Below are 115,343 nucleotides of genomic sequence, written 5' to 3'. Positions count from 1 at the left end.
TTTGAAGAAATCCTTCGACAAGCCTGCACTCCCAATATCATCATACAAAAATCGAACATGAACATGCTCGCGTGCTTTCAGCGTTAGTGCGTCCAACAGTCGGCGCCCGAGATGATCGTCCCGAACGATATAATACATCACATGCACGTGATGCTCCGCCTGCAGAATCGATTCGATGAGCGCATCAAACTTCTCATGACCATCCGTATAAATCGTAATATCGTTATCTTGCGTAAGGATCGATTTGGCCGCTGACAAATTCATGTAGATCATATCCTGGTAATCCGTGATGGATGTATCGTGGAACTTAATCTGACCCTCTCTGAAAAGCTGTTGCTGTGCTCGAACCATATGATTCATATTTTCATGCTGTTCTTTGGGAATCTTATAGATTTTACGTTTGCTAATGTTCTGACCGAACATAAGATAAAGTATAAATCCAATCCCTGGGAGAAATAACAGGACCATTAGCCAAGCCCATGTATTTCCGACATTACGTCTCTCAATGAAGATGACCGCGATCGCCAGGACCATGTTCAATATTGAGAGCATTGAAAAACCAGAGCTCCATATATTCAAATTGTCTGGCCCGCCCTTCTAATCCATTTGATTTTAATGCTACAAGTTCTATTCTTTGTCCTGATTCGTGAACTTCGAGGTGATCTTCTCAAATGTCTCGACGAGCGTGACCAATTCAGCTTTCGTAAGGTCTTGCACTAAAGGTTCAAGCGCTTGATCACGTAGCTTCCCTGTTGATTTCAAAATTTCATGTCCTTTGTCCGTGAGCTGTACGAGTACAATACGACGGTCATTCGGATCGGATTGACGTGCGACATAACCGCTCTTCTCCAGTCGATCGATCATGACTGTAATCGAGCTTGGCTTCACTTCCAGACATTCAGCGAGCTGTGATAGTTTGCACAATCCTAATTTGTACAAACGAAACAGCATCATGATCTGAGGCGGCGTAATCCCAGCGGGAAGCTTCTCCATCACTTCACTATTCAATTTCTTGTGTACGAGATCCATTGCTTTCTGAAATCTTTCTAGATATGACTCCATAGTTCCTCCCCAAAAACCCTTATCAAAATTATTTTTGATCATCAACAATTAGATAATCTAAAATTATCATGTTCACGTTGAAGTGTCAATGAAGATGAGCACCATCGCAAATTATCTGATATATCACTTAGAGTCAGTGTCGTCTTTTTCGATACACGGTATACTCAGGAGTGGTGGGTTGAATCCCCCGGTATACTACAAATTACGGGAGACATGGCAAAAAAGAGCTGTCCGCCGCATACTCACCGCGAATCAACTCTTCTACTTAGAAATATTCACTATTCACGATACCATTAGTCCTTGGTCAGCTCTGTATAAGCATCTGCCGTTAACAAATGTTGAACTGCATCTTCCGCCGTTCCGTCAACCTCCACCTCAACAAGCCATCCACCTGCATAAGGCTCATTGTTCACGAGTTCTGGCTCTGTCTCCAATTGCGAGTTGACGCGAATCACATTTCCCGTAATAGGGCTGTACAATTCCGAGACCGTCTTTACCGATTCGATCGATCCCATGCTGTCTCCTGCTGTCACTTCATAGCCAACTTCAGGAAATTCAATGAATACAATATCCCCAAGCTGATGCTGCGCATGATCGGAAATGCCAATTCGGATCGTATTCTCCGAGATCACTTCAGCCCATTCATGCTCTTCACTGTACCGCAAGTTTGGTTTTACTTCACTCATCTGAACGCCTCTTTTCTCGAAATGTCACTGTATCGGATTGCATATCGTTTGCTTGTCTTAGCTCCGGAGGTCTAATTCCCTATTAGCGTAGAACAACGAGAACAAGACTGTCAATATCCGGTATTAAATTATTTTCATTACCAAAAAAATTGATTGACAATGTGGTGAACGGTCGAGTATTAATGGAGTAATGGAAAAATAATAGTGCGTGTTCAAAAAGTCGGCATTTCAGCACCGAGAAGGTTGCGAGAACCCGAAAGGCGTATGCTTCCGTAGCGAGTTTTTCTTCGAAAAACTTTCAGAGGCACGGAGTTTAGGAGATACCTAAATGAGTACCTGAAATGTTTCCAAAGGAAACATACTTCGTAAGCATTAGCTCTTCAAGGGTGATTGCAAGATTCGATGTCGAATATGCATCCTGATCTACTTCGTGATCAAATGATGACTTTTTGAACAACCTCTAATAGCGGATGATGGTAACGGGAGAGATTACCGAACATAGGTAACGCCGAAGGAGTAAGCCTGCATAGGTGAATCTCTCAGGCAAAAGGACCTTTACCGGACGCACCTCTGGAGAGTATTCGAGGCTTCTAGCCGATCGAGTCACCCAAGGGGAAACTTATGGGAGAACCGCCCATAAGGTAACTCTCAGGTACAAAGGACAGAGCGAAGGAAATGGGATGCGTAGCGGCATCTATCGTTTCTTTTGCCTGTCCTTTTTTGTTGTTATCGCGTGCGCTCTACACAATCCAATCAGATGAGGTGAATGCATGACTCAGCTTCGCAGAACGACACTCTACCCGCTCTACGCTAACCATTCCGGTGTAAGATGTATTGACTTTGGCGGATGGGAATTGCCTGTTCAATTTCTTGGCATCCAGAAAGAACACGAAGCCGTACGACAACAAGCCGGGTTGTTCGATGTCTCCCACATGGGCGAATTTATCGTCACTGGTGAAGGTGCCGAAGCTTTTCTCCAGCATATGACGACGAACGATGTCACCAAGCTACAGGATGGTCAAGCACAGTATACTTGCATGTGTTACCCAACGGGTGGTGTCGTTGATGATCTATTGGTGTATCGCCTATCGATGTCGAATTATATGCTTGTCGTCAACGCCTCCAATATCGATAAAGACTGGGATTGGCTCAAAATACATCAACCGAGCAACGTGCAGATAGAGAATGTATCCGATCAGACCGCGCTCCTCGCCATCCAAGGCCCTCTGGCGGAAGCGATCTTACAGCAAGCAACGGAGGCACCTCTCGCGGGGCTCGCTGGTTTTGAGTTCATGAAAGAATCGTTTGTCTGCGGGGTAAAAACACTCATCTCGCGTACAGGATATACCGGGGAAGACGGATTCGAATTGTATGTTCGTGATTCAGACGCCCCTACTGTGTGGAATGGACTGTTAGAGCAAGGTGAAGGGATGGGACTCGTGCCAGCTGGACTAGGCGCTCGCGATACGTTGCGCTTCGAAGCCAAGCTGCCGCTCTACGGTCAAGAATTATCGGCCCAAATCACACCACTCGAAGCTGGTCTAGGGATGTTCGTTAAGCTTGATAAAGGGGATTTTATTGGACAGGAAGCACTCGCTTACCAGAAGCAATCAGGATTGTCTCGTAAATTAGTGGGGCTTGAACTGGTCGATCGCGGCATCCCAAGATCCCACTATCCCGTCTTTGCGAACGGAAACCGGATTGGCGAAGTGACAACGGGGACACAATCTCCTACACTCAAACGAAATCTGGGTCTTGCATTGATCGATACGAAATATACGGCCATAGATACCGAAGTCGAAGTAGAAATTCGCGGCAAACTGTACCGCGCCAAAATTGTACCCGCTCCATTCTATCGAAACAAGACACGTTCGACAGGAGGCACGAAAACAATATGAAACATCGCTATCTGCCTATGACACCACAAGACCAAGCCGACATGTTACAAGTCATCGGAATAGATTCCATGGAACAATTATTCCAAGACATCCCGACAGAAATACGCTATCAAGGCACGCTTCCCATCTCTGAAGCACTGGATGAAATATCTTTACTGCGCCATATGAAGCAATTGTCCGATCAGAATGCTGATTTTGACCGGTATACAAGCTTCCTCGGGGCAGGTATCTATGATCATCATGTCCCAGTCGTCATCAACCATGTCATTTCCCGCTCTGAATTCTATACCGCCTACACACCCTATCAGCCCGAGATCAGTCAGGGCGAACTGCAAGCGATTTTCGAATTTCAATCTTATATTTGTGAGTTAACAGGCATGGCCGTCGCGAATGCAAGTATGTATGACGGAGCAACGGCCCTCGCAGAAGCTGGCTCTCTCGCAGCTAGCGCGACGAGAAGAAAACAGCTCATCGTATCCCGGGCCGTTCATCCCGAAGCACGTCAAATTCTGCAGACTTCCGCTCGCGGGTTGAATCTGGACATCATAGAAATCGATATTCAGAACGGCGTAACAGATCTTGTGCACCTGGAATCGATGATCTCAACTGACACTGCGGCAGTTCTAATCCAGTCTCCTAACTTCTTCGGTTGTATTGAAGATATTCGCAAGATTGGCGACATGATTCATGCACACAAAGGACTACTCGTCGTTAGTAGCAACCCGCTATCGCTTGGGGTGCTTGAAAGTCCTGGCAAGTTGGGTGCTGACGTCGTCATCGGGGATGCGCAGCCATTCGGAATTGCAGCATCGCTTGGCGGTCCTACTTGCGGGTATTTCGCAGTAACGGAAGCCTTGATGCGTAAAATGCCGGGACGTATCGTTGGACAGACCCTTGACCGCGATGGGAAGCGTGGCTTTGTCTTGACCTTACAAGCCAGAGAACAACATATCCGCAGGGAAAAAGCGACCTCCAATATTTGCTCGAACCAAGCTCTATTAGCATTATGCGCATCCGTCTATCTGTCCACGATGGGCAAGCAAGGAATTCAAGATGTAGCGCGATTGAATATCCAGAAAGCGCACTATGCGGCAAATGCAATCCGCCATTCAGACCGGCTTGCTATCGCCAACACATCGCCGTTCTTCAATGAATTCGTCATCAAGCTGCCAGAAGAAGCGAACGTCACTCAAATCAATGAACAATTACTTGCTGCTGGTTACCTCGGCGGGTATGATCTTGGTCTTGCCTATCCAGAATTGCAAGGACATCTGTTAGTTGCTGTAACCGAACGGAGAACCAAAGATGAGATCGATCAATTCGTAACGCGTTTGGAGGCATGTCTATGAGCCAGAACCAAGCTTTAATCTTCGAGTTAAGTCAACCAGGACGCGTTGCTTACGCACTGCCTGAATGCGATGTCCCTGAAGTTAACCTATCAGAAATGATTCCGTCATCCTTCCTACGCACAGAACCTGCGGCGCTGCCAGAGGTCTATGAAGTCGATGTCATCCGGCATTATACCGCCCTTTCGCGTCGGAACTTCGGGATCGATAATGGCTTCTATCCATTAGGATCCTGTACGATGAAATATAATCCGAAGATCAATGAAGATGTGGCAAGGTTTGCAGGCTTCGCTAAGATCCATCCTTACCAGCCGGAAGCGAGCATCCAAGGCGCACTAGGCCTCATGTACACCCTTCAGCAAGATATCGCGGCGTTAACGGGGATGGATCAAGTCACGCTTCAGCCTGCTGCAGGAGCGCATGGGGAATGGACAGGACTCATGATGATTCGAGCCTACCATGAGAGCCGAGGCGAAGTACGTACCAAGGTGATTGTGCCGGACACGTCTCATGGTACGAATCCAGCTAGCGCAACCGTTGCCGGCTTCGAGACCATCACGATTCCTTCGAATGCTCGCGGACATGTTGACCTTGAAGCCCTCCGTTCTGTTGTAGGTCAAGATACGGCAGCCTTAATGCTTACCAATCCCAACACACTTGGGCTCTTCGAGGAGCAGATCGTAGAGATTGCTCGTATCGTGCATGAAGCAGGCGGTCTTCTCTATTATGACGGTGCCAACTCGAATGCGATCATGGGCATAACTCGACCTGGAGATATGGGCTTCGACGTCGTCCATTTGAATCTCCACAAGACAATGAGTACGCCGCATGGCGGCGGCGGACCGGGTGCGGGACCTGTTGGGGTTAAAGCAATCCTTACCCCTTTCCTCCCCAAACCGATCGTCGCAAAACGAGAGGATGGCAGCTATTACTTGGATGACAACATCCCGCAGTCTATCGGTCGAGTCAAAGCTTACTATGGCAACTTCGGCATCCTTGTTCGCGCCTACACGTATATCCGTACCTATGGCCCAGAAGGATTACGCCAAGTCTCGGAATATGCCGTATTGAATGCGAACTATATGATGCACCGGCTAGCTCCTTACTACGAGATTTCATATCCAGGGGTGTGCAAACATGAATTTGTCATGTCCGGCAAGAGCTTCAAACAATATGGCATCCGAACACTAGATATTGCCAAGCGACTACTCGATTTCGGCTATCATCCGCCTACGATTTATTTCCCATTGAATGTTGAGGAATGCATCATGATTGAGCCTACAGAGACGGAGAGCAAAGAGACACTGGATGCCTTCATTGATACGATGATTCTAATTGCGGAAGAGGCAGCCACTAATCCAGAATTGCTGCTGAATGCACCATACGATACTGTCGTTCGGCGTCTTGATGAGACACAGGCCGCTCGGAAACCTGTACTCAATTGCAGCTGCGGCTAATCCTGGCAAAACAATAAAAAACGAGGCAAAATTCGTCTGATGTCCGACGGATCGCGCCTCGTTTTATCATTTATGCGGTACCCTACCTATTCCTGAATCCGACCATATGCGCGTAGAATCCGTAAATGATTCAACGTAATGATCCCCTTCCATTCTTCTCGAGCAGCAGGCCATTCGTCTTCAAAGCGCCCCCACGCCCAGTTCGGTCCCCAGGATCCATCGGATAATTGCGATTCAATGAGTCGATCAAGCTCCCCGGGAATGACTTCAGCATAACGATCAAAGTATCTCGTATCAGGTGACTCAGCGACTTGCAAAGGATAAGCGCCATACCCTTGCCCTTCCTCTGGTTGATGGATCACACAGTTCTCGATGAATTGGTCGATTCGGTGAGTCATTCGCTGAACCTGATCTTCCGGCAGCTGCTCCGCTAGGCGAAGATAGCAGAACATTTCATGCATCTCATTACATGCGGAATGATGCAATATGTAGTCCATTGCTTCATCCACCACTTCCTGAACGAAGTCGCTAGGCACTAGATGTCGGTACTTGTACAGATAACCGGCTAACTCCGCATTTGGGTTCCCCCATGTTTCATCAAAGGCGCCGTAGTTCCACCATATCGCACGAGGAGATTCATCCGCTTCTCGTGGGGTAATATCCCATCCCTTCCGATCTTGCCGATAGGTATGGATTAAATATTGTATTGCATTTCGAGCGATTTCTTCATATTCCCCTTCTCCGTTCAGCTTGTCCAAGATTTGAAAAGCAATCGATGTACTGATCGCCGATGACACAGGGGTACGAATATCCGGTTCAAGACCATGGAATCCACCGTCCTGATTCTGATAACGGGATAATTGTTCCAAGACAGAAGCGGCGCTTCCACCTTCAAACTCATATTCGAACAGCGCTTTCTCCAGTGCGCGTGCCCCTTTTTTCATGTATGATTGTGCATGAGCAAAGCGAGATTGTGTTAACATTTCCATCCTAGCCCCTCCTCTGAACGAGAACTATTGTTCTCATGAAGACTATACCATATTTTGTATCTACATTTCATGCTATTTAAGTCATTTTAATGATGATATTCATTAAAATAGCTGCGCTGAATGTTCTAGAATGACATCCAGCACAGCTATCGAGTTTATCTTTTACTTCATTTTGTTCACGAGTTGATCATACTTGAACCGTAATAACTCAATCGCGTCCACGATATCCTCTTCCGATTGGATGTACACGGATATCCAACTGGATTCCGGATAGATATGATGAGGCTTTGCGCGCCCTTCTGCAATGAACTGATCTCGCGATGGTCTGGACATCAGGATATCCACTAGGAAATCACCTTGCAAATGTTCAAATTTCCTTCCCTTGATACAGAAATTCGATTCCACCGAAACGGTGGGGCTGCTGCGTCACGTCTGACCATGTCAGTAATTGTTCGCTAATGATTTGTTTCACGGATAAAGTCATATCTCATCTCTCCCCTGAACATCGAATTAGGATTGTTTGACGGTACGCTCCAGAGCGGTCCTTGGTTGCTTCACCCGGAATCGGATCCGGAAGAACAATAAGATTCCTACGTGAAGTGCAGCAAGAACAAGATACACATTACTATACAAATGACTATGCAGATCTAGATGAAGCGGATTCCAATTCAACTTATAACCCGTTGCCAACACCATACTGTAGAGACTGGCCGCGACGCCTTGGGCAATGAAACCGATCATCGAGAATAAGCCCATCCCTACGCCAACTTGGTCTTTGGGCAAGGTCGTAGAAATGAAATTAGACATAGCCACCTGCATGAAGGATTGACCAACATTGCCGAAAATGAGGAACAGTGATATCCATAACGGCGAAATGCCTACGAAGATGGACATGAAGATGAAGCACAAGATTAAACTGCTGGAAGCAATCGTGAACAGATGCGTATTTCCCTTCTTATCCGCAAGCTTGCCCCCCTGTCTTCCAAGAATGGAGGAGGCGATCGCAGCAGGAACCATTGCGAACCCGATCCAAGCGGAATCCAAGTGGTAGACGTCCGCGAACAAAATCGGAGTTAAGAAATATAACGATATCCCGATACAATGGATAAGAAATACTAACACAAGAGCGGTCGTATATTTCGTGTTGCGGAACAATTGGGGTTGAATGAACGCTTCATGAGCCGTACGGATGCGTAAGACGAAGAGGATCAATGCCACTGCACCTATCATCAACAACCAGAACGTCTTGTTCGTGATGCCGAGCAGCAGGGTTGAGACGGATACCGCGAGCAGCACGCCGCCAGGCCAATCAAATGTAGTCGATTTACTTTTCGGCTCGAATTCCAAATGTTTGCGATAGATCGGAAGCAATACCAAGATGAGCAGTGAGGGAAGGAACAACCATCTCCAGTTCGCAACACTGACGAGGACTGCTGCAATCACAGGGGCGAGAGCACCACCCAGCGCGATTCCAACGGCTGTCATAGCTATGGCAGAACCCCGCTTCTCCGGCGCAAAATATCGAATAGGTATCATCAAAGCCATCGCAGGAATAGCCGCAGCGCCTGCAGATTGCAAACAACGCCCTAGAAGTGCGACCCAGAAGACTTGAGAGACAAGACCAATCAGCGACCCAATTGCAAATAAAGTTAATCCAAACGTCATGAGCGTCTTCAGTTGAAACCGATCAGACAGTTTCCCATACGTTACAGTGCCAAAAGCATAAATGAGCGTATAGGCGGTTGTGAGCCAGCTTACTTCTGCGATTGATAATTGGAACTCCTGACTGATCTGCGGAAGTACGACATTGAACATGATGGCACTCATGGAGGAAATCATAACGGTGAACATTAACAAACGCATTAAAATGGAACCTTTCTCTTGACGCGAATCGAATTTCACAGGAATCACTCCTTGGATAATATAGAATGCATGCAAGTACACACTTGCATAATACTCGGAAAAAAACTAGGGCGTTAAAGCCCTAGCGAATAACCGCGTACTCTCCTCGATAAACTCTTCCAGCACGTGAGAACTAAGCCAGCTGTTAAATGCACCATAATGCATCCACATGAATGATAATGCCTGTAATTCCGGATTCGTGATCATTACCTTCCCTTCATTAGACATCTCCATCAGATAGTCCGTCAGAAGTTTCTTGAGCTGCTGCGGATGTCGGTCCGCCTCTTCACTAACCCCCTCTGGAAGGCTGCTGCCGCCCTTCTGTGCAATTAAGATGAGTTTACGATTCTGGTTCATGATCTGATGATATGTTCTACCAATCAAGAGAAGATCTGCATGCAAATCACCGACCAGACGATCGTGGAACAGCTTCGTCATTTCCTCTGCGTAATGATTGCGCTTCAGCGCAGCTTCCAGCAACTTCCCTTTCGTCCCGAAGTGGCGAAATACGGTCACTTCATTCACCCCTGCAACCTGGGCTATTTCCTTAGTTGATGTCCCGTCATACCCTTTCTCAGCCATTAGATCAATCGCTGCCTGGAGTATTTTATCACTTGTGCTACGATTATTAGTCATTTAATTTGCCCACCTTGAATGCAAGTACTTACTTACATTTCTATCTTATGCCATTCTTTCGTGATTGTCAATAACAGGAAGAGCCCCTCTTATCATCCAAGAAGTTTTTATCGAAACGTTTGCTTTTTACCATTCCTTATGATATATTACTTACTCCTTTCATACGGAACCAATAAATCTTAGGAGGTAACTGAAAATGGAAGACACTTTTCAAAGTGCCTATCAAGACGAACTCCGTCAGCTCGAAATTGCCCAAGCGCAAATCGATCAACAGCTGGCCAGACTACGTAATACACCGGTCTATACCGGAAGTGATTTTACGGAACAAGTGTTAGAGGACACGAGAGAGCAAAGACGTCAGCGGCTAAGTCGCGCAGAGAACGAACCGTATTTCGGACGTCTGGATTTCCAGACAGGAAATTCATCAGCCCCCTCTCCTCTCTACATTGGCAAAGTCGGTGTCAATCACGGCGAAGATCAGGAGATCGAACAGGAGAATCCGCTCGTAGTCGATTGGCGCGCGCCGATCGCCAGCCTCTTCTACTCCTTCACGGGCGGTCTTGGACCCGCATCGTATGAAGCACCCGACGGAACCATCGAAGGCCTTGTCTATCTCAAACGAAATCTTGTCATTCGCAAAAGAATACTTCAGCGCGTTGTTGATACCTACGTCCGCGATAGCGATAATGATCAACCTGCTGTATCCGATGAATTCCTGCTCTATCGGCTCGGTGAGAACAAAGATAACCGCTTGCGTGATATCGTCTCCACCATTCAGGCCGAACAGGATCAGATCATCCGGGCAGCGAAAAATACCGCATTAATGATCCAAGGGGTAGCAGGTAGTGGTAAAACAACCGTCGCCCTGCACCGTCTTGCCTTCCTACTCTATCAATACCAAGAACAAATACGAGCAGAACGTATGATTATATTCGCACCGAACCAAATGTTCTTGAATTATATCTCAGATGTATTACCAGAACTAGGTGTCGGGAACATCCAGCAGAACACATACGCGGATTGGGCGATGAACTTGCTTGATTTAGATGCAAAGCTGCTCCCGCCATCCGATATGTGGTCGATCTGGTTCGAGTCGCTTGATAACCGGCCAGTGCTCAATGATGATGTATCTGGTCGTTACAAAGGATCGATCCGATTCCGAGATTGGATCGATCAATCCCTTGAACAACTTGGGACAATTAGCGTACCTGAGACCGATTTTGAAGCCTGGGACGGCAAAGTCCTCCCGCTTCAGACCATTCATCAATGGTTCTTTGAAGAATATAAGCATTATGCATTAGCCAAACGTAAAGAACGCGTGCTCGCGAGAATCAATCGCTGGATTGAGATGGAGCTCAAGCCGATTACGAATAAGGTGAGGCTGAAGGATTTCAAGCAAAAGTCCAGCCAACGCCTCAAGGCGTATACGAAAAAATGGCCGGAATTTAACGCCTTTGCGATTTACAAAAGCTTGTTCCAGCAGGGTAAACGAGGCGACATCTTTCCTTCTGACCGGTTCGAATCCATCCCAGCGGGTGTCGTGAAGCAGACAAATGCTACGCTCAAAAACGGCGAAATTCGCCATGAGGATCTTGCAGGATTACTCTATATCCATGTGAAATTGCACGATATTGAGAGCAGCTCGCGATTTGACCATATCGTCATTGATGAAGCGCAGGATTTCTCACCGTTCCAAGTGGCTGTACTCGATCTATTCGTGCGGAATCATTCGTTTACCATCCTTGGAGATCTATCACAGGGCATTCACGGCTACCAAGGCATTCATGAATGGCACGAGATGCAATCCTTATTCGATGCTCCTGATACGGCGTATTTCGCGTTAACGCGAAGCTACCGATCGACGATGGAGATTATTGATTTTGCGAATGGCGTATTGAAGCATGGTGTGCAGACCGACCTGCTCGCGGAACCTGTCTTCCGCAGCGGTCATCAAGTACAATTAAAATCCGTCGCACCTGAATTGGAAGTCTCCTTCATTCAGAAAGCTATCGAACAATTCCATCAATCGGAATATAATACGACCGCACTGCTCACACGCACATTGGATGAGGCCAGAAACCTACACGCTAAGCTCGAAGCAAGCGGTGTGAACGTAAACCTGATCGATGGCAGTAAGAGTGAGTACCTGGGGGGTATTTCCGTCCTTCCCGTCTATCTATCCAAAGGGTTAGAATTCGACGCTGTACTACTCATGGATGTCGATTCGCATCACTACCGGGAAGGCGCCATGGATGCGAAGCTTCTCTACGTCGGTTGTACCCGTGCATTGCATGAGTTATGGGTTCTCTACCATGGTGAATTGACACCGTTTATTACGAAATAACATCCTTCATCAAAGGAAAGGCTGCACTATTGTCATAATCGACAATGGTGCAGCCTTTTTTTGCCGTATAGTCAATGTGTCTATTACTTAATAATCTGAGACGCAACTGCCGAAAGATCAGAGATGTCAATTTTGCCGTCATGGTTCAGGTCATATTGCTTCACTTGCTGCCAGTCTAGGCTTGCTGTTGTCTTGCCATAATGTGCTGCGATTATCGCAAGGTCACCGATACTAACTTTTCCATCATGGTTCACGTCCGGTGAACTTGGTCCTGAAATTGGTGTGACTTGCACATTAATAGTCGAAAGACTTGCTTCAAGCTCTTGACCATTTTCATCCGCTAACACGGTTTTGTTGACGGCTACTTTTGCCGATGCAGCTTGATCAACGGGTTTGGCCTTAAATGTCATCTCGAGCACGTCGGTATCTCCCGAGATTCCTTTGTCAGCTCCCATACTTACAAGAATGAACCTTAGTGTTCCTGGGGTTTTGGATGCATTTGGTATGAGATGAAGGTTAGACTGCAAAGACTTTGCATCCACGTATTCAAGCAAACTCGCATCATACTGAATCGTCACATCTTCAGCATAGACGCTCTTGGTAACACGATTAATGGCTAGCTTCACCGTGAACGGTTGCCCTTCCTCTACAGCATTCTTGCTTGCTGCTAGAGCTGTTATGTGATTCGCTTCAGGTACATTTTTCGATTTGTCGAGCTCGGTTTTGGCTTCTTTCAACTGTTGAATTGCAACTTGAACCTGTTCCTGCGTAACGGTTCTTGTCTTAAGTACTAGCTCGGCTGCGTTTATTTTCGCTGTGTACATATTCATCGCGCTAGCAGGATACTGTCCCGGATTCGTCCCGACGACAGACGTATCACTTGCCAATTGTCTGGCAGACTGAATGTCGTTATACAACCTATTCATTTCTTCGATAGACATTCGCTGCGCCAGTTCATTATAGAGCATTTGTGCTTGCTCCGGATAAATCGCATAGCTGTATAATCTCGCGACGCTCACATCGCCATCTAATACATAGTTCCCGCGATTATTCGCTTCAGGATCAGCACCAATCGCAAATTGGATATCTGATTGAGCAATCGTGCCCGTCGCTGCCATCGAACCAACTTGAGCACCATTTAAGAAGAGGAGAATTTGAGCACCGTCATAGGTCGCGACAAGATGATGTATTTTGTTCGGCTCCAATTGAACGCCTAGACGCTTGTAACTACCGCCGATGTGTGCCCATAGCTCCATTTTCCCAGTCGTTGTTGATTCGAAAATCATACCGGAGCTTTGCGTATTCCCAAACACATCTTGGTTGCGCGTGGAGTTCAGCTTGAATAAGGATTCTAGCGTAAATTGATTCTTCACATTCTTGATCGAGCTGCTAACCGGAATACTGAAATATTCGTCAGTGGTCCCATTCATCCGGGCAACATATTTTTTAAACTCAGAGCTATAGACGATCTTGGCACTGCTGCCAGTTGACGTCGCGTGGTTCTGTGCTGGTGAACGATCCTTTCCTGTGCCGTCGATAAAGTCAATATCGATGACATCCGCAACCGGCTTCTCAAGTACAGGTTTGTTCCCTGTTGTCGCCTCCACTTGAAGTGGTGCGTCGCTACGGTTGTTGAAGGAATCAACCGCTGTGACCTCAATCCGATATTTGGTCTCCGGCTGAAGTCCGCTAATATCGAACGATAGCTGCGTCGGCGCCGGATCATCATATTGCTGGGCGAACACGAGGAACGATTGCACCGTCCCTCCGGATGCGATGTTAATTGCTTTCACCTCATATGACCGCACGAATAGATTATCCGTAGCTTGATCGAAAGTCACGCGCATTTGCTTTGGACCGATGCTGGCTGGTTCGATGGTCGCTTTGGCCGAGGTAGGGAATGAAGGCTTCACCTTGTCACGATCATCGGTATACGTAAATTGATTTTTCACGGCAGGATACTTGACGACCCAATCGTCCCCTGTCCAAGCATTGGTATGGAAATCTCTACGTTTGATGTGTACTTCGTTATCAAGCACTTCAACGACAAGCCCTTGTGTGATCTCATCACTCGGATGAATACCCTGAATTTTCCCTGGCTCTAATTCTGGATAACGTACTGCAGCCGTACCGACTGCTGTGAAATCGCGTTGGTTGATGGAACCTGGATCATCTAGAACGTAATGGGAATGTCCTGAGAATGTGATGACTTGCGGATATTTCGCAATCGTATTGTACAGCTTCGTTGCATTCTGTTTATGTCCCCATAAATCACTGCCGTAGACCGTATTCGTAATCGGTTGATGCAAGAACACGAAGATGGGTTTGTTAGGATCTGCCTCCTCTGCGAGTTTCGTATCAAGCCAATTTAGCTGAGCATCAGAGAGCGTACCATCCCGCGTACCGTCCTCGCTCCCCAGAATAATAAAATGATAACCGTTGATCCATTGGTCATAGTAGATGCCGCTCATACCCGTCTTGTCTTTAAAGCGTTGCTGCATCGCACCTGCTGATCCATTGATATAATCATGATTCCCAATGGTGAAGAGTGACACTGCATTCGAGACTTTCAAGTTGTTGTAATTGCTCATTAACGTGTCATATTGAGCAACCGTCCCACTGTCCGTAATATCGCCAACTGCTGCTAGCGCGTCATAGTTCGGCGCAATAGTCTTCAGCTGGTTCAATACCATCTGCCACTTCGGAACATCCTTCGGTGTATGACCGATATGAATGTCACTAAGCACCGGAAAAACAAGATTCTTACCGTCTGCGCGTTTCGTAGTGGTGTGGGACGCTGCTTCCGCAGCATCCCCTTGACCCACACCCACCCAAGTGGTAAATAATTGAAGAACCATCGCAGCTATTAGTAACTTCGACATCACTAGTGAAATCCCGAAGCGACTCGGTTTGATGTCCATTGCCTAACTTCCTCCCCAATTCAAAATTTGGCTTACTTCAGAATCAGACTCGCTACTTCTGCCAGATCAAGAATATCGATGACACCGTCTTTCTTTAGATCCATATGTTTAATCTTCTCCCAATCTGGGCTTGCAGTCGTCTTACCGTAGTTCAGCGCCATCAATGCAAGGTCACCGATCGACACTTTACCATCATGGTTCAAGTCGCCTGGGATACCTTGCGGTACCGTTACAATTTGAACTCGGAAAGATGATGGTGTCGCACTAACCTCTGCTCCTGTTGCATCACCCAGCACGGCATTAACCAAGCTGATGTTCGCCGTTCGATCTTGCTCCGTACTCTTTGATCGGAACGTTATCTCCAAGACTTGTGCATCGCCTTTAATCGCTTTGCCTGGGCCTTCGCTTGCAATAATGTAATGCAATTTACCATTAATATCTGATTTTTGTAGAAGATTCAAACCATCTTTCACAGGATTTACGGCTACCACTTCAAGTGCACTTGTATCGTAAGTCAATGCAAGCTCTTGTGCATAGACGTCGGTTGTTACACCGCTTAAGCCAACGCGAACTTTAAAGTCCTTACCAGCTTGAACTGTGCTATCCCCTGTAAGGGATGTCGCAGGGCTTGTCGGAGCCGCCGGATTCACATGTACATCTGCTATTGCTGTTTTGCCGCCAAAGCTTGCTGTGATGGATGTATCGCCTACGGCAATCCCTGTCAGACTACCGCTTGTCAGCGAAGCAATGGATGGCTGAGCAACTGTCCATTGGACTTGCGCGGTAACCTCTTTGCTCGATCCATCTGCATATTTCGCCGTCACTTGAACGGAAGTCGACTCATTAACTCTAACCGTATAACTCGATGCGTTCAATGCAATCGATTGAAGCTCCGCTTGTGAATCGGATGTACGATAGACAATGAGCTCTGCTACGGAAGCGAAGTCACCGACGCCTTCCGTAGCTTCGAGCTTCACAAACTTGGCTTTGACCGGGGTGAAGTTGATCTCTTTTAACAGATTGTTCCTCAGCCATTTGCCGCTTCCAACCTTCGTATAGTTCGTGCCGTCTTCACTGACATATAAGTTGTAGCCTAGAATTGTGCCATTGCTCGCCTCTGGTCGTGGTAAGTAGTCGACTTTACTGATCGTATACGTACCCCCAAGCTCAATCATCAAAGATTGCGGCAGTGGATCGACGTTATACCATTTCGTGTGCCAATGCGTCTCAGCATCACCGTCGATCGCATACTTCGGATCATTCACGCCTGCTTCGAAGCTTGTTGCCGTTGCTGTCATTTGAGACTGTGGTATTTTCACCAAATTCTCTTGTCCTTTCACGGTCACTTCGCTCGTTGCTTTGAAATTACCGTCCGTCGTTGTTACTGTAATAGTCGCCGTACCTTGACCTTTCGCTGACACGACGCCTTGTGCATCGACCATGGCAATGGAGGGATCACTGCTGCTCCATGTTACTGTCTTAATCGATGCATCTACTGGGGCAACCGTCGCTGTGAGTGTTGCTGAAGCTCCTAGCACATCCATGCTAAGCGTCGGTTTATCCAATGTAACGCCAGTTACCTTGGTAATGCCGCCAAGCGAATAGCCGAATAGCTTAAATTCCGAAATACTCGCTTTCGCTGCCGCATCTGGCAAGCCAGTAATCGTAATACGCGCGTACCTTCCGCGACTGGCGAAGTTGTCTTTTAACACCGCACCCGCTTCCGTATTCGCTGTACGATTCGCAACTTGAATCCAATTCGATGTATTGTCTTCACGAACTTCAATTTTGTATTGATAAGCCTTCGTGCTGGATTCGAACGAGGTCTCAGAGCCTTGGATCGAATACATTTTACCGAAATCCACTGTTAACGTATGACCTGTCAGATTATCTGCAGCAGACCATCTCGTCTCCGGCTTGCCATCATTCGCGTGGCTCGCAGGAAAAACAGGATCACTGCTATCTGCCGAGATCGCTTTGCCTTCGGAAATGTTCGAGATGACAATTTCCGCCTTCGGTGCGTCGTAGACATCGATTTCTGAAGCGGATGCGAAGCCTCCTACCGCTTGAACTGCCTCTAGCTTCACGTACCGAGCGAGCGTTGGAGCGAACTTGATATATTTCTTCGCGCTATTCCTTACCCAATCCCCGCTGCTCACATTGGTGTAATTCGTTCCGTCCGTACTGAGGTACAAGTTGTACTTGGTGAATGTCCCGTTACCTGCATCCGTTCGTGGTGCGTATCGTACCTGGCTGATTTCATGGATCGATCCTAGGTCAATGACAATGGACTGAGGGAGTTTATCCGAACCATCCCATTTCGTATGCCAGACGGTACTTGATTTGCCGTCAATCGCTTTGGAAGCCTCACTGCCCGATTGGAAGCTTGCCGCTGTTGCTTTCATCTCCGATTTCTTAATTGGCGTTGGCGCCGGCTTGGTCGGATCGCGATAGACATTCGCTTCGGCGATGGATGCGAATCCATTCACACCTTTGACGGCTTCAAGCTTCACGTATTGTGCTTCGACGGTATCAAAAGCAATTGTCTTCTCTTCCTTGTCGGCGTTCCATTGCCCGCTTGTCACAAGCGCATAATTCGTCCCATCCAAGCTGCTGTATAGCTTATATTCCGTAATGATGCCGTCTGTACCCCCATATTGTCGAGGAAGAACTTTGACCCGGTTAATAAAATGATTGGTCCCCAGGTTCAACGTAATGGATTGTGGCAATACAGCTGATCCCGTGAGATTTGTGCTCCAGATGGATTCACGGCTTGCATCCAGCACATTGGACGCAGGTGTCGAGCTGTCCGCATTCGAAGCCGTTGCTATGATATCTTCTTGCGGAATCCGGCTCGGATCTGTATCTTCCTGCGGGATCTCAATGACAACCGCGTCTTTCAGCGGCGTTGTATCCGCGACGAAACCTGTCGTACGCAGTTCGAATCCTTGATTTGTCGGCAATTCTTCCGTCTTGACATACAGGATGCCGCCTTTGTCTGCTGCATCGAAGAACCAGCCGCTAGCAGCTGTATCCCATGCGGATTTACTCGCTAATTCATTTAATGCATTACCGCTTAACGATACGTTGCCCGGCTTGTTATGCATATGAATGGAAAATTGATTTTTACGAGCTTCCAGCTTGCCTTTGTAATCACCAACTGTCGCGCCGACTTGAATGACAAGTTCACCTGTTCCTATCTCTGGCGCTATCGATTTGATAAGAGTCTCCGCATATTTGCCTTGACGATGCTCTCTCGTTACGCCATCATCTTCATACATCTTAAAGCTGGATGTTTTGTACGGATAGATGTCATATGTGATCGGATTTGGCGGCACTTGACCGTCATAGAGCGATTCTGGATACATCGGAATAATCGCGCCCGCTTTGACTAACAACGGCAATTTGCTCAGTGGCGCTGCGTATTCATCGAGCATTTTAGAACCGTAATGTTCTACCCCGCTCCAATAGTCAATCCATTTTCCTTTCGGCAAATAAATGCCATTACGCAACGTTGTATCGGTATATACTGGCGCAACCAAGAAGTTCTCACCCGACATGAATTGATACTGGGTTAATGTATTCTTCGTATTCGGATCATTCGGGAACTCGTATACCATACCACGCATCAACGGAGCACCCGATACGTACGATTCGTGTAAATACGTATAGAAGTACGGCGTGAGACGTTGACGTAATTTCAAGTATTCTCGGTTATAACTCGTGTAGGGTTCGCCCCATACCCAAGGCTGTTTGTCCTTCGCAGCCCAGCCTGACATATTCATCAGGATCGGCGTGAATACTTTCCATTGCAAATCGCGCACCTGTGTCTTCGCACTGCCGCCGAAGATGCCATCAATATCCCCTGTCGAGTAAGCCATACCGGATAAGCCCGCACCAATCATCGAAGGGATGTGGAATCGGATGAACTCCCAATCGCCAGCCTGGTCGCCTGACCAGACGGTGGAATACCGCTGTGTACCAGCCCAACCGGCAACGGACCATACATAACCGCGATCATTTGAATTGTTCTCGGTGCCTTGGTAAGCCTGCTTCGAGCCATTTAACGCAAAATCATGGCCTGAACCTACCCATGCGACGTCCAATTTGTTCAGACGCGTGCCATGGACACCAACTTCGGTAGCAATCTGATCGACACCCTGTTGTGTCCAGAGCCCAGTATAGAAGCCTAGCTCATGCAGCTTCTGTACTGTCTCCGTCAAATTGACGTAACCGCAGCCATAACCATCATTCGGGAGAATCCACGCACCTGGCATGTCGTTATCGCGATAAGCTTTAGCGACTTTGAGCACATCAAGCGTCGTATCCGGTGCCTTGTTATAACAATCGGCATCGCCGAGTCCCATCCCCCATCTCGGGATCAGCGCCGGCTTCCCGGTTAGATCCGTATAACCATTCAGAATATCCCGCATGGTCTCCCCATAGAAGTAATACGCATCGAACCGATTCTCATTATGTGTCAAACTTAGCGGACTTCCAAAATCATAAGAGCCTTCACGGAACGTATTCCGCAGCATGCCGTATCCATTGGTGCTTAAGTAGAATGGAGATGGATTGGATACCGTCCCATCGCCCCAACCGCCAAAGTTGTTGCCAATCTTGATCGTCTTGTCACGGTGCGAGAAGTAGCCATTCTGCATCCCGCCACCATAGAAATATTCATCTGCTCCTCTAGAAAGCTTCTGCGTGGTGGAAGTTCCTGTATAGTTCAGGCTTGCTTGCTCTTCCCATACCAAGGTTGCATTGTCTGACTTATACATCGCGAATTTCAGCGGACTCTTGTATGCGCGCAGGACAAACTTACCACTATTCATCTTGTAGTAAGCGCCTTCATCGGACCATGTCACATTCATCGGACCAAAGTCATTCTTAATTACAATCGGTTCCAGCGGCGTACCGCCATTCTTGCCTGGCGCATCGGTAAAGCTTCCATTCACGCCTAGCCAAATCCGAACCATATCATCGCGATAGAAGATCGCTCTTACTTTGTCATTCCCGCTCGTAATCGTAAAGGTCATGTCATCGGTTTTCTCGAACTTCGTTATGTCGCCGATAGCGGCTGCATGCGACGTCTCTTGGCTCATCAGGAACATGGTAAAGGCGATCAACACCGTAAACGTGGTTAATAGTAGAAATTTAAGATTTCTCAAGATACATTTTGCCTCCTTTAGCAGATCAATCAGGTTCCATGCCAGAATCTTCTTCGATATGCGATGAGATCATTGGGTGCAATCCATAACTATAGGCTGAATGAAGGGAAATGCTCGAGAGTATGCGTACATCAATCAAAAATGTGAGTGTGAGCGGTTGCGGGGATCATTAGAAGGAATAGACATCGATTTAAAGTTTCACTGTTATCGTCATTTGGCTGTTGTGTAAATCAGGCTGGGCAACAACACAGGCGCACCTTGTGTAACTTTATTCCCTCCTTTCGGTAGCTCTGGCATCTGTCTCAATACGAAGATACAATTTGTATCTCTTATCACTATGATAGTGGACGAAACCGTTTTTTCCTAGACAAAATTTTGACTTTTTAAATTGTTTTTTTGATTTATTCTTGCAGAATAGATATACCCTGTATCAAAAAGTTAGAAATGCTTGTTCATAAGGATTGGCAACCATTGCATCTGCATATAGTGGAAAGGAGTCTTTGTGTAAAAAGTGGAACAATCTTTGATGGAGGAAGATACATATGGTTATTACGCCCCAAGTGCCGAATCTACCCTTCGAGATTCGGGATGGCGTCAAGCATTTCGAATTGATTGCAGAACCTGTAGAGCTTGAGATATTGCCTGGAATTCGTCTGCGTGGACTTGGCTATAATGGGTCGATTCCTGGACCTACGATCCTTGTCTACCCGGGAGATGAAGTACAAATTCGTGTCTCTAATCTGTTAAGTGAGGGTACGAGCGTCCATTGGCATGGTCTGGATATCCCGAATATGATGGATGGCGTGCCTTGCATTGAACCTTCTCCGCTAATACCGCCGTATTACTCTTTCACCTATAAATTCACCGTCCAGAATCCGCCCGGTACCCATATGTATCACTCCCATTACAATGCGATTTCTCAAGAAATGGGTGGAATGGGTGGTGCTTTTATTATTCAGGACCCACCAGGTCATGGTCTCACTGTAGACCGAGATTATTTCATCATGCTGCATGAGTTTCACTTGAGCGGGATGCCGAAATTCGAACTAAACCCTGGGGTGTACGATATCAATCCATACACGGACTCGTTCAACTTCTTCACGATGAACGGACGCAGCTTCCCGCATACCGAACCACTCCCAGTGAAACTCGGGGATCGCGTTCGCATTCGCCTTGGCAATCTCGGTATGAATGCGCACCCCATCCATTTGCACGGGCATCAATTCGATGTTGTCGCATCGGATGGCAATCCCATCGGCTGGGAGCACCAACGGATTAAAAATACGATTAAAGTAGCATCAGGCGAGACCTACGACATTATGTTTCAAGCGAATAATCCGGGGATATGGCCCTTTCATTGCCACATCCCGCATCATATGGCGAATAACTTCACGAAGCCTGCTGGGGGAATGTTTACGACGATTGTGTATGGTGGGTAATAGGATCTAATTCTGCGCTTCCAACCATGCACGATAGAATGCATGAACACTGCTATAACGTTCGGACCGCTCTGGTGATGCTGCCTTGCGAGCTACGTGGTATAGAGCCTCGGATGCTCTCCAATCGCGAAGCTCGCGCCCACCTTCATCCGCTAGGAACACAAACGCCGCAGCTCCCATGGTGTACACATTCGTTAGGTGGTCAATCTGGCTCCCTCGTACAAATTCCTCTGGCGCCATGAAACGACTTGAGCCAAACAACCTGTCCATCTCGAGTATGAAAGGCCCCTTTGTGTAACAATCAAAATCGCAGAGGTGTAGTTCATCCCGATCAAAATCATAAATCATGCCTCCATCATAAAAATCAACGGCTACATACCCTTTTCGCTCCAAATAAGCATGCACATCATAGACTGTATTCAGTGCTGCGATCACTTTCGACAGCGGCAGCTGTCTGAACCGAAAATGTGGGGATTCCGGCTGATTCCGTCCTTCTTTCCCTGGAAATGCAGGTGTACCGAGCACTTCACCGTCGACCCATTCATAGACAAGCGCAAATCCCAGGTCAGTCGTGAACGAATTCAACAACTTCGGCATCTGGGGATGGGCCACTTCCTGGTGAATGGCTTCCGCATTTTTCATGTATCCAATAGCTTCTCGACTTTCCGAATATTTGACGAACCAATTCTGCTCAGCAGCCTGAACGCCATAGGAAATACAACCAGAATCTTGCTGGTTAAATACGGTGAAAATGTTCCCGATACTTGATAAATAAGTGACAAGATCCTTCTCGATTTTCTCTACCGTCAATAATGGACAATCCTTTACGTTCATTGCTTTCCCTCCCATTCGATTTTCGCCTCCAGCTCCATAAATTTATCCTGGGCAAAAAATAGCAGCCATGAACATATCACATGTCCATAGCTGCTAAGACTTTCAACCATTTTTCGCCTACTGTGTTACTAAGCAATGACCTTCTCCAAATTCGTAATCGGCAGACCCGGAACAGGCTCGAAGCCTCCAACTTCAACAAAGCCTTCCGAAAGATAAAGCTGAATCGCTGGAACATTCTTGGAACCTGTTGCAACGATGAACTTCTTGAATTGCGCATGTTCTTGTAGAACATATTGCAATAATCTTCTTCCGATCCCTTTACGGAAATGATTCGGATGTACGATTAACCGATGGATGTCGAGCGCGCCATCCTCTATTTTATATGCAATCGCACCTGCCAATTCCCCGTCTTCACGCCATCCATAGAAGGTCTCCCCGCACGACATGATGGATTCAACCGTATCCCGCAGTGCCGGTATCGCATCCGATCCGATGATTTCCGCTTCCACGCGGTATGCTGGCAATTGAAGCGCTAATATTTCCTCAGCCACGGCTTGGTTGCTAAGTTGTAATTCTTGCATCATAAATAACGTCCTCCAGTTCTCTTCTTACCCCATTTGGTAACTTCTATTCGCTTGGAAAATGTGAACGCAGCTTGTCCGGCACGGATGTGCTCTGCCGAGTCGCCAGATCCATGATGACACAAGTGACGCGTGCGTCTGCACAGACCAATTGATCACTATTGATGATCGTCTGATCAAAGACATAGCTGGATCTTCCTACCTTGACGGGCTTCGTCACGACCTGTAATGCATCGTGCTCGTGACATTCACGCCGGAAGTTCATATTGATGTTCACGATTGAGGTCATGATTCCATGGGAATGAAACGATTCCAGTGGAAAGTGAATCAACTCGTACCAAGCTTTTCGTCCCCGTTCCATGAATTCAACATATCTCACATGATTAAGATGACCATTCAGATCAATATCAGATGAACGAACGGTAATATCCAGCAGTGATTCCATAAGTTCCCTCCATAGCGAATCGGTCTAACGTATCATACCCGATGGAAATGAAACATTCAATAGACCCTGAGAGAAAAAAATAAAGCGTTCCTTAATCCTCAAAAAGAGACAATTGGTAAGGTGGCGGACCAGGCATTTCCGGCAAATCCATCCCCAAGGCCTCCATCAGCTGCAGAGCGTTATCGGCCGCATCCCCGCCAGAATTGTTGTTAAAGATAATCCAACAGGTTTTCGTCGATTCGAGTAATTTGATGATGTTCCTTTTCCATTCCGACAGCTCCTGAGCGTTATAGCGGTACAAATATCTGACCTCGCGCCAATTGGGCTGACCACTGGATTGCCAGCCAGAAGCGTTCCGTCCATGGAAACGAACAATCGTACAGTCCTCACTCGTTGGCTCTAATACCATCGGAACCGACCCTTCACCGACCTGAGGTTCATCGCATATGGAATGAATCCATCCTTCATCACGCATAAATTGAAGGGTCTTGTCCCGCGTCTCTCCTTGGAACCAGCTCTGATGCCGAAATTCCAGCGCGATCGGCAGCCCGTCCATCCATTCACGGGTTCTGCGCAGAATGTCCACATGCTTCCACTCGCAGCCGAACCAAGGTGGATACTGAAATAGTACCGCCCTCAGCTTTCCCGCTCGCAGGAGCTCCTCCGCTGATTCCCGGAATACTTGGAACATTGTTTTTGGATCTGAGAAAGGAATATTGCCGCGCGTATGTCCCGTCATACCTTGATAGGCTTTCACGATGAATCCAAAAGTCTCGGGTGACTGTTCGATCCATTTCACCATCCTGTCCGGAGAAGGAATAGCATAAAATGAGCTATCCAGCTCCACGATGGGAAATCGGCTGCTGTAAATCTTCAGCTTGTCTCCCGATTTGGTGCCTCTTGGATAGATATCGTCATGGTCTCCCCAGCCTGCAAGTCCGATTTGTATTCGTTGTTCGATCTCTTCACGTCGCATGATCCACCGTCTCCATTATGTCTATTGCATCCAATGTATCATTGGGCAGGTAAGCTCTTCAACCCTGCACCTCACAGTAGTTAATCTGTACAAAAAAAGCCCGCTGTGATAACAGCAGACTCTCTTCCTAGAGCATCTAACAACAGCGTCATTAATAGATACGCGGCACATGCTTAATCCGAATATCCGCTTCACACGTTATATCCATTTGGGAATAGGCTTTGCGCCAATCTAACGCCTTCCATGCCGTATAACTCATTTGATTCCGAACATACTGGCCTATGCCGATCGGATCAAGCTCCAATTGCTGCAATAACTTCAACATCGCTTGGACTTCGGTCTCGAATTGTTTCTTCAGCCTTTTCTCCAGTTTGATCTGCTCGGACCCGATGTTCAGATCCACATTCGGCACATAATCATTGATTTCTCCATAAATCTGAAGCTTGATCGTTGCTCGCATATGCCGGGGATCTTGCGTCTGCGTCTGAACTCTAATTTTACGGAGATTCCTGATATGCTCGAGCACTACGTTCATTTTCGAGTTTCCTTGCTTCTGATTTCCACTCGGATTTTCCAGATTTAGTTGTAGCGATGCGCCCGAGAACCCACCGCTCAGTATAAATAGATACTGGGATAACACCGGCTCTAAATGATACTTCATTTGACCGTACCGAAAAATCGCAAGCCCATCCTGTACAATTTCATCCTTCTCGATCTTAATCATCGGCACAAATGGATCCACGCCATCATCATAGAAATCTCGCATGAAGGTGTGTATATTGACCTCCTGCACGCCATAATTCTGAATAAGCCGTTCCATCGCTCTGGAGATATATTCTTTGGCGATCGGATTCTTCGTGACACGATTGGTAAAGATATCTTCTGCTCGCCCTTTCACGATGAGCAATTTAACTCTTGCACCGATCGATGCATTATTAAAAAAGCTTTTTACGACTAATTCTATATTTTTCTTTGCTAATTTCTCGCCGAACAGAATACTTCTTATTTGCCCGCTCCCCACAAAAAAATCAGTCTGACGCGTCAAATTAATCATCGCTTCCTGGAAATTGTGAGCCGTTGCAGACAATGTTTTATTGCGATCAGTCTCCGATAATCGCGGAATAGACACGCTCACACGGAACATATCCCCTCCTTCGGCCGCCTGATCAATCGCAACCGAATTCACGAATCCTACTTGACCTATAATATGTTGATCTTTTTTGCACCCTGCACAGAACGATAGTACCAAGACGACAAGCACCCAACGAACCCGCTTCATGGTTGCTCTACCCTCGATTTTCTCAGACGAAGCAACAGCACTAACAGGATCGGAATGCCAAAACTCAAACAGATTTCAATGATAAGCAAGATATCCATCCACCGTATCAATGTCCTTCCCAAAATTGGAACCAGCGAGATCACAAAAGAGAAGATGACAATCCATGTCGCTAGAAGCTTCGAATTACGCTTCGAATAGATTCGTTCCAAGCATTGAAGCGCCCCCCATAAATACATCACGACAGTAAGAATAAGCTTCGGCAAATAGAGACTGAATAAGAGAAGATCAATCCGTTCAACGAATGGCAATTGAAAATAAGAGAATAGATAAATCGTCGGCGTAGTGATATTAGCTAGTTCTTGTGCATTGTAGAACCCGAACGAAACAATGGTAAGCGTTAAATAGATCGCAGTCGTATAGAGATTTCCTAAATACATCGCTTTGAACAATTTCGTTTTAGGCTGGGTTTCCAGGTTCTCAGCGCTCTGCTGTGATGCGGATGATACAAAAGGAAACAGCAGCATGCATAGCTCAAATCCAATAAAGGCGCTATAGATTTGAAAACTGTATTTCAGCGTAGAGCTCCCGCCCTGAAATATAAATGGCGTGTACCGAACGAGATCGATTTCTTGAATACTGAATAACAAAAAAACAATGACCCATACAGTAAGACCAAAAAAGATTGTCGAGGCTTTAACGATGTTATAAATTCCTTTGGTCACCAATTGCAAAGCCAGAAGAAGCATGATCCCTACCAGGATATAATTGGGTGTCATGTGCAGTAAATTATCTTGAATCAACAACACGAACTCCTTCAATACGATCGCTGCGATTGCGCACCAGAGCACAACGACAATCATGTAGAACGGGATGGCAAATCCACGAGAAACGCGTGATTCAACGATATCGAACACGGATGCGCCATGGCCTGCCCGGTACAGCCAAGAGATCACAAAGATATTCAGCATCACGATCGCGGACATGAATAGGATACTGATCCACCCATTCGTTCCATATCCGGCGGCTGCGTAATTGGGGAGGTAGAACACAACGATTCCCGATTGGATGTTATAGACCAAGATCGAGATATGTATGGGATGGACCTTTTCTTGCGTTCGACGTTTATTCACGCGAGAATCGACCTCATTTTTTATTTTTTTGATAAAGGGAGCGCATGAAAGTGTATTTCCAAGTCTTCGGATAGGCAGGAGCTAGCGGATAGAGATAGGGCGTATTTAGACTCGTTAAGCCAGCAAGATGATTGACCAGGAATATGACGCTGACGAATATCCCGAAATTACCGAACAATGCGGCAAGCATGATAAAGAGAAATCGGAAGGAACGGAATGCAATCGACATCGTGTAATTCGGCAGCACCAGGGAAGCGAGTGTGGATCCTGCTATGATGATAACCAAAATATTGCTCGTGAATCCTGCCGCGACTGATGCCTCTCCGAGGACGATACCGCCTACGATGCCAAGTGTCTGACCTATGCGGATTGGCAGCCTAATGCCAGCTTCACGTAGAAATTCGATCGTCAATTCCAGGATCAACGCTTCAATCACTGGGGGAAACGGCACTTTACTCCTGGATTCCGATAAGCTAACGAGTAGTTCCTGCGGAACCATCTCATAGTGGTATGTCGTAATCGCGACATATAACGCCGTTCCTAAGAGCGTGACGATCACCGCCAAATAGCGGAAAAACCGGATAATTATCGCGTAGATCCACCTCTGGCCGTAATCATCCGGCGACTCCAGGAAATCAAAGAACTGGCTTGGCGCGCTGAACGCATTCGGACTACCTTCGAGCAAACCAACGATTTTGCCTTCCAGTAGCTTCGAGATCACGACATCTGGGCGTTGGGTTATATGGTATTGCGGGAACATCGATATTTGATCGTCTTCGATGTATTGCACGAGAATGTGCGTATCCTGAATGCTGTCGGTCTGAATCTCTTCAATGCGTTGATCCAGCTCCGAGAGCCAATCCTGGTTCACATGATCTTCCAAATAAGCAATAACCATCTTGGATTTCGCCTGTGAACCGATCAAATAAGACTTGAACTTCAAGGTCGGATTCTTCAACCTTCTTCGAATTAAAGATATGTTCGTATTTAGCGACTCCACGAAAGCATCGTTCGGCCCGGCAACCACCATTTCGGACGGAGATACACTGATGCTTCGGTATTCCGGCCCATATTCGCTGATAACATACGCTAGCTGCTGATAGAAGATCGCGACATGTCCATCGAGAATCTTCGCCACGATATCTTCGCCCGATTCCAATGGGACAAATTGTTCGCGCTTCATGAGGTCATTGACTTCACTCTCTTTAATGTTGCTGAGCGGCACAATAACCTCACGATACATCGCGCTATTATCGATGAGTACACTGGAATAAATGATCTCCAAGCTAAGCTCAGGAAAGGTACGATGAACAATGTCTTCGCTGTCTTCAAACATCCGTTTCGTATAGTCAAGCAGAGGCATTACCGACGGATTCTGCCCCGAAAGATCGTTCATGCCACCCCCTCCCTTTCGCTTCCTATTCCTTCACCCAAGCCATCTTCATATCCATCTGCTGAATACATTCCATCGTATCGAACGCATCATTCGCCAGCAGTGGAGATACAGGATACATATCCATACGTGCATCCTCATGCGGTCTAAGATAGGATCTAAGATTATTGACACCGCGCAAGTTAGGATCCAGCCAAGCTTCCATTCCCTCTTCATCCAGAATTGCTGGCATGCGGGAATCGAATTCACGTACCGTCGTATTTGCATTTGTCATCAACAATGTGCAGGTTCTGACCTCTACACCTCGTGTATCCCGCCAGTTCTCATACAGCCCAGCAACGCCGAAAATTCCACGATTCTTCATGACAACTCGTATCGGGTAGCTTCTTTTACCAACTGTTCTCCAATAGTAAAATCCGTTGCACGGGATGATGCATCTTCGACGATCGATCATTTTCGGATAAGCGGGGTTCCTATGAACGGCGTCGATATCTGCATTGATCGCGTCCTTTCCCCAGAAAGGAAATAGACCCCAACGACTTTGATCTAATCTGCGTTCGTTCCCATCCTGCATTATGATGGCCATATCCTGTGTAGGCGCAATATTGTACCGTTTACGGTAGTAGGTTAATACGGTATCGATCTTAAAATATTCCTGTACTTCATTCAAATCGGCGCTTAACGAAAATCTTCTGCACATGGGCCACACCATCCTTTTGAAGCATATTTTTACCAATAACCCCTAAATTATTCCACAAAAAAAAGACCGCTTATGCGCTGGGAAATCCCTTGACGCACAAGCGGTAAATGGAGTTTGGATGATGTTAAAATCAATTGCAGTTCAATCGCTAGCGATTAAATACTTAGAACTTGCTTCAATTGCGTGGTGTTAAAGCCGAGGATTTTCTCCTCACCAACAACCGTTACCGGCACGGCACGCATACCAAGGTTGAACAGTTCTTCCATGTATGCTTCGTTCGTGTCAACGTTGCGTTCTTCGAAAGCAACATTGTTCTCCTCCAGGTATTTCTTCACCTGTACACAGTGTGGACAATAGTTACGCGAGTAGACAATGACGTTGTTATCTGCCATATTCAAATACACTCCTTTTTGATTATAATAGGTATTCAAAAATCGACTAAAGGTGATTTTTGAACTTCATTAAGCTTCGTGTGCTTCTAAGAAACGTTCGCATTCTAGGGCAGCCATACATCCGCTACCTGCAGCTGTGATCGCTTGACGATACTTCGTATCTTGGACATCGCCACAAGCAAAGATCCCTGGGATATTCGTCTCGGTTGTTCCCGGCTTCACGACAATATAGCCATGGTCATCCGTAGTAACTTGCCCACCTAGAAATTTCGTATTCGGCGTATGACCGATCGTCACGAATAGACCTTCCGTTTCGATAATCTCGTCTAGACCTGTCTCATTGTTACGAACTTTCAGTCCTGTAACACCTTGATCCCCAGCAACCACTTCAAGCGGTGTACGGTTCAGCGACCAACGGATTTTCGGGTTCTGACGCGCACGATCCTGCATAATCTTCGAGGCACGAAGCTCATCACGACGATTCACAACCTCAACTTCCGAGGCAAAACGTGTCAAGAAGTTCGCTTCTTCCATGGCAGAGTCCCCGCCACCCACGACGATAATCTTCTTATTGCGGAAGAAGAATCCGTCGCAAGTCGCACAGGTGCTCACACCGCGGCCAACGTTTTCTTTTTCCCCAGGAATGCCAAGATATTTCGCTGAAGCCCCTGTTGAAATAATGAGTGTCTCTGCAGAAATATGTCCGATCCCTTCCACCGTTAACGTGAATGGACGTACGGATGTATCCACATTCGTCACCCAGCCTGTACGGAACTCCGCACCGAAGCGCTCCGCTTGCTTACGCATATTGTCCATTAATTCAGGGCCTTGGATACCCTCAGGAAAACCAGGGAAGTTCTCCACTTCCGTCGTGGTCGTCAATTGTCCCCCTGGTTCCGGTCCTTCGATCACGAGTGGATTCAAATTCGCACGAGCCAAATAGATAGCTGCTGTGAGTCCCGATGGACCCGTCCCGATTACAATAGATTTATACGTTGTCATGAATACATTCCCCCTGTTATCCTCGAATTTGGATTAGAATCTTGCCGCTAATTTCGCTGCTGCTTCTAGACCTTCTGCTACAATCGCTGCACTACGATCTGGGAATTGATTATGTCCTTCGATCACAAGTTTCTCAATATTCGTCACGCCGAACAAATTCATGTTATATTCCATGAACTTAAGCGCCATTTCTTCATGCATACGTGGTCCTTCCGAATATACGCCGCCGCTCGCATTTAGAAGCGCAACCTTCTTATCACCTACAAGTCCTACAGGACCTTGTGCTGTATAGCGGAATGTTTTGCCTGCTTGGTTCAAGTAGTCAATGTACGTGTGAAGTACGGCTGGAACGGACATATTCCATAGTGGGAATGCGAATACGACTTTATCCGCTGCTAGGAATTGATCTAAGTACTTGTTCACCGTAGCTGCGCCAATTTGCTCTTCAGGTGTTGTCTCGAAGCCTTTTGCTGTTTTGAACATCCCATTCATGATTGTTGCGTTGTAATATGGCAAATTCTCTGCGAATAGATCTAGTTCCATAATTTCATGCGATGGATTTGCTTCTTTATAGCTCGATAAGAATGCATTGTACATTTGCACACTCACCGCTTGTTCTGCTGCACGATCATTTGCTTTTACGAATAATACCTTACTCATCGATGTAACCTCCGGTATATGTTGTTGATGTCTTGTTAACTTATGTACTTATGATAACATCAGAATGACAATCTTCCCTCAGCACATCGGATGAACTTGGACTACAAAAAAAGCCCAACAAAATGTTGGGCAGTTCTACGACTTTGGTCGTAGATGGTCTTATGCTATTGGCCAGTCAAACCGTGCTTGATGGCGATAATCGCGGCCTGCGTACGTGCCGTCAATCCCAGCTTGCTCAAAATATTGCTCACGTGGGTCTTCACGGTTTTCTCGGTGATATGAAACGCGGCAGCGATCTCCTTGTTGCTCTTACCGAGCGCAATCCATTCTAATACTTCCTTCTCCCGCGGGGTAAGAACATCCAAGTTGCCATCCAATTCATCATCTTGGACCGGTGCGGCCGGTTTCTCCACAAGATGAGACATCAATTGTTCGGTTACGCGCGGATGCAGCTGCGCCTGTCCCTGATATACACCACGAATCGCTTGAGCCAGTTCATCCGGCTGGATGTCTTTCAGTAAATAACCGTTCGCTCCTGCTTGGATGGCAGGCAGCACATGGTCATGATCTGAGAAAGATGTCAGTACAATAACCTTAATATTCGGATGTTTGACCCGGATTTGCTGTGTCGCCTCAATTCCTGTCATTCCTGGCATGAGAAGATCCATAAGGACGACATCCGGCTGCAGCGTCTCGATCTGCTCAATCGCCGATTGTCCGCTCGTTGCTTCACCTACTACTTCTATATCTGGTTGGGTCATCAGATAATACTGAAGCCCGCGTATGACGATCGCATGATCATCTACAATAAGCACTTTGATGCTCATTCGGTCCGACTCCCCTCTCACTTATGATTCGGTATCAATACCCGAATCGTCGTTCCTTCGCCTTTGCGGCTATCTACTTCTAATGTACCTCCGAGCGATTCAGCACGTTCGCGCATCGTCCGCATCCCGAGCGTACTGGTTCCATCGATCTTCAGCGGCGAGAATCCATCCCCTTGATCCGAAATTTCCATACAGACGAGCTGCTGCTGTTGTTTCAAATTAATCTGAACCTGAGGGTGTCCAGCATACTTCCGGGTGTTATTGAGCGCTTCTTGCCCAATGCGGAACAGCGCTTCTTCAACGCGGCTCGAGAGATCGAGCATCCCTTCGACACAATTGATCACAACGAGGCCTTGTGCCTTGCCGTATCGGTATAATCCTGTTAAGAGTCCTTGTTCTAGGCCTACCGGACGTAATTGTAAGATTAATGAGCGCATTTCGGTCAGCGCACTCTGCGTTAGATCCTGCATATCTTTCACCGCACGTTTCACCATCTCTGGCGGATTCTCGAGCATGGCCTCCATCCCGCGGGCCGTAAATTGGAGCGAGAACAACATTTGTGATACCGAATCATGAAGATCGCGCGCAAGTCGGTTCCGCTCTTCCCACTTCAGCAGATCAAGCTGTTGTTGATGGAGTCTGGCATTCTCGTATGCTAATGTAATATGACCTGAGAGCGCTTCGAGCAGCTCCACATCGACTTCATCGAAGTTTCGGCATTGTGAGCCAGCGAAGATAACCCCTATCGGCTTATCTCGGAACTGCAGCGGTACGGCTATCGCCATACGAATGTCTTTTGATATCGCATGGACCTTATGTTGTTCCTTCGGTTTGCGTCTCCATTGCTGCGTCTCTCCTGAGAGGAAGGCAAGTCCTGCTTCGCCCGCTTGCTTGATCGTATAGAGCTTACGTCGATGTTGGACCTTTCCGTCCAGCCATGAGGTCCGTCTGGAGAGCCCTCCATTCTCCTCCATGAAGAAGGCCGCATAGTCACAGCCTAGCTGCTCGCCGATCCAACGCGTTACAAGATCCGGGATTTGCTCGGTAATGAGCAGCTTACCTAGGTCGCGGGCCAATTCCCCTAGCTTCGAATACAAGTCAGCTCTCTTCTGCTGCGATTGATATAATAACGTTCGCTCTACAGCGGTTCCTACCTGAAAAGCAATAGATTCCATTAACGTTAATTCTTCTTGGCTAAAATGCTCTTTACCTGCTGCCGCAACATTCAAGATCCCGAATCGCCGGTTCCCCGCCGTCAAAGGGATGGTTGCGTGATGCGTAATCCCTTCGGTATCTCCATATTTGTAAGCAACCGCCTGATCAAGACGTTGACAATAAATCGTATTTACGGCTGCTTTCAGCTTCCCATTCCAATACCCATCAAGACACCAGCAGGACCCCGTCGTTAATAGCTTACGATCATCGGCCTCAAGCGCTTCGGGCAGCTGATAGTCTGCCGGGCAAGAATAATAATCTGAGCAATCTTCAGCGAGAAAAATCCAACCCGCATGCATATCCGTTAATTCAACCAGTTTACGAAGGACCGAATTTAATAGAATTTCCAGATCATTGGTCTGATTAATCGTCTCTGCAATGGATTTAATGACGAGCAGCTCATGCACTTTGAATTCTTTGCTCATCTTAACCACCAAACCCGAACCCGAAGGAAAAGACGCTAAGCATCAAACCGATAACAAGTGTAATGACTAAGATGACAACAAATGCAATAACAAGTGCCAAGATTACATTCAGAAATGCCATCCAGCCCGAAAATTTCTGAACCTCACTGAGTGTTAGAATAAAGACAACAACAGCCCAGAACGACAAGATGATTTCAATAGAAGTAAAAACAATCAGCAGCAGCTTCAAATTTGGATTCGCATCCATCATTGGTGTCACTGTTGTGAACATCTCGTGCCCGAAGATCAGCAGTTCTGGAATCCAGAGCACACCCACCCAGATGAGGATAACGTTCGACCAAGCCGTTGCTGTGAGCACCTCATGAAAAGAAGCTTGCCCACCAATCCACTTGCCTGTGAATGACATAATCCAGCTAATGAGGTACAGACTAATTAATCCACCAATGAATCCAAAAATAAGACTGATGAGAATAATCGTCGTCGTTCCCATATGATCGCCCAAGCTTCGGGATGTCGCTTGATCTAAGGCGCGTAGAATGCCGCTAACGCCTGCGAGTATTAGGATATTTCTTCTGGAGTCCTTGCCGCTTAGAATGTCACGGATGACTTGTCTTGGCCGTGTCCATATATGAAGCCAAGGATTTAGCCTTTCATTCGTCACTTCATAATCCCCCTGTAGCTTATGTATTGATTCAGCTAGAATGATGATGAATCCTTATTAATTTACCATAATCATGCCCAGAATAACATGATAGACAACAACACTCCGAATCCAAATGGACTCGGAGTGTGTAAGTGACAATCACTGTATTAGAATTCAATACCTATTACAGCAGGGACGCCTTCTTCATAATAATGTTTGACCGGCTGCATTTCGCTGACCAAATCGGCAATCGTAATGATCTCTGGACGTGCAGAGCGACCGGTAATGACAACATGCATCCCAGCAGGACGGTTCTGGATCATGTCGAGCACTTCGTCAAGTGGCAATACATCATCAATTGGAAAACTGGTAATGGCAAGTGCATTGTTCAGTTCATCGAGAACCACAACATCATACAAACCAGATTGAATCGCTTCTTTCGCCGCAGCCAGAGCTGTCTTGAACGCTTCGCGGTGCTCTTCCGGCGTCTTCGTCCAAGTAAATCCAATACCCAACTGCCGTACTTCAACACCGAGTTTCTCGAGCGCGATTTGCTCCCCGTAGGAGCGCTGCGGGCTTTTAATAAATTGAAGAATTAGGGCTTTGTAGCCACGACCTACTGCACGAACACATAGTCCAACGGCTGCTGTCGTCTTTCCTTTTCCATCCCCAGTATAAACAAGCGTAAATCCCCGTTCTATTTTCCGAGGCATACGTATCTCCTCCTTAATCGTTCATTTAAGCCAGCTGCACCTTGAAGGCACAGCACCTTAATGCATCACGTATTCAATTCTCATTCATCGTACCATTTGGTTAGAAATATTGTCCATCTTATTGCTGACTGTCATTGACTCCGTTCGAATTATACCTCTACTCTCTGCTTCAACTTCGGGTTTCGTACCTGTATGCCAACAATCCATTTTCCATAAGGGATTCGACTTAGAATGACGGTTAATAACACGGAAGTCCCTGCTGCAATCCCCATCACAATCAACATTCGCGCCGTGACGGATAGTTCCAGCAATAGGTAGCGATCCACGATATAGCCTAGTCGAAGCGTGGCCGCATGTGCCAGATAAGCCCCATAGGAGTACATCCCGATCCAAGTCAATAGCCGATTGATGTGAGCAGTAGATTGACGTGTGCAAATGATGGCGAGATGATACACCGCAAGAATGGAACTCATTAGTAATACAGCCATAAGCGGCCTGAGCAAAAATACTTGATAGAAATTGAATTTGATCCCTTGCGATGTCTGAAAAGCCCCAACAGAGATATAGACATAATATCCGGACAATCCGATGAATACGGTCCAATAGATGAATTTATACCTCTCAATGATTCGTTTCCATTGTTCAAAATGCAGCCCAGCTGCTGCACCCATCACGAAATAAAAATAATAATAAAGTGCGTTCCGATCTGCATATTTGTTGAAAAGATCTGTAATTACGGGGATCGGATGCAGCTTCGTCCACTGCCCGATATCAGACACATGTCCCATAAGAACAATATATAACACACCTGCCAACATCAGAGCAGCGACTCCTCGCCAACCCGTCAGCTTCGCGTGAAGCCAGCGAATCGCGATTCGCCATAAGGGGAACAACAGATAGAACTGCATGACCATCACGACGTACCAGAGATGATAGCTAGCTTTACCCGTGAAGCCCATTTGCAGGAACCGCCACAGATCATTCCACCCATAGGTGGAAACATAATAGATCGCAGACCATATCAAATAGGGTAGAATAATATCGCTAAAGCGTTTCTTGATAAAATCACCATAGTTAAAATCGTCTTTATCATTGTAGAACAAGACAAGGCCCGTAATGAATACGAACACAGGCACTGCAAATTTAGCGAGCACGAGGAGAATAGCCATCATCACGCCATCCTCGAGCTGCATCTCAGGAACCGCTGCATAGTGGGCAACAGCATGCTGCATGACAACAGCAAGAAAGGCCAGCCCACGCAACGATTGAATCTCTATTATCTTCGGTTTTCGATTCATATGGACTCCTTACCAAATAACTGATAACGTATTACGGTTGAACCTTCGATGGACCAATATTGGCAACCCACTTCACGACCGCTTGCACCACCTGCGTACGTTGTTCTTCCGGTGTGATCGTAGCTAGTCCATCCCCTTTTTGAGGACCATAATCCCCGAATTGCGCATGATTTCCACCCTCGACCGTCAGGGTCTGAGTTGTCTTCGGGAGATTGGAACGATAACGATTATAAGTATCTTGATCTAATACTTGATCATGAGAAGCAAGGATCGAGAGTACAGGCAAGGTTTGTGGTTGATCCGAATAGGCCCCTAGGAAGAATAAGCCCTTCACGTTACTTGGTTTCGACGCGGTATACCGTGCTGCGTATGTACCTCCCATGGAATGACCGCCAATGACAAAGGGCTGATCAGGGAAACGATTCATTAGAAGATTCGCACGATCCCCCCCCAATTGAGCAAGATTTAGTGGCATTCTAACGATGATCGTCCGGTACCCGAGTGTTGCAAAATCTCTTGCCAGCGGCGCGTAGCTCTCGGGCTCTACCTTTGCACTAGGAAAGAAAACAATCCCGACTTGTTGGATGGGTTCGTAAGCAGGTTCAATGGTTATTCCATAAGAATCAGTTGTGACTTTAATGGTATTATTCCCTTGCATTGCTTGAACAGCCGATGGAGCAGGCTTATACGGCCAGAGATACCAAGCTGCTGTTCCAAGCAGAAATAAGAACACAACGGACAAGGCGAGTATGATCTTCTTCGTTCTTTTTTGCATTCCATCATCCTCCTCCTATAAAGCCCTTCCAATTATCATAACAAAAGAACGCTGCCTGTGCATCTTTCAGCGGCAGGACAGCGTTCTTCTTAATCAGTATACCGTTATGAAATGGCTTGTACCGCTTGCAGCCATGCTCTAGCAATCAATCCGTTACCCGCTACCGATGGATGAACTCCATCTTCAGCCCAATACGCTGGAGGCGTCTGCGTGGAATGTTGGGCGAATATGCCATCGAGTGGAATATAAATCGCTTCAAATTCTGCTGCTAGATCACGCACAGCTTGAATCTTCGGATCCAAATCTTCGCGCCATGTTCTGCGATCCTCAGGAACCGGTAGTACAAAAGGCTCACAGATGATTAACTTCGCACCGAGACGCTCTTTCGTTTGACGCAAAAGATCACGGTAGCCATCCTTGAATCGCTCAACTGATGTCGGATCATTAGAATCATATCGTCTCCATACATCATTGATCCCGATTAGGATCGATACCCAGTTCGGCTTGAGATCGATACAATCCTCCTGCCAACGGGATTGCAGGTCGACAACACGATTGCCGCTAATCCCACGATTATAGAACTGAACACGTTGATTCGGGTAAAGTGCGTTGAACATGCCAGCTACCATGTTCGCGTACCCATTTCCCAAATCTTTCGGGTTACGATAATTGCGCCCGCAATCAGTCACACTATCCCCTTGAAAAAGTACCACTTCTCCTGCTTGAATCAAAGTCATCGCTAGAATCTCCTCTCTAGGTTTAGACCAAGTCCGCATACCCCGGATCCTCTGCGAATGTCTCATGGCGATGACGGCGTGCTACGCCTGCCTCATAGGCAGCATGGCTTACCGCATCACGAACTTTCGCAGCAACCTCGGAATTGAATACGCTTGGAATGATATATTGTTCATTCAGTTCTTCATCCGTAACGACAGAAGCAATCGCATAGGCAGCAGCCAGCTTCATACTCTCCGTCACACGAGAAGCTCTACAATCGAGCACACCCCGGAACATGCCAGGGAAACAGAGCACGTTATTGATTTGGTTCGGATAATCAGATCTTCCCGTAGCCATGACGCGAACATAAGGCTCTGCAATTTCTGGAGATATCTCAGGCGTTGGATTCGCCATCGCGAACACGATTGGATCCGCTGCCATGTTCTTCACATCTTCAAGCTTCAGAACATTCGGTCCAGATACCCCGATAAAGACGTCTGCGCCTTGAATGACTTCACACAGCTGCCCTTGAACAAGATTCGGGTTCGTTATGGCCGCATATGCGCCAAACACACTATCTTCCTCATAATCCCCTCGTACAATTGCACCCGTCTTGTCAACACCAATTACGTTCACGGCACCCGCAGCGAGTAATATTTTCGTACAAGCAATACCGGCTGCACCAATGCCACAGACAACAATTTTACACTCTTCTAACCTCTTACCGGCAATTTTCAGCGCATTGATTAGACCTGCCAGGAGGACGACAGCCGTACCGTGCTGATCATCATGAAATACAGGGATGTCCAATTCCTCGATCAATCGTTGTTCAATTTCGAAGCAGCGCGGCGATGCGATATCCTCGAGATTGATTCCACCGAACGATGGCGCGATGGCCTTCACAATTTGAATAATCTCTTCTGTATCCTGTGTATTCAGACAAATCGGGAACGCATCCACATTCGCCATTTGCTTGAATAACATGGCTTTCCCTTCCATGACAGGCATGGCTGCTTCAGGCCCAATATTACCAAGTCCTAGAACCGCGGAACCGTCTGATACAACAGCAACCGTGTTGCGTTTGATCGTAAGCGAATGCGCTTTCAAAGGATCTTCATGAATCGCCATACAGACTCTTGCAACACCTGGTGTATATACGCGGGATAGATCCGCACGGTTCTTAATTGGCATTTTCGGAAGCGTCTCAATCTTACCTCCCAAATGCATCAGGAAGATTTGATCAGATATATTAATGATGCGTGTGCCTCGTAGTCTTTTCAACCCTTTTTCAATAGCATTTTGCTGAGCGTCATCCCCAATTTGAATGGTGATATCTCTTGTTGTTGTCTTCTTGGTTGATTTCACAACGTCAATCGCAACGATATCCCCTCCCGCTTCTGTGATCAGCGTTGCTACTTTTCCGAACGTAACAAGTTCCTTATCCATTTCGAGACGTAAAATAATTGTTGTACTCCCACTGATTGAACTGGACATTGATCATTTCCTCCACCGGTATACGACTTGAAATCATAGACATGCTCCGATCAATAACATAACGTGAATTGTTAAATTATACAAGGGTAAATTCGTAAGATTTCATCAAACAAAATGCCTCCCTAAGGAGGCATTTCACTTCACGCATATTAAAAGCAAGTAACCACTTTATAGAGGTCTGCTCTTCGGAATAAAGTTCGCAATGACGGATTTCAATTCAGTATCTTCAACGTAGTCATCGGTCTTCTCGCCCATATCGAATTTCTTCACCCGGATCGTGTAGGGATCATGTGGGACAATCGAACGAAAACTATAACTTTCCGGATCTTCTACAGTTACTTCCAAATCGATATCTTTAAACATCTGAACCAGATCATGGATCGACGGCTTCTGCCCTGGCTCCACATCAACAATCCCCCGAAGCGGACTCACTTTATCTTTGCGAACAAGTTCAAAATGCACGATGCATTCCATATGTAGTTCACCCCTATCCTTATCTATGATGTATTATAACCACAACCGAACATATCACCCTGTGATATTGATCACATTTTACTCTGAAATTGAAGGAAATGAACCGGTATGTTACCTATTGACCCTGACATTAATGTTAGGGTTTATAATCAAGTTATCATCCCGTACAACAATCATCGAAGAAAGGAGCCATGACCATTGCAAATCGGTGAATTAGCAAAAAGTACGGGAGTCAGCATTCGATCCTTACGCTACTACGAGCAGCAGGGGCTGATCGCTGCAGATCGTCAAGAGAATGGGTACCGGACCTATAACCCGCTTATGATCGAGAAAGTAAATACGATTAAGTTCTATCTAAGTCTTGGCTTTACAACAGAACAGATCGCCAGCTTCTTGCACTGTGTCATGATGAACAAAGAGTCCTTCTGCAGTCAGATTGTCCCCATCTATCGCCAAAAGCTTGCAGAGATCGAAGATCAAATTCAACTGTTGAGTCAGATCAGAGCAAATCTTCTGGATCGCATTGAAGCGGTCACAGACGAAAATCCTAACCTATTGGAGTGTGAATCCCATGTCCATAATGACATTAAATCAAGATAACCTGAATCAAATCCTTACACCTACCGGTGTGACGCTCGTCGAATTCGGCGCTCCATGGTGCCCGCCATGTAAAGCCCTTCTCCCAATCTTGGATGAACTCGATCAAGAACTCGGTTCGAACGTATCGATTATCAAGATCAATGTCGATGAATCTCCGGAATCCAGTTCACAATATCATATTATGTCTCTTCCTACCGTCATGATCTTCAAGGATGGTGTTCCGCAAGATAAGCTCGTAGGACTACGGCCCAAATCCGTCTATCTTGAAAAGATGAAGCAGCATATTAGCTAATTCATCATCTCTTCCAGCGTGCTGATCAATGCTTGCATTTCCTCATCTGTCCCTATACTCACCCGCAAGTATTGATCAATGCGTGGCTGGTTAAAATAACGCACCAAGATTCCCCGTTCTCTTAACGACTGGAATAAGCTGCTAGCCTCATGAACAGGATGTGTAATAAATACGAAATTCGCTAGGGATTCAGGCACAAGAAACCCAAGATCTCTCAGTTTATTAACCGTCCATGTTCTTGTCGCAATGACCTTCGCATTCATGGCTACGAAATATTCCTGATCTTTAAAAGATGCTTCCGCCCCAGCAAGAGCTAGTCGATCAAGGGTATAGGAATTGAACGAATTCTTAATTCGATTCAACCCTTCAATTAATTCAGGGTGTCCTATCGCATACCCTACACGTAGACCTGCTAGAGAACGTGATTTCGAGCAAGTCTGAATGACTAGAACATTAGGAAACTCATCGACAAGCTTCACCGCAGATTCCCCGCCAAAATCAATATATGCTTCATCAATCATGACGACTTGATCAGAATTATGCTCGAGAACAGAACGCAAATGCTCCACAGGAACAAACGTCGACGTGGGTGCATTCGGATTCGCGATGACAATACCGCCTTCACTGCCATAGAATCGCTCAAGCGGCAGGTTGAAATCTGCATCCAGCGGAATTCGATCTACGGTAAGCCCATATAGCTTGGCATAGACCTGATAGAAGCTGTATGTTATATCAGCGAACCGGATGGCGCGTTCCGGACTGAAGAATGCTGCGAATGCGAATCCAAGGATCTCATCCGATCCATTGCCTACGAATACTTGATTAGGCGATACAACATAATAGTCTGCAATCGTTCGAATCAGTGCATCACTAGTTGGATCGGGATATAACCGCAAGTCATCATTTGCCGCCTCTTGTATGGCATTCAAGACACGCGGTGACGGTGGATAAGGATTCTCGTTCGTATTTAATTTAATATACGTCTTATCCTTGGGCTGCTCCCCTGGCACATACGGTGTTAAAGATGCCGTCACCTGATTCCAATATTTACTCATTTCATGATCCTCCCATGGCTATTGTAACTTCATGCCCAAGGTAGCGAAGGTGCTTGTGTCATGGTATGCTGTGATTAACGTCTGTGCCAAGCCATAGCCTTGCATGTAAGGAGTGTTAATGATGACCCCTAATCCAAAGGCAGTTATTCTATTTGACGGTGTATGCAATTTCTGTAATAACAGTGTCCAATTCATTATTCGAAGAGATCGAGAGGCATACTTCTCCTTCGTCTCTCTTCAGAGCGAGACGGGTGCGCAGTTACTCCGCGAACATTCTTATACTGATGACTTGAACAGTGTCGTTGTGATCGACCAAGGACGGCTGTATACGAAATCTGACGCAGCATTGCAGATCATATGGCATTTTCACGGCTTGTGGCGAATGGCTCGCATCCTTCGATGGGTGCCTCGTCTAGTAAGGGATCACGCATATGACATCATAGCCAAAAATCGATACCGTTGGTTCGGTACACGTGAGAGCTGCATGCTACCTTCACCAGAAATACGATCACGTTTCCTGGATTAGTCGATTGATTGGCCCTACAGCATCTTCCGGAAACCTTGAACAGCGTCCAATGCGTATCCTAAAGATGCATAGAATTGGTGCGCTTCTTTACGGTAGGCACTCGATACGAACATGATATATCCGCATTCATTAGCATTTGCTATTTTTTCGATCGCAAGCATTAATTTTTTACCTACGCCATGTCCTTGGAATCGGGAGGAAACAATGACATTCTCCACGACCATGAATGGTTTGCAGGACCCTACAAGATCATGGCATAGAATGCCCATGACCGATCCGGCTAATACGCCATCCACTTTATAGCCAAGCAAATGGTATGCCTCATTTCCACGCATCTTCTGGTAAACAGCTTCCACCTGCGCCAAATTGCTTCCTTCACCTATTAATTCTTCATAGAGTGCTTGGAGTTCTGGTAAATCTTCTGTAACAATCGGTTGAATCATAGCCTTTTTCACTTCCATTTCAATTCTTCATCTTGTTCGATATTGTACTATCATAACACTTCCAGAATCTCCATGAAACCACAAAACCTCTAACCCACCCTTGGTTCAAGGATCAGTTAGAGGTTCAATGTATAAAACTATTAATTAGTCGTTGCCAACTTACTTATGCGTATTGAAGCTTCATGTATTTTGTTGTCTCACAGCTTTCTTGCTCTTCTTCCGCAGCCATACCTGCCCAGCAAGCTCTGCATTGCTCTTCTGTTGTACATTTCGATGCATCATCGCACATATAGCAAAATCTCATATAGTTTTGTGTCATTTCATCCGTGAAGTTTGCGTTTTTCATATTCGTCAACTCCCTTTCGTTTATGACACCACTATATCATAAGGAACTTCAATAGTTTGTGATAATATTCACATTATATATCTCTGATTGCGATATTTACGATTTTAACCTTTCGATCTCTGCTTTAAGCTTCCGAATCTCGCCAATATAATCCTCGGACTCACTCTCCGATGGATCCATCAACTTCTGGGTTAGCGCGAGCTCCAATCGCTGCAGGCGATCTTGGTCTTCACGATTCAACCCGCCATGCGCTCGCGTATTCCGATGAGCAATAAACTCTTCGTACGTTCCATCGAACAATTGGACCTCTCCCGCTTCGAGTCGACAGATTCGATTCGCCAATTGCCCAATTAGATATCGATCATGAGATACGATGACAATCGCACCCGGATACTCTCGGAATGCTTCTTCGATCTTTTCCTGCGTCGCAATATCCAAATAATTGGTCGGCTCATCCAGTACCAGCATATGCGCATCACTGAAATATAATTTGATGAACGCAACCCTGCACCGTTCGCCCATGCTAAGGTCTTTAATGTGCTTGAATACGTCATCCCTCGAGAATAAGAAGCAGCCTAATATAGTTCTGGCATATGTTTGCGTCATATTCGGGAGCACTAGCAAGCTGTCTAAGATCGTCATCTCTTCTTCTAGATTCTCGAGCTCTTGCGAGAAATAGCCAATCTTAAGCTGAGGATGATGCTTCACGGATCCTTCCGTTGGCAAGAGCTCGCCAATCATTACTTTTAACAATGTGGATTTCCCAGCACCATTGGCTCCCATCACCGCAATCCGATCTGCTCGCTCGACTTGCAGCTTCAAATTCGTAAAGATCGCTTCCGAATCTGGATAAGCAAAAGCAACCTCCTCCATACGAATCAATGTATTGGATACGAGCGAATCCGCTTCGAACTGGACATGGATTTTCGAATCGTCTTTCGGCTTCTCAACGCGATTCTGTTCAAGGCGTTCCAGTTCCTTCTCCTTCGCATGGTAGCGCGTAATATTCTTCATTGCTCGCGCTTTGTAATATGATTTCGTAATGGCCACCTCGGTCTGCGTTCCAGCTCGACGTTCAGCGGTATTGAACCATTGCTGATAGCGCCTGATACATTCGAGCAGAGCTTCCTTCTCTTGCTCCTGCTTCTTATAGAGTGCCGCTTGGGTCTGCAATTCAATATCTTTCTGACGACGGTAGTCCGAATACCCGCCTGCATATCTTGTACAGCCCTGCGGCGTAAGCTCCAAAATCGCGGTTGCTGTCCGATCCAGGAATGTACGATCATGCGAGACCATCAGAATCGTTCCTTTATACGAGGATACCCATTCCTCAAGCCATTCGAGCGTCTCGCTATCGAGATGATTCGTCGGTTCGTCAAGCAGCAGAAATCGAGGATTCGAGACCAGAATGCGCGCTAGCTGGGCTTTGGTCTTCTGACCCCCGCTTAAATCGGTGTAGGGTTGATTCCATACGGATATATGTAATCCCACACGCTGCATACAAGTGTCGATGTGAACTTCAAATTCATAACCGCCCAAGGATTCGAAGCTTGTATACGCTGCTTCATACATCACGAATATATCTTCATGCTGATGGTCATCGGATCCATGCTGTAGAGCAGATTGTAAATTTTCCATCGTTAATTTAGCTGCGTACCACTCCGTCATCCCTTGCTGAACGAAGTCGCGTGTCAGGACATTCGAATCGATCTCCAATTGCTGATCTAATGTCCCCCATGCTGTAACAGGGAGCATTCGTTGAATGGTTCCTCCATCCAGCTCAAGCCGGCCCAATAGTGCTTGCAACAACGTTGTCTTGCCAACACCATTCTTGCCGAACAGCGCGACATGCTCCCCTTCCACGATTTCTAGGTTGACCTGTTCAAAAATAACTTTCCCATTATATTCCTTGGATGCTTGATTTACTTTTAAAAGTGTAGATTTCATACACATTCCTCCAATCGTCATGAACAACAAAAAAATCCACGGCCGCATCTGACCGTGGATATCGCAAACGAAATGTGTATGGGGTAAGACAAGATGAGTACACGAATAAGAGAAGCCGCCTACTCTACCTCCATGAGGTGAACAGCAACACTTCACTCGTACACATTAAATCAGTCCCCGTAAATAGACACACGTATCTCGTTCACTCTACCATCGGCAGAGGCCGCTTGAATACCTTCATTCAAGTTAGCGACGAAAATAACGTGTAATTACTTCATTGGACTGTGTGTACCTCCGTAATTTCATAAGATGAAGACATCATATCATGATCAATGAACAATCTCAAGCAATTCCTAGCTGAATAGGCCTTCGCCTATGAAAGAATTCGCATTCTTAACACCCGGTGGAACGACAAAATAACCGCCACCCACCGTCTGGGTATATTTCATCAGCAGATCCAATTGCTTCGCATTCGTTAACCGATTCTGAATCGATTCGAATTGTGTCTGAAAATTTCGGTTAAAGCAGATGAACATGAGTCCTGCATTCATTCGTCCCACCTCATCGAGCCCATCCATGAAGTTGTACCCACGGCGGAGAATGCGTTCGCGTTCAGATTGTTCCCCATTGCGCGGATTCGACAGACGAATATGGGAATCAAGCGGTGTGACTTTACCATTCGCATCGTTCTTAAAGTTAGGCTCATCATGCTCATTGATGCCATCCATCGGAGCACCGGTAAGCTTCTGCCGTCCAATAGTATCTTCCTGCGTCTTGTAAGACAATTGATCCCAAGTCTCGATACGCATCTGAATCCGGCGGACTACCATGTAAGTCCCTCCAGCGAGCCAAGCTGGCGCATCTTTGCCGTTAAGCCATACATTATTGTTCATAAATGCATCATCGTTCAGGCGAGGATTATTCGTACCATCCTTGAAGCCGAATAGATTCCGTGGTGTACCTTCGGGCTTCGTGCCGAACTGACCCGTATGCTGCCAGCGCATATGCGCGATCCCACTCGAAGCAATCGATAGATTACGTATCGCATGGAAGCAGACCACAGGGTCGTCTGCGCAGGCTTGAACAACGATATCGCCATGCGTTAACGGCTCTTTGAGTGCATCAAGATGGAAGATTGGCATTTGCCCGAACCCTTTTGGTTTTTTACTGGATAAACCGAGCTTATCGAATAAGCTTGCACCAAATCCAATCGTAATAGTCAATTTGGCTGGGCTGAGTCCAACTTCTTCCCCTGTATCTAGCGGGGGGAACTTCGCATTCTGAGTTTCATCACTCGGCGGCTTTCCAGCTGTCATCCGTGCGATCATTTTCGTCCATGTTTTAAGTAAATCCTTGACATCATTCCGATCCTCCGAGATCAGGTCAAATGCTGTAATATTAAGAAACTGCTGTCCCGGAGTTACGATTCCAGCCTGGTGAACGCCAAAAAACGGCTCCGTATCGGGAGCTGTTTTCGGGTTTGTTGCTGTTGCGTTCGATGGGGGTTCTGGCGTCGGATCCACCACGCCTTGTACACGGCTTGGCAGATCGATCATATTCCCAATGACAAGACCTGCTGCGCCAGTAACCGCCATGCCTAGAAATTTGCGTCGACTAAGTTGTTTAGACATGTATCTATCTCCTTATTGTCCTAAAGTTCCAGGAAGTTTAACCATGGGTACAGCCAAAGCTTCTAGTTTATTCTTGAGGTCCATTTGCTGTGTCTGGCTTAATTTATCATAAGGTGTAAATACGCCGTTCGGTGTGAAATCATCGATCTGTTTCAGCACAGTTTTCAGGTTTTTATCAATTTTTTCTTCTAATGAAGCATCTTTCTTCTTCAGCTCTGTGCGTAAGAGTTCAAAAATTTTCTGTGCTCCATCCACATTCGCTTTAAGAACTGGAAGCGTCGCTTGACTCCACCGTTCTTCTTCACCCGTAATTTTTTTGGACTGCGCTTCTTCCATCAATTCACCTACGCCTGTAACGAACAATGTTGGATCAATCTGCATGGCTGCAATCTCTTCACGCATTTTTTTACCGTCTTCAAGAAGGCGTTCTGCGAACTTCACCGCGTCCTTCGTCTCTTTTTTCACGAATAATAAATGTTCAATACGGTGATATCCTGTAAAGTTCTCATCTTCTTCATTCGCAAAATCATCCACACGCGCATCCATCGTACCGTCCAACTCTGCAAATAGCTCGATCACTGGCTCAATCCGCTCATAAGGAAGACGAGATTCTACGTATTGGTCCTGAGCTTTCTTCAAGTCGCCGCCTTTAATCTCCTTGAGCAATGCTTCAAGTCCAGTAACCAAAGCATCGCCCTGCTCTTGCACATATTTCGCGTATTCCTTCGTCGCAGCTTGAATTTCAGCTGACTGTTCCAGGGAATCTTTATTGACCGCACCCTCACCGGACTTCAGCGTATCGCTAAGCTGCTGCAAGGCAGGTAGGAGGGAATCATTTAATGTCGTTAATACATCGTATTCGAGTGCCGATTGTTTACCGCCAGCAATTAATGTGTTTAAATATTTCTCTACATTCACATATTGATCAGGCAATTTGGTCTTCACGTCATTCTCGAAGGTGAGCCATTCTTCATCGATTTTCTTCGTCAGCTCTTGAACCTTTGCAGCATCCTTCGCTTCCAACGCTGACTTCAACTCGCCTGAAGTCGCGATCATGCTGTCTGTTCCAGTCTGTGGATCTACCGTCGATGCCGTTGGCTCACTCGCCTCATCACCCGTTTGCGTTGTCTCTGTAGATTTTACGTTCACATTTGTTGCATCCTCTTTCGTACCACAAGCCGTCAATGCCGCTGCGAATAATGAGATGCATACCAAGAAGGATGCAAGTTTTAATTTTGTATTTTTCATTCTTTATGACCCTCTCTCTATTAACCTGATATTGGTTTTATCATTTTTTTCTTTGTCTGAACACGTTGATAGATAATTACAATGATTGCAATCGCAACAATGATGAGCTGCGGGATCGCACTTTGCCAAGATGGGTAGAGTGCTATGAAATGAATGCTTGGGAAAGGCGCCTCGGTCGATGGGATCGCACTCGCCAGTTGTAGACTATGGATGCCCATACCTGTAAATTTGAGACACAGATAGAACACAATAATACTAGATACAATAAAGAACGGCCGAATTGGGAGCTTAACCCCAACGGTCAGCATGAGATACGCAACAATCGCTAATACGCCAAAGCCAATCAAAATCCCAAAAATCAAATTCTGCATGGATATCTGGTTCACCATCCCAATGAGGAACAATACCGTCTCGGTTCCCTCACGGAAAATGGCTAAGAATGAAAGTAGCCCTAAGGAGATCATCTGTCCCGTCTCCATTGCGGTACGGCTCTTCTGCTGAATATATTGCTGCCAATCCTTAATACTCGACTGCCGATGCAGCCAGTAACTCATATAGAGCAGCATGACTGCCGCGATAATCCCCGTCCATCCATTGATTATGAAATTGTTCTCTCCGAATGCACCGGATGAGAATACGAATTTCACAATAATTGCGAGGATCAAACTAAATAATAAACCTGCAGCAATCCCCGTCCAAATCCATGTTTTTCCTTTCTTACTCTCCGGCCCCGGACTACGCTTCACGAAGGCAAGCAATGCTCCTACGACAAGCAGCGCCTCTAGTCCTTCACGGATCGGAATCATCGCGGCATCCATCATCGTATATTCTGTCTTCGATGCTAGAGGTGTTAAGTATGTAATCATACTTGCAATCGTCTTGCCTGCACCTTCCAGATCGCCTTGCTCTAGCATCGCTTGAATCACGACAAGATCACGTTCGGAATCACTATATACTGTACCTGATTGTGCGACTACAGCCCCTTCCACACTTAACCAGGATTGTCTTGCTTTCTTAATCTCAGTTAACGCAGCATCTGAATTGGATTGATCTACAGCCTCTTTGGTCTTCTGCAGAATCACGATAAAATCAGATAATGTAATATCCTCTTGTTTAAATCCCGCTCCAGATGTATAGCCGTTCGATATATATTTGTTGTTCACGGCCTGAAGATCTGTGAGTGCCTTGGCTAAATCTTCCTTCTTGCTCTTAATGGCCGCATAATCGAATTGGCCCATTGCAGATTCAATATCCGTATAAGCCTCTGCTGAATCTGGCTTAATGTTGGTTTCGATCTCAAGCCATGTCTTGCGGAACTCTTCAAAACTCGCCTTTGCTGCCTCAAGATCGCCTTTCTCGACTTCGGATACCGCTTGGTCTAACACCTTATTCGCATGCGCGAGTTGATCTTGACCTTTCGTTGCAGCCATAGCCGTCAATGGACTCATCATGAGCATGACGATGAAGAGGATCGACAGGACGGGCTTCAGCGTTTTTTTCATATACCTTTCGCCTGCCTTTATCTCTATATTATCTACAAAAATAAACCGACAATGAGAATCATTATCGGAGTTTAGTGTACAGCTGCTATTTTTTTCTGTCAACCATTTTTTGCTAGAATGATTCTTAAATAGAAATGATACAATTTAATACTGATCAAGTTGAATCTGCATACCTGTTCTGGCTAATGTAACCTGATTCGGAAGTTCATAATTCGCTTGCAAATCTACCCCATGACCCATGTGCGTAAAATAAACACGTCGAGGCTTAATTTCTTGAAGCAGTTCCATCGCCTCGACCATATCATAGACGGATCGCGTGTGAAAATCCGCTTCCTCGTAATAGAAGTTCGTTCCCAAGATCAGGATATCCAGGTTCATGAGGAATCGCTTCTGATCCGGATCAAGGTTGATGGCATCCGAACAATACCCCACCCTCATATCCTCCTTCGTGAGACGATACGCATAGGACGTACCGTTCTTCCCATGACACATCAAATGCGGTTCGATCGTCCATCCCCCAAACAGGATACCTTCCGCTGTAATCGGGTGAAATTGCAGCTGTCTCGGCAGCCAAGGGAACTGATCACAGATCGTATCCAATACCTCTGGCGGACCATAGACATCTCCCTTCTCCCCTGTCCATCTGCAAGCATCCGCCCACTCTGGCATACCTGCGATATGGTCAAAATGCGAATGCGTAATCAAGGCCGTCTTCATGAAGCGTTCTCCTAAATGCTCCATCTGTGCAACCCAATCTGGGCCACAATCAATGAGTAAATCTCCTTCACGGGTTCGCAGCATCACCGAAGATCGGTATCGTCGATTGACACCTGTCGTACGCGCCTCCTGACATATTTCACAGTCACAATACACACGGGGAACCCCCATCGAATCACCTGTACCGAGGAAGATGAGTTCGTCCATTCACATTCATCCTTTCAAGCAATAACTCGTATCTACTCATCCTTGTCTATTCTAGTCTAGCATGTGATTTCGCATCGGATCAATCCAAAGCCTGTCTCAATATAGCAGAAAAGCGCTCCAAGGAGCTCTCCTCCTCAGAACGCTTTTGACCCAAATGGATGAAATCAACCTGCATAAGAAGGTTTCGCCGATGGTACTGACGGTGCGGCAGGCTCTTGACCGCTCGCACTGCTCCCTTGCTGCAATTGATACATCTGATAGTAACGACCTTTATGCTGCATAAGCTCCTCGTGGTTACCCTTCTCTACAATCTCCCCACGGTGCATGACCAAGATTTGATCCGCGCTGCGAATGGTCGATAATCGATGGGCAATGATGAACGTTGTACGCCCTTTTTTGACGACATCGAGTGCAGATTGAATGATCGCTTCCGTCTCCGTATCAATGTTCGCTGTAGCCTCATCCAGGATAAGAATCGCAGGATTGAACGCTAATGCGCGTGCAAAGGAAACAAGTTGGCGCTGGCCTGCGGACAATGTACTTCCTTTCTCAATGACCGGCTCATCGAAGCCCTTCGGCAAGTTCGCAAGAATACGTTCCGCACCAACATCACGAAGCGCCTTTTCGACCTGCTCCCGAGTGATCGATGGATCATCTAGACTTACATTACTTGCAATGGTCCCCGTAAATAGGAATGGATCCTGCAGCACGATACCCATGTGTTGACGAAGCAGCTGCTTCGGAATGTCCTGCACATTGATGCCATCAACCGTGATTGCACCTTTCTGCACATCATAGAACCGGAACAAGACATTGAGAATGGAGCTTTTTCCTGAGCCTGTGTGCCCGACAAGTGCTACCGTCTGCCCTTGCTTCGCTTCGAATGAAATATTCTTCAAAACATATTCCTCATCTTTGTAAGCAAAGGAGACATCGTTGAACTTCACGTTTCCTTGATAACGATCCAAGGTGCCCTCAGCCACATCGGTCCCTGGTTGATCCATCAGCTCGAACACGCGCTCAGCAGATACTAAGGCTTGCTCCAGCTGTGCGAGCTGGTTCACCATACCTACAATCGGCTGGAACATCCGTCCAAGATAGTCTACGAATGCATAGATGACCCCGAAGGAGATAGCCCCGCCGATATCAAAGGATCTGCTTCCGAAATACCAGATGACGACGGCTAACGCCAAGCTGCGCAATACATTGACCAAGTTGTGCGATGTGAGAGCGTTCAAGTTTAACATTTTCGTACGATAATGGTAGTGCTGTTCGTTCATCTCTTCGAATTCTTGCTCCGTATCCTTCTGACGACGGAACGCCCGGATTACCGTCATTCCTTGGATCGATTCATTGATCAATCCATTAATATCGCTCAGCTTCGAACGAATAATACGGTTATATTGCGTTGCGAATCGACGATAAACATAGATCCATAAGATCAGAATCGGAACGATGATTAGACATACGAAGGCAAGTCGCACATCCAATAAGAATAACGCTACGAAAATACCAGTAATATAGACGGTGCCTGAGAAGAAGTTCGCAAGCACATTCACGAATAGATCTTTGACTGCTTCGGTATCATTCGTGACCCTCGATACCACTTTGCCCGCAGGTAATGTATCAAAATAATTGATAGGCATGCGGTGAATCTGATTATAGACGTCCATCCGCATCTTCTGAATAACGCGGTTCGCAGAAGTCTGAAGGTAGTAAATCCGTCCATATTCGAATATACAAGCGGCCACTAACAAGGCCAAGTAACCGCCCATGAGCATTAAGATCCCTTTCATCTCCGGCTTGTAAAAGCCTATCAGTTCATTTACGGAAATCTTCGTCGCTGCATACGTAGTCAACTCGCCATTCCCAGACTTAATCTGAAGCTGGCCTTCAGCAAAAGTACGTTCGCCTGTCGCCTGAACCGCTTCATGAACAAAGACGAATTGTCTGCCAACCTGGAGCACGCGAACTTCCTGACCTTTCGCGTCCCCCGGATCCAAATGATCGGAACGTTTGTAATAATGTCCTTGATATTGCACCGCATCCTTACTCGACGCGTTTACTTCGACCCATGACCTCTCGATGCCGAGAATATGATTGTCAATCATCGTCTTCGCGATGAAAGGGCCAGTCAACTCTGCTGCAACAGCAACTGCGAGCATGAGAAGCGCAAGAATAAACGATTTTTTATAGATAAGTGCATATTGATATAATTTCTTCATGACGTTCATGGTCTCACCACCTTATGATAAGTTAGCTTCTACTTGCTGACGGTCAAATTGTTCTTTATACCATCCACCTGCAGCAAGCAGCTCTTCATGGGTGCCTCGTTCCACGATTTCCCCGTTATCTAATACAATAATAATATCCGCATGCTGTACCGCAGAGAGTCGATGCGTCGTAATCAATGTCGTACGCCCTTCGCGATCGCGTCGGATATTCTGAATAATTCTCGCTTCGGTCTTCGCATCAACCGCTGACATCGCATCATCCAACATTAAGATCTCCGCATTAGCAATTAATGCGCGCGCAATCGATACCCGCTGCTTCTGTCCGCCAGAGAGGGATACCCCTTTCTCACCAACAATGGTCTCAAGCCCATCGATTAACGTATTCATATCCTGTAAGAAGGATGCGGATTCGAGCGCTCGCTGGACATCCTCTTCCGATGCGTCACGGCGACCGTATTTAATATTTTCACGTACCGTTCTGGAGAATAGAATCTGTTCCTGCGGCACGTATGCTATCCATTGATTGATTTCTTCCAGCGAAATGTCTCCCAGACGAGTACCCGATACCTTGATCTCCCCTTGCCCGATCGGATATTCACGAAGCAATTGCTTCATGAGCGTCGTCTTCCCGCTCCCTGTCTTGCCGACAATACCAAGCGTCTGACCGCGTTCCAGTGTAAAGGACATATCTTTCAAGTTATCTGTCTCTGACATCGGATATTTGAATGTCACTTGATTAAATTCAATGGTGTGTGGGATACCTACCGTCTCCGTGCGATCTGCATTCTCAACGTCAGGCGTGTAGGTCAATGTCTCATTCACCCGATCGAGCGATGCTTCACCGCGCTGCATCACGTTGATCAATTCGCCAATCGCGAACATCGGCCAGATCATCATCCCAAGGTAAACGTTGAAGGAGACGAGCTCACCTAGCGTAATCTCTTGATGGAACACGAGGTAGGCACCATAGGCCAGACCAATCATATAACTAATTCCGACGAGGATTTTGATTGTTGGTTCGAACAATGCATCAATGCGAGCTACGTCCACATTTTTGCGGAATACATCATCAGTCAAGTTAGCGAACCGACGCTCATCCGCTTTCTCTTGCACATAAGCGCGAATGACACGTACACCCGAAATGGTCTCAAGTACCTGATCATTTAATGTACCGAACGCATCTTGCGCAATGGTAAATCGCTCATGAATCTTCTTCCCGTAGATACTCATCGCGACAGCGATCAGCGGGAGCGGCAGGATCGCCGCCAAAGTGAGCTTCCAACTGATCATAAATCCCATCGTGAACAGAATCGTCAACATGAAGAAGCTGGAATCAACGATCGTTAAGACACCGAAGCCGACCGTCGTCGATACGGCTCCCAAATCATTCGTCGCGCGGGCCATCAAGTCGCCCGTACGGTTCTTCTCGAAAAATGTAGGCGTCATCTTCAACAAATGCTTCATGAACCGTTTGCGTAAGATCCGCTCAATAAGGAAGGAGCCTCCAAAGATTTGATACATCCATATATATCCCATGATGTAGACGAGTACCGTAATCCCAAGGAACATAAACAGAAACTCCGTTAATTTCTGCGATGTTAATGTCCCCTGCTGAATCTGATCAATCGCCTGACCCATTAAATTCGGAGGTACCATCTCGATAAAACCGAGTAAAATCAATAGGACAATCCCTACAATGTACCTTTTCCGATACATTTTGAAGAACCAACCTAATTTAAATAAAATCGAAAACATGTTTATTTCCCTACCTCTCCATTCAACTCTTCAATCGCAAGCCAAGCCTCATATAAATCGCTTAGTTCTTGCTCCACTGCCGTGTGCTCAGCATAAAGTCGCGAGAGCTCCGCAGTATCTGTTCGATATTCCTCATTCTGTAAAGCGAGTTCCAGGTTACATCGGTCTTTCTCCTTTAGCGCAATTTGTTGTTCGAGTTGAACCTTACGCCGTTCTGTCTTCCTGTTCTCTGTATCGGTTGTGGCGTTACGTTCTCGGATGGGAGCATTCACCCGTTTTGTTTCGGGCTGTACCTGTACAGCCTTCTCCTTCTCTAATTGCTCCTTATATGCATCAAAATTACCCATGTAGCGCGCCACCTTCTGATTCCGCAGCGCCCATACATGTTCAGCAATTCGATTCACGAAATAACGATCATGCGAGATCGAGAGCACCGTTCCACGGAACTCTTCGAGCATCTCTTCCAAAGCTTCTCTCGAAGCGATATCCAAATGGTTCGTCGGCTCATCGAGCACCAAGAAATTCGGCGTTCGCTGCATGATTAATGCAAGCTTCAGCCGCGTCCATTCCCCACCGGATAGATTCATGACAGATTTGAAGACGGATGCGCCATAAAACAAATACTTGGCTAACATCCCTCGAGCCTCTCCCTCTTCAAGCCCCAACTCATAACGGAAGTACTCGAGCACCGTAACGTTCTGCTCCGGTGGTTCGTCTTGTGCGAGATATCCGATATCCACGCGTGAGCCAAGCCGGATCTCTCCCTGGTCGGGTTGTTCAAGACCCAGAATGAGCTTCAACATCGTACTCTTGCCAGCGCCATTGCCGCCAATGATCGCGACACGATCTCGATAAGTAAGGTCAAGCGAGACATCGTGGAATAACGGTCGCTGATCGTATCCTTTCGATACGTCTTTCAGACTGAGCACATCTTTGCCCGATCGATCCGTTTCATTCGGCTGAAAATCAACTTTCTTATGCTCCAGTACAGGACGCTTGATCTTATCCATGCGGTCTAACGCCTTCTGAATCGAAGCCGCGCGTTTGAAGAACTTCTCATTGTCGCCTTTATTTCCCCATTCGATATAACGTTTTATTGCCTCTTTCATCTGCTTAATCTGTTTCTGCTGATCTTTATAATCAGCGAACTTCTGCAGAAGATTTTTCTGCTTTTCTTTATGATAATCGGAGTAGTTCGTCATATATGTCGTTGCTTCTCCGTCTTCAATCTCAATAATTTGGGTCACGACCCGATCCAGAAAATAGCGATCATGCGACGCAATCAGGCAAGTACCTGCATAGGCTATGATATATTGTTCAAGCCATTCAACTGCATCGAGATCCAAATGGTTCGTCGGTTCATCGAGCAGCAGGAAATCGGGACGTTCAATAAGGAGCTTCGCAAGCGCGACCTTCGTCTTCTCTCCACCTGAGAGATCAATAAATTTCCGATCAAAGCTCTCCGACTTGACTCCAATGCCATTTGCGACCTGCGAGATGCGCGTCTCGATTTCATAACCACCCGCTCGCTCGAATGCCTCTTGTATTTCAGCATATCGCCGAAGCAGCAATTCCATTTTTCGCTCATCGGTCGCTACTGCCTGTTCACTCATCTCCACTTCAAGCTCATGTAATTTGGACTGCAATTGTATTGCTTCCTGGAAGCTCTCAAGGAGTACGTCATATACCGTGCTAACTTGGTTTTCCACTTGTATTTGCGTTAAGTATCCGATCTTCGTTCCGCGGGGTATCGCAATCGTTCCCCGATCGGGTGTATCTGTGCCGGCCAGCAGCTGCAGCAGCGTTGATTTACCAGCCCCGTTCTGTCCGACAAGTCCTACTTTCTCTCCATCATTAAATTCAAAAGTTATATTAGACAGCACTTGTGTAGCGCCGTAAAATTTCTCAATTTGATTACAGTTAAACATGTTAATTTTTTCCTCCTAGGCTTTTACGAACAAGATGTTCGCTCTCGTAATGGTGGTACACACATCACGATTCCGCCTCCGAGGCAACAAAAAAAGGGCCGTAGGGAGGAGTCCCTACAGCCCTTTAGCTATTACGTCCGCTAAGGTTTAGGCAGGAATCGTTCCGTGTGAGTAAACTCGCTATGTGCAAAAATGGACAGACCTGTAGCGTAAGTAGCTCCATCATATGCAAAGCTAGCTGTTTGTACCATCATCACGTTCATCTTCATGTTCTGATCCATTAGATTGATATTCATCCTGCCTACACCTCCTTTTCTTAAAGTAGTATTACCATAACACACCATATTTGAGTTTTGCAAGCACATTTTCAATTATTAAACGAGAATTTAGGTTTTGGGTGACTACTATTCCCTAAGACGCTAATTACTCCATGCATGCAAAAAAGACACATCCGTTAGAGACGAATATGTCTTCGCTTGAGTCATTATTTTCTTCTATTCTTTCTGCTCATGAGATAGACTACGAGCAATAATAGGACGACAACTGCACCAATTCCTACAGGCAGTAGCATGTTAGATGATGACTCATCCGTAACTTTCGTCTCGTCCTTCACCGGTTCGGTGACAGAAGTAGTATCGTCCTGTGGATTAGACCCCTTGTCGGGAGTAACTTGCTCGGGTTGCTTAGCTTCTTGTTTCGTATTATCTGGCTTCGCTGTCTTGTCCTCTTGCTTCACTTCTGGCATCTTCACGGTGAACGAATAGGAGTTCTTGACGACATGTCCATCTTCGCCGAGAATTTTCCAATTCACCGTATATTCGCCATTCGGCAGCGCTTCTGGCAATGTTCCAACCATCGATTTATCTTGCACCGTTACTTTTAACGAATCGACTTTTTGGTTGGATGCATCAAGAATATCGAAGGAACTTAATTCACCAATTGTTGTTTTGAAGTTGAGCGTAATTTCTTTTAATTCGGTCGTTACGACTTCTTTGCTGCTAGGGGTCGAATCTTTCAATCCCGTATGTGCGAAGATCGTCGTCGGTAAAATCAGGGTAAAAATGAGTGCTATGCAAAATATCATTGATTTTTTCATTTTCGTTACTCCTTCAAGCTAAATTATGAATCCCGAACATTATAACAGACTGTTCTGATGATTCAAATGACTCGAAGGGGCTATTGACTTACGCAACAAGTATAGAAATTAATATCTCTACTTGCTATTCTTCATTATTTTTTCTCATATCTGCAAAAGAACGATCCTTTCTAAATACAGAAATGTTATACTCTTTCAATTTTATTCTAATGGTAAATATTGGTCTATATAAAAATAGTATGAAATAGAAAAAGGTGCCCTAATCTACAGGAACACCCTTCTTCCACCCTACTAATTCATAATTTTCCTCGCAACAATGACAAGATCATTCAGGTCAATCAAATGATTGTTGTCGATGTCAGCGCGTCTGACCTGCTCCCAGTCTGGGCTGCTGATCGACTTGCCGTAATGAACTGCAATCATCGCAAGATCACCAATACTCACTTTGCCGTCCCCATTCACGTCTTCTGGAATTCCAGCAACAACCTGGATCACGATAGACGAATCCGTGGATTCATATTCACGTCCATTGGCATCCGCTAACCTACTAGAAATCAAATTCATTGTTCCAGAAGCAGTCTCTGTTCGTAGTTTCGCTCTAAATTCGACTTCAATGGCATCTACATCACCAATGACGGAATAATCTGCTCCTTCACTTACAAGTATGAATCGGATTTGGCCCGGCTTTTTGGAATCTATCGAGATCAGATTCACCCCTGCAACTAACGATTTAGCCTGAACAAATTCATAGAGTTCATTATCGTAGCTCAAAGAATAGTCTTGGGCAAGAATCGCATTCTTGATATTCTCCATGCCTATCGTTACCTGAAAATTTTGGTTCGACTGAACAGCTGTTGGCCCTGTTAATGAAACCTTCACCTCAGAGTTCACAGCGTTGTCAAAGGACTGAACGGCTGCGTCCAAATCCTTCATCGCCTGTGCGACTAGTTCTTCCGATGCCGAAGGATTGTCTGCGATGATCTGAGCCCGATCGATTGCCTGCTGTAGAAGTGCTTTGTAACCTATAGGATATTGGCCGTTCTGTGTTCCTTCGGTTGCAGCGTTAAGCTTATCTCGCGCATTCAATATTGCGGACTCAAGAGCAGCTTTATCCACTCGTGCGATCGTGATGGTTCGTGGTATCGCAGCAATCGTATCTTGTGATTTGATCACTTTAATGTCATCGATAAAATTCCGGTTGAACACCGTCCCACCCCAGAAAGAACCGAACACGATCGTATTAAATTGCTTCGGCAGTGTCGTGTTCGTCGCAATCCATGAGCCATCAATGTACAATTTGATGTCTATATTGGAGCTATAATCCCATTTGAATTCATGCCAACCTGTAGATCGTGGAATGGATGAATTGGACCAAGTTGATCCGAAACGATAATTATAGAATGCATTGTTATTATACACACCGATCATGGCGCGGCTCGCATCGGTTCCGTTCGAGATGGAACCAACGAGCTGCATCGACGAGGCTTGAATCGTTGCATCATCATAGAACATCATGGTGATTATCCCATTCTGACTCGTATCGAATATTTTCTTCCGCGTCCCTTGGCCGATATACTCCGCACTCTGATTCCCTGTCCAAGACATTTCTTTCGAGAGCGTTAAGCCTTTATTGGCTGTATCCCATAACGTATCACCAAACCCGGACTCATCCGTCCCGTCTTCAAAATCGATCGAATAGGTTACCGCATCACGCAAAGTGACCTGAGCCGTTACAGAGATTTCCTTCGCTGATCCTGGTGATTCCTTCATGGTTAGAACTCCCGTACGATCATCAATCGTTGCGAAGCCAACCGTGGTATTGTAATCCACAGCTACAAATCTAGGATCCTGTGTGAAATCGATCAAACGCTTATCACTCATCTCACCTTCAAGCTTCAGATTTACCGTTGACCCTACAGCTGCGTCAATACTGGGCACGGATGACCCTACACGGATCTGCTGCAGTTCTGAGCGGCTAGGTGTAACTTTCACCGTATAACTCTCTGTTTTGGTAACACCATCCATGGTGAGCGAAGCATGGATAGACACATCGCCGCTCTTGAGCGCTGTGAGCTCCATCGTATCCTGATTCAAAGACGCAATAGTATTGTCAGATAACGTTATATGGATCTGAGCATCATGCGTTGGAAGTATAGCACCGCTCGCCGATCTTGCTTCCACATGAATCGTTGTTGACTCACCTGGAGTTAATACGGATGGTGCAGCTTTAACCGTGACCGTACTTAACGGCGGCATGGCTATACCCCAGGCATTAATCTTGTCTAGGACCGAGACCGGCGAGAGAGTCAAGTCAGGAATTTCATTTCCGGCATAGAGGATGACCCACTCCCCTTTTTTCAAATCCACTTCTACCACACCATTCCCGAGATCCGTAACATGAAAATTGCGAATTCCGTGTGCTTTCACAGCTCCCACGATCCCTGTTTTCACCTTCAATGGCTCACCAGCCAAGCTCTGGATCCGCACGAACTGCGTTGCCCCGTTCTGCCGTTTGGCAGAGATTTGAAACCCGCCATCAGCAAGCATCTGATGAAAATGCGAATCCTTCCATGTGCTTGGTACACTTGGGAAAATTCGCAGCACACCATTGTAGGATTGCAGCAGCATCTCTTGCAATACGCGATTAAAGAAAATCGGTGTCTCAATGACCGGACTTGATTCCGTGTACATCGTATTCGGATGAACTTGTGTATTCACGAACGTATCCAAATAAGATAACGCTGCATCACCTTCACCCTTCATCGATTTGAACGCTGCTCCCGCAAGATAGGAATAACCGCGGAATGATGCCGATTTGCCGAGCCAATAATCAACGGATTGATCAATTAACGCACCATCGGCTGCATTGTCATAGGTATACTCGAGCAACGGGTAAATCATCATTAAATGCGACCAATGCCGGTGGGAGGAGGTTAAGTTGACCCCTTTTCCGATCATAAAACCGTTCTTCGCATCAATTGGATATGGCACTAAATTCGACAAGATTTCCTGTGCTTTCTCAGCCGCCGGGTCATTTGCCTGCAATCGGTCGTTCGCTTCAAGGATGGCCCCGCATAGCCATTTCAATAATGACAACGTATAGTTGGAATCTGCTACACTGTCGGTATATTCCGGTGATGCCGTCCCTGGAAGATGGTATTTGCCATCTGATTGTTTATCCCCAAGAATATGTATGAAGTAATTAAGATTTCCTTTCATCAACGGGAACAATTGATCTCTTAACAAAGCTTCATCCATCGTCATTCGATACTGGGACCAAATATTAAACAACGCCCAAGTCAGATTTCCCGCTTCGGTGTAGACCGGACTTTTCATGGTCAAACTGCTCATTCGACCCATTGCGTAAGAATCCGCATGATATGGGCCCGTATTCGCTGCTAACATACTTCGGTTATCATACAATGCATCCACCATAGGCCCGGCCAAGTCAAGATGATTTGATGCATACAAAGGCGCATAAGTAAGCTGCGTATTGAGATTCCACCATATGCCTGGCCAAGTTGTTGGTGCGAACCAAGGTCCCATCAAATCGATCATCGGCTTATCGGCACGTGTCGCGGAAGCTAATTTGTATAGCTGAATCCAATAGAAGCTCTCTTTCTTGGCATCCGGTATGGAGATAAAGCTCTTCGGATAAAAGTCATGCCACCAAGACTGATGGGATTCACGCAAGTCGTCAATCCCCGCGGCAGAAGCTCGATTAACGGCATCAATGGCTTCTTGCTTCGCGGCTGTCCCTGGGTAGGAGAAGCCTTCACTGATATAGATAATCTGACGATTGGTATCAAGATGCTCGAATTTCCAAGCCGTCGCATATTGTCCTTCTCCTAATCCCTCCGTATGATACTTCACGTCCTCTGGCATCGATTGGACACTTACTTGAACATCCCCTATGGTCTCCAGGGTCTGTGCCGGATAAGCGATTAAATCCGCAGGCGGATTGTTCGTTCTGGTCGATTTGGAAGGGTCTGGCTTCCACACCCAAGAGAAAGTGCGCTCATTGCCTGTTGTCGTCACATCCAGCACAATGACGTTTTCTGAAGCGTGGGTGAAGCTGTTGATTGTCAGGCTCCCTTGATCTGTCGTAATGGTGCCGCTTGCCTCTGCATTCCATAAACTTAGCCGCATATTCCCCCGAGGATTCCCGCCAACATAACCAAGTTCAAAATGTCCGTTAGGTAGACGCGCTTCTGAGTATAAATCGCCATAGAGGATGTCGTAGCTTTTACGGTGATCAAATACATCCGTCCTACTCACTTCGAAATTCAGCGTCTTCCCAGCTTGCTGCCAGAACATCGTGCCAAGGAGACCATTTCCGAGAAACACGCCCTCTTTCCAACTAGACGGGAGTATATCCCACTTCATATCACTTTTCGCTAAATAAGATGACCAATCAATTGAAGCATTCACATCTTGTACCCCCTCTGCTGCCTTTACGGACTTGATACCCCAAGGGATGGAGACGATGACTAGAAGCCAACTCAGAAGAACAAATGAAGCTTTTTTCATTCCGTTACCTCCTTTTCTCAGCTCAAACCTGCTCATGACAACGCTTTCAGAGCTAATTCGATCGCACTCCCCTCCTGTATAATGAAGCCATTATAAGAGAGATCATGTCCGTAAAAAATAGATTATTTTCCTATAATAGTTGAAAAATATCTGGTTATACAAGCATAATGAATGCTTGATTTTATTAGGTCAAAACCTTACACAAACCGGTCAAAATTGTACCATTACAAATACGAAATGGCGCTAATTATCCCCGTCCCAATGGACAAAAAGAAAAATACCACCTTCCCGTTGCAATCACGAGTTGGTGGTATTTAATCGGCCTATTTAGTTCAGTTCCTGCATATGTTCCTCGAGCAGTTTACGCTTCATATCCCATGTTGCAAGACTTAGGTCCACATGATAGACATGCGGATTCATTTTCCGCAAATACTGAGGCCAGAATAGTTGTAGTTGGTCTTTATGATAAGTACGAATCTCCTCCAGGGTTGGCAGCTCATATACCAACTCGCCTGCTACGAAGATCGGCGTTAGCATGACCTGTGTCTCATAGTCCTGGACATGCCGATGTAGATAAGGATGCATTGGATCGAACAACTTAATTCGAGTCCCTTGCTTCACTTCATCTTCCTCGCTTAAGCAGATATAGTCTGCGAGCGCTTTGCCTCGATTCGGATCAATGATGCGATAGACATCTTTTTTGCCCGGCGTCGTAACTTTTTCCGGGTTCCCAGAAATTTTGATCGTTGGATGATATTCGCCGTTGCGCTCTAAGGCAACGATTTTGTATACACCGCCGAGTGCTGGCTGGTCAGCTGCTGTAATCAGCTGTGTACCAACCCCCCAGATGTCGACTTGCGCACCTTGTGCCTTCAGATCCGAGATCGTGTTCTCATCGAGATCATTCGATGCGACGATCAACACATCCGTTAATCCCGCTTCATCAAGCATTTCACGCGCATGAATGGATAGGTAGGCAATATCGCCACTATCAAGTCGAATGGATTGCAGACGTTTTCCTTTTTCAGCTAATTTCTTGCCGAGCGCAATGGCATGCGGGACACCGCTTTTCAACGTATCATACGTATCCACGAGCAGACTGACCTGATTCGGTAGTGCCTTCGCGAATTTCTCGAACGCTTCCTCTTCGGTGTCGAAGCTCTGAACCCAAGCGTGTGCATGCGTCCCTTTCGTAGGAATACCAAATTGCTGCCCTGCGAGCATGTTCGACGTTGCATCGAATCCGCCGATAAATGCTGCTCGCGCACCCCATACGGCTGCGTCGGCTTCTTGCGCTCTTCTAGTACCGAATTCAAGCAAAATATCCTTGCCAACAACCTGTCGAATTCGTGCCGCCTTCGTCGCAATCAATGTCTGGAAATTCATGAAATTCAGCATCGCTGTCTCGATTAATTGCGCTTCGAACAACCGAGCTTCGACACGGATCAAAGGTTCATTCGGGAATACGAGCGTCCCTTCTTTGACTGCGTGCAAGTTGCCTGTAAACCGCAGTTGTCGAAGTTCATCCAAGAACCGCGGATCATATTGTTCTTCCTGCTCTGCCAAGTATTGAATTGCCTCTTCATCGAAATGAAGCTGCTTAATATAATTTACAATCCGTTCAAGCCCTGCAAATACGGCAAAGCCATTCCCGAAGGGGAGCTTGCGGAAGTAAGCGTCGAACACAGCCATTTGGTTATGTGTCCCGTTCACCCAGTGGGCGTACATCATATTGATCTGGTATTTATCGGTATGCAAAGCCATCGCTTCAGCGTTCATTCTGTTCATCTCCTCATGTGCACGATGCTTATACGACCTGTGCTCCTAAAGTGTTAGCGAAATGTCCTAGCGCCCATTGATGACCTTGCGCATTGAAACTCGCGACGGCATCTTGATGGACGATAATACGAAATCCTTTGTTATACGCATCTACAGCTGTATGCAAGACGCAAATATCTGTACATACGCCAATCAAATGGAGCTCCTCAATCCCTCTCGTACGCAATTGAAGCTCTAGATCCGTACCACAAAAGGCGCTATAACGCGTTTTATCCATCCAATATATCTGATCTTGGCGCGATTGATACAATCCCTGTAGACCACCATATAAATTTCGACCTTCAGTACCGCGAATATTATGGGGTGGAAATAGCTTGAATTCGGGATGGTTCACATCTTGCTCTTCATGCAAATCCACGGCCATCACGACGAAATCCCCTTGATCTACGAATTCTTCGGTTAGGGTTAGAATCCGAGGTTCAATCTCTATTCCGGGCTCGCCTACTGGTAGCCTTCCATTCACGAAATCAATCGTATAATCAATGACAATCAGTGCTCTCATGGTTCATCACTCCTCTTGGCATTATGTATAGATCGACACTTCCGGTACATAATCTGTAAATCGATACAACTGTGCAGGCCGTTGTGAGTATTGATTGGAATACAGCTTCTCACCCGATTCATCACAAGCCACTTGAATGATTCCTTTACGACTCTGGGTCGAAGTGATTTTCCGAATAAAATTCGTCTCTTTGAATTCTGGAACAACGGTCTGAATCACCTGGTACAGCTCACTTAGCGTGAACAATTCCGGTAAAAATTCCTTGGCAATCGTCGTTACAAGCATCTGTTGTTGAATATTGCGATAAGCATCTGCTATAATCTCACGGTGGTCAAAAGCTAACTCTAACTCGTGCAGTGCTTCCATTACCGTGAATAATTTCACATCTTCGGCGTCGTCTTGGGCTTTGCGCTTCTCCAGCCACTTCTCGTTCACAAGTGCGAAGAAGGCATGTGAGATCATCCATCCTCTTGGGTCGCGCCCTGGCTTGCTGTATACGTTCAAATAATCTAAATGGACATCCGCCACGCCTGTCTCTTCCATCAGTTCACGACGCGCTGTCTCAAATAACGTCTCGGATTCTTTGCCAAAACCGCCGGGTAGAGCCCAGCTCCCAGCGAACGGCCATCGCTTGCGCTGAATAAGCAACACCATCAATTCACGATATGGCAGCGACTTCTTCGCCGTCTGCTTCTCTGTTTGTGTAATCGTAAAAATCACGATATCTGCCGGAGCACCGTCTGGTGTCCGATATTTCCCCACATTATATGCCTGGTTCTCTGTCGAATCCATCGATCTCGCCCCGATTTATTATTGTATTTTTGATATTATTATTATGACATATTAAACACAAATGTCAATCATTCGTTCTATTGTATCACAAAAAAAATAAGCCTCGCATAATCGCTTAGCTTATCTTTCTTCGATTTCCAGCTTCTATACGGATTTCTTCGCTTTGAACATCTCACCGATCGCGCCGATACTGCCCAGCGTCTCAACTGCACTTGCCGGGATAAATATTTTATTCGCAGCGCCGTTCGAAATATCTGTAAGAGCTTCAAACGAGCGATAAGCGAGAATATTCTCATTCAACCCTGCCGAAGCAATAAGCTCAATCCGTGTCTTCTCAGCCTCCGCGACGGCTTGGATCGCCTTGGCGCGACCAAGTGCTTCAAGCTCTTGCGCCTGCCGCATGCCCTCCGCTTCGCGAATACGCGCCTCTTTGTCTCCCTCTGCCTTCAAAATCTTACTCTGTTTATCCCCTTCAGCGCGTAATATCATATCCTGCTTCGCCGCTTCGGCTTCAAGCACAATGGCTCGTTTATTCCGCTCCGCCTTCATCTGCTTATCCATCGATTCCTGGATATCAAGCGGCGGCTTAATGTCTATGACCTCAACGCGCTCAATTCGCACGCCCCACTTCTCCGTCGCTTCATCGAGCGCAATGCGGATTTCGGTCGATATTTTCTCCCGGCCTGACAACGTCTCGTCTAGCTCCAGCTTCCCAATAATTTGACGCATCGTTGCTGTTGAAATATTGCGAACCCCGTAGACATAATCAGAAATACCGTACGTTGCATGCTCAGGTCCAACCACCTGATAGAAAATAATCGTATCGATCTGTACCTGTACATTATCCTTCGTAATCACCGTCTGTGGCGGAACATTCGCTTGCTGGATACGCAAGTCATGATACGTACGAACATGATCAATTATCGGGATAAGAATATTAATTCCAGGCGTTAACAGTCGATTGAATTTACCCAGCCGTTCCACGACCCCAACACGCTGCTGCGGCACAATCTTCACCGTAAGTGCGATAAAGACAACGACAACCAATAGAATTACAATCGTAATAACCCATTCCATACTAGACATCGCCTCCCCAAGGTTCTACTTCTAGAATCGTACTACGACGGTGCAGCACCCGGACTTCTGCATCACGACGAAGGGTTTTATTCGCCGTTGCACTCCAATATTCATTTTCTACTTTCACAATCCCCATTTGACCAAGCTCAATCGGCTCCGTCACAATCCCTTTCTTCCCAACCAATTGATCCACAGCATCCTGGAACCCACGAGATTTGCGAAGTTTGTGTGTCAGAGGCTTCGTGAAGATCGTAAGCAGAACAGCGACTACAGCAGCGATGATCACTTGAAATAGAAGCGATGATTCCGGTACTGCCAGCGCTACAATCAATCCAGCCAGCGCGCCGATCGCGAGCCATAACATGTAAAAAGTGAAAGACATCATTTCAGCGATTAGAAGAACAGCCGCAATGATTAACCAGACAACCCACACATCCATCTCCTGTCCACTCCCTTCTGTCATTCTTCCATATATACGTCGCTTCAGGGGAAAATATCATGGAATGCTCAATTTACTTCGAAGTTTTTCACATTGATCACAAAAAAGACATCCAAACCGTCCCCGGTCAGAATGCCTTTTCCCAAAAATTGATCTTAGTTAAAAAAATTATAGCTTCATTGCACCGCTATCTTGCTGCGCGTCATTCGTTCTAGATTGCCACTTCGCTGCACGCTTGCGCATAGCCGATGTTGCCCATTCATACAGAATGCGGACCAACACACTCGTTGCAACAAGTAAGATGGACATCGCTGATGCAGGCGCGATATCTCCCGCATCATCCATATTCACGATCATCACTGAAGCTAGCTTCAAATCCGGCGCGTATAGGAAGACAACTGCCGAGATCGTCACCATAGAGTTGATGAAGAAGTAGATCCCCATCTCCATCATTGCAGGAAGCGTAATTGGAATCGTCACGCGGAACAAGGTGCGATAGAACGGAACACCCATCGAATCCGATGCCTTCTCGAACTCTGAATCCAGCTTCTTCAATGCCGTTGTTGCTGTAATGAAGGAAACGGAGAAGAAATGGACAATGTTAACGAGAACAAGAATCCAGATGGAGCCATACAAGCCGTGCATTGGATTCGATCGATCATTGAAGAAGAAGATGTAAGCAAGTCCCAGTACCAACCCAGGTAGAGCTAATGGAAGGATCGCTAGAAAATAACTGATCTGGCGAACAAACTTCCAATGATTGATCTTCTCAATCGCATAAGCCGTCAAATAAGTCACAAATGTTCCGATGACAGCCGTCAATGCCGCCACTCTGATACTATTCCAGAAAGGCTCCCAACCGTTTCCCCCTGCAACCTTTGTAAAGTCAAAGTGGTCTAAGGTGAGCGATAAATTATATGGCCAGAGCTTCGCAAAAGCGCCGAATATTACCGTAAGTAATAAGACGAGAATCGCACCGGAGATGATCGCACAATAAATCGTGTAAAGCCGGTCTCGCCATACGCGAGGCACCAATTGATACGGGGCAGCCTTGGAACTGACCGCATTCTTCTGTTTACGATCTAAGTAGCGATCTACAAGAAACGCGAGGCATGCAGGAACGATGAGAACTAGTCCGACGGTAGCCCCCATCGTCATGTTCTGCTGTCCAATGACATACTTGTACATATCAGTGGCGAGTACGTTGTATTGTCCTCCGACAATTTTTGGCGCCCCGAAGTCGGTAAATGCTAACGTGAAACAGACGAAGAAGGCACTGATAAGTCCGTATTTGGTCCCTGGAAGCGTGACCGTCCAAAACTTCCGAATTGGATTCGCACCGAGCATCTCTGCCGCTTCATATAACCGATAATCTGACATCGATAATGCAACCACTAGAATTAAAAAGGCTTGCGGGAACGTATACACCACTTCCGAGATAATGATCCCTACAGGCCCATAGAGATGAATATCGATACCAAATGGCAGATGCCCGAAAAATCCAGTCGTGATAAACCCTTGATTCCCGAACATAAAGGTCAGCGCAAGCCCGAAGAACATCGAAGGAGCAAATAACGGCAGCATCGCAGTATATCGGAAAAATGTCTTCCCTCTCATCGGTGTGCGCACAATGCCATAAGCATACACAAATGCTAAGCCAACTGAGATGATTGTACTAATTATCGAGACATACATCGTATGTCCTAGCGATTGAAGTAATGCAGGTGATTTCATATAATTGAGCAAATTGGATACCCCGATCCATTGCCCTTGTTCATTCATGAATGCTTTCTCAAATAAACTGCCGAGCGGAAGCAGAATACTGAATCCGAGTAGAATCACAATAAGAAGTAATAGCAGTCGTTGTAAAATCTCATTCCACTTCACGTATAATCCCCCTACGCACGCACCAGTATCGGTTTCTCTGTCTCAAATGTAATGATCCGTTCCTTAGGAAGACTAAAGGGAATGATCTGCTCCTTCGTGAGCTGAAGCCCTTTTGACTGTTCGGTAGAGATATCGATCATCACGAAGCGCGGGTTTGCGAGACGCTCATCGTCCATCCATTGCAAAGTGACACGATAGAAGGAGCCGCGAAATTCGATATTTTGTATTTTGCCATACTGCAGTGCTCCACCTTCATCATCTGCAAATGCTCCAAGATGAATATGCTCCGGTCGAATCGCTGAAGCCTGTTGATCTTGTGGATGAAGCTCACGCGTCGAATCGTCCTTCATGAAATTGATCGCGCCAATAAAATCAGCAACAAAAGGACTATTCGGTTGTTCATAGACTTCCTGTGGTGTCCCAATCTGTACAATCTCCGCATTGTTCATGACAACAATCTTGTCCGCCATCGTAAGCGCTTCTTCTTGATCGTGCGTTACCATAATGGTCGTCATACCACACTTCTCATGAAGGTTACGAATCTCACGGCGAAGCTTGTCGCGAACTTTCGCGTCCAGTGCTGACAATGGTTCATCCAGCAGCAGCACATCGGGTGCCATCGCAAGTGCACGGGCAAGAGCAATCCGCTGCTGCTGACCGCCGGAGCATTGGCCCGGATAATGACCTGCCAGCGCAGTCAGATTCACAAGATCCAGAACCTCTTCTACCCGCTTCTTGATATCCGCTCTCGATAGCTTTTTCGTGTACAAGCCATACGCGATATTCTCATAAGCGGTGAGATTCGGGAATAGCGCATACGATTGGAACATCATCGCGAAATTCCGTTGCCCTGCTGGCATTCTTGTAATATTTTTTCCCGCGAGCGTAATCGAACCTCCCGTTGCGGTCTCGAGTCCTGCGATGATCCGTAGTAATGTCGTCTTTCCGCATCCACTCGGTCCGAGCAAACACACAAATTCATGATTTTCAATATGCAAATCAATGCCTTTAAGCGAAGTAAATGATCCAAATTTTTTATGGATTTGCGCTAGTTGTAAATAAGGTTGCATCGTGTATCCTCCATAACTCAAATATGTTAGCAAGTTAACTATAGGCAACAATTGTTAACATCATGTCAATAAATTATAAAGATTTTGTAGATGCAACCACTTGGAAAATGAGGATTTATAAAAAAAGAGCTGCACCTTACGCTAATAGCGTAGGAGACAGCTCTTCTTGCTTAATCACCGCATTTGGATGCGGGTACGTCTTTACCTTCTTCAACAACCAGCTTCTCCGATACGGTATCACGGATTGCGGTCATAATCATTTGCAGCAAGTAATTCAGATCGCTCTGGCTCTGTTGGAACTCTGCTACGATCGGGATATTATCGAGTTCTTCTTGAAGATCATCGATTTCCTTCTCGATCTTGCTGACCATCGAATTATTCTGGAATTTCTCGAATGCGACAATTTCTTTCTGCTTCTTCTTCATGGAAGCAATCAACAGCTGGATTCGATCGTTAGTATTGATCGTCTTCTCTGCTTGTTGGTACATCTTCACTTCTTCGGAGGTGTAGATCAAGTCTGCAAGCTCCTTGGCCTTCGACATAATATCGTCACGTACGATGAGATCTCGTACTTCAAATTTAGGAATCTGATTCTCTTCATGCGAATGATCGTGATGATCATGGCTCATCGTTATCTCTCCATTCTTTCCCAATAAATCTGGACATGAGACTATTTTACATAGGGACTTGCTCGGTGACAAGTTCTCCTTTCATAAACCATGTGAACGAATCGGTAACTTTTACATGTACGAAGGTCTCGATCAGGTCTTTCGAGCCTTCAAAATGAATCAATTTATTCGTACGTGTACGTCCCGATAACATATTGGCGTTGTTCTTACTCTCCCCCTCCACTAACACTTCTACAACCTGCCCGACCATTTGGTCATGAATCTGACGACTAGACTGCTTAATCGAGTCATTTAAGCGCTGCAAGCGCTCCTTTTTCACGTCCATTGGAACATTGTCCTCCATCGAGGCTGCAGGTGTTCCTACGCGTGGAGAATAAATGAAGGTATAGGCCGAATCATATCCAACTTCCTTCACAAGCGAAAGCGTGTCTTCGAACTGCTCATCCGTCTCACCAGGGAACCCAACGATAATATCTGTGGTAAGAACCACATCCGATATCGCTTGTTTGATCTTACGAACCAATTCCAAGTATTGATCTCTCGTATACTTGCGGCTCATGATCTTGAGCATTTGGGTGCTGCCGGATTGCACCGGAAGGTGAATATGCTCAACCAAGTTGCCACGTTTCGCTAATACTTCAATCAGATGGTCGTCAAAATCGCGCGGATGGGATGTCATGAATCGGATGCGAGGAATATCGATTTTGTTCATATCATCCATCAAGTTCGCAAAGGTATATTGGATATCTGTAAAATCTTTACCATACGCGTTAACATTCTGTCCAAGAAGGGTAATCTCTTTAAAACCCTGTCTTGCGAGATCCCGTACCTCCGCGATGACATCCTCAGGTCTGCGGCTGCGTTCTTTTCCGCGAGTGAACGGCACGATACAATATGTACAGAACTTGTCACAGCCATACATGATGTTAACCCATGCACGCATTCCTTCCCGCTTCTTCGGTAAGTTCTCGATAATGTCGCCTTCCTTGGACCATACCTCGACGACCATTTCCTTGCTAAATAATGCATCTTGGATTAGGTAAGGCAAGCGATGTATGTTATGGGTTCCGAAGATCATATCGACGAAGCCGTGCTTCGACATAATCCGATGTACGACCGATTCTTCTTGCGACATGCAACCGCACACACCAAGTAACAATCCCGGTTTCTCCGTCTTCAAGTGCTTCAGATGACCTAATTCTCCGAATACTTTATCTTCTGCATTTTCGCGAATCGCACATGTATTCAGTAGAATAACATCCGCGAGCTTACGATCTTCTGTACTCTGGTAGCCCATTTCTTCGAGCATACCTTTCATCGTCTCGGTATCATGTTCATTCATCTGGCAGCCGAATGTATAGATAATATAATGTTTGCCTTTACCGAGGTCCTTCAGTTCATCTGGAATTCCTGCATCATAGTGAACTTGAATATCTTCTTTACCTCTTCGTTTCTCTTCACTATGATTCGGTGCAGAATTAATCGATATTTCACGTCCGTTGATGCGGTACGTGGTTTTACCCTCTTCTTGTTTAACTACTTTGGCTGTCGTAAAGTCAAAATATTTCGCATAGTCTTTGGATTTGTTATTCTGCTCAGTCAAATTCGATCCACTTCCCTCTATACTGAAATCATCATTGTCATCTCATGAATCCAATTTTTAATTATATCATGCAAGTATAGAAAAATCACCTGCATCGCAACCGAAACAGGTGATTGGGTTTATCTTAATGCTATTTTCAAGAGAGGAATCCTCCCTAACTATTCATCACGATCGGAAATTGCACTGTCACACATACGCCCCGCTCTAACCCTGGCTCTATTGTAATTTCACCATGATACGCATTAACGAGGCGTCGAGCAATCGATAGTCCGAGACCTACACCACCGCTCTCTCTCGATCTTGCTTTATCCACGCGATAGAAGCGGTCGAAGACACGCGGAATATCCTCTTCCGGGATCCCGATCCCTTGGTCTATTACTTGAATCTTTACCCGGTTGTATTGGACTTGTCCAATAATGTGTATTTCCTTGATCCGCTCTGAATATTTCATCGCATTATCCAACAATATTAGCAAAATCTGTTCAAAATGAAATGGAGCGATCTTAATCTCAATATGGTGCAGACTGCTGAGATCCTGCACGAATCGAAACTCATGATGAATAACGGAGACTCGATTGGCAATGTTCTGAATGAGCTCCATGATTTCAATCGGCTCCGCCGCTTGATCCTTCACGGCATCGGCTCGTGTTAAATCGATCAATTCCTGCACGATCCCTTTCAGACGCACCACCTCTTGCAGAGACACATGTAGAGATTCATTTAATATTTCGGGATCTTCCTTCCCCCATCGATTTAAGAGGGATAGATGCCCTTCAAGGATTGCGATAGGTGTCTTCAGTTCATGAGATGCATCCTCAACAAACTGTTTTTGCTGCAGGAAGGAAGCTTCTAAATCATCCATCATCGCATTGAACATCATGGACAAATCCGAGATTTCATCCTTCGACTCCGTTGTTGCAACCCGCTCCTGCATGCCATTCCGTTTAATTCTGCGCATCGTCTTCGCCATGGATTGTACGGGCTTTAATAATTGACGCGAGAGGATCCATCCGCCTAGAACGCTCATTAATATGGCAACAATAACGCCGATCAATGTAGTAATCAGGATTTGCCTGCCTAGTGCATCGAATGCTTCTAGACTGTTGATGATTTCTATCGTTCCTCGGAACTGACTCGTAATAATCGGACTGCGAAAAATGATGAAATGATCATCGCCCTGGGTGACATATTTGAGCTCCGGAGCATCAACCATCTGCGGAATGATCCAATTCTCATTCACGCCATCTGATACGACGACAATTGATTTTCCCTGTTCATTCACGATTCGAATCAGCTGATCCGTCTCGCTTAATTTCTCCATAAACCGGCGGCTGGCCAGAAAATCTGCTGGCGTTGATACCCGTTTCTCCTCCAAATACATCCGGAGCTGACTCATATCTTTGCGGATACTCTGCTCTGACTGGCGTACAAGCCATTGATTCATCACAAAATAATGAACCGCAGCGTAAATGATGAACAAAATAAACAGCACAACGGCTGACCATACAGTTAGTTTCCATCGTAGAGGTAATTTAGAGAGATACTGTCTCCATTCACTCATGAGCGCATCACATATCCTGTTCCTCGGACCGTATGAATAATATTCTCTTCACCCATACTTTTTAATTTTATACGCAAATATCGCACATAGACATCAACAACGTTAGTCTCCACTTCCGAATCATATCCCCATACCGAATCGAGCAACACTTCTCGCGTCAGAACGCGGTTAATATTCTGCATAAAAATCACGAGCAAATCGTATTCTCTCTTGGTAAGTTCAAGCTGTTGTCCTTCAATCTGAACCTCATGCGCATCCAGATCTACCTTGAGGTTATGGAAAGTTAGAACGGTACTTGACGTCCCTCTAAGATCTTCAACACGTCGTATAAGAGAACGAATCCTTGCTAACAATTCTTCAATTGCGAATGGTTTAGGAATATAATCATCCGCACCGAGATCCAGACCACTTACCCGATCCGTAATACCATCCCTTGCAGTAATCATAATGATCGGCGTTGATTTCACCTGCCGTATTTGACGGCATACCACCATACCATTCAGTCCTGGGAGCATCACATCGAGTAATATGACGTCCCAGTCCTTGCTCAACGCTTGCTCTAACCCCGTTTTACCATCGTAACTAATATGGACGTCGAAGGACTCATGCTTGAGCTCCAACTCGATAAATCGCGCCAAATGACGTTCATCTTCGATCACGAGTACCTTTCTCATCGACCCCATTCCTCTCTGCTGTGTTTATTACAATTCCCGACTATGCTTCTTCGGGAGGATCTTATGCTCGACTTTCTCATACAGTGTGATGCACGCTTGTAATTGTTGATTGGCGAATTTCCAGTTATGGCATACCTTATGTACGCCCCACGCCGTTACCATCCCTAGACATGCACCCGCAATAATATCTGTCGGATAATGTACACCTGTCCATACGCGGGAAATCGCGATTAACGCTGCGAACAGAAGCCACACTTTCCCTTCTCTCCTGCGAACAATATAGAAAGTCATCGCAATGGCAAAAGCAGCCGTTGCATGATCACTTGGGAACGATGCATTCGCCGCATGCGGGATCAATTGATTGACTACATGCGCAACAAATGGACGATCCCGATAAAAGAAATTTGCGATTAGCGCGCTAGTCCCGAATCCAACAGCCGTTGCGATCAATGATTGAATGGCCATCATTCGATTGGTATTGGTTCGCGTGAACCAATACAGAATAATGCCTATAATCATGATATATTCTGCACGCTCGGCAAAAAATCGCATCACCACATTTAGAAAAGTTTCTTTCCCTGCAAAATCATTTAACCATTGAAACACTTGATAATCAATATTTGCAATCATTTCATTCCATCCTTTCTGTTAAGCTATTGTAAAAGAGAAAGATGAAAATGAGATGAGAAAGCATAATTTATTATCCAGTTTATCTATATATGAGAAAAACTTCTATCGAAGTATTCTCGAAGAAGTGCGACCGCGTTCAACGGTTGTTTTTATCGCCAATCAGAAGAAGTTTTCGCTACATTTGTGAAAACTTATACTTTCTTATGTGGTAAAAAAGAGAGTGCCTTCGCACTCTCTTCATACTGGTCATCTATATTAATCAATAATTTCTGCAGTATCACCTGTTTTGGCACCCGCTGCATTCGCTTCATCCGTATCAATGTGCATGTCTAATGCGAATTGATCCGATACACGTGCAATGACATGCTCAAGAACAAGACCACGTTCTCCACCAAGACGAACTTTTAACTGCTGCTTATCTTGAATGCCCCATTTCTCAGCATCCGATGTATGGAAATGGATGTGACGCGCTGCAACGATGACACCGTCGTTTGTCTCAACTTCACCAGCTGGTCCTTTAATAACCATACCTGGCGTTCCTTCTGTGTCACCAGACTCACGTACAGGCGCTTTAATACCAATAGCGAAGGCATCTGTACGAGAAATTTCTAATTGTGTTGCTTTCCGAGCAGGACCTAGAATACGGACCTTGCCGAAGGCACCTTTCGGACCAACGACTTCAACCGTCTCGTTCGCTGCGAACTGACCTGGTTGAGACAATGGTTTGAATTCTGTTAATTGATAGCCCTTACCGAACAATTGCTCGATATGCTCTTGGGATAAGTGAATATGACGTGCTGATACACCGACAGGTACTTCTTTTTTCATGTTTTCCACCTCTTTAGTTTTCTCTCTAAGTTGTTACCCTATTTCAGAAGCATACCTATTATACACCCTTGTCTCAAAAAATCAAAAGACGTACGGCACAATCCGTACGTCTTTCATAGAATTATTTGAATTCTGCCACAAGTTTGCTGAAATCCGCTTCCGAAATTTGGATATCTTGGTTCGCGATACCTTCTTGATGGAATCCAACAACCATGTCTTCGTAAGATTTTCTTGATTTGTCTTGATAGATCAATCCGGTTAACATACCGCCAGTCTCCATCAATTTCGTCATCGCTTGGATACGGTTCGAAGGATCATAATCCGGAATGCTCTCAAGGTTGACGATATTCTCTTTGAACCAATCATACGTATTGATTTTATTGAAGGTTACGCATGGGCTGAATACGTTAATTAACGAGAAGCCTTCATGCTTCATTCCTTCTTCGATCAATGTCGTCAATTGCTTCAAATCGCTAGAGAACGATTGAGCGACGAATGTAGCTCCAGCAGAGAGAGCAATTTCAAGCGGTGACAAGGTAGATTCGATCGAACCATCCGGTGTACTCTTCGTCTTGAACCCTTCCGCACTTCGTGGAGAAGTCTGACCTTTCGTCAAACCATAGATCTGATTATCCATAACGATGTAAGTGATGTTAATGTTACGACGAATCGCGTGAACTGTGTGACCCATACCAATCGCAAATCCGTCACCATCACCACCGGAAGCAATAACGGTAAGTTCACGATTTGCCATCTTCACGCCTTGCGCAATTGGAAGCGCACGACCATGGATCCCGTGAAGCCCATAAGCGTTAATATATCCTGAAATCCGTCCGGAACATCCGATACCGGAGACAACCGCTAAGTTCTCTGGTTCAAGACCGACATTCGCTGCTGCTCTTTGAATAGCTGCTTGGATTGAGAAGTCGCCGCAGCCTGGGCACCAGTTCGGTTTAACACTGTTTCGAAACTCTTTAAAAGTTGCCATCGTTACACCAACTCCTTACATGCATTGTAGACAATCGAAGGCAGGAATGGATTACCGTCGTATTTCAAGACACTTTCGATTTTGTCCGCATGACCAACATTCAATTTAATTTGCGAAGCAAGTTGTGCTGTAGCATTATTCTCTAGAACGATGATTTTCTTCGCCTTCTCAGCATACGGAGCGAATTGTTCTGTAGGGAATGGGTATAACAAGCGAACAGTAATATGGTTCGTTGTCAGACCTTGCTCTTCCAGTCTTACTCTTGCTTCATCTACTGTGCCGCCCGTTGAGCTCATACTTACGATCAGCAAGTCTGGCTCTTCGTGTGGTGCATCCACATGAATTGGGTTCGTCACTTTAATATTGTCCATTTTACCAAGACGTTTATCCATCATCTTCTTACGATTAACTGCACTCTCTGATGGGCGTCCTGTCTCATCATGTTCTACGCCTGTTACATGGTGAATACCGTATTTCTCACCTGGTAAGATACGAGGTGAAATACCGTCTTCTGTGAACTCATAACGTTTGAACAATTGATTCGGTTCAAGTTCAGGTGCATTTCGAACCAAGTTACCCCGGTCAATCACAATTTTGTTATAGTCAAGCTCATCACAGGACTGTTTACCTAGTGAGAGCTGCAAGTCTGTTATTACGATAACTGGGCATTGGTATTTCTCAGCCAAGTTGAATGCTTCGATCATATCGTAGAAACACTCTTCGATGGAGCTTGGAGCAAGAACGATCTTTGGAATTTCACCGTGTGTACCATAGATCATCGCATTGATATCACTTTGCTCTTGCTTCGTCGGAAGACCTGTACTTGGACCTCCACGTTGTGTATCGATGATAACGACAGGCGTCTCTGTCATTCCTGCAAGGCCAATCGCTTCCATCATCAAGGAAAGTCCAGGACCTGCAGATGCAGTCATCGAACGCGCTCCTGCGAAGTTAGCGCCAATCGCCATCGTAATCGCTGCGATCTCATCTTCTGTCTGAATCACTGTACCGCCGAATTTTGGAAGCTTCTTAATGAGATATTCCATCACTTCGGAAGCTGGTGTGATTGGGTAGGCTGGCATGAAGCGGCATCCTGCTGCTAGGGCACCGAGTGCCATCGCATCGTTACCGATCATGAACAGTTTCTGTTCGCCGTCAGCTGGTTGAAGCTTGAACTCTTCAAGCGGGCCACCTGCAAGCTCTAATACGAACTCAGATCCGCGACGTACCGCCTCAACGTTCTTCTCGACCACTGCTGCGCCTTTACGGCCGAACTCTTCTTCTACTGCTTTATTAAATACTTCTAACGGAAGTCCGAGCAATGCCCAGGACGCACCAGAAGCAACCATATTCTTCATTAGGGATGTACCTAGTTCATCTGCAATCGCAGTGATCGGTACTGGGAATAATTTTGCGTTAATACCTTCAGGAAGCGTTGGATTGAATTTCGCATCTGCAACAACGACGCCGCCAGGTCTCAATTCATGTGCATTTAAGTCAATACTTTCTTGGTCAAAAGCAACGAGTATATCCAGATCATCCGAAATTGCACGAATCGGTTTCGTACTGATTCTAATCTTATTGTTCGTGTGTCCACCTTTAATCCGGGAAGAAAAATGACGGTATCCATATAAGTAATATCCTAGTCGATTTAATGCTGTGGAGAAAATACGGTCTGTACTCTCTACGCCTTCCCCTTGTTGTCCCCCGATTTTCCAAGACAATTGACTAATCAAGCTCGCCCACTCCTTTAGTTGTGACTCGCGTTAGAATGATAAGTGCCAAAATTCCCTAAAATGTGACATAGAAAATTTTTTCTTTTCAATGAGTCAACTAAATTTTATGGCTAGAACTAGTAAAAAGCAAGCGTTTTCGGCGGAAACTTAGATAGCACTTTTCGATTGAAATCATATCAATAATAGATGATAGAATTAGTCTTTCTTTCACTTTGGCAAAGCACCGCTCATAAAAGTGGAAGCGTTTTTATAGAGGAATCCATTTACTAAATCCTCTGGATAGCGCTGCAGCAAGGCATTCCGTAGATTTTCATATTTTCCTGAATGTTCTAAATTGGTAATAAATCGATCGATGCCGTCGAAGTCTGATCCGAGCATAATCGTCTTACTTCCTCCTAAACTGCAGATATGTTCAATATGCTTCAGGAGGTCATGGATCGCTGCAGGTGCATTTGCTCGTACAAATGGCGGAAAGAAATTCATCCCGATCCGTCCTCCCCTTGCGATCATGTACTTTATTTGCTCGTCTGTCAGGTTCCTCGGATGGCCGCATATCGCTCTGGCATTGGAATGAGAGGCTATATACTTACTCGCGGTGCGCGCATGCAGCTCCCAAAATCCAGCTTCCGACAAATGGGATACGTCCATGATCAGGCCAAGCTCATCGCAGCGCTCAATTAGCTTCCTTCCCTTCAGCGTAAAGCCTCCATTTCGCGGTTCCAAAATGCCATCAGCAGCCCAATTCGCGTAATTCCATGTAAACCCCACTAAGCGAACACCCAATTGAAAGCATAAATCTACATACGTCAGATCACCTTCCAATCCATCGACGCCTTCTAATGACAGCAGCGCTCCTATTTGATCCGTTTGTTCCAGTTGATTCCAATCATTCTGGCATCGAATCCATCTCATCTCGCGATGATTTAGGATGCGACGCTGAAACACATCGATACTATGTAAAATATGCTCGAATCGAGGTTTTCCGAGATGTTCTGACAAATAGATAGCAAAACATTGCGCCTTGACTTGTCCCTGCTGGAGACGTTCGAGACTCACATCGAGTGACTCATCATCAGTAAATGAAATGGCCGGGTTCTGAAGCATCTTGCTAACGACATCACAATGCATATCCACGATCTGGTATCTTCTCATCAGGACGCATCCCCTCACACTCTATTCTTTGAGTACAACTTGGCAATCGGTATAAAACGCAAAAAAACCTGTCTACGACGTAAACAGGCTCCATTCATGATGTTATATTTATCTTGGCTCGACAATCAACTTAATTGCCGTCCGATCTTCACCATCAATCACAATGTCGGTAAATGCAGGAATACAAATCAAGTCCACTCCGCTAGGCGCTACAAATCCTCTGGCAATCGCTACAGCTTTAATCGCTTGATTCAATGCACCAGCACCAATCGCTTGCAATTCGGCCGCTCCACGCTCACGTAGGACGCCTGCCAGTGCACCTGCTACGGAGTTTGGATTGGATTTTGCTGAAACTTTTAATACTTCCATGATAAGTACCTCCTCGGGAATGATGAATGGATTCCACTATTACTCATATTCGTGAGATGCGGAATAAATTCCTCCTTTTCCCACAAAGAAGTTCCTTCAATCATGCAGGGTTAGCCGTTAGTTCATAACCCACTCGTCTTCGTATCGGCGAATCTTCTCTATCCGTGTCGCACGCCCCGTAGATTCATCAATTTCAACGTAAACCGCATGGAACATCCATTTGCCTTCATCGACAGTAAATCGGACAGGGAGCTGGGTTTTGAACTTGTGAAGCACCGCCTCGCGATTCACGCCGAGGACACCCTCCTTCGACCCAACCATGCCCACATCAGTAATGTATGCCGTTCCCTCAGGAAGAATCATATCATCATTTGTCTGTACATGAGTATGTGTCCCGACCATGACGGACACGCGTCCATCAAGATACCATCCCATTGCAATTTTCTCCGATGTCGTTTCGGCATGAAAATCAAAAAAGATACATGATTTCTTCTTCACCTGATCAAGAATCTCATCGGCTTTCTTAAAAGGACAATCAATCGGCGGTAAAAAGGTTCTACCCTGCATATTGATCACGGTTAGCTCTTTACCGTTCGCCTTCACCGTCATCCAGCCTCTGCCCGGTGTACCTTCGGGATAGTTAGCTGGTCGAATGATACGTTGATCATCATCTATAAATTCGAAAATTTCCTTGTTATCCCACGTATGGTTTCCCATCGTAAGACCATGAATGCCCATATCATAAAATTCTCTTGCGATTGCGCCTGTAATGCCTTTACCGCCAGCTGCATTTTCACCATTGGCAATAATAATATGTGGATTATATTTATCTTTCAGCTGCGGGAGCATATATTTTAATGCTTTTCTACCTGTATTCCCAACGATGTCTCCAATGAATAATACTTTAATGTCATTCTCCTCCTCATTACCTAGCCATAAAAGAAAACGAAAAGTGGCCTAAGTAAATCAGCCACTTTTCATTATGGTCATTATTTAGCGTATTCAACCGCGCGTGTCTCGCGAATAACCGTAACTTTAATATGTCCCGGATAATCGAGTTCGCTCTCGATTGTCTTCGTAATATCACGTGCTAAGCGGAATGCTTCCGTATCGTCAATCTTATCCGGTGCAACCATGACACGGACTTCACGGCCTGCCTGGATCGCATAGGATTTCTCAACACCTTCGAACGATTCGGAAATCTCTTCGAGCTTCTCAAGTCGTTTGATGTAGGTCTCAAGCGTCTCTCTACGCGCACCTGGACGAGCAGCCGACAACGCATCTGCGGCACCGACTAACATTGCGATAACCGATGTTGCTTCGCAATCGCCATGGTGGGATGCGATACTGTTAATTACCACAGGATGTTCTTTGTATTTCTTCGCTAACTCCACGCCGATTTCAACATGAGATCCTTCCACTTCATGATCTAGCGCTTTACCAATATCATGCAGCAATCCAGCACGTTTCGCCAACGTGATATCTTCGCCGAGTTCTCCTGCCATCAAACCCGTGAGATAAGCCACTTCCATCGAGTGCTTGAGCACATTCTGGCCATAGCTCGTCCGGAATTTCAGACGGCCTAGGATCTTAATCAGATCTGGATGCAATCCATGTACGCCAACCTCGAATGTCGCCTGCTCACCGTATTCACGGATACGCTCGTCGACTTCTTTACGCGATTTCTCGACCATCTCTTCGATGCGAGCTGGATGGATACGTCCATCGGCAACCAGCTTCTCAAGCGATGTACGAGCGATCTCGCGGCGAATTGGATCGAATCCTGACAGAATGACTGCTTCTGGCGTATCGTCGATAATCAAGTCGATACCTGTCAGCGTCTCAAGTGCACGAATATTACGGCCTTCACGACCAATAATACGGCCTTTCATCTCTTCGTTAGGCAAGGTGACAACAGATACCGTCGTCTCTGCAACATGATCTGCTGCACAACGTTGGACCGCAAGGGTAATAATCTCACGTGCCTTCTTATCTGCTTCCTCTTTGGCTTGTTGCTCAATTTCTTTAATCATTTGTGCTGACTCATGGCGAACTTCTTGTTCAACATTCGTAAGGATGATTTGACGTGCATCTTCCATCGTAAGGTTGGAAATGCGCTCAAGTTCAGCCATTTGATTTTTATAGATCACATTAATCTGCTCTTGCGTTTCATCGATTCGTTTCTCTTTGCTTGCCACTTGCTCTTCTTTGCGTTCTAGTGATTCTAATTTTTTATCCAGCGACTCTTCTTTTTGCAGCACTCGACGTTCTAGACGTTGAATTTCATTTCTGCGTTCACGAATGTCTTTATCAGCTTCAGCGCGGACTTTAAAGACCTCGTCTTTAGCTTCCAACACTGTCTCTTTCTTAAGCGCTTCTGCTTCTTTCTTCGCATTCTCAATAATCTGCTCAGCAGCGTGTTCAGCGCTTGAAATTTTAGCTTCAGCAAGAGATTTCCGAATAAAATATCCAACCCCAAAACCAATGACCAAAGCGGCTACAACGAGAACGATTGCGAGAATAGGGTTCATGATCTATTTCACCTCCTCGTTGTTTCTCCAAGACAATGCCTGGGCTTATTCGGTTTTCAATCCGTTTCACTTACATATTCATCGGTTTCAACTGTATAGCGAGTAAACCTCTTACGCTACACATACCTTATCTTCTTCCCTAGGAACAAGATAAGCGAGTCAATGATTGGCGAAATTAATCAGTTTGAATCAACTTTTTGGAAGGAAAAATTGATTCAGAATTCGTATAATACATTTTCATTTTAGTATTTGTAAAAAGAAGTTGTCAAGCAATTGACATGAATCCTTGTACTTATGTGAGCAAATCATAAAAATAGCACGATATTCCAACCAAAATTCATACAATTGCATCCAGTTCAACCGCATTAATCATAAAAATCTTCCTCAAAAGTTTCTTCATCATAGCCATTACTCTCGTCATCCTCTTGCTGCTCCATGATCCGCTGAACAGCATTCCTTACCACATGGGATGGGAATCCACGACGCATGAGAAATGCAACAACTTTTCTTTTGCGCTCATAGCGCTCCCCTTTTGTACTCTGCCATTTACGAAGTCCCACGCGATAGGCACTCTCTTGCTCATCCTCGGTGTTCAGTTCCTCCATAGCTTGTGCAATATCGGATTTATCGATTCCCTTCTGCTGCAGCTCATGCTTAATCATAAGTCTTCCTTTCTTATGATTGCGAACCCGCTGATCCGTCCATTGCTTCGCATAAAGATTATCATCAATTAAGCGCTCGTCCATGAGACGCAGAATGACCCGTTCGATCAACTCCGCATCAAAACCCTTCTGTGTTAACTGCTGCTGTATTTCATGGCTTGTACGTGGTTTGCGTCCTAAATATCGAATGGACTGCACATAGGCTTGCTGTAGCTCGTCTGCCACCATGATAGGAAGGAGTTCTTCATGATCGATGGTTGAACCTTTGAGCAGTCGATACTTCACCATAACATCTTCATGGACCGTAAAAGCTTGTTCCTCATTCACAAAAATTTGATATCGACGCTTCTGCCTGGGCACGAGCTCTACAGCCGTTATTATTAGCTCAACACCAGGTGCTGGCGACCACTTCTGTTCCTTCACCTGCTCCTCTTTTTCTTTACCGTTGTGCATGTTTCATCTCCTCCCTTCCTCACTAAATCACTTGGATTGTTCATTTATCGCTCTCTATAAAAGATGCCCCCTTCACGAAGGGGGCAAATACTTATTCTAGCTCGAAATCTTCCTCTTCCTCTTCATCATCGTTCGATGTAATCGGAACCGTAGTCGAGAGCTGACTTGCTTCACGGATCTTATTCTCAATCACTTTGGAAATCTCAACATTCTCCTTGAGATATTGCTTCGCATTCTCACGACCTTGACCTAAACGCTCATTCTCATAGGAGTACCATGCACCACTTTTATTCACGATATCTAGTTCCGTTCCAATATCGATAATACTTCCTTCACGAGAAATTCCTTCGCCGTACATAATATCGATATCCGCTTGTTTGAACGGAGGTGCGACTTTATTCTTCACGACCTTAATCCGTGTACGGTTACCGACCATGTCATTGCCTTGCTTAATTGTCTCGACACGTCTTACATCCAGACGAACCGTGGAGTAGAACTTCAAAGCACGTCCACCTGGTGTTGTCTCTGGATTACCGAACATTACGCCAACTTTCTCACGCAACTGGTTGATGAAGATCGCAATCGTCTTCGATTTGCTGATCGCACCAGACAATTTACGAAGTGCTTGGGACATCAAACGTGCTTGTAGACCGACGTGTGAGTCACCCATATCGCCTTCGATCTCTGCTTTCGGTACAAGTGCAGCGACGGAGTCAATAACGATAATATCGACTGCACCACTTCGTACGAGGGCTTCAGCGATTTCAAGCGCTTGCTCCCCTGTATCCGGCTGAGACAAGAGCAATTCATCAATATTAACGCCTAGCTTGCTCGCATACAACGGATCAAGAGCATGCTCGGCATCGATAAAGGCAGCTTGTCCACCTTGCTTCTGAACTTCAGCAATGGCGTGCAATGCGACCGTCGTCTTACCTGATGATTCCGGTCCATAAACTTCAATAACTCTTCCGCGTGGAAACCCACCGATTCCAAGTGCAATATCTAATGCTAAAGATCCGCTCGGTACAACTTCCACTTGCATGTGTGTGGATTCACCGAGTTTCATGATCGAACCTTTACCAAATTGTTTCTCAATATTCCGTAAAGCCATTTCTAACGCAGCGCGACGATCTGACAATGAACTCACTTCCTTTTTCATTTATAGTATCATGATAACTTGTTTTTGTTCCTTTGCCAAGCATTTTTTCGAACATACATTCGTTTTTTTCGTCACGCAGGGGTGGGCGATTCGGAAAATAGCGCGAAAAACCGCAGCAAAGTTACACTTCGCTACGGTTCTTCCGTTAACATTGTTCTTATTATACAAGGTATACATGTAAATATCAAGAATTTCCACAGAAATATTCCATTTGTTTCATCTTGACTTACCCGAGTCTTCGCCATAAATGGTACAACACGGTCTTCACAGAACGCAGACGAATAATCTCCCGGCCGCCATGGAGCTGTAACTTCATAACCTCCGTAGGCTTGCCCTTCTGTGCTATGGCGACATAGACAAGTCCTGCAGGCTTCCGCTCCGACATTCCTGGTCCCGCTACACCCGTAATTCCGATACCAAAATCAGAATTCGTCAATTGACGAACTTGATCTGCTAGCATCTCTGCTACTTCACTGCTAACTGCCCCCGGCGCATCGGGGCCTTCCAGTAATGTCACCGGCACGTTCAACAACTGCTGCTTCAGTGCATTGGAGTAACAGACGACACCCCCGTTGAACATCTGCGAGCTCCCTGGAATCGCGGTAATCATCTCTGATAACAGACCGCCCGTGCAGCTCTCAGCTGCGCCGAGTGTAAGCCCCAAGGTTTGCATACGCTCGACAATGACCTTCTCAATCGGCACATCCTGCGTAGCATAGAGATGATCGAACAGCCGGTTTCGAATCTCAGACTCCACTTCCTGCAGCTTCGCATTCGCCTCGTCAGCAGAAGCGGCTTTGGTGGATACACGGATCGTCACTTCGCCTTCTTTCGCATAAGGCGCAATCGTCGTATCCTGCTGCCTTTCGATCAAATCGAGCAATTGTGCTTCCAGCGATGATTCGCCAATTCCGGCGAATTTCAGCATACGGGAATACAGCGGCTGTTCACTCGTTAAAGCGTGCTCAAGCAGCCAGCGTTTGGCCTCATGCTCGAACATCGGCTTCATTTCTTTCGGCGGACCAGGAAGAAGAATGTAGAACGTACCGTCATGCTTCAGCGCATTCCCAACCGCAAGACCCGTTGCATTGGCAAGAGGTGTGCTCCCTTCAATAGTAAGGGCCTGTCTCCGATTGCTCTCCACCATGTGAGCGCCTCGACTGCTAAAGAACTGCTCTATCGCATCCATAGAAGGCTGATGGATAGATAATGTTCGACCAAGAAGACCCGCAAGGGCATCCTTCGTCAGATCATCCTGGGTAGGACCAATTCCTCCAGTGAATAACACGAGATCTGCTCGTTCACGCGCAATTTCAATCGCACGCTGCAATCGCCCAAGGTTATCGCCAACAACCGTCTGATAGTATGTATCAATCCCAAGTGCCGCCAATTCCTGTGATAGATACTGTGCATTCGTATTCACAATTTGACCTAACAGCAATTCAGTACCAACGGCAATAATTTCTGCTTTCATAAATCGTTCCCCCTTCAAGCCTATGCTTATATAATGAGCAAAAAACAATAGGCGTCGCCTATTGTTTTTTGTCTGTAAAATGAAGTACATTTTTATTTTTCACAAAATAATCAACACCCGAGTACACCGTTACAAGCGCTGCAACCCATAGCATAACCTCATCAAATCGGAAACCGATGAACTCAAATGGAAAATTGTTAAGCAGCATCAAAATGATCGCAGTAATCTGCGCTGCGGTCTTAATTTTCCCCCATTTACTCGCAGCAACGACCGCCCCTTCAAGGAGCGCGATCTGGCGTAGGCCTGTTACAGCGAATTCACGGCTAATGATGACAATCGCAATCCATGCATCGCATTTTCCCATATCAACAAGAGAGATAAGAACGGCAGCAACGAGCAGCTTGTCCGCTAGCGGATCAAGAAGTTTGCCTAAGTTTGTAACCATCTTCCTGCTGCGGGCAATATAGCCGTCCAGACCGTCTGTACTCGCCGCAATAATGAAAATCAAGGCAGCGATGATCTGGTTATAGGTAATTTGAAAACTCTCGACATGAATAGCCGGGAAATAATCCGTCTTCACCAGCAAGAAAAACATCATGATCGGTACGAGAAAAATACGAATTAAGGTAATACGATTGGCGAGATTCAAGAGACACCCTCCCCAGACAAGTCAAACTCATAAGCATGTGTAATACGAACTTTGGCGATTTCACCTATGCCGACTTTACAATCTGTAATGAACACTTCACCGTCGATTTCTGGTGCATCGTATTGTGAACGGCCTACATAGACATCATTACGGCCTTCGTAGCGTTCTACAAGGACATCAAGAACTTGTCCGATATGCTTACCGCTGACTTCATTCGAAATTTGACGTTGGATCTCCATCAGCGTATTCGCACGGAACTCCTTCACCTCTTCATCGAGATGATCCGGTAGGCGCGTAGCTGGTGTCCCTTCTTCACTCGAATACGTGAATACACCTAGGCGATCAAATTTAATATCTTTAACAAACTCACATAGATTTTCGAAATCTTGATCCGTTTCCCCCGGGAAACCAACGATCAACGATGTACGAAGTGATACATTTGGAATGCGTGCACGGATCTTCGCGACCAATTCTCTCGTATCACGCTGTCTTCCTGGTCTGCGCATCCGCTTGAGCACAGCGTCTTCACTATGCTGCAATGGCATATCTATATATTTGCAAATTTTAGGGTTATCTGCAATCGCGTCAATTAGCTCATCCGTGAAGAAGCCTGGATAAGCATAGTGTAGTCGAACCCACTCGATCCCCGATACTTCACTAATCCGGTTCATCAAAGTTGGTAACATAAATTGATCATACAAATCCGTTCCATAGTTCGTCGAGTCTTGCGCAATCAAGCTGACTTCTTTGACGCCTTGTGCTGCTAGCTCTTCCACTTCAGCAATAATCGATTCCATCGAACGACTGCGGAATTTACCGCGCATGATTGGAATACTGCAGAATGTACAAGCGTTGTCGCATCCTTCCGCGATTTTCACATATGTTGTAAACCGAGGTGTCGATACTTTGCGCGGGAGCTTCTGCTCATAGTTGAACACCGGATTTCCGACAAGAATTGGCTTACTTCCACGAAGCGCCTCATCCACAATATCATTGATTTTATCAAAATCTCCGGTTCCTACGATCCCGTCAATCTCAGGCATTTCATCCATTAATTGCTCTTTGTATCGTTGTGTTAGGCAGCCCGATACGATGAGCGCCTTCAAATTCGCCGTCTCTTTGAGCTCTGCCAAATCCAAAATCGTATTCACCGATTCTTCCTTGGCTGCATCAATAAACCCGCATGTATTCACAATAATAACGGTCGCATCCTCTTTATCTTCGACCAACGAATAGCCCCGTTCATGAATAAGACCTGACATAATCTCGGAATCCACGAGATTCTTCTCACAGCCTAGGGTTACGATCTTAATCTTCTCAGTCATTTGTTATGCATCCCCCATACCTATGCGCAATAAGTCTGTTTATATCTAACTTAGTATAATACAACCCCAATTCGGTGTCAAAATTGTAACAACCTCGGCACGGGACGTATCCCATGATCGAGGTTGTTCATTTACAATTATTTGAAGTTTGTGAATTGCAAATCAATCGGCAGATCGGCCTTATGCAACATTTGCATAACCGCTTGCAGATCATCCTTGCTCTTACCTGTAACTCGAACTTGATCTCCTTGAATTTGACTCTTCACTTTCAGTTTGGAATCTCGGATTAAGATATTAATTTTCTTCGCATTATCTTGATCGATTCCTGATTTCAACTTAATTTTCTGTTTAACTGTACCTGCAGATGCTGGCTCAATCTTGCCGTATTCAAGGTTTTTTAGTGCTAGCCCGCGCTTTGTCATTTTCGACTTCAGAATGTCGATAACATTCTCAAGCTTAAAGTCATCATCAGAAATGATGACAAGCTCTTCTTTCTCGAGCTTCAGGCTGCTCTTGCTGCCTTTGAAATCAAACCGCGTTGCAATCTCCTTCTCGGCTTGATTCAATGCATTGCTCATTTCTTGCATATCGAACTTCGATACAATATCAAATGAATTCTCAGAACTCATCGAATCACTCCCTTTAAGTCATCCGCTACCTATTCACCGGTTGTCGTAGATGTATCGGTTGTTGTTGTCGTATCCGGCGCTTTCACTTCCGGCTGCAATACAAAACGTTCTGCTCTAGCAACATTTCCGTCGTCAATCGGTACACCACCGACTTTAATCTCCATGTGGTTCGCATTGCCCAGACGAATATACAAGCCTTCACCAAGCTCGAAGGTTTGTGTTGTACCATCCAACAGATTAGCGTTGAATAACTCTTCGCCTTTGTATACTTTTTTGTACACGTTCAACCAGCTATTCGCACCGGACGCTGTAATCTCGACTTTAATCGGCTCAGTCGATGTCGTCTGAACTTTAATCCGGTTCGCTTTCCCAATTTTGCCGCTAGGCACGATTGTCGGTGCGACGATCTCAGGTACCTCTGGGGTAACATCAGGTGTCGTCTCCGGCGTTGTTGTCTGAGGGTTTGTCTCAGTTCCGGTTCCCTTGTTCTCTTCTTTGGTTGGTGGTTTCTTCTCATCTGTGATCTGCGTGCCGGTATCTACTTTATCTGTACTCGGGCTCGCCTTGTGGATATAGAAGAAATAAATGACCACAGCGATTAAAATTAAGAACAACCACATGAGCACCGCTGAAATCCATTTGCCTGCGCGATCTTGACGCTGACGCTCTGAACGACGACGCTTCTGTATAATAGGCTCCACAGATGCCGACTCAGATACAGGCTCTGGGATATCACTTTTGTATAATTGGACTATCTCATCAGAATCGAGGCCAAGGGTTTCGGCATATGTTTTGACAAAAGCACGGACATAAAAGCTGCCTGGTAATACTTTGTAATCACCGTCTTCAATGGCCTCTAAGTAACGCTTCCGAATTTTGGTCAACTCTTGAATGTCATCTAGCGACATCCCTTTCTCGAGTCGTGCGTTTCTTAATAGGTCTCCTAAATTCGACACATCCTCACCTCCGCAATTGAAATGTTATTATCATCATGTATGGATGAATGCTTTAGTCTATAAGTAATTAAAAATCATTATAATTGACTGTAAATGTCTCATACGTAATTTCTTCTTCCGGTGTATTCCGCAGTTCAATAATATAGTCGAAATCTTGCGGACCGTACGATGTCTCACGCATGAATATATCAGGATGTTCGATGACTTTGGTGCTAGGCATCTTCATAATGTTCTCAAGTAAATGGTAATGCTTCTCATTCGAGCGAATCGTACTCACAATCCCATCGATAATGAATACATTGTTCGGGTTCATTTCTTCCTCGGATAATTGACTGCGGACGGTCTGACGGAGCAACGTAGACGATACGAAAGTCCAATGCTTCATCGCACATACGCTGCCTGCAATTATGGATTCTGTCTTCCCCACGCGAGGCATACCCCGCAATCCAATAACTTGGTGCCCTTCTCGTTTAAAGATCTCACCTAGGAAATCTACCAATAAACCAAGCTCGTCCCGAGTGAAACGGAACGTCTTATGATCATCCGAATCTCTTTCAATATACCTGCCATGACGAACAGCAAGAATATCAACCAACTTCGGTGTACGAAGTGCTGTGACGGTGATATTGTCAACTTTTTTGAGCATTTGGCCCATTAAGTTAATTTTCTCGTTATCATTGGTCTGAAGGAGCATCCCGCGAGTTTTTCCTTCCACACCATTAATCGTTAATATATTGACCTCGAGCATACCGAGTAATGACGCGATATCTCCTAGGAGGCCAGGCCTATTTTTATGTATTTTGTACTCCATGTACCATTGTTGGTATTCCACGCCCGACACACTCCCCATACTAAGTCATATCATAGATTATTGGATCGTCAAAATGTTAGTAATTATCAAATTTTGTATGATTACCGCGATTTTTCACAATCAAATTTAATCATATATAAAATCAGATGGAAAGGCAAGCGCAACCCACCAAAACATTATAAGAAAGTCCCCACGAGTGGGGACTTTCTTACTTTTGGCCTATATCCGCTATTAACCTTTTTCGACAAGTTTCACCATTAGACGTGCGATAGTTTTACGATCATCTTCAGATCCAACAGCCCATAATTCTTTCAAAGCGCGTTCAGGACCATTTTTCGGATCCACTTTCTCATCCAGGAAATCACCGATTTCATAAGCGAGCTTCGCAATCGTGTCTTCACCTAATCCGACAGCCTTCGCTTGAGAAACGCGATCTCCAAGGAATTTTTTCCAATTATCGTAATTGCCGAGCACTGACATCTGTTTCACTCCTTATTCATCATAATACAGATGTTAATGTGCGCAATTCGACTGATAAATATTCCTTGATTTACGTATGCCATCCGCCATTTGGACTGATGACTTGCCCGGTGATATAACTTGACTCCGGCAATGCTAGAAAATAGACAAGCGATGCGATTTCTTCCGGCTGTCCTAGCCTACCGACCGGAATCTCGTCTTCTAGCATCAACTTCTCTTCATCGTCCAGATTGTTCAGCATCATCGTATCAATGGCTCCTGGCGCGACCGCGTTAACGGTAACTCCGGACGGTGCAAGTTCTTTGGCGAGCGCTTTGGTAAAAGCGTTCATGCCACCTTTGGTCGTGGAATAGACCACTTCACATGAAGCTCCAGACAACCCCCAGATGGAGGATACATTGATAATTCGCCCATATTTTTGCGCGATCATATGTGGCATACAGAGCTGTGTGCAGAGGAACATCCCTTTAAGATTAATGGACATCATCTCATCCCACTGCTCTTCTGTCACATCAGACAATAATCCATAATGCGCAATGCCCGCATTGTTAACGAGAATATCCGGCATCAGCCCGTGACTATCCAACTTCTCAATCATACGCTGAAGCTGCTCTTTAGAACGCAAATCTGCCGTCACAGTCAAGACTTTCACGCCATACTTCATACAGTTCCTTGCAACTTCATTCGCTTGCTCATGCGCCTGTAAGTAATGAATAACGACATTCATTCCCACTGACGCAAATCGCTCCGCTATCGCTGCACCAATCCCACGGCTTCCCCCGGTAATGAGTACGTTCGTTTCCCCTAATGATTTCATTCCTAATTCTCACTCTCATCCCAAATTTAAGCTTAAGCCTGCGCCGGACTCTCAACAATCGAAATCGCAAGCTGTTCCCAATCAAAATGTTCCCGAAGTCTTGCATTCACCTCATCGAGAGTAATGGATTCATACACTGGCAGAACAGCGAATAAATCACTCTCGCGGAACTTATAATTCGTAAATTCATTCGCGATCGATTCGGGCGAATTCAGCATTCTTAAGTAATTGCCGACTTTCTTCTTGCGCGCCCGCTCGAAGTGAGTCTCATCAAAGCCCGTCTTCTTCATTTCTTCCACAGCGGTTCGAATACGCTCAATTAACTGATCAGGATCCCGCGTATCCCCACCAATAATCGAGAAGGCATAATTTTTCCCTGTATTGAACTCAAAACCAAATCCGTCTGAGATCAGATCATCGTCATAAAGTTTCTGATACAACGGTGTACTGGAGCCCAGCATAATATCTAGCATCAATTTCGTTATTAGGTCGCGACGCAATTGCTCTTCACCTAATTCAAGAATCTTCTTCTCCTTCAGCCCAAAAAGACACTTCGGCAGTGATACCGGCAATTGAGAGGTCTTACGCTGCTGATAAACCGCTGTAGGCTCATCTGCGAACAATCGATTGATCTCCCCCTGCTCACCATAGTTCTTCTTGGCTTGATTCTCACGAATCAGGGACATCACTTTCTCAGCATCTACACCACCAACGACGAAGAGCAGCATATTCGATGGATGGTAGAAGGTGTTGTAGCAGGTATACAACGTTTCTTTGGTAATCGTGCTAATGGATTCAACGGTGCCTGCAATATCAATATGGACAGGATGGACGCCATACATCGCCTCAATCACACCAAAGTACACACGCCAATCCGGGTTATCCTGATACATTTTAATTTCTTGCCCGATAATCCCTTTTTCCTTCTCAACATTCTCATCTGTAAAATAAGGATTCTGCACGAAGTTCACGAGGGTCTCAATATTCGCCTCAATCTGCTCTGTCGCGGAGAAAAGATATACGGTACGATCGAAACTCGTAAACGCATTTGCTGAAGCCCCTTGGGTGGCAAACGTAGCGAAGATATCCCCTGTCGGCTCTTCGAACATTTTGTGTTCTAGAAAATGAGCCACGCCATCCGGGACTTGGTGATCTTCTCCACCTACAACACGGAAGTGATTATCGATGGAACCATAGCGTGTCGAAAAGGTGGCATACGTCTTCTGAAATCCTTCCTTAGGCAGAACATAGACGTCGAGACCGTTCGGCATTTTCTCGTAGTACAATGTTTCTTGAAGTTCTGGGTGTTGAATCGTTTGCATCGATTATTCCCCCTTCCGATCGCGTAGATAGTAGATCGTATCTAATTGGAATGTCTGCGCTGCGCGCTTAATATCCTCGATGGTAACTTGCTCCACTTGCTTCAGCAATTCCTCGGCCGTGCGACTCTTGCCGGACAGTTGACGATTAAAATCATATCCGATCATCTCGAAGGCGGAATCCCCAAGCTCTCTAACGTGGTTCGAGATCATCGCTTTGGTCTGCGACAGCTCTAGATCACTAATATTGCCGGCCTGCATGCTATCGAGCTGCTTCTTAATGATATCAACGGCTTTCTCATAATTCTCAATCTCAATTCCCGATTGAAGCGTACAAATTCCTTTGTGCCCATCAAATCGAGATGAAGCATAATAAGCAAGGCTTTCTTTTTCCCGAACATTAACGAACAGCTTCGAATGTGGGTATCCGCCCAAAATGCCATTATACATCAGCGCTGCTGCGTACTGATCATCACTATACGTAATTGAAGTTCGAAGACCCATATTCAATTTCCCTTGTCCAACATCTAGCTTCTCTACAATCGTCTGTACATCACGAGAAACGCGTGCAGGCGGTGTCATGTGATAGGTGGTTTCATTTGTACGTTGAAGCTGGAAATGCTGCTCTACGAGCCGCTGAACTTCGTCTAAGGATGTATCTCCAACAACATAAAGGTCCATACTCGCGGATTGCAGCCAATGATCATAATGCGCCAACAGTCCTTCAGAAGAGATGCCATCGATGGCTTTACGCTCTCCTAACGGATGCAATCGATAGGGCTCATTCTTGCACATTTCTTCGATACAACGTTCAGCGGCATAGCGAATTTTATCGTTCACGATGGCTTCAAGCCGCTTACGAAGCGTCTCCTTCTCAGCGTCTATATAGCGGTTGCGGTATTCAGGCTGCTTGAGTGCCGGTTTCGTCAGAACCTCGCCAAGAAACGCAAAGGATTGCTGCAGCAGCGAATCTTCAGCGGCCACAAAGGCATCATTAATGACATCCATCCGAAATTGAACAATCTGATAATCTCCACGCTTAAATACATCGAACCCAAATCCAGCGCCGTACATATCATCCAGATGCTCGCGGAATTGGAGTGTCTCTGGATAAGATTCAGTACCTCTACGCATCACAAATGGGGTAAGAGCTACCTTCGTTACCGAAGATTCCTCGAGGGGAACACCAATATAAAGTGAAATCGCAAATGTCTTAAATCGTTTGGTGGGAAGTACATGAATGCGCATTTGGTGCACGCGACCCTGCTCAAAACTTGTCATGATCAAAGCATGTCTCCTTTTCATCAACCCTATTTTTAAAGTCAATCTATTCAAATCAATTCCATTCTATACCAATCGAAAATAAAGAAGCAACCTTACGGGTGCAAGGTTACTTCTTCATTCGCAATTACATACAGAATATATGTTTCCCAATCGTCTTCACCTGAGGACGTGTCCAGATCCATTTGGAGGTTGCTGTCTCCGGATTGAAGTAATACAGGCATCCACCGCTTGGATCCCAACCATTAATGGCATCCTGAACGGCTTTGCGCGCTTTTTCATTCGGCTCAAGCCAGATTTGGCCGTCTGCAACCGCGGTGAATGCGCCAGGTTGGAAAATGACACCAGAGGGGGTGTTCGGGAAACTTGGTGACTTCACGCGATTGAGAATAACCGCAGCAACAGCAACTTGTCCTTCATAAGGCTCCCCCCGAGATTCTCCAAAAACGGCATTCGCCATTATTTTGAGATCATTGCTCGAGAAACCCAGATTATTATTCGACGTGGTTGAATCTTTCTTCGGCGGCTTCGCAGCAGATTGTGTGTTGTCTGCGGCAGATGGGACCCAACTCTTCGTTGCGTTCCATAGCTTGACCTTGGTCTTACCGCCAACAACGCCATCTACCGGCATACCGAATTCAGATTGAAACCATTTGACGGACTTCAATGTCGTATTGCCGAATTGCCCATCAATCTTACCGTAATAAAATCCGAGAAACTTGAGTCGTCCTTGCAATTCGTTCACATCAGCGCCTGATGATCCAACCTTAAGGATTGCACTGCTGAAGGTCTCCTTCGTCGTTAGTAACGAGGCTTTCAAGTGATATGTACCGAATAGTAGCAGCAAGATCCCTGCTGTAATCCAAACAATGCGTCTTTTCATCGAATAAGCTCTACCTTTCTCATGTGAGTTGTACAGGAATGGTAAACTTATTATGAGAAAAGTAGCGTTTGATTATTCACTATATCGATTTACGAACTTATTCGATTCTGCTCCCATGCTTCCATCGTAAGGAGAACCTCTCTTGGCTTACTGCCTTCATACGGTCCAACGACACCTCTGGCCTCCATCGAGTCGATTAATCTCGCTGCCCGAGTATACCCAATTCGCATCCGGCGCTGCAAGAGAGATACGGAAGCTTGCTTCGCTTCAAGTATGATCTGTACGGCTTGATCGTAGAGTTCATCTAACATCTCATCCGGCTGATCATTCGATTCCTCGACTTCAGGAACAAGCTCTTCATTGTATTCAGCCTGACCTTGATCACGGCAGTATTCAACGACAGCTTCAACTTCCTCATCGGATAAAAATGCCCCTTGCACTCGAACAGGCTTAGAAGATCCCATAGGCAAGAAAAGCATGTCTCCTCGGCCTAACAGCTTCTCGGCACCTACCATGTCCAAGATGGTTCGTGAATCCACTTGTGAAGATACACCAAAGGCGATACGTGATGGAATATTCGCCTTAATCACACCTGTAATGACATCGACAGATGGACGTTGTGTTGCAATAATCAGATGAATCCCCGCAGCACGTGCCATTTGTGCTAGTCGACAAATGGCATCCTCTACATCATTAGCCGCAACCATCATCAAATCTGCAAGCTCGTCCACAATGACTACAATAAATGGCAATACGGCGGCTGGGTTGCTATCCATCAGCTTATTATAACCTTCAATATTCCGTGTACCTGACTTGGAAAATAACTCGTAACGTTTCTCCATCTCAACAACGATCTTCTTGAGTGAGAGTGAAGCGCGTTTCGGATCTGTTACGACCGGAGCAAGAAGATGCGGAATGCCATTGTAGACATTCAATTCGACCATCTTAGGGTCAATCATTAGAAATTTCACTTCATCCGGCTTCGCTTTATAGAGAATACTCGTAATAATCCCGTTAATACATACCGACTTCCCTGAACCTGTTGCACCTGCAACGAGAAGATGCGGCATTCGGGCCAGGTTACCGATAATGGTCTGTCCAGAAATATCACGTCCAAATGCTATCGATAATTTAGAGGCCGCATCCGAGAAAATCTGTGTTTCCATGACCTCGCGCATCGTCACAATGGATACTTCCGAATTCGGTACTTCGATACCAATCGCAGATTTCCCTGGGATCGGCGCCTCCATCCGAATATCTTTGGCAGCGAGCGCCAAGGCGATATCATCGGTTAGACTTACGATTCGGCTTACTTTCACACCAATATCAGGTTGAATCTCATAACGGGTTACGGCCGGTCCACGTACCACCTCTAACACCTTGGCCCGTACACCGAAGCTCTCGAGAGTTGCCTCAAGCTTTCTTGCCGTCTGCATAAAGTCAGGTTGGTCCCCATTCTTCCCGCTTCCATGAGGTTTGCTGAGCAATCGGAACGATGGCAGCTGATACGGCTTCGGAGGTGGTGTAACAACCGCGGGTGCTGCTGAGCCCATATCTGGTGAGTCTGCAGCATCAGGATTGTTGGACGTTACAATGCTAGCCGTAGAGCCCGCGTTTGTCGTATCAGATTGATCGAACGTATCAGATGATTCTTCTTCATCCATCGTGTGATCTGTTGTATGTAGTTGAGCTTGTGACGTCGTCACGGATTGTCCCGCGAAATGCTCTTGATCTCCTTCATCATCCGTTATTGGAATCGATGTTTCTTGAAAATCACGGAAAATGGGAGCTTGTGGCGAAGGAGCTTCCGATTTCGCCTCTGTTGACTCACTCCAATAGGCTTCCTCATGTTTCTCCTCTACCTCATCTAGCCGCACAACCTTAGACGGAGACGATACAAGAATCCCGCGATCCATAAATTCATCCTCATCCAAATCTTCTTCGTGACGTGATCCAGCTGGACCCGTCTTACCGCCGAACAATTGAAAGAATAGCGGCATCGTACGACGCTTCAATGGTTCTGATGACTTTTCACTGCTGTTAGAATCTTCGTATTCGTAATCATCTTCTTCGTCATCATCATTTAAATCATGCAGAGGCGCTTTCTTCGAGCGAAGCTGCATCGCTGACTTGACTGACTTTTTCTTGGTCCGTCTCGCCGTTCTGATCTTCATTCGGATTAATTCCTGGAACCGCATGACTCGACTTCGAATGAGCTTCATCAAATCAACGTAAGACATGTTCGCTGTTAACATAATCCCGATTCCGAACAGTACGATCATTAATAATTTGGCACCAAGTGCACCGAATAACCAGAAGAGCACCGCATAACTAAAAGCGCCGACATATCCTCCGCTAATTTGCTTCTGATAAATCGACCCATTCTGTGTAAGTCCCGGACTTAACAATTCCGTCTTCATATCACTATGTATTTGAGCGATAATTCGGCTGGCGGTCACATCAACGGTTGGCGTAAGCTTATGATCAATGGTCCAAATGGTGCTCATTAGCGCCATCGCAATCACAATAATAAGCAGACCCGATCTTCTAGCAGACCATCCAAGCGGCCATTTCCGTTTGACCATCACATATAGTCCGACATACACCCCAACGAGGGGGAGAACAAAATAAAACTTACCAAGCACGAGTCCAAACATCTTTGTCAATGAGCGGCCGACCGTTGCTTCCCCTGCTAATGCAATGACCGAAAGCGTTATCCAAATGATGCCGTAAATTTCGTATTTTAGGCTCGAACTGAACAAGTTTTTCTTCTTTTTTCTTCGCGCCAAACCGGTCACCCCCAGAATTTCATTATAGCATATATCTGGGGATGTTCCTATCCTGTTCCTATCGCGCGTCCCAATTAGTTCTTGGAGGAATTACTGGATGATACTGGATGAGTTGACCGGGGGCATAGGCTGGATTTAGATATGCTTGAAGAGGACATCTTAGCAGGCGAACAATGGTCCCTGAAGTTGCATTTAGTGGCGCAACTTGCATGAGAACCCCATCGATATCGATCTCCATATCGGCTTGACGAGGTTGATCCACGCCACTTAGAACGAGCTCAATTGGCATGTTGGTATATATGGTCATTGTATCGGCGAGCTCCCCTCACTGGACATAGCTTGACGCTTCGCTTCAATCAATTGATTCAATTTCTGAATCGCTTCACCAACGCCGCCAATTGCATCAATCAGTCCATACTTCACCGCATCAGGCCCGACAACAGAGGTCCCAATATCGCGATTGAGTTCTCCCGTCTTGAACATTAATTCCTTGAATTTCTCTTCTTTGATTCTTGAATGTGAGGTGACGAACCGAACCACCCGTTCTTGCATTTTGTCCAAGTACTCAAAGGTCTGCGGAACACCTATAACAAGCCCATTTAAGCGAATAGGATGAATCGTCATTGTTGCCGACTCTGCAATAATGGAATAGTTGGAGGAGACGGCGATCGGAACGCCAATACTATGACCTCCGCCTAAGACGACGGTTACCGTCGGCTTAGATAGGGATGAGATCATCTCTGCAATGGCAAGTCCTGCCTCCACGTCCCCGCCAACGGTATTTAAGACGATTAAGACCCCTTCAATGGATCGACTTTGTTCTGCAGCGACGATTTGTGGAATCACATGTTCATACTTCGTCGTTTTATTCTGCGGCGGTAGGACCAAGTGGCCTTCAATCTGGCCGATAATCGACATGCAAAAAATATTGTCTTCCGCACTTGGTGTTGTCATTTGACCCAATTGGTTAATCGTCTGTACAGCTGGGGGGGCTTGATTATTCGTGTTTGGTGCTTCTGCGGGTTGTCCCGGCTCCTGCGCATTTGAAAATCCTGAGTCGTTCATATAAGTCATGATCTGCATCATCCTTCCTAGACTGTGATCGCATCCCATAGTATGGTGCAGTATCCATCATTCAATACAAAAGATGTGACGAACACCTCTAGAAAAGAAAGAACTGTTTGTGGCGAAGGATACATTCCTAAATAAAAAAGAGCCGCAAACGCGGCTCTTCTCGAACATGCTAATATTATACTTCCATGATGATTGGCAAAATCATCGGTCTACGACGTGTTTGCTCATATAGGAAACGACCAAGCGCATCTTTGACATTCGTCTTCAATGACGCCCATTCGTTAACATTCTCATTCATCAATTTATGAAGTGTATTCGTTACAATACGGTTCGCTTCATCCAAAAGCCCTTCGGATTCACGCACATAGACAAATCCTCTAGAGATAATATCTGGTCCGGATAGGATCGTTCCGTCTTGCTTACTTAGCGTAACAACAACGACGAGGATACCATCCTGCGAGAGTAACTTCCGATCTCTCAATACGATATTACCAACGTCACCTACACCTAACCCGTCAATAAGAACATTGCCTGAAGGTACTTTACCCGCTTTACGAGCAGTACCGCCTTGAATTTCAATGGTCTCACCAATATCAACGATGAAGATATTCTCGCTCTCAATACCTACTTGCTCCCCGAGCAATGCATGTTGGCGAAGCATACGATATTCACCGTGAATAGGAATGAAGTATTTCGGCTTAATCAAATTCAACATCAGTTTCAATTCTTCTTGGCTACCGTGACCTGATACGTGAACACCTGTTGTCGATCCGCCATAAATAACGTGAGCGCCAAGTCGGAACAATTCGTCTACAGTTCGTCCAACATATTTCTCGTTACCTGGAATTGGCGTTGCAGCGATGATTACTGTATCGCCTGGCAAAATATCAATCTTGCGATGTGTATTCCGCGCCATCCGAGTTAGAGCTGACATCGGCTCGCCTTGGCTACCTGTTGATAAAATAACAACACGATCGGCTGCCATTTTGTTCACTTCTTCCGGCTCAATCAACATACCATCTGGGATATGCAAATAGCCTAATTCCGAAGCAATCGTGACGACATTGACCATACTGCGACCAATAACCGTTAACTTCCGGTTCGTTGCAACAGCAGCATCAATAACTTGCTGTACGCGATGAATATTCGAAGCAAATGTCGCAACGACGACACGCTGCTGAGCTTTGCGGAAAATGTCCTCCAGGTTCTTCCCTACATTGCTCTCCGAAGGTGTGAATCCTGGACGTTCTGCATTTGTACTATCCGATAAGAGGGCAATAACACCCTTCTGACCGATTTCTGCCATACGATGTAAATCTGCATATTGACCATTGACTGGGGTATGATCAAATTTGAAGTCACCTGTATGTACTACTGTGCCTTCCGGTGTCTCAAGGCATACGCCGACTGAATCTGGAATACTATGATTCGTACGGAAGAAGCTTGCTTGAATGCTGCCCATTTGAACGATAGAATCTGCATTGATCAGGATTCGCTTCGTTTCACCTAACAGGTTCGCTTCTTTTAGTTTGCTCTCAATTAGACCAAGTGTGAGTTTGGTACCGTAAATCGGTACATTTAAATGCTTCAAAACATACGGCAATCCACCAATGTGGTCTTCATGACCGTGAGTTACAAGAATCCCGCGTACTTTATCGCGGTTCTCTGTTAAGTAAGAGATATCTGGAATAACAATGTCAATTCCGAGCATATCTTCCTCAGGGAACTTTAAGCCGGCATCTACGACAACAATATCATTACCATATTGTACGACGTACATGTTCTTGCCAATTTCACCAACGCCCCCAAGCGCAAAAATCGTAATTTTATCCGTGTTGTTCTTTTTCGACAAGTGAATCTAACCCTCCTATAATTATCCGCAGGAAATTAACCCTTCGGAACAACTTTCATAATCATCCGAAGATCATCCGATAATATATTCTCTTATCCGGACAAAATCCAAAAGTAAAACTTTCTAAAGAAAACGATTCCGTTGCCCATAATGGACGATATAAGCGTTTTCTAAAAAATACCGCACCCAGTCACTTTTTATCATTATACATGATTAATTTAGGAAAACACAAGTCACACATTCTTCATCCTATTCTCCCCTAAATAGAAAAACCGATGCGATAAGGCTCGCATCGGCTTGGTTGTGCACTTTATGATGTTAATTATTCAGTAAATTTTGAATAAATAAAGCCTCCGCTTCGGAAGGTGCTACGAGCGGTAAACGAACGCCACCAACGGGTAGCCCGCGAAGTCCTAACGCATATTTCACAGCGACAGGATTCGGACATTCAAAAAGACCCTTGAACATCGGGAAACTCTGCTGATGAAGTTCAGCCGCACGCTTGACATCCCCTTGCAAATAAGCCTCGATCATCGATTTCATCGTTGAACCGATAATATGGCTGGAGACACTCACAATACCGTACCCACCGATGGCTAACGTCGCCAGTGTCATCGAATCGTCGCCAGAATAGACCTTAAAATGGGCTGGCGCTGCCGTAGCAATGACTGTTAATTGTTCAAGGTTCGCACAATCCTTGGTACCGACGATGTTCGGGATTTGTGCAAGCCTTAGCGTCGTCTCGACACTAAGATTAATTACACTGCGTCCTGGAATGTTATAGAGAAGCACCGGTAAGTTGGTCGCTTCTGCCATAGCTTTGAAATGCTGGTACAATCCTTCTTGACTAGGCTTGTTGTAGTAAGGCGTCACGGCAAGAATGCCGTCAACCCCAGCCTCTTCAGCAAGTTTCGTAAGATGCACAGAATGACGCGTATCATTGCTGCCGGTTCCCGCAATAATCTTGGCGCGCCCATTCGATTGCTTCACAGCAAATCGAAATAACGCAAGCTTCTCCTCGTCAGATAACGTTGGAGATTCTCCCGTTGTACCACACACCACGAGACTGTCACTGCGTTGTTCTTCAATCAAATAATCGATTAATTTAGCGGTCTGGCCCCAATCGATTTCCTGCTGCTCGTCGAACGGGGTTACCATCGCTGTAATAAGTCTGCCGAAGTCCACGTTGTCCCCTCCTTATTCCCAAAATGGTAGCTACTTTTCAATAAGAGGCGTGCTATAAGTGCAGTTCGAATTTCGTGTGTAATGCTCTTAACGCTCGAACCATATCTTCATTTCGAACAAGTACCCAAATCGTTGTATTGGAGTCGGCAGATTGCAGAATTTGTATCTCTTGTTCCGTGAGAGCCTCGACAATATGTGCCATGATGCCCGGAACACCATTCATGCCGCCGCCAATGACAGATACTTTCGCACAGCCCGATAAAGTCTTTGGTTCGAAGCCCATCTCATATAATACAGATATCGCACGTTCTGATGCATCATCAAATACCGTATATACTGCGCCTGAAGGCGTTACGTTAATGAAATCTACACTAATATGGTGCTGCGCCATCGCTTTAAATACTTGAAGTTGAAGGTCGATCGGTCCCCCGTGCGACTCCACTGTAATTTGTGTGACATTCGCCACATAAGCAATGCCTGTCACAAAACGATCCACGATTCCATGCGAATGATCGTTGAAGCTGTCCGGATGCGTAACAAGGGTTCCCTCTTCTTCAGAGAACGTCGAACGTACGCGAACAGGAACTTGTGCTTGCATCGCAATTTCAACAGCACGCGGATGAATAACTTTAGCCCCATGATGCGCCATATTACAAATCTCGGCATAACTAACGATAGTTAGCGGCTTTGCATCTTCCACAAGACGTGGATCCGCCGTTAGAATGCCATTCACATCGGTATAAATATCGACGATTTCTGCATGCAGTGCGGCTCCTAATGCTGTCGCTGATGTATCACTGCCTCCGCGTCCAAGCGTTGTGAAATCACCTGATTCCGTCTGCCCCTGGAAGCCTGTCACAATGACAACCTTGTTCTCCTTCAGCAGTTCGAGCACCCGGTTCGGACGCACTTCTAGGATGCGAGCATTCCCAAATTGAGAATCCGTCACAAATCCAGCTTGAGATCCTGTTAATGCAACAGCAGGAATCTCTTGCTCATTAAGTATACTGCACAACGTTGCTGCAGAGATAATCTCTCCGCAACTCATGAGAAGATCCTTCTCCCGTGCTGGCAGCATGTTTCCATTTTGATGTATCCAGTCTAAAAGGGTATCCGTTGCATACGGATCCCCTTTTCTACCCATCGCCGATACAACGACAACTAGGTGAAAGCCCTGTGCCAGTTCACGACGTATATGACGAATAACATGTTCCCTTGCTAGAGACGATGATAAGGAAGTGCCTCCGAATTTTTGTACTAAGATGCGCATTGCAATTCCCCCAAATCCATTCAAGACAGTTGATAACACAGTATATGTGGCTTATTGTTCGATGGCGATAAATTCTGCGATTTGAACCGCATTCCACGCCGCACCCTTCATCAGGTTGTCAGAGACAATCCACATATTTAATCCACGTGTATGGCCAAGATCACGGCGCAAACGGCCAACGAACACGTCCGGTTTACCTGCTGCTTCTGTTGCTAACGGATATTGTTGATTCGCAGGATCATCCACGAGTGTAATGCCAGGCGCATTCTCCATTAATTTTCTTACGTCTTCCAATTCATACTCATTCTTAAGCTCAACGTAAACCGATTCAGAATGGCCGTATACGACTGGAACCCGTACACAAGTTGCCGTTACTTCAATGGACTCGTCGTCCATGATCTTCTTCGTCTCACGAACCATCTTCATTTCTTCCAATGTATATCCATTGTCTTGGAATTTATCAATTTGCGGAATGACATTGAATGCGATCTGATGCTTCACTGGCAAAGCGCCGACTGGCAGGATCTGAGGTTCAACATCACGTCCAGCAAGGACCTCGCTCGATTGACGAACCATCTCATCAATAGCGCGTGCACCCGCTCCGGATACCGCTTGATATGTCGACACGATAATGCGCGAAATCCCATAACGATCTTGTAATGGCTTCAGAGCTGCAACCATTTGAATGGTAGAACAGTTCGGATTCGCAATAATTCCTTTATGTTCATTAATAGCATCGATATTAACTTCAGGTACAACAAGCGGAGTATCTGGGTCCATACGGAATGCATTGGTATTATCAATACAGATTGCGCCACGCTCTACTGCTGCTGGTGCAAGCGCCTTACTTACATCACCACCTGCGCTGAATAGAGCAATCTCTACGCCTTCAAAACTCTCAGGCTTCGCTTCTTCTACAACAATTTCTTGCCCTTTAAATGTAACCTTCGTTCCTGCTGAACGAGCAGAAGATAACAATTTCAATTGATTAATGGGGAAATTTCTCTTCTCAAGCAGTCCAATAATTTGTTCCCCTACAGCTCCTGTTGCGCCGACGACAGCAACGTTAAATAATTTCTGATACGACATCTGGCAGCTCTCCCCTTAGCAATATCTATTAACTTATTACGGTCTAATAAACCGTATCTGCTAACTTATACATAGTTAAAGCGTTCAATAATCATTGGTTGCAGCTGTCTACCCTCGATCGCGGCTTCACAAGCCTCTACAATCAAATCCATTCTAGCAACGAGAGAATTAGGCTTCTGCTGTGGATTATCTTGACCGAACGGCACAAAATAGATGTTCTTCGCATTGATAAGCTTTGCGATATTCGCTGCATTCAGTCCGAGTCCATCATTCGTTGAAATTGCAAGTACAACCGGCTTCTGATTCCGCATTTGAGCCTTAGCTGCCATCAACACAGCGCTGTCCGTCTGCGCATTTGCTAGTTTACTCGTTGTATTCCCCGTACATGGCGCAATAACAACAACATCCAGCAGCTTCGATGGTCCAAGCGGTTCAGCCTCAACAATTGTAGAAATAATATCATTACCCGTAATATCTTTCAACTGTTTTTGCCAATTTTCCGATGTGCCAAAACGGGTGTCTGTCGTCATAATTGTATTCGTTACAATTGGAACGACCTTCGCACCCAAGTCTATAAATCTCTGAATTTGCGGCATCACTTCCGCAAATGTACAATGTGATCCACTTAAAGCATAGCCTACCGTTTTCCCATGCCAATTCATGCTTGATTCCCCCGTTCTTGCACCTGTTCCGTAATCAACTGATTCAGAATGCCTGCCATAATACGTCCAGCTGTCTTAGGGGCTACAATACCGGGTAAACCGGGTGCTAACAATGCCTTGACACCGCGCTTCTCTGCGAAGCGAAAATCCGTGCCGCCAGGGCTTGAAGCAAGGTCAATAATGACCGCCCGATTGGGAATATTCGCAATAATTTGTGCTGTGACTATCATAGTCGGAATCGTATTAAAAAGCAAGTCAATGTTGGCGACCTGAGCCGCCAGATCCTTGATATAGAAGGGCTCAAAGCCAAGCTCGAATGCTCTCGCAAAGTGCTCGCTCCTGCGAACCCCCATCTTTACTTTTGCCCCTAGAGCCTGTAACGACCTCGCCATCGTTAATCCTGTTCTCCCTAGTCCTAAGACGACGCACTGCGAACCATGAATCGTAATATCCGTGTTCTGGATCGCCATCATCAGGGCACCTTCAGCTGTTGGGATCGAATTATAAATGGCAACATCATCACGATCAAATAACTCTACGAGCTTAATCTGATGTTTCGCACATAATTCTCTCAAGTAAGGCTTCGCCATCCCTGTATAGACACAGCTTGATTTTGGCAGCAGCGCAACTTGTTTTTCCGTAAGCTTCAGCTCTTCCGAAGTAAATATCGCATTAATAATACCTCGATCATCTGTACCAACAGCAGGCAGTATAAGCGCATCTGTCGTCTCGAATAATGAGTCGTTAAGCCCTGACCTTACCACACCATGAAATGAGTTTTGTAATTGATCAAAACCAACGATTGTGACGGAAGCGTCGAGCTCTGCCAGCTGGCGGATGATTTCTAATTGCCGCGCATCACCGCCAATTAAGACAACTTGAACGCCTGTAAGCATTTTGCTGTTCACTCCTTAGACACCACTGATATATAAAATATAGTATGCCTGTGCCTAGAAAGGGTGCACATTAAATAACGCGACAATAGTGCTTTGACTTAGATGTGATTAAGGTACTCTGCGAGGGATCCCGAACACCAAAAAAGCCGATCTCTCTGTATTAGAGAAATCGGCATCTTGTCTTATTTCGTACCTGTATGACCAAATCCACCCGCTCCGCGAACGGTATCGGATAAAGACTCAACCTTCAAAAGACGGACTTGCGGAACTTCCTGAATCACCATTTGAGCAATTCGTTCATGCCGTTCAATCGTGAATGGTTCTTGACCTAGGTTGGCCAAGAGAACCTTCACTTCTCCCCGATAATCGGCATCAATTGTACCTGGCGAATTCAGGCATGTAATGCCATGTTTGTAAGCTAAGCCGCTGCGTGGACGAATCTGTGCTTCGAGCTGTGCCGGCATCGCCATAGCAAAGCCTGTAGGCACAAGCACACGCTGCCCTGGTGCGATCACAAGAGGCTCTGTCACGGCTGCATATAAGTCAAATCCCGCTGCAAGCTCCGACATCTTCGTGGGTAAGGATACATCTTCATTACCTGGGAGCTGTTTAATTTCTACATCATAAATCAATTTTTTCCCCTCCGTAACATCATCAAGCATATTCGATTACTTCTTTAATTGACGGTTGATTTGGTTCAACGCCTTATCCGAATTACCTACCATCGCAACGGCAAACGGCACAGCGACCATCTGGTGAAGCAGCGACTCAATATCTTGGAACGTAACCGCTTCAATTCGTTCAATCATTTCATCCAGTGTAAAATGACGTCCTAACATCAATTCGTTTTTGCCTAGACGATTCATTCGACTTGACGTACTCTCTAGACTAAGAATCAGACTTCCTTTCAGCTGTTCCTTGCCTTTGGAGAATTCCGATTCCGTCAGCCCTTGAGCTACGACTTCGTTCATGACTTCCATCGTTAAATCCAATACTTCCTTCGTCTGCTTCGGTGCTGTACCTGCATAAATCGTGAACAAACCTGTATCCACATAGGAGCTGTGATAGGAATAAACCGAGTAAGCCAATCCCCGCTTCTCCCGAATTTCTTGGAATAGCCGTGAGCTCATTCCGCCGCCAATCGCATTATTCAGAATAACCATTCCGTATAATCGCGGATCCGAACTGGAGCAACCTGGCATGGAAAGACAAATATGGTTCTGTTCTGTTTTCTTCTTATGATAGATCACTTGTCCGTCAAAATTCGGCGCGTCGAGCTGCTGTTCCATCCCATGGACAGTAAAGTGACCGAAATGCTTCTCTAGGAGCGCGAGTGTCTGATCATTAATGTTGCCCGCAACACTGATTACGGTATTCTCGATCGTATAATGCTCCTGCATATATTGACGAAGGTCATCGGAAGTCATCGCTCTAAGCCGCTCTTCTGTCCCCAATATCGAGTAGGATAATGGATGATCTCCTAGAGCAGCACGCGATACGGAATCATGAACCATATCATCTGGCGTATCTTCATACATCGCAATTTCTTCTAGAATCACGTTCTTCTCTTTGTCCATGTCCTCCGTATCAAATTTCGAAGCGAAGAACATGTCTGCGAGGACATCTACCGCGATCGGCAAATGTTCATCGAGAACTTTAGCATAATAGCATGTATATTCCTTTGATGTAAATGCATTAACATTGCCTCCAATGGCATCGAATGTCTCTGCAATTTCCTTCGCGGTGTACCGATCCGTCCCTTTGAAGAGCATATGTTCTATAAAATGCGAAATCCCGTTGTTCGCCACTTGCTCGTTCCGGGAACCTGTTCGAACCCAGATGCCGAAGGAGACCGAACGGAAGGTCGGAATTTGCTCCATAACGACGCGGAGGCCGTTGCTTAGTGTTGTTTTGATCATGTATATCCTCCTCAAAGTTTTGTCACAAAATCTTAGAATAATTTCAAAATATAAATAGCCCCTAAGGCGGGAGAATGAAGTCTCGGAAGAGTTTACGTCCGCCTTTGGGAGCCCTTTTCACCCCTCTCATCCAATCATAAGAAAAGGGCGGACAAGAGCGGCTGGAGAGAATTCATCTCACGTGAAACCCGGGCATTTATGTTTTGGTATTTCTAATTTTGCCGAACAAAACTGACTCCTCTAATCGTACCAAAAATATTACCGTCCCTCAACCTTCGCTTTCTTCACTCTGGTAGTCGATACCATCTCATCGATCGTACCTAACGTGTATCCTCGTTGCTTAATAACACGTATCATCCCTTTAAGCGCGCCACTCGACGATGCTGTCGGATGCATTAGGATGAGTGAACCCGCTTCAACCTTTCGGCTAATCTTCTCGACCACGGAACTCGGTGTTGGCTTCTTCCAATCAACCGTATCCAGTGTCCATAATACGGTTTTTAAATTAAGACTGTGCGCAATGCGTACCGTCTCCGCATCAAAATCACCGGATGGCGGTGCAAACCATTTATTCTCGACGCCAAGCTTTTCCTTAAGCAGCTTCTGCGTCTTCGCAATTTCTTGGGTCGCTTCATATTCATTTAACTTACTCATATCTTTATGCGAATAAGCATGATTCTCGAGTTGATGTCCGCGCCGCTGAATCTCCTTCGCCATATCGACATGCGAATCGAGCCACTTCCCATCAAAGAAAAAAGTCGCTTTCACCTGTTCAGTATCTAATGTATCTAGCATGGGCCCAATAAACTCATCGCCCCAAGCAACGTTAATCATTAACGATACCATCGGTTTTTCCGGGTTACCCCGATACATCGGATTTGCTGGCAAGTCATCCAAACTCTTCGTTGGCGTCAATTCCTTGTATACAAACTTAATTGGATCGCCTTCGGCGGATGCATGATTCAATTGATAGGTCTTCTCGACATCTACTTCAATCCCATTATATCCGGGAATCAGCTTCCATACTCGATCAATTCGAGGCTCTATTGGTGGTACGCGACGTTGATCGGCTTCTTGCAAAATCCGTTTCATGAGTACATCGGAAGCGTCGGTTTTGAACCATTCAAAAGCGTTCGTCGTAGGCTGCGTGCCTCTCCATACGGCGATCGTCTCCCGATACCCCGTCCATTCTGCAAGTAGCAGAAAAATGATGAAGCTGCTTATGATCATAAATAGTTTCTTGCGCATCATCGACAATTCGTCCCCTCGACTAATTTGTCCTAATCTATGAGTTAGCAAGGGGGAATATGTCCAATTAGACAAAAAAAGAAACAGATCATCTCTGTCTCTTCGTTGTTATAAAAATTGTTTAAGCTTGTTCTGCAGCTTCTGCCGTTAAAATTGCTTTACGGGACAAGTTGACACGACCTTGTTGATCAATTTCAGTGACTTTAACAGTAATTGTGTCACCAATCGCAATGACATCCTCAACTTTCGCAACACGCTCTGTAGAAAGTTGTGAAATGTGCACAAGGCCATCTTTGCCAGGAAGGATCTCTACGAATGCACCGAACTTCTCAATCCGTTTGACCGTTCCTAGATAGATTTCCCCGACAACCACTTCTCTTACAATACCTTCAATGATCGAACGAGCTTTCTCATTCATCTCGGCATTGGAAGAAGCGATAAATACGCGACCGTCTTGCTCAATATCAATTTTTACGCCAGTCTCTTCAATGATCTTATTGATGATCTTACCACCCGCACCAATTACATCACGAATCTTATCTGGATTGATATGCATGGTCATAATTTTCGGTGCATATGGCGACAAGCTTTCTTTCGGTTGACCAATAACCTCTAACATTTTAGATAAGATATGCATACGTCCTTCTCTTGCTTGTTTTAACGCATCCGCAAGAATTTGACGATCAATTCCATCAATTTTGATGTCCATTTGAATCGCAGTTACGCCTTGAGCTGTTCCTGCAACTTTAAAGTCCATATCACCGAGGTGGTCTTCCATACCTTGAATATCAGAAAGAATGGATACATGCTCCCCATCTTTAATGAGACCCATTGCAATACCAGCTACTGGTGCTTTGATCGGAACCCCAGCATCCATCATTGCAAGTGTACTCGCACAAATACTCGCTTGCGAAGTCGAACCATTGGATTCGATAACTTCCGATACAAGACGAATCGTGTATGGGAATTCAGCCTCAGAAGGAATAACTTTGGACAACGCACGCTCACCTAGGGCACCATGACCAATCTCACGACGACCTGGAGGACGAAGAGGTCTTGCTTCCCCAACGCTGAATGGTGGGAAGTTGTAATGATGCATGAATCGTTTGGTCTCTTCTAAACCGATACCATCCAAAATTTGAACATCGCCCAATGCACCAAGTGTACATACGCTTAATGCCTGTGTCTGTCCACGTGTGAACAATCCTGTTCCATGTGTACGTGGAAGAATATTGATATCACAAGAAATTGGACGGATTTCTTCCAATTTACGACCATCTGGTCTTACTTTATCATGTGTAATCAAACGGCGAACTTCTTCTTTAACGATGTCATGAAGAATTTCCTTCACATCATCCATAAGCTCGTCCTGTTCAATATATTGTCCTTCAAAATGTGCGATTGCCTCAGCACTAATTGCATCAATCGCATCTTGACGCGCATGTTTCTCCGCAATTTTAACGGCTTCCACAAGGCGTTCTTGAGCAAATGCACGAACTTCTGCATTGACAGTCTCATTGACCGTATGCAATTTTACTGCCATTTTCTCTTTACCAGCTTGCGCGACGAAATCATTAATTACAGCAACGATTTTCTTGATTTCATCATGTCCGAACATGATTGCTTCAAGCATAACTTCTTCCGCTACTTCATTCGCTTCCGCCTCAACCATCATGATCGCATCCTTCGTGCCTGCTACCACGACATGAAGATCACTCTTCTCTTCTTCGGCTACCGTTGGGTTAATGATGAACTGACCGTCAACACGACCAACAATAACGCCACCAATCGGTCCGTTAAATGGAACATCAGAAATACTGAGCGAAGCAGAAGTACCGATCATCGCAGCAATCTCAGGAGAGCAATCTTGATCCACACTCATTACGAGATTTACGATTTGTACATCATTACGGAATCCTTCTGGGAATAACGGACGAATCGGTCGGTCCGTTAGACGACTGGATAGAATTGCTTTTTCACTTGGTCTTCCTTCACGTTTAATGAATCCGCCTGGAATTTTACCAACCGCATACAGACGCTCTTCATAATTGACCGTTAACGGAAAAAAGTCCAAATCTTTTGGTTCGGACGAAGCTGTGACTGTACATAGAACGACAGTGTCACCGTATTGTACTTTAACCGCAGCATTTGCTTGCTTGGCCAGGACACCCGTTTCAAGAATCAACGATCTTCCGCCCAACTGCATTTCAACACGTTTTAACATGAAACCCCTCCTTATTTCTTTCATCATTTTGTATGTATTACTATTATTATTTCCTTTTTTATAAAAAGCAACCCGGTTGCACCCGCACGGCATCGAAGCGCATGCGGTGAACAACCAGGCTGCAGTTTGTCGTATATTAGCGACGAAGTCCTAGCTTTTCGATTAAAGCACTGTAACGTCTAACATCCTTGTTTTTCAAATAAGCAAGAAGTTTACGACGTTGACCTACCATTTTCAAAAGACCGCGACGTGAGTGGTGGTCTTTCTTATGCGTACGCAAGTGGTCTGTCAAGTTCTTAATGTTTTCTGTTAGGACAGCAACTTGCACCTCAGGGCTACCTGTATCAGTTGCATGTTTTTTGTGTTCCTCAATCAGTTGCGTTTTGCGTTCTTGAGTTAAAGCCATCCTATTCACCTCCTTCAATATAATCGCCATTAGCCTCGTCAACGATGGTGAGACGTATAACCAAGCTAAGGTTAATGATGTTGTCCGATTAGACAACAACGTTATTCAGTATATCACACTCGATATAGGAATGTAAATGTCTACTTTGAAGCTAGAATCGCTCTCACCGTATCTGCGTCACGATGAATCTGTGCGATTAATTCTTGGACCGAGCTAAAGCGCTGCTCCGGGCGAATATATTCGATAAATTCGATACGAACTTGTTCCCCATAGATATCCTCGTTGAAATCGAACAAATGCGCTTCAAGCGTCTGCTTCATCCCATCTTTATGGAAGGTTGGCTTGACTCCGATATTCATGACGCCATCATACTTCTTCTCAGAAAGATAGACCTGAATAGCATATACCCCATTGCATGGAATTAAGTACGCATCGGTTGGGTCAACATTGGCCGTCGGATATCCAATCGTGTTGCCCCGACCTTCACCTGCAATGACGGTTCCATGAACGGTATAAGGCCGACCAAGGAGTCTATTAGCTTCCTCCACTTCGCCCTCACTTAAGTGCTTGCGAATTAATGTACTGCTCACCTTCAGACCCGATAGCAACCAAGGCTGAATCACATCGACAGTCATCTGACCTTTGCCAAGCTCCCGTAACATCTCTGGATTTCCCTCGCCCTTATAGCCAAAAGCATAGTCAAATCCTACCACAGCATGCTTGACTTCAAGTGCAGTAAGGAATTCTTCAACAAAAGTTGTCGGAGATATATGAGAAAAGGCCTCATCAAAACGCACAACAAATAGCTGATCTACACCTAGGCGTGCCATGACTTCAAGCTTCTCACTGAGCGGCGTGATATAGTTACTGTGCTTTTCTTTGCGCAATACTTCACGCGGCTTTGGGTGGAATGTCATGACCGAAGCAGGAATGCCATGTGCTCTAGCATAAGCGACGGCTCCACCAATCACCTGTTGATGTCCAAGATGAACGCCATCGAAATAACCAAGGGCCATCGCTTGCGGTCTACGGAATTGTTCCATTTGCTCTGGTGTGAGCGGATAAGATATTGTAATTTTTTTCACGTTAATCAACACCTGCAATTCTCATCATCAGAATTTGCTACAATGCAAGCCAGTTACGGTAAGAACACTTTGACCGGTCTTATGAATGTCTCATCTGGCTTTCTCTCGAAGATACCATAAAATTGTCCTTCTGGCGAGTACAAACGAATACATCCAGGTACATCCACTACTGGAGATACCGCTATGCCGGATATTTTCTGACCTTGAACAGCTTGATATGCTTTATCCGCAGCAATGGTGTGCGCGGGTAAATGGGATACCGATACATCCATCGGAATGAGATGCTCATGCAGACTACCTTGCTGTTTGTATTCCGCAATTTGTTCGAGCGTAAGACCATGTTCTCTCGTCATATTGGCAGACATCGTTCGCACAAGCGAAGCCATTGTTGCCGGTACACCTAATGCTTTCCCTATATCGACACATAGTGTGCGAATATAAGTACCTTTGGAACATAGGACGCGGAGGTGAACTTCCGGCTCAGGTCCTTGAAGCTGAATCTGCAGCACCTCAATCTTGTAGATCGTGACCTCTCTCGATTTACGCTCTACGACTTTACCTTCACGAGCAAGCTCGTATAATCGCTTCCCATCCACCTTTACTGCTGAATACATCGGCGGAACCTGCTCAATCGTACCGACGAACGATTGAATGACTTCTTGGACCTGCTCCTCTGTTACTTCAACCGGATCAAGACGCTCGATAACTTCTCCCGTCAAGTCCTCGGTGTCTGTCGCGATCCCAAGGCGGAGAACGGCTTCATACTCCTTAGGAAGTTCTTGAAGATATTCAACTAATCGCGTAGCTCGTCCTAAGCACAACGGCAATACACCAGTCACTGCAGGATCTAAGGTGCCCGTATGGCCAATTCGCTTCATACGAATCAGCCCACGCACCTTCGCAACGACATCATGCGATGTCCAGCCTGCCGGCTTCAATACGGGTAAAATTCCATCAAGATCTATCATAATTGCTGCCTCACTCGTTCCACAACTTGATTTATCACATCATTCAATTTTCCTTCAATTCTGCATCCTGCCGCACGGACATGACCGCCACCGCCAAAAGATTGAGCGATTTCAGCTACGTTCACATGCTCATTCGAACGAAGGCTAACTTTGACTGCTACATCGCTTACTTGCTTGAACATAATCCCAACATCCACGCCTTCAATGTTACGCGGGTAATTCACCAAACCTTCTAGATCCTCATTAACAGCACCCGTTTCCGACATATCTTCTGGTGTCACATAAATATAACCCACACGATTACCATCGGTAAAAGTCAATCTGGATAATGCTTTCGTTAAGAGGAGCATTTGTGCCATCGACATCTTCTCTAGCAAATGATCGGCAAGCTGATGTCCATTCACACCATACGTTAAAAGCAGCGATACAATCTCCATAACACGAGGTGTTGTATTCGCATAGCGGAACCCACCTGTATCCGTTAGAATCCCGGTATACAATGCCGTAGCAATCTGGGCATCCCACACAATACCGAATTGATTCATGAGATCGAATAGGATTTCTGCTGTTGCTGCAGCATCTGCCTTGATCAAATTCACCGTACCAAAGCTGTCATTGGTCGGATGATGATCAATATTCAAGAGGACTCGATCTTCTGTAAAGAGCTGCTGTACTTTACCGGTTCTTGAGAAATCTGCGCAATCTACACAAATAACCGTGCTAAAAGTACGGTTTGGTGGTGCAAGTGTATAATTATGTATTTCATTCGCGGACCACAAGAAGTCTAATCGGCTTGGAATAGCCCCTTCATTGATCATCGTGAATTTCTTACCCAGTTGTGACAATAACCAACCGATCGCGACGGTTGAACTGGCAGCATCACCGTCCGGTTGGACATGTGATACTACCAGAAAATCGTCATGATGATTGATGAAGTTGTATGCAGCTTGAAGCTCTTCTGCATACAACGAATCGTTAGAATTCAACTTCATCATATTACTCTCCATCTTGAATTTCACCGAGGATCTTTTCAATTCGACTACCGTACTCAATCGAGGAATCGAATTTAAAGATTAACACCGGGGTGTGACGAAGACGGACTCTTTTCCCTAATTCAGATCGAAGATATCCATTAGCTTTCGCCAACGCTTTTAACGTATTTGATTTTTGTTCCTCGTCGCCAAGTACACTCAGGTATACTGTAGCTTGCGATAAATCATTTGTAACTTCAACCCCAGTCACGGTCACGAAACCGATCCGGGGGTCTTTTAACTCCGATTGGATCATTTGGCTGAGTTCCTTTTTCAGTTGCTCGCCAACACGTCCTACACGAATTTTAGCCATGGGTGTGTCACCTCTCTACTTACGCTCTACCGTTTCCATGACAAAGGCTTCGATAATATCTCCCTCTTTAATGTCATTGAAGCGTTCAATAGTAATACCGCACTCGTAGCCTTGTGCCACTTCTTTGGCATCATCTTTGAAGCGTTTCAAGGAATCGATTTTGCCTTCGAATATTACGATACCTTCGCGAATGACGCGAACTTCTGCCGAACGAATGATCTTACCGGATGTAACCATACAACCTGC

Annotated in this window: 103 protein-coding genes and 2 riboswitches (2 of these 105 only partly in view); of the genes, 8 read left to right on the top strand and 95 right to left on the bottom strand. The window is 45.8% G+C overall.

What is annotated here, in order from left to right:
* From cls to gcvH, 3 genes are all read right to left on the bottom strand, one after another.
* A protein-coding gene (gene cls, locus ACFQZR_RS05255) for a cardiolipin synthase (RefSeq protein ID WP_379343488.1) crosses the window boundary here: on the bottom strand, window positions 1-552 show its 5' portion. Its footprint begins 867 nt before the window's first position; the window shows 552 of its 1,419 coding nt (coding positions 1-552); it begins with the start codon at window positions 550-552; the stop codon falls past the left edge of the window.
* 75 nt (window positions 553-627) lie between these two features.
* Window positions 628-1,029 (bottom strand): MarR family winged helix-turn-helix transcriptional regulator, encoded by a 402-nt coding sequence (locus tag ACFQZR_RS05250; RefSeq protein ID WP_379343486.1) that lies wholly within the window; start codon window positions 1,027-1,029, stop codon window positions 628-630.
* 326 nt (window positions 1,030-1,355) lie between these two features.
* Window positions 1,356-1,748 carry a glycine cleavage system protein GcvH gene (gene gcvH, locus ACFQZR_RS05245; protein WP_379343484.1) on the bottom strand — a complete coding sequence of 131 codons (393 nt, stop codon included), beginning with the start codon at window positions 1,746-1,748 and terminating at the stop codon, window positions 1,356-1,358.
* Window positions 1,749-2,218: 470 nt separating this feature from the next.
* Window positions 2,219-2,313, top strand: a riboswitch (glycine riboswitch).
* A 3-nt stretch (window positions 2,314-2,316) separates the two neighbouring features.
* Window positions 2,317-2,415, top strand: a riboswitch (glycine riboswitch).
* 103 nt (window positions 2,416-2,518) lie between these two features.
* Here gcvH and gcvT point away from each other — a divergent pair.
* Genes gcvT through gcvPB form a run of 3 tightly spaced genes read left to right on the top strand, consistent with a single transcriptional unit; the run spans window position 2,519 to window position 6,449 of the window.
* Window positions 2,519-3,646 carry a glycine cleavage system aminomethyltransferase GcvT gene (gene gcvT / locus ACFQZR_RS05240; RefSeq protein WP_379343482.1) on the top strand — a complete coding sequence of 376 codons (1,128 nt, stop codon included), beginning with the start codon at window positions 2,519-2,521 and terminating at the stop codon, window positions 3,644-3,646.
* Entirely contained in the window at window positions 3,643-4,995 is a 1,353-nt protein-coding gene (gcvPA, locus tag ACFQZR_RS05235) for an aminomethyl-transferring glycine dehydrogenase subunit GcvPA (protein ID WP_379343480.1), read from the top strand. Before gcvT ends, gcvPA begins: the two co-directional genes overlap by 4 nt.
* Window positions 4,992-6,449 (top strand): aminomethyl-transferring glycine dehydrogenase subunit GcvPB, encoded by a 1,458-nt coding sequence (gene gcvPB / locus ACFQZR_RS05230; RefSeq protein WP_379343478.1) that lies wholly within the window; start codon window positions 4,992-4,994, stop codon window positions 6,447-6,449. The genes gcvPA and gcvPB overlap by 4 nt, the downstream gene beginning before the upstream one ends.
* 86 nt (window positions 6,450-6,535) lie before the next feature.
* Here the strand turns inward: gcvPB and ACFQZR_RS05225 are convergent, their stop codons facing one another.
* The 5 genes from ACFQZR_RS05225 to ACFQZR_RS05205 form a co-directional block, all read right to left on the bottom strand.
* Window positions 6,536-7,438 (bottom strand): hypothetical protein, encoded by a 903-nt coding sequence (locus tag ACFQZR_RS05225; RefSeq protein ID WP_379343476.1) that lies wholly within the window; start codon window positions 7,436-7,438, stop codon window positions 6,536-6,538.
* 162 nt (window positions 7,439-7,600) lie between these two features.
* The gene (locus tag ACFQZR_RS05220; RefSeq protein ID WP_483874911.1) at window positions 7,601-7,771 is read right to left on the bottom strand and encodes a luciferase domain-containing protein; all 171 of its coding nucleotides are present in this window, start codon (window positions 7,769-7,771) and stop codon (window positions 7,601-7,603) included.
* A 34-nt stretch (window positions 7,772-7,805) separates the two neighbouring features.
* Window positions 7,806-7,922 (bottom strand): luciferase family protein, encoded by a 117-nt coding sequence (locus ACFQZR_RS05215; protein ID WP_379343472.1) that lies wholly within the window; start codon window positions 7,920-7,922, stop codon window positions 7,806-7,808.
* Between the two features lie 26 nt (window positions 7,923-7,948).
* Window positions 7,949-9,340, bottom strand: coding sequence for an MFS transporter (locus tag ACFQZR_RS05210; protein WP_379343470.1), 1,392 nt, complete (start codon window positions 9,338-9,340; stop codon window positions 7,949-7,951).
* Between the two features lie 66 nt (window positions 9,341-9,406).
* Window positions 9,407-9,976 carry a TetR/AcrR family transcriptional regulator gene (locus ACFQZR_RS05205; RefSeq protein ID WP_379343468.1) on the bottom strand — a complete coding sequence of 190 codons (570 nt, stop codon included), beginning with the start codon at window positions 9,974-9,976 and terminating at the stop codon, window positions 9,407-9,409.
* A gap of 196 nt (window positions 9,977-10,172) precedes the next feature.
* On the opposite strand from ACFQZR_RS05205, the gene ACFQZR_RS05200 reads away from it, so the two are divergent.
* Window positions 10,173-12,320, top strand: coding sequence for a HelD family protein (locus tag ACFQZR_RS05200; RefSeq protein ID WP_379343466.1), 2,148 nt, complete (start codon window positions 10,173-10,175; stop codon window positions 12,318-12,320).
* Between the two features lie 83 nt (window positions 12,321-12,403).
* On the opposite strand, the gene ACFQZR_RS05195 is transcribed toward ACFQZR_RS05200, so the two are convergent.
* Both ACFQZR_RS05195 and ACFQZR_RS05190 read right to left on the bottom strand, forming a co-directional pair.
* Window positions 12,404-15,241, bottom strand: a complete 2,838-nt coding sequence (locus ACFQZR_RS05195; RefSeq protein WP_379343464.1) for a LamG-like jellyroll fold domain-containing protein — start codon at window positions 15,239-15,241, stop codon at window positions 12,404-12,406.
* 32 nt (window positions 15,242-15,273) lie between these two features.
* Window positions 15,274-20,412 carry a discoidin domain-containing protein gene (locus ACFQZR_RS05190; RefSeq protein ID WP_379343462.1) on the bottom strand — a complete coding sequence of 1,713 codons (5,139 nt, stop codon included), beginning with the start codon at window positions 20,410-20,412 and terminating at the stop codon, window positions 15,274-15,276.
* Window positions 20,413-20,954: 542 nt separating this feature from the next.
* Between ACFQZR_RS05190 and ACFQZR_RS05185 the strand changes: the two genes are divergently transcribed.
* Complete coding sequence (locus tag ACFQZR_RS05185; RefSeq protein ID WP_379343460.1) at window positions 20,955-21,851, top strand: multicopper oxidase family protein; 897 nt, start codon at window positions 20,955-20,957, stop codon at window positions 21,849-21,851.
* Window positions 21,852-21,857: 6 nt separating this feature from the next.
* Here the strand turns inward: ACFQZR_RS05185 and ACFQZR_RS05180 are convergent, their stop codons facing one another.
* From ACFQZR_RS05180 to ACFQZR_RS05085, 20 genes are all read right to left on the bottom strand, one after another.
* Entirely contained in the window at window positions 21,858-22,685 is an 828-nt protein-coding gene (locus tag ACFQZR_RS05180; RefSeq protein WP_379343458.1) for a serine/threonine-protein kinase, read from the bottom strand.
* Between the two features lie 128 nt (window positions 22,686-22,813).
* Complete coding sequence (locus ACFQZR_RS05175) at window positions 22,814-23,269, bottom strand: GNAT family N-acetyltransferase (protein WP_379343456.1); 456 nt, start codon at window positions 23,267-23,269, stop codon at window positions 22,814-22,816.
* A gap of 43 nt (window positions 23,270-23,312) precedes the next feature.
* A complete protein-coding gene (locus ACFQZR_RS05170) occupies window positions 23,313-23,711 on the bottom strand; it encodes an acyl-CoA thioesterase (protein ID WP_379343454.1) in 399 nt (132 codons plus the stop codon).
* Window positions 23,712-23,802: 91 nt separating this feature from the next.
* The gene (locus ACFQZR_RS05165) at window positions 23,803-24,687 is read right to left on the bottom strand and encodes a DUF72 domain-containing protein (RefSeq protein WP_379343452.1); all 885 of its coding nucleotides are present in this window, start codon (window positions 24,685-24,687) and stop codon (window positions 23,803-23,805) included.
* Window positions 24,688-24,838: 151 nt separating this feature from the next.
* Window positions 24,839-25,966 carry a Ger(x)C family spore germination protein gene (locus tag ACFQZR_RS05160; protein ID WP_379343450.1) on the bottom strand — a complete coding sequence of 376 codons (1,128 nt, stop codon included), beginning with the start codon at window positions 25,964-25,966 and terminating at the stop codon, window positions 24,839-24,841.
* Window positions 25,963-27,096, bottom strand: a complete 1,134-nt coding sequence (locus ACFQZR_RS05155) for a GerAB/ArcD/ProY family transporter (RefSeq protein WP_379343448.1) — start codon at window positions 27,094-27,096, stop codon at window positions 25,963-25,965. Before ACFQZR_RS05155 ends, ACFQZR_RS05160 begins: the two co-directional genes overlap by 4 nt.
* A gap of 13 nt (window positions 27,097-27,109) precedes the next feature.
* A complete protein-coding gene (locus ACFQZR_RS05150) occupies window positions 27,110-28,492 on the bottom strand; it encodes a spore germination protein (protein ID WP_379343446.1) in 1,383 nt (460 codons plus the stop codon).
* 22 nt (window positions 28,493-28,514) lie between these two features.
* Window positions 28,515-29,189, bottom strand: coding sequence for an SOS response-associated peptidase (locus ACFQZR_RS05145; RefSeq protein WP_379343444.1), 675 nt, complete (start codon window positions 29,187-29,189; stop codon window positions 28,515-28,517).
* Between the two features lie 155 nt (window positions 29,190-29,344).
* Window positions 29,345-29,581 (bottom strand): glutaredoxin family protein, encoded by a 237-nt coding sequence (locus ACFQZR_RS05140; protein ID WP_018757968.1) that lies wholly within the window; start codon window positions 29,579-29,581, stop codon window positions 29,345-29,347.
* A 69-nt stretch (window positions 29,582-29,650) separates the two neighbouring features.
* Window positions 29,651-30,583, bottom strand: coding sequence for a thioredoxin-disulfide reductase (gene trxB / locus ACFQZR_RS05135; RefSeq protein WP_379343442.1), 933 nt, complete (start codon window positions 30,581-30,583; stop codon window positions 29,651-29,653).
* A gap of 33 nt (window positions 30,584-30,616) precedes the next feature.
* Window positions 30,617-31,243: an FMN-dependent NADH-azoreductase gene (locus ACFQZR_RS05130; protein WP_379343439.1), complete on the bottom strand. Its 627-nt coding sequence runs from the start codon at window positions 31,241-31,243 to the stop codon at window positions 30,617-30,619.
* 164 nt (window positions 31,244-31,407) lie between these two features.
* The gene (locus ACFQZR_RS05125) at window positions 31,408-32,070 is read right to left on the bottom strand and encodes a response regulator (protein WP_379343437.1); all 663 of its coding nucleotides are present in this window, start codon (window positions 32,068-32,070) and stop codon (window positions 31,408-31,410) included.
* Window positions 32,071-32,087: 17 nt separating this feature from the next.
* Window positions 32,088-33,710: a sensor histidine kinase gene (locus ACFQZR_RS05120; protein ID WP_379343435.1), complete on the bottom strand. Its 1,623-nt coding sequence runs from the start codon at window positions 33,708-33,710 to the stop codon at window positions 32,088-32,090.
* Between the two features lies 1 nt (window position 33,711).
* Entirely contained in the window at window positions 33,712-34,371 is a 660-nt protein-coding gene (locus tag ACFQZR_RS05115; RefSeq protein WP_379343433.1) for a Yip1 family protein, read from the bottom strand.
* Between the two features lie 149 nt (window positions 34,372-34,520).
* Window positions 34,521-35,066: a cob(I)yrinic acid a,c-diamide adenosyltransferase gene (gene cobO, locus ACFQZR_RS05110; RefSeq protein WP_379343431.1), complete on the bottom strand. Its 546-nt coding sequence runs from the start codon at window positions 35,064-35,066 to the stop codon at window positions 34,521-34,523.
* 149 nt (window positions 35,067-35,215) lie between these two features.
* Complete coding sequence (locus tag ACFQZR_RS05105; RefSeq protein WP_379343429.1) at window positions 35,216-36,364, bottom strand: acyltransferase; 1,149 nt, start codon at window positions 36,362-36,364, stop codon at window positions 35,216-35,218.
* A gap of 31 nt (window positions 36,365-36,395) precedes the next feature.
* A complete protein-coding gene (locus tag ACFQZR_RS05100) occupies window positions 36,396-37,139 on the bottom strand; it encodes an alpha/beta fold hydrolase (RefSeq protein WP_379343427.1) in 744 nt (247 codons plus the stop codon).
* Window positions 37,140-37,243: 104 nt separating this feature from the next.
* Window positions 37,244-37,876, bottom strand: coding sequence for an SGNH/GDSL hydrolase family protein (locus ACFQZR_RS05095; protein ID WP_379343425.1), 633 nt, complete (start codon window positions 37,874-37,876; stop codon window positions 37,244-37,246).
* Window positions 37,877-37,898: 22 nt separating this feature from the next.
* Window positions 37,899-39,350 carry an NAD-dependent malic enzyme gene (locus ACFQZR_RS05090; RefSeq protein WP_018757958.1) on the bottom strand — a complete coding sequence of 484 codons (1,452 nt, stop codon included), beginning with the start codon at window positions 39,348-39,350 and terminating at the stop codon, window positions 37,899-37,901.
* A 168-nt stretch (window positions 39,351-39,518) separates the two neighbouring features.
* Window positions 39,519-39,824 carry a hypothetical protein gene (locus ACFQZR_RS05085; RefSeq protein WP_018757957.1) on the bottom strand — a complete coding sequence of 102 codons (306 nt, stop codon included), beginning with the start codon at window positions 39,822-39,824 and terminating at the stop codon, window positions 39,519-39,521.
* 198 nt (window positions 39,825-40,022) lie between these two features.
* On the opposite strand from ACFQZR_RS05085, the gene ACFQZR_RS05080 reads away from it, so the two are divergent.
* Entirely contained in the window at window positions 40,023-40,424 is a 402-nt protein-coding gene (locus ACFQZR_RS05080; RefSeq protein ID WP_018757956.1) for a MerR family transcriptional regulator, read from the top strand.
* A complete protein-coding gene (locus ACFQZR_RS05075) occupies window positions 40,396-40,716 on the top strand; it encodes a thioredoxin family protein (protein WP_379343422.1) in 321 nt (106 codons plus the stop codon). Before ACFQZR_RS05080 ends, ACFQZR_RS05075 begins: the two co-directional genes overlap by 29 nt.
* Here the strand turns inward: ACFQZR_RS05075 and hisC are convergent.
* Complete coding sequence (gene hisC / locus ACFQZR_RS05070) at window positions 40,713-41,771, bottom strand: histidinol-phosphate transaminase (protein ID WP_379343420.1); 1,059 nt, start codon at window positions 41,769-41,771, stop codon at window positions 40,713-40,715. The two genes, ACFQZR_RS05075 and hisC, sit on opposite strands and share 4 nt — an antisense overlap.
* Before the next feature lie 121 nt (window positions 41,772-41,892).
* Between hisC and ACFQZR_RS05065 the strand changes: the two genes are divergently transcribed.
* Window positions 41,893-42,297, top strand: coding sequence for a thiol-disulfide oxidoreductase DCC family protein (locus ACFQZR_RS05065; protein ID WP_379343831.1), 405 nt, complete (start codon window positions 41,893-41,895; stop codon window positions 42,295-42,297).
* A 14-nt stretch (window positions 42,298-42,311) separates the two neighbouring features.
* On the opposite strand, the gene ACFQZR_RS05060 is transcribed toward ACFQZR_RS05065, so the two are convergent.
* The 64 genes from ACFQZR_RS05060 to infB form a co-directional block, all read right to left on the bottom strand.
* A complete protein-coding gene (locus ACFQZR_RS05060) occupies window positions 42,312-42,758 on the bottom strand; it encodes a GNAT family N-acetyltransferase (protein WP_379343417.1) in 447 nt (148 codons plus the stop codon).
* Window positions 42,759-42,903: 145 nt separating this feature from the next.
* Window positions 42,904-43,086 carry a hypothetical protein gene (locus ACFQZR_RS05055; protein ID WP_314586266.1) on the bottom strand — a complete coding sequence of 61 codons (183 nt, stop codon included), beginning with the start codon at window positions 43,084-43,086 and terminating at the stop codon, window positions 42,904-42,906.
* Window positions 43,087-43,182: 96 nt separating this feature from the next.
* Window positions 43,183-45,033 (bottom strand): ribosomal protection-like ABC-F family protein, encoded by a 1,851-nt coding sequence (gene abc-f / locus ACFQZR_RS05050; RefSeq protein ID WP_379343415.1) that lies wholly within the window; start codon window positions 45,031-45,033, stop codon window positions 43,183-43,185.
* A 353-nt stretch (window positions 45,034-45,386) separates the two neighbouring features.
* Entirely contained in the window at window positions 45,387-46,664 is a 1,278-nt protein-coding gene (gene efeB, locus ACFQZR_RS05045; protein WP_379343412.1) for an iron uptake transporter deferrochelatase/peroxidase subunit, read from the bottom strand.
* Between the two features lie 12 nt (window positions 46,665-46,676).
* Window positions 46,677-47,912 (bottom strand): EfeM/EfeO family lipoprotein, encoded by a 1,236-nt coding sequence (locus ACFQZR_RS05040; protein ID WP_379343410.1) that lies wholly within the window; start codon window positions 47,910-47,912, stop codon window positions 46,677-46,679.
* A gap of 20 nt (window positions 47,913-47,932) precedes the next feature.
* Window positions 47,933-49,414, bottom strand: a complete 1,482-nt coding sequence (locus ACFQZR_RS05035; protein ID WP_379343408.1) for an FTR1 family iron permease — start codon at window positions 49,412-49,414, stop codon at window positions 47,933-47,935.
* 144 nt (window positions 49,415-49,558) lie between these two features.
* Window positions 49,559-50,338, bottom strand: a complete 780-nt coding sequence (locus ACFQZR_RS05030; protein ID WP_379343406.1) for an MBL fold metallo-hydrolase — start codon at window positions 50,336-50,338, stop codon at window positions 49,559-49,561.
* A gap of 164 nt (window positions 50,339-50,502) precedes the next feature.
* Window positions 50,503-52,572, bottom strand: coding sequence for an ABC transporter ATP-binding protein (locus ACFQZR_RS05025; RefSeq protein WP_379343404.1), 2,070 nt, complete (start codon window positions 52,570-52,572; stop codon window positions 50,503-50,505).
* 12 nt (window positions 52,573-52,584) lie between these two features.
* Window positions 52,585-54,327 carry an ABC transporter ATP-binding protein gene (locus ACFQZR_RS05020; RefSeq protein WP_379343402.1) on the bottom strand — a complete coding sequence of 581 codons (1,743 nt, stop codon included), beginning with the start codon at window positions 54,325-54,327 and terminating at the stop codon, window positions 52,585-52,587.
* Between the two features lie 2 nt (window positions 54,328-54,329).
* Entirely contained in the window at window positions 54,330-56,255 is a 1,926-nt protein-coding gene (gene abc-f, locus ACFQZR_RS05015; RefSeq protein ID WP_379343399.1) for a ribosomal protection-like ABC-F family protein, read from the bottom strand.
* A gap of 140 nt (window positions 56,256-56,395) precedes the next feature.
* The gene (locus ACFQZR_RS05010) at window positions 56,396-56,551 is read right to left on the bottom strand and encodes a hypothetical protein (RefSeq protein WP_379343397.1); all 156 of its coding nucleotides are present in this window, start codon (window positions 56,549-56,551) and stop codon (window positions 56,396-56,398) included.
* Between the two features lie 188 nt (window positions 56,552-56,739).
* A complete protein-coding gene (locus ACFQZR_RS05005) occupies window positions 56,740-57,351 on the bottom strand; it encodes a copper resistance CopC family protein (protein WP_379343395.1) in 612 nt (203 codons plus the stop codon).
* Between the two features lie 291 nt (window positions 57,352-57,642).
* A complete protein-coding gene (locus ACFQZR_RS05000) occupies window positions 57,643-61,881 on the bottom strand; it encodes a glycosyl hydrolase family 95 catalytic domain-containing protein (RefSeq protein ID WP_379343392.1) in 4,239 nt (1,412 codons plus the stop codon).
* Window positions 61,882-62,208: 327 nt separating this feature from the next.
* Window positions 62,209-63,660, bottom strand: coding sequence for a nicotinate phosphoribosyltransferase (locus ACFQZR_RS04995; protein ID WP_379343390.1), 1,452 nt, complete (start codon window positions 63,658-63,660; stop codon window positions 62,209-62,211).
* Between the two features lie 28 nt (window positions 63,661-63,688).
* Window positions 63,689-64,222, bottom strand: a complete 534-nt coding sequence (locus ACFQZR_RS04990; protein WP_379343388.1) for a cysteine hydrolase family protein — start codon at window positions 64,220-64,222, stop codon at window positions 63,689-63,691.
* Between the two features lie 21 nt (window positions 64,223-64,243).
* Window positions 64,244-65,014 carry an NUDIX domain-containing protein gene (locus ACFQZR_RS04985; RefSeq protein ID WP_379343386.1) on the bottom strand — a complete coding sequence of 257 codons (771 nt, stop codon included), beginning with the start codon at window positions 65,012-65,014 and terminating at the stop codon, window positions 64,244-64,246.
* A 144-nt stretch (window positions 65,015-65,158) separates the two neighbouring features.
* Window positions 65,159-66,091: an SPFH domain-containing protein gene (locus ACFQZR_RS04980; RefSeq protein WP_018757934.1), complete on the bottom strand. Its 933-nt coding sequence runs from the start codon at window positions 66,089-66,091 to the stop codon at window positions 65,159-65,161.
* A gap of 1 nt (window position 66,092) precedes the next feature.
* Complete coding sequence (locus ACFQZR_RS04975) at window positions 66,093-66,530, bottom strand: NfeD family protein (protein ID WP_379343384.1); 438 nt, start codon at window positions 66,528-66,530, stop codon at window positions 66,093-66,095.
* A 168-nt stretch (window positions 66,531-66,698) separates the two neighbouring features.
* Entirely contained in the window at window positions 66,699-68,417 is a 1,719-nt protein-coding gene (locus tag ACFQZR_RS04970; RefSeq protein WP_379343382.1) for a putative 2-aminoethylphosphonate ABC transporter permease subunit, read from the bottom strand.
* 11 nt (window positions 68,418-68,428) lie between these two features.
* Window positions 68,429-69,487: an ABC transporter ATP-binding protein gene (locus ACFQZR_RS04965; RefSeq protein ID WP_379343379.1), complete on the bottom strand. Its 1,059-nt coding sequence runs from the start codon at window positions 69,485-69,487 to the stop codon at window positions 68,429-68,431.
* 170 nt (window positions 69,488-69,657) lie between these two features.
* Complete coding sequence (locus ACFQZR_RS04960; protein ID WP_018757930.1) at window positions 69,658-70,116, bottom strand: YlbF/YmcA family competence regulator; 459 nt, start codon at window positions 70,114-70,116, stop codon at window positions 69,658-69,660.
* Window positions 70,117-70,162: 46 nt separating this feature from the next.
* On the bottom strand, window positions 70,163-71,719 hold the full coding sequence (gene miaB, locus ACFQZR_RS04955; protein WP_379343376.1) for a tRNA (N6-isopentenyl adenosine(37)-C2)-methylthiotransferase MiaB: 1,557 nt from the start codon (window positions 71,717-71,719) through the stop codon (window positions 70,163-70,165).
* A 154-nt stretch (window positions 71,720-71,873) separates the two neighbouring features.
* Window positions 71,874-73,280: a HAMP domain-containing sensor histidine kinase gene (locus ACFQZR_RS04950; protein WP_379343371.1), complete on the bottom strand. Its 1,407-nt coding sequence runs from the start codon at window positions 73,278-73,280 to the stop codon at window positions 71,874-71,876.
* On the bottom strand, window positions 73,277-73,954 hold the full coding sequence (locus tag ACFQZR_RS04945) for a response regulator transcription factor (protein WP_379343368.1): 678 nt from the start codon (window positions 73,952-73,954) through the stop codon (window positions 73,277-73,279). Before ACFQZR_RS04945 ends, ACFQZR_RS04950 begins: the two co-directional genes overlap by 4 nt.
* 27 nt (window positions 73,955-73,981) lie before the next feature.
* Window positions 73,982-74,584: an undecaprenyl-diphosphatase gene (locus ACFQZR_RS04940; protein WP_379343366.1), complete on the bottom strand. Its 603-nt coding sequence runs from the start codon at window positions 74,582-74,584 to the stop codon at window positions 73,982-73,984.
* A 255-nt stretch (window positions 74,585-74,839) separates the two neighbouring features.
* Window positions 74,840-75,412 (bottom strand): phosphate propanoyltransferase, encoded by a 573-nt coding sequence (pduL, locus tag ACFQZR_RS04935; RefSeq protein WP_379343364.1) that lies wholly within the window; start codon window positions 75,410-75,412, stop codon window positions 74,840-74,842.
* 121 nt (window positions 75,413-75,533) lie between these two features.
* Window positions 75,534-76,400, bottom strand: coding sequence for a 2-oxoacid:ferredoxin oxidoreductase subunit beta (locus ACFQZR_RS04930; protein WP_379343362.1), 867 nt, complete (start codon window positions 76,398-76,400; stop codon window positions 75,534-75,536).
* Window positions 76,401-76,402: 2 nt separating this feature from the next.
* Window positions 76,403-78,136 (bottom strand): 2-oxoacid:acceptor oxidoreductase subunit alpha, encoded by a 1,734-nt coding sequence (locus ACFQZR_RS04925; RefSeq protein ID WP_018757923.1) that lies wholly within the window; start codon window positions 78,134-78,136, stop codon window positions 76,403-76,405.
* 207 nt (window positions 78,137-78,343) lie between these two features.
* Window positions 78,344-79,288, bottom strand: coding sequence for a dipeptidase (locus ACFQZR_RS04920; RefSeq protein WP_379343359.1), 945 nt, complete (start codon window positions 79,286-79,288; stop codon window positions 78,344-78,346).
* 108 nt (window positions 79,289-79,396) lie between these two features.
* Window positions 79,397-79,657, bottom strand: a complete 261-nt coding sequence (locus tag ACFQZR_RS04915; protein WP_006286829.1) for a stage V sporulation protein S — start codon at window positions 79,655-79,657, stop codon at window positions 79,397-79,399.
* Between the two features lie 117 nt (window positions 79,658-79,774).
* Window positions 79,775-80,566, bottom strand: a complete 792-nt coding sequence (locus ACFQZR_RS04910) for a TIGR00282 family metallophosphoesterase (protein ID WP_379343829.1) — start codon at window positions 80,564-80,566, stop codon at window positions 79,775-79,777.
* Between the two features lie 80 nt (window positions 80,567-80,646).
* Complete coding sequence (rny, locus tag ACFQZR_RS04905; protein ID WP_018757920.1) at window positions 80,647-82,188, bottom strand: ribonuclease Y; 1,542 nt, start codon at window positions 82,186-82,188, stop codon at window positions 80,647-80,649.
* Between the two features lie 365 nt (window positions 82,189-82,553).
* Window positions 82,554-83,303: a regulatory protein RecX gene (locus ACFQZR_RS04900; RefSeq protein WP_379343356.1), complete on the bottom strand. Its 750-nt coding sequence runs from the start codon at window positions 83,301-83,303 to the stop codon at window positions 82,554-82,556.
* Window positions 83,304-83,394: 91 nt separating this feature from the next.
* Window positions 83,395-84,441, bottom strand: coding sequence for a recombinase RecA (recA, locus tag ACFQZR_RS04895; protein ID WP_379343354.1), 1,047 nt, complete (start codon window positions 84,439-84,441; stop codon window positions 83,395-83,397).
* A 247-nt stretch (window positions 84,442-84,688) separates the two neighbouring features.
* On the bottom strand, window positions 84,689-85,936 hold the full coding sequence (locus tag ACFQZR_RS04890; RefSeq protein WP_379343352.1) for a competence/damage-inducible protein A: 1,248 nt from the start codon (window positions 85,934-85,936) through the stop codon (window positions 84,689-84,691).
* A gap of 58 nt (window positions 85,937-85,994) precedes the next feature.
* Window positions 85,995-86,585 carry a CDP-diacylglycerol--glycerol-3-phosphate 3-phosphatidyltransferase gene (pgsA, locus tag ACFQZR_RS04885; RefSeq protein WP_018757916.1) on the bottom strand — a complete coding sequence of 197 codons (591 nt, stop codon included), beginning with the start codon at window positions 86,583-86,585 and terminating at the stop codon, window positions 85,995-85,997.
* Window positions 86,582-87,910, bottom strand: a complete 1,329-nt coding sequence (rimO, locus tag ACFQZR_RS04880; RefSeq protein ID WP_379343349.1) for a 30S ribosomal protein S12 methylthiotransferase RimO — start codon at window positions 87,908-87,910, stop codon at window positions 86,582-86,584. The genes pgsA and rimO overlap by 4 nt, the downstream gene beginning before the upstream one ends.
* Before the next feature lie 137 nt (window positions 87,911-88,047).
* Window positions 88,048-88,539: a YajQ family cyclic di-GMP-binding protein gene (locus ACFQZR_RS04875; protein WP_314586225.1), complete on the bottom strand. Its 492-nt coding sequence runs from the start codon at window positions 88,537-88,539 to the stop codon at window positions 88,048-88,050.
* A gap of 29 nt (window positions 88,540-88,568) precedes the next feature.
* Window positions 88,569-89,495 (bottom strand): helix-turn-helix domain-containing protein, encoded by a 927-nt coding sequence (locus tag ACFQZR_RS04870; RefSeq protein ID WP_379343346.1) that lies wholly within the window; start codon window positions 89,493-89,495, stop codon window positions 88,569-88,571.
* Between the two features lie 67 nt (window positions 89,496-89,562).
* On the bottom strand, window positions 89,563-90,327 hold the full coding sequence (locus tag ACFQZR_RS04865) for a DUF3388 domain-containing protein (protein WP_026264013.1): 765 nt from the start codon (window positions 90,325-90,327) through the stop codon (window positions 89,563-89,565).
* A gap of 210 nt (window positions 90,328-90,537) precedes the next feature.
* Complete coding sequence (locus ACFQZR_RS04860) at window positions 90,538-90,786, bottom strand: DUF3243 domain-containing protein (protein WP_314586222.1); 249 nt, start codon at window positions 90,784-90,786, stop codon at window positions 90,538-90,540.
* Window positions 90,787-90,856: 70 nt separating this feature from the next.
* Complete coding sequence (gene ymfI / locus ACFQZR_RS04855) at window positions 90,857-91,603, bottom strand: elongation factor P 5-aminopentanone reductase (RefSeq protein ID WP_018757910.1); 747 nt, start codon at window positions 91,601-91,603, stop codon at window positions 90,857-90,859.
* 32 nt (window positions 91,604-91,635) lie between these two features.
* Entirely contained in the window at window positions 91,636-92,925 is a 1,290-nt protein-coding gene (gene yfmH / locus ACFQZR_RS04850) for an EF-P 5-aminopentanol modification-associated protein YfmH (protein WP_379343342.1), read from the bottom strand.
* Window positions 92,926-92,928: 3 nt separating this feature from the next.
* Window positions 92,929-94,209 carry an EF-P 5-aminopentanol modification-associated protein YfmF gene (gene yfmF, locus ACFQZR_RS04845; protein ID WP_379343826.1) on the bottom strand — a complete coding sequence of 427 codons (1,281 nt, stop codon included), beginning with the start codon at window positions 94,207-94,209 and terminating at the stop codon, window positions 92,929-92,931.
* Window positions 94,210-94,330: 121 nt separating this feature from the next.
* Window positions 94,331-95,086, bottom strand: a complete 756-nt coding sequence (gene sleB, locus ACFQZR_RS04840; protein ID WP_379343340.1) for a spore cortex-lytic enzyme — start codon at window positions 95,084-95,086, stop codon at window positions 94,331-94,333.
* Between the two features lie 89 nt (window positions 95,087-95,175).
* Window positions 95,176-97,875: an FtsK/SpoIIIE family DNA translocase gene (locus ACFQZR_RS04835; protein WP_379343338.1), complete on the bottom strand. Its 2,700-nt coding sequence runs from the start codon at window positions 97,873-97,875 to the stop codon at window positions 95,176-95,178.
* Between the two features lie 58 nt (window positions 97,876-97,933).
* Window positions 97,934-98,164 carry a YlzJ-like family protein gene (locus tag ACFQZR_RS04830; protein WP_379343336.1) on the bottom strand — a complete coding sequence of 77 codons (231 nt, stop codon included), beginning with the start codon at window positions 98,162-98,164 and terminating at the stop codon, window positions 97,934-97,936.
* Between the two features lie 14 nt (window positions 98,165-98,178).
* A complete protein-coding gene (locus tag ACFQZR_RS04825; protein ID WP_379343334.1) occupies window positions 98,179-98,949 on the bottom strand; it encodes a ClpP family protease in 771 nt (256 codons plus the stop codon).
* A 175-nt stretch (window positions 98,950-99,124) separates the two neighbouring features.
* Window positions 99,125-100,801, bottom strand: a complete 1,677-nt coding sequence (locus tag ACFQZR_RS04820) for a ribonuclease J (protein WP_314586211.1) — start codon at window positions 100,799-100,801, stop codon at window positions 99,125-99,127.
* Between the two features lie 318 nt (window positions 100,802-101,119).
* On the bottom strand, window positions 101,120-101,986 hold the full coding sequence (gene dapA, locus ACFQZR_RS04815; RefSeq protein ID WP_379343331.1) for a 4-hydroxy-tetrahydrodipicolinate synthase: 867 nt from the start codon (window positions 101,984-101,986) through the stop codon (window positions 101,120-101,122).
* 52 nt (window positions 101,987-102,038) lie between these two features.
* Window positions 102,039-103,256, bottom strand: coding sequence for an aspartate kinase (gene dapG / locus ACFQZR_RS04810; RefSeq protein ID WP_379343329.1), 1,218 nt, complete (start codon window positions 103,254-103,256; stop codon window positions 102,039-102,041).
* Window positions 103,257-103,307: 51 nt separating this feature from the next.
* The gene (locus ACFQZR_RS04805) at window positions 103,308-104,345 is read right to left on the bottom strand and encodes an aspartate-semialdehyde dehydrogenase (RefSeq protein ID WP_379343327.1); all 1,038 of its coding nucleotides are present in this window, start codon (window positions 104,343-104,345) and stop codon (window positions 103,308-103,310) included.
* A gap of 65 nt (window positions 104,346-104,410) precedes the next feature.
* Window positions 104,411-105,007 (bottom strand): dipicolinate synthase subunit B, encoded by a 597-nt coding sequence (locus ACFQZR_RS04800; RefSeq protein ID WP_018757899.1) that lies wholly within the window; start codon window positions 105,005-105,007, stop codon window positions 104,411-104,413.
* On the bottom strand, window positions 105,004-105,903 hold the full coding sequence (dpsA, locus tag ACFQZR_RS04795) for a dipicolinate synthase subunit DpsA (protein ID WP_379343824.1): 900 nt from the start codon (window positions 105,901-105,903) through the stop codon (window positions 105,004-105,006). Before dpsA ends, ACFQZR_RS04800 begins: the two co-directional genes overlap by 4 nt.
* Window positions 105,904-106,085: 182 nt before the next feature.
* On the bottom strand, window positions 106,086-106,565 hold the full coding sequence (gene dut, locus ACFQZR_RS04790) for a dUTP diphosphatase (protein ID WP_018757897.1): 480 nt from the start codon (window positions 106,563-106,565) through the stop codon (window positions 106,086-106,088).
* 6 nt (window positions 106,566-106,571) lie between these two features.
* The gene (locus ACFQZR_RS04785; RefSeq protein ID WP_379343324.1) at window positions 106,572-107,822 is read right to left on the bottom strand and encodes a M16 family metallopeptidase; all 1,251 of its coding nucleotides are present in this window, start codon (window positions 107,820-107,822) and stop codon (window positions 106,572-106,574) included.
* A gap of 258 nt (window positions 107,823-108,080) precedes the next feature.
* Window positions 108,081-109,073 (bottom strand): polysaccharide deacetylase family protein, encoded by a 993-nt coding sequence (locus tag ACFQZR_RS04780; protein WP_379343321.1) that lies wholly within the window; start codon window positions 109,071-109,073, stop codon window positions 108,081-108,083.
* A 118-nt stretch (window positions 109,074-109,191) separates the two neighbouring features.
* Window positions 109,192-111,294: a polyribonucleotide nucleotidyltransferase gene (gene pnp, locus ACFQZR_RS04775; protein ID WP_379343319.1), complete on the bottom strand. Its 2,103-nt coding sequence runs from the start codon at window positions 111,292-111,294 to the stop codon at window positions 109,192-109,194.
* 136 nt (window positions 111,295-111,430) lie between these two features.
* The gene (rpsO, locus tag ACFQZR_RS04770; RefSeq protein ID WP_018757893.1) at window positions 111,431-111,700 is read right to left on the bottom strand and encodes a 30S ribosomal protein S15; all 270 of its coding nucleotides are present in this window, start codon (window positions 111,698-111,700) and stop codon (window positions 111,431-111,433) included.
* 140 nt (window positions 111,701-111,840) lie between these two features.
* Window positions 111,841-112,785, bottom strand: a complete 945-nt coding sequence (locus tag ACFQZR_RS04765; protein WP_379343316.1) for a bifunctional riboflavin kinase/FAD synthetase — start codon at window positions 112,783-112,785, stop codon at window positions 111,841-111,843.
* A 53-nt stretch (window positions 112,786-112,838) separates the two neighbouring features.
* Complete coding sequence (gene truB / locus ACFQZR_RS04760; RefSeq protein WP_379343314.1) at window positions 112,839-113,753, bottom strand: tRNA pseudouridine(55) synthase TruB; 915 nt, start codon at window positions 113,751-113,753, stop codon at window positions 112,839-112,841.
* Window positions 113,750-114,745 carry a DHH family phosphoesterase gene (locus ACFQZR_RS04755; RefSeq protein ID WP_379343822.1) on the bottom strand — a complete coding sequence of 332 codons (996 nt, stop codon included), beginning with the start codon at window positions 114,743-114,745 and terminating at the stop codon, window positions 113,750-113,752. Before ACFQZR_RS04755 ends, truB begins: the two co-directional genes overlap by 4 nt.
* 4 nt (window positions 114,746-114,749) lie before the next feature.
* On the bottom strand, window positions 114,750-115,097 hold the full coding sequence (gene rbfA, locus ACFQZR_RS04750) for a 30S ribosome-binding factor RbfA (protein ID WP_379343312.1): 348 nt from the start codon (window positions 115,095-115,097) through the stop codon (window positions 114,750-114,752).
* 15 nt (window positions 115,098-115,112) lie between these two features.
* Window positions 115,113-115,343: the 3' end of a translation initiation factor IF-2 gene (gene infB, locus ACFQZR_RS04745; RefSeq protein ID WP_379343820.1), read on the bottom strand. The gene runs 2,367 nt beyond the window's last position; only the last 231 of its 2,598 coding nucleotides appear in the window; its start codon lies off the right edge, out of view; the stop codon is at window positions 115,113-115,115.

The sequence above is a fragment of the Paenibacillus sp. GCM10027629 genome, from assembly GCF_042676425.1.
Lineage (GTDB): Bacteria > Bacillota > Bacilli > Paenibacillales > Paenibacillaceae > Paenibacillus_K > Paenibacillus_K terrigena.
Note: the sequence above shows the minus strand (reverse complement) of the source record. Positions and strands in the feature narration are given on the sequence as shown.

Coding starts and splice junctions, on each gene's coding strand:
- ACFQZR_RS05250 (WP_379343486.1), bottom strand. CDS start 1,029: ATGGATCTCGTACACAAGAAATTGAATAGTGAAGTGATGGAGAAGCTT.
- gcvH (WP_379343484.1), bottom strand. CDS start 1,748: ATGAGTGAAGTAAAACCAAACTTGCGGTACAGTGAAGAGCATGAATGG.
- gcvT (WP_379343482.1), top strand. CDS start 2,519: ATGACTCAGCTTCGCAGAACGACACTCTACCCGCTCTACGCTAACCAT.
- gcvPA (WP_379343480.1), top strand. CDS start 3,643: ATGAAACATCGCTATCTGCCTATGACACCACAAGACCAAGCCGACATG.
- gcvPB (WP_379343478.1), top strand. CDS start 4,992: ATGAGCCAGAACCAAGCTTTAATCTTCGAGTTAAGTCAACCAGGACGC.
- ACFQZR_RS05225 (WP_379343476.1), bottom strand. CDS start 7,438: ATGGAAATGTTAACACAATCTCGCTTTGCTCATGCACAATCATACATG.
- ACFQZR_RS05220 (WP_483874911.1), bottom strand. CDS start 7,771: ATGTCCAGACCATCGCGAGATCAGTTCATTGCAGAAGGGCGCGCAAAG.
- ACFQZR_RS05215 (WP_379343472.1), bottom strand. CDS start 7,922: ATGACTTTATCCGTGAAACAAATCATTAGCGAACAATTACTGACATGG.
- ACFQZR_RS05205 (WP_379343468.1), bottom strand. CDS start 9,976: ATGACTAATAATCGTAGCACAAGTGATAAAATACTCCAGGCAGCGATT.
- ACFQZR_RS05200 (WP_379343466.1), top strand. CDS start 10,173: ATGGAAGACACTTTTCAAAGTGCCTATCAAGACGAACTCCGTCAGCTC.
- ACFQZR_RS05195 (WP_379343464.1), bottom strand. CDS start 15,241: ATGGACATCAAACCGAGTCGCTTCGGGATTTCACTAGTGATGTCGAAG.
- ACFQZR_RS05185 (WP_379343460.1), top strand. CDS start 20,955: ATGGTTATTACGCCCCAAGTGCCGAATCTACCCTTCGAGATTCGGGAT.
- ACFQZR_RS05180 (WP_379343458.1), bottom strand. CDS start 22,685: ATGAACGTAAAGGATTGTCCATTATTGACGGTAGAGAAAATCGAGAAG.
- ACFQZR_RS05175 (WP_379343456.1), bottom strand. CDS start 23,269: ATGATGCAAGAATTACAACTTAGCAACCAAGCCGTGGCTGAGGAAATA.
- ACFQZR_RS05170 (WP_379343454.1), bottom strand. CDS start 23,711: ATGGAATCACTGCTGGATATTACCGTTCGTTCATCTGATATTGATCTG.
- ACFQZR_RS05165 (WP_379343452.1), bottom strand. CDS start 24,687: ATGCGACGTGAAGAGATCGAACAACGAATACAAATCGGACTTGCAGGC.
- ACFQZR_RS05160 (WP_379343450.1), bottom strand. CDS start 25,966: ATGAAGCGGGTTCGTTGGGTGCTTGTCGTCTTGGTACTATCGTTCTGT.
- ACFQZR_RS05150 (WP_379343446.1), bottom strand. CDS start 28,492: ATGAACGATCTTTCGGGGCAGAATCCGTCGGTAATGCCTCTGCTTGAC.
- ACFQZR_RS05145 (WP_379343444.1), bottom strand. CDS start 29,189: ATGTGCAGAAGATTTTCGTTAAGCGCCGATTTGAATGAAGTACAGGAA.
- ACFQZR_RS05140 (WP_018757968.1), bottom strand. CDS start 29,581: ATGGCAGATAACAACGTCATTGTCTACTCGCGTAACTATTGTCCACAC.
- trxB (WP_379343442.1), bottom strand. CDS start 30,583: ATGACAACGTATAAATCTATTGTAATCGGGACGGGTCCATCGGGACTC.
- ACFQZR_RS05130 (WP_379343439.1), bottom strand. CDS start 31,243: ATGAGTAAGGTATTATTCGTAAAAGCAAATGATCGTGCAGCAGAACAA.
- ACFQZR_RS05125 (WP_379343437.1), bottom strand. CDS start 32,070: ATGAGCATCAAAGTGCTTATTGTAGATGATCATGCGATCGTCATACGC.
- ACFQZR_RS05120 (WP_379343435.1), bottom strand. CDS start 33,710: ATGAGCAAAGAATTCAAAGTGCATGAGCTGCTCGTCATTAAATCCATT.
- cobO (WP_379343431.1), bottom strand. CDS start 35,066: ATGCCTCGGAAAATAGAACGGGGATTTACGCTTGTTTATACTGGGGAT.
- ACFQZR_RS05105 (WP_379343429.1), bottom strand. CDS start 36,364: ATGAATCGAAAACCGAAGATAATAGAGATTCAATCGTTGCGTGGGCTG.
- ACFQZR_RS05100 (WP_379343427.1), bottom strand. CDS start 37,139: ATGCAAAAAAGAACGAAGAAGATCATACTCGCCTTGTCCGTTGTGTTC.
- ACFQZR_RS05095 (WP_379343425.1), bottom strand. CDS start 37,876: ATGACTTTGATTCAAGCAGGAGAAGTGGTACTTTTTCAAGGGGATAGT.
- ACFQZR_RS05090 (WP_018757958.1), bottom strand. CDS start 39,350: ATGTCCAGTTCAATCAGTGGGAGTACAACAATTATTTTACGTCTCGAA.
- ACFQZR_RS05085 (WP_018757957.1), bottom strand. CDS start 39,824: ATGGAATGCATCGTGCATTTTGAACTTGTTCGCAAAGATAAAGTGAGT.
- ACFQZR_RS05075 (WP_379343422.1), top strand. CDS start 40,396: ATGTCCATAATGACATTAAATCAAGATAACCTGAATCAAATCCTTACA.
- hisC (WP_379343420.1), bottom strand. CDS start 41,771: ATGAGTAAATATTGGAATCAGGTGACGGCATCTTTAACACCGTATGTG.
- ACFQZR_RS05065 (WP_379343831.1), top strand. CDS start 41,893: ATGACCCCTAATCCAAAGGCAGTTATTCTATTTGACGGTGTATGCAAT.
- ACFQZR_RS05060 (WP_379343417.1), bottom strand. CDS start 42,758: ATGGAAGTGAAAAAGGCTATGATTCAACCGATTGTTACAGAAGATTTA.
- ACFQZR_RS05055 (WP_314586266.1), bottom strand. CDS start 43,086: ATGAAAAACGCAAACTTCACGGATGAAATGACACAAAACTATATGAGA.
- abc-f (WP_379343415.1), bottom strand. CDS start 45,033: ATGAAATCTACACTTTTAAAAGTAAATCAAGCATCCAAGGAATATAAT.
- efeB (WP_379343412.1), bottom strand. CDS start 46,664: ATGTCTAAACAACTTAGTCGACGCAAATTTCTAGGCATGGCGGTTACT.
- ACFQZR_RS05040 (WP_379343410.1), bottom strand. CDS start 47,912: ATGAAAAATACAAAATTAAAACTTGCATCCTTCTTGGTATGCATCTCA.
- ACFQZR_RS05035 (WP_379343408.1), bottom strand. CDS start 49,414: ATGAAAAAAACGCTGAAGCCCGTCCTGTCGATCCTCTTCATCGTCATG.
- ACFQZR_RS05030 (WP_379343406.1), bottom strand. CDS start 50,338: ATGGACGAACTCATCTTCCTCGGTACAGGTGATTCGATGGGGGTTCCC.
- ACFQZR_RS05025 (WP_379343404.1), bottom strand. CDS start 52,572: ATGAACGTCATGAAGAAATTATATCAATATGCACTTATCTATAAAAAA.
- ACFQZR_RS05020 (WP_379343402.1), bottom strand. CDS start 54,327: ATGTTTTCGATTTTATTTAAATTAGGTTGGTTCTTCAAAATGTATCGG.
- abc-f (WP_379343399.1), bottom strand. CDS start 56,255: ATGTTTAACTGTAATCAAATTGAGAAATTTTACGGCGCTACACAAGTG.
- ACFQZR_RS05010 (WP_379343397.1), bottom strand. CDS start 56,551: ATGAATATCAATCTAATGGATCAGAACATGAAGATGAACGTGATGATG.
- ACFQZR_RS05005 (WP_379343395.1), bottom strand. CDS start 57,351: ATGAAAAAATCAATGATATTTTGCATAGCACTCATTTTTACCCTGATT.
- ACFQZR_RS05000 (WP_379343392.1), bottom strand. CDS start 61,881: ATGAAAAAAGCTTCATTTGTTCTTCTGAGTTGGCTTCTAGTCATCGTC.
- ACFQZR_RS04995 (WP_379343390.1), bottom strand. CDS start 63,660: ATGAACGCTGAAGCGATGGCTTTGCATACCGATAAATACCAGATCAAT.
- ACFQZR_RS04990 (WP_379343388.1), bottom strand. CDS start 64,222: ATGAGAGCACTGATTGTCATTGATTATACGATTGATTTCGTGAATGGA.
- ACFQZR_RS04985 (WP_379343386.1), bottom strand. CDS start 65,014: ATGGATTCGACAGAGAACCAGGCATATAATGTGGGGAAATATCGGACA.
- ACFQZR_RS04980 (WP_018757934.1), bottom strand. CDS start 66,091: ATGGAATGGGTTATTACGATTGTAATTCTATTGGTTGTCGTTGTCTTT.
- ACFQZR_RS04975 (WP_379343384.1), bottom strand. CDS start 66,530: ATGGATGTGTGGGTTGTCTGGTTAATCATTGCGGCTGTTCTTCTAATC.
- ACFQZR_RS04965 (WP_379343379.1), bottom strand. CDS start 69,487: ATGCAACCTTATTTACAACTAGCGCAAATCCATAAAAAATTTGGATCA.
- ACFQZR_RS04960 (WP_018757930.1), bottom strand. CDS start 70,116: ATGAGCCATGATCATCACGATCATTCGCATGAAGAGAATCAGATTCCT.
- ACFQZR_RS04950 (WP_379343371.1), bottom strand. CDS start 73,280: ATGAGTGAATGGAGACAGTATCTCTCTAAATTACCTCTACGATGGAAA.
- ACFQZR_RS04945 (WP_379343368.1), bottom strand. CDS start 73,954: ATGAGAAAGGTACTCGTGATCGAAGATGAACGTCATTTGGCGCGATTT.
- ACFQZR_RS04940 (WP_379343366.1), bottom strand. CDS start 74,584: ATGATTGCAAATATTGATTATCAAGTGTTTCAATGGTTAAATGATTTT.
- pduL (WP_379343364.1), bottom strand. CDS start 75,412: ATGAAAAAAGAAGTACCTGTCGGTGTATCAGCACGTCATATTCACTTA.
- ACFQZR_RS04930 (WP_379343362.1), bottom strand. CDS start 76,400: ATGGCAACTTTTAAAGAGTTTCGAAACAGTGTTAAACCGAACTGGTGC.
- ACFQZR_RS04920 (WP_379343359.1), bottom strand. CDS start 79,288: ATGAGAAGATACCAGATCGTGGATATGCATTGTGATGTCGTTAGCAAG.
- ACFQZR_RS04915 (WP_006286829.1), bottom strand. CDS start 79,657: ATGGAAGTATTAAAAGTTTCAGCAAAATCCAATCCAAACTCCGTAGCA.
- rny (WP_018757920.1), bottom strand. CDS start 82,188: ATGAACCCTATTCTCGCAATCGTTCTCGTTGTAGCCGCTTTGGTCATT.
- ACFQZR_RS04900 (WP_379343356.1), bottom strand. CDS start 83,303: ATGCACAACGGTAAAGAAAAAGAGGAGCAGGTGAAGGAACAGAAGTGG.
- ACFQZR_RS04890 (WP_379343352.1), bottom strand. CDS start 85,936: ATGAAAGCAGAAATTATTGCCGTTGGTACTGAATTGCTGTTAGGTCAA.
- rimO (WP_379343349.1), bottom strand. CDS start 87,910: ATGACTGAGAAGATTAAGATCGTAACCCTAGGCTGTGAGAAGAATCTC.
- ACFQZR_RS04875 (WP_314586225.1), bottom strand. CDS start 88,539: ATGAGTTCTGAGAATTCATTTGATATTGTATCGAAGTTCGATATGCAA.
- ACFQZR_RS04860 (WP_314586222.1), bottom strand. CDS start 90,786: ATGTCAGTGCTCGGCAATTACGATAATTGGAAAAAATTCCTTGGAGAT.
- ymfI (WP_018757910.1), bottom strand. CDS start 91,603: ATGAAATCATTAGGGGAAACGAACGTACTCATTACCGGGGGAAGCCGT.
- yfmH (WP_379343342.1), bottom strand. CDS start 92,925: ATGCAAACGATTCAACACCCAGAACTTCAAGAAACATTGTACTACGAG.
- sleB (WP_379343340.1), bottom strand. CDS start 95,086: ATGAAAAGACGCATTGTTTGGATTACAGCAGGGATCTTGCTGCTACTA.
- ACFQZR_RS04830 (WP_379343336.1), bottom strand. CDS start 98,164: ATGCCAATTGAGCTCGTTCTAAGTGGCGTGGATCAACCTCGTCAAGCC.
- ACFQZR_RS04825 (WP_379343334.1), bottom strand. CDS start 98,949: ATGACTTATATGAACGACTCAGGATTTTCAAATGCGCAGGAGCCGGGA.
- dapG (WP_379343329.1), bottom strand. CDS start 103,256: ATGCGCATCTTAGTACAAAAATTCGGAGGCACTTCCTTATCATCGTCT.
- ACFQZR_RS04805 (WP_379343327.1), bottom strand. CDS start 104,345: ATGTCGTATCAGAAATTATTTAACGTTGCTGTCGTCGGCGCAACAGGA.
- ACFQZR_RS04800 (WP_018757899.1), bottom strand. CDS start 105,007: ATGAATTGGCATGGGAAAACGGTAGGCTATGCTTTAAGTGGATCACAT.
- dpsA (WP_379343824.1), bottom strand. CDS start 105,903: ATGCTTACAGGCGTTCAAGTTGTCTTAATTGGCGGTGATGCGCGGCAA.
- dut (WP_018757897.1), bottom strand. CDS start 106,565: ATGCTTGATGATGTTACGGAGGGGAAAAAATTGATTTATGATGTAGAA.
- ACFQZR_RS04785 (WP_379343324.1), bottom strand. CDS start 107,822: ATGATCAAAACAACACTAAGCAACGGCCTCCGCGTCGTTATGGAGCAA.
- ACFQZR_RS04780 (WP_379343321.1), bottom strand. CDS start 109,073: ATGATGCGCAAGAAACTATTTATGATCATAAGCAGCTTCATCATTTTT.
- pnp (WP_379343319.1), bottom strand. CDS start 111,294: ATGTTAAAACGTGTTGAAATGCAGTTGGGCGGAAGATCGTTGATTCTT.
- rpsO (WP_018757893.1), bottom strand. CDS start 111,700: ATGGCTTTAACTCAAGAACGCAAAACGCAACTGATTGAGGAACACAAA.
- truB (WP_379343314.1), bottom strand. CDS start 113,753: ATGATAGATCTTGATGGAATTTTACCCGTATTGAAGCCGGCAGGCTGG.
- ACFQZR_RS04755 (WP_379343822.1), bottom strand. CDS start 114,745: ATGAAGTTGAATTCTAACGATTCGTTGTATGCAGAAGAGCTTCAAGCT.
- rbfA (WP_379343312.1), bottom strand. CDS start 115,097: ATGGCTAAAATTCGTGTAGGACGTGTTGGCGAGCAACTGAAAAAGGAA.